Origin of the sequence: Legionella maceachernii (genome assembly GCF_900167045.1) — a bacterium.
Lineage (GTDB): Bacteria > Pseudomonadota > Gammaproteobacteria > Legionellales > Legionellaceae > Tatlockia > Tatlockia maceachernii.
This window is the reverse complement of record NZ_FUXJ01000015.1, coordinates 1-97,806: the sequence shown is the minus strand read 5'-3', so window position 1 is coordinate 97,806 and position 97,806 is coordinate 1. Positions and strand designations below refer to the sequence as shown.

Below are 97,806 nucleotides of genomic sequence, written 5' to 3'. Positions count from 1 at the left end.
CACTCGTTTCGCTTGCACAACGAATCGCGCTCTTAGGACAAGAAGTTGAGCTATTGCTCTCAGAGCAAGTCAATGCTCGGGACAACGAGAGAAGAGCGCTGGATGAAAGCATTATCTCTAAAACCAACTCCGTTAAAGAGAATATCAACTACCTGTTTTCCATGATTAAAAGGGCGGAAGTAGAAGCCGATACGCAGGATTTTATTTCCACAGTGACAGAGTCAGTGGCTCAAGAAGAGACGGCTTTCATTTCAGAAGACAACCAAGCGTTTAGTTATCTTCTCGCTTTACCGGTGGAGGTTCAGCAGCATATTTTAAGTAATTTAAGCTTACGTGAACTGGCCAAAGTACGGGAAACCTGTAAAGAATTAAGGGCCATAGCAGAAGACGTCTTCAATACTCGGTGTAAACCCTCTCATATTGTTGTTTTTCTCAGCCAAGCTAATGCGTCTGAAGGGAATCAATTTGTCGCCGAATACCAGCAAACGGATTACTACAAAGCATTGAAACAGAAAGTAGTCCAAAATCAGCAAATGACTAACGAAGAAATGATTTGCTATACCTTAACACGGGATAATTCGATGTTGCCACAAGGATTAGCGCTTGCTTTAGAATCCGAGTCGCTCGATGAAAATACGAGAGAGCATTTAAAACTCATTGATAAGGCTGAGAGTGTACTAAGCCATACTCCAATTAAAAACTACCATAAAGACAATAAAGAATTACTGAAATTGCTTGCGCTGCATGATTCAGAAAAGTTTCTCAACCTTTTTGCTGGCACCAGCTTATTTGCATATGATCTATCTCACCAGAATTTAGCAGGTTATTGTTTTATAAACACCGTATTTTGCCATCCTTATGCTAAAAGTAGCTTGGAAGGGGCAAATTTCAGCGGCGCGAATTTGCGTTTGGCTCAGTTGGATGATTGCAATTTAAGGGGCGTGAATTTCTGTGGGGCTAATCTTAGTCAGGCAAGATTAAATGGAGCAGTGTTAAAGGATGCCGTCCTAGACGGTGCCAATTTGACAGGGGCCAACTTAGTGTTGACGGCATTGATTAATGTTGACCTCCGCACAGTGGATCTCTCTCAAGTCAATCTGGAATGGACTTTTTTAAAAAATGTTCGTCTTGTGCCCGAAACAAGCATAGAAACCCCTGAAGCACTGGAATTATTTTTAAGTGAATTTGAACAGCGTTTTTCAGGCCACAGCGCAGGTAGCTTAAACACGATTCGAGGTGCATTATTAGAGGATTTGGCACGACTAATTGATGCTAAAACTATCCCTTTGGCTGCGAAATTAAATTACCTTGAGGTCGTGCTAGCAAGGTATAATGCTCAATCGTTAACCACCGTCTTACTTCCTTTTAAAAACCCTTGTGCTGATTTGCATCGGAAAATGACGGGTAATGAAAAGGAAAAAGGCAAAGAGCATCCTCTTAAGGCGGAGTTTCTTGGTCATGTGCATAATATCTTAACAGCGATTGAAAAACTTCCGACTGTTAAACCACAAAGTAATCAAAGAAATAGACGCCAAAAAACACCGAAACCGGTTGGTCCAAGAACAGTGAGTCATGCGATTAATCTCGGCATACAACAAATTAACGAGTGTTTGGCTAAAGACCCTCACTTAAAGAATGGTTCGCAAATTTGCGAGGCATTTGGTATCGATGAATTTGTTTGGCATCTCATATTCCATGGGACGAAATCTCCTTTGATGTGGCCTAGTCAACGCCCGACAGTAATTGATTACCCTTGTTCAGAACTTAATGAAAAACACACTAAACTTTATGCTGGTGAAGTGTTTAATGGTGAACTGTTTGAGGTTAACTTATTGCGAACCATTTCGCCTACCGAACTTGAGGAGGAGTTATATGGTGAAGAGGATTTTGTGATTGTGGGCGAAGATAGGAATGAAACTGTCGTTAAACTAGGGGGGCTACTTTTTCATTATGCACCGGGGGGTAAAGGAAGTGTTGAGGCAAGAGTTGAAATCATCGATTTTGAAAAACATCAACTAAAGCCTGGATTTAAAATCGATTTAGGACGATACGGTGCTTTAAAATTTGAAATGTTCATGCCTTTCGATCCTTTTGTGAATTACGGGGCAGCAACAAGTTGTACGGCAGACATCGAACGCTCTGATTTAGAAATTATTGAAGCGGGATATTCACTGAAAAGAAAAATCATCGAATACATCTTTGCTACACAAAAAGGATGTAACTTATACCTAGAAAAAAGACAAGAAGCGCAGCTATTCGAAGAGAAAGAGGCGTTATCAGACGAGAAAGAAGTAAAAGGAGCCATTTCTTCTACCCAAACATCTCAAGTTGCTCCATTTTTTCAAACATGGCAGCAGACTCATCCGGCATCGAGTCTAAAAGAAGAGGATGAAAAGTCGCATGGGCAAAAAGAGGACTCTTACGAGCTTGATCAAAAACCAAAACAAGCCACTTTCAAGCCTGCTCAATCCCAGGTTGAAACTAAGGATAGCAGCGTAAATCCAGCACACAAAGGAGCCCTACCTTGTGCAGCTGTTGCTTCTGCTGGAAACAATCCGCATGCGTTTTATCATTCAACGCGAGCTCAAGGATCTGAAAAGGCTGAGCAACGTAGGAAGTTGAGATCAAAACGTCCGCCCATTGAAGTACCGGAACAAGCCCAGGGCTCTTGTGTAATTAGTTAACCTTATACTTAAGCTAGACTCGATTGTAACTGTTGTTCATTCAAACGAGTCTAGCTTATTATGTTTATTAATTTCTAGTCTTTTGAAGCTTCAAAGATCAAAGCCATTGAGAGATGGTTCTCGTATTGACCTTCAATACATATGGCATTTCTATGCAGTCCTTCTACTACAAAACCAACATTCTTATAAAGAGCAATAGCAGGTTTATTGTTTTCACGAACAGTTAGTTCTATACGAGTTAAGCCTTTTTTTCTTGCTTCTTCTAAAGCACTTTTAATTAATGCTTTTCCAATCCCGTTTCCTCTATAAGGAGCTAATATTCCTATCCCTAAGTGGCCTGTATGCGCAAAAACGGGTCGGTCTAATGGACTAATATCACACCAACCAACAATCTTACCCTGGTGTAAAGCAATCAATTGTGGCCATTTATCTTTGATTTGTTTTAAAACAAACGCTTTAGTGCTCTGAAAGGGCGGTCCTTCCAAAAAAGCTAAGTAACGACGCTCACGCGCAACACTATCCACTGCAGACCAAAAATCTTCGATGTGATTTTCTTGAATGGGAATGATGTCAAATTTCATAAATAGTTTCACAGGATAAAGAGAGTTCTCAAAGACCCTATTCCAAAATGGGATAGCCGAATAAGTTTATTTCGCTGTACTCAATTTATTCAAGCTAATAATTTATTCGTCTTTATTGTGTCGAGGTTGAATAATGAATAATGCACTACATCAAGCCGCTTATGACGGTGATATTGTAAAAATTCAGCATTTAATTTTAAACCAGGGCTATAACCCTAATCAATTGCATTCCGAAGATAATACAACTCCTTTAATGGCTGCCGCAAAAGGCGGTCATCTCGAAGCAATGCAAGTATTAGTTCGATTACGTGCAGATCTATATTATAAATCTGAAAACACACCTTCTTTGTGGTATTGGGCAGCTAGTTCTCATAATTGGCCTGCAATTGCTGACTATTTAATATCAGCAGAAGTTCAATTCTTCCCAAACGAGTTAAGTGCAGACCCTAAATTACCTCTATTATGGTTTTTGGCTGGAAAAAAATTTTGGTCGTATGTGCAAAATGCATTGCTGTTTTTCGATCGAGACATCAACGCAGCACCTGAAGGAGGGCACCACAAAGGAAAATCAATTCCTTGGCTTATCGCTGCAACTCATCAATATGCGCTATTTGATTTTATTTTGCAGAAATACCCAGAAATAAATATCGATGCATGTCCAACTCAGGGCGAGAGCAATGGTATGTCGATCCTTTGGATTGTAGCTTACCATGGAAAATGGGACATCCTAGAGAAATTAATTACCAGGTTTCCTCATGCAAATATCAATGCTATGGCGCAAGAGGGAAAAAGCAAAGGGGTTACAGTGCTTTGGATTGCAGCACAACATAAGCAATGGGCATTAGTTAAAGAAATAATGAATAAGTTTCCTCATGTTAATCTCAATGCCAATCCGGTGGAGGGGAATAGACGCGGCATGACCGTACTTTGGTTGGCAGCAAAGGATAAGCAGTGGACATTGGTGAAAGAGATCATTGAGAAATTTCCGCAAGCAAGTATTGATGATTATCCAGAAAATCCAAAGCACAAAAGGGAGTCAGTGTTGCGGTTGGCCATAGCAGATAATCAATGGGAGCTAGTAGAGTACATGTTGACTAAGTCTCTTGAAGAGAATTGCGCCGTGTCCACTGAATTGGTACTTGAATATGTTTCTATATTGCGCATACTGGCGCGAGTAGGGCGATTAGATCTAGCTCTGTTAATTCTCGAATCGCGTAAATTTTCTAATATTGACCTTGAGTTACTCACAGAAACGCAAAATGGCTTTCTTATTATGGAATCATTTCTTCAATTAGCACTGGAAAATAATGACAAATTCCTTATAAGGCGATTAATCTCAAATTTACAAATAAGGGAGCTTTTAGAACTTCATGACAAAACATTATTCACCCGAAAACGTCTGGATTTGTTTTTAGTGCGATATGAAGAAAAGCTCATTGGAAAATTATTCAATCAACAAATAGCTAAGTCTGAGGCTGAACAATCAATAAGAAATTTATTTCGCCAATCGGCTATTCATATTCTTAATTTATTTGATTCTTTAGAGACCATATGGAATTTATCATCCTTAAGCTATTTTAATATTTATTCAATGCCTGATGAGATACGATTATCTATTTCTCAAAATTTGATTGAAGATGTCTTATCATTGAGACTTAAAAATAGTTTTATGAAGGAGCTTCTTAACTTTTTCATCGAGAGTCATATTAAAAATAAACTTTTGGAACAAGATGCCGTCGAGGAAAGTCGACAATTTTGCTCGCGTTTAGCGACGCTTGCATTTCGTAAATGGCGCCATGAGCATATGGATTTTATTTATAAGGTAAAAAATAAGGATATCCTGCGCGTAAAAATAAATGATTACCGTCAGATGGTTTATGATCGCCTCTATAATATTTTAGGCCCCTCAAATATAGAATTTACTTTCAACCAGCATAGGCGTTTTTTAGGACATCAGAAAAAAACAGCGAATTCTTCAACGATGCAAAAACACATTATTGATGAAATCGCCCGACTCGAACCCAGTGATTTTAATCCCACTCAATTAGATGAAGTCATTGGTTTTGCCTTAAAATGTTTTGGCAATGAGGGCAAATTTTTACAAAACAAAGGCGCGCAAAAAAGAAGAAGGATTGAAGAAACCAAAAGTGATAAACACGAAAATGCATCAGCATCCACTCTTTCTGTGGAAATTAATCATTCCATAAAGAAGAGAAAATACTCGCTTGATGAAAATCAATCTAAAAATCAAAAGGAACAAACATTAGGCAAAGAAAAGTCAAGTGAGGTTGAATCAGAAAAGAATTCTTCATTCAATTTGTAGTGCTAATGGACTGAAACTGCGGATTCGAAGAAATAGTTGAAGAAATTAATAGGGCACCAAAAAAGATAAAAAAGGGTTATTGGTTTCGAAGTAACTAAACTGTGTTTTGGCCATGCCATTCAAAGTACTGCAGAAGGTAAGATAGAGCGAGAGCAATTTATATAAAAAATTTGAGGAGTGTCTATAAGGTTTATTAGCCAACAGGTAACGAAATAAGTGAAAATAGAGACGCTGGAGGTCTTTTAGTTCCCCAAGGTTTATTTATCGAAGCAATGAAAAAATAGGCTCAGGCATGTAAATGGCATATTGAAAGTTAAATTTTCGTGAGCGAGTCAGGTAACGAACCACGGTCGACCTGCCCCAATAAAACAATATGAAATAAATCATTTAGTTGAGTCTGGGTTGAGCAAGTCTGAAATTGCTAAAAGACTTGGTATTGGTCGAACATCGGTAAGATGAATTTTATCACGCAAATACAGGGATTATAATGTTAATTATTTTTGGTGGACTGCCAGGAACTGGTAAAACAACAATTTCAAAAGAAGTGGCCAAGCGCTTAAAGGCTGTTTACTTAAGAGTGGATACTATTGAACAAACTTTAAAAAATCTAGAGGGTTACCCTGATTCATTAATTATAGGCTCTGAAGGGTATGTAGTAAGCTATGGTATCGCAAAAGAAAATTTAGCCTTGGGCTTAGATGTTATTGCTGATTCAGTTAATCCAATTGCTATTACGCGCCATGATTGGCGCCAAGTTGCGAAAGAAGCAAATGCCGTTTTTGTTGAAATTGAATTAATTTGTTCTGATAAAAAGGAACACCAAGACAGGATAGAAAAGAGAGTAGCAGATATAGATGGACATAAGTTACCTACATGGAGGGATGTTCTAAATAGAGATTATGAACCTTGGGAGTCAGTGTCTATGTTGGTTGATACCTCAAGACATACCGTCGATGAGTCTGTTGAAAAAATTATTGAGTATATAATGGGCTACAACTGAACATACTGACTCTCCAGAAACTCATCAAAAAAATGAAAATATTACTTAAATAGAAATAATCTAATTTATAAATTAATGAGCTAGTATTTTGATGCCTATTTATTGATAAAACATAGAAAATACTGCACTTAAATCAGTTCGCGAGTTTTTTCCTAATGACAGCAAAAATTGACTCAGGGGGCTGCTTAACAGACCGGGTAAATGCCTCGGAGGTTGAAAATGATTAAACCAATTCATAATGAAGATGAGTCATTACTTAAACTAATGGCCAATAATTTAACAAAAATTGATTTGTATACACGGATTGATTCAGGTGATGGTACAACTTTAGGTTGGTGGTTAATGCGCGGTGAAAATAATTTTGATGATAATGATTCGAACCCGCCTGGATGGAGAATGTTTGATTATAATTGGGTGTTATATCGTACTACTGACTGGAATGTTGCGCCAACAAGCGGGCCACTTGCGGGCTATACTGCCGCTTCATTTTTAATTAATTCTCCCAGTGCCATAAAATATCTTTACAACCTTGACAAATCGGATCCCTTTATTGAGCAATACAAAAGTTTATGGAACGAATAGGAGCTTAGCTTGGCAGCTCTTAGAGGAACATCCAGAAGTTTATATACAACACCCAATATTAGTGTCCCAAATAAATGTCAATGAATTTGATGTAATCGATAATATTGACATAGACTTTAGTAATAATGAGAGTCCATTTTTAAGGACTTTTTATGATGGATTAGAGTGTTTTGAATTTCAACTAGATAAAATTGCAACGTTATTAGTTGAACTGGATGATTTTCAAATTGTAAAACATATGTCAGAACCAATTGCTAACTCCGAGGACTGTACTGCCTTATGTGAGCTAATCAGTAAAAGACCTGATCTTTATTTAAAGATTAAGGATGAGGGTCCTGCAATTCGTAGAGAGTATTCTTTTAATAGAACAATTTTTTTACCCGAGATTGGTTATATTTTAGACGAGGGAGAAGAGCTTGATCTTGGGGAATTGACAGGCGATACAGCTGGATTTCGATTTACATTAACCACTGAAGGAAGAATCTATTTTGATTCTAATCCAGAAGAGCTTCGAAATCTTAGAATAGAAGGGGTTTTTGTTGATTGGTTATTTTTTACAGACGAGGGATGTAATTTTTTGACATCCAACTTAGATGTTTTATTTGATTCAACACAACAAAAGTTTATTTTTGCAAATGAGGAGTTTGAGCGTGTTTTAAAAAATTTTGATAAAATTGCTGATGAGTCTTTAAAAGAGTTATGTAGCTTTATCTGGCTGAATCATATTTTAGATGGAAAATCCTCTACTACAACGAATGGTTTAGAATCACCTCCTAAAAAAGATATATTAGAAAAATTAAAACAGGATTTATGGCAGCCGGAGATACTTGCCGCATTTGCGACCATCCATCGTAATTTATTTACTGATCTGCAGGTAGAACTTTGCCAATATCTAATACCCTATCAATCAGAGGCGGTTTTTGATTACCTTTTAAAAAAAGCAACCTTTGAGCAAGCGACTAAATTATCACGCATCATAGCTGTAGGCAGTGTTGATTTTTATCAAAAACATCATCCACCATTAACTGAACAACAACGCAAAACTATTCTTGTTACCATTGTTGAATGCTTAGCAGATGCTTATGAAGCAAATCTTTTAAAACCAGGGGAAATCCTCTTACCATTTCGACAAGTTTTAAAACAAAACATTGGGGCTTGTACAGAATTTACTAAGGAAGCAATTGATGATGCTATAAAAAAATCCATTAAAGAATACCAGGAACAAAAAGCAGATAAAAAACCGCAACAGCAATTTTTTAAACGAAAGTTCGATGAAGATAGACCGACAGATGAAACAACGTCTCACAAATTTAGAAAATTAGGGCATTAAAATAATGCTCGCTCCATCTTTTTAAGGGTTAGATTTATTAATTCTTTGCCACCTGGGGTAAAAACAGCCACTTGGGTTAAACTTGAATTAGTCGCTGAGATTGAGTTTACAGAATGGACTTCATAATTTAATAAGCCTGATTATCAAAATAACCGGCATACGAAAAGGTCACTTTTACCAAAAAGTGACCAGAGGGGAAATGATAGCAATTCTGTAGATGTAAATGCAAGAGTTAAAAGGGCGGTTAAAACTGCCAATGATACTCCTGAACTTATGCAGTATATCGATGTTTACCGAGAGATTTTCCCTAACAATCCACAACCACACAAACGAGTTATAGCAACTTCGTTGCAAAAGACTTTACGCACCTTAATCAAACGATGGCCTGAACTTGATCCTAACGGAAAGGCGTTAACCATTGATGCGTTTAGGAGGTATCTGGAAATGCTCAAACTTAATGCTCCTAAATTCTCTCTTGGAGAGTATGTCACGCAAGAGGGTAATCGCAAGAAAAACAATCTTGAAACCTTTGCCAGATGGAACACAGTTGTTAAATTCCTGGAGAATGCGTACTCATGAGTCCCTTAAATTATTCACACGAGTTAGAACAGCGCGTACTTGAAACCTTAATGCATTTTGGCGTCCATACTTCAGAGGAAGTACAAAAAGCATTTCTGAAACTAAGCACTGATGTTTTTTACAAGCCTGAACATGCCATTCTATTCAGCATGATTAAGGAGCAATTCAAGAAGGAAGAAGGATTCAATTTTGTAGACATTCTTGTGCTGATTCCCAGGGGCAATAATGAACTTCATGGGGAATTGAGTTGGATTATCGACAATTACGGCAAATTTCCTCATGGTGCTTCTAGTTTTCAACATGACATTAAGCGACTGCTTACCTTGTCGCAATTGCGTAAACAACTCACAACCCTAGAAATCGCGTTACGCGAGGTTAAAGAATGCCGTGATGCTGAGGACGCACAGAATCTCTTGATTGAGAAAATGAATGAAGTGTCCAATATCACTTATCGTGAATCTAAATTTGGCACAAGCAATATTGAATTGGCTGAGGCTTTCTATGACGGCCAGCTTGAACAAGATTTAATTATCCCAACCACATGCGATCAGCTTAATCAGGCTTTGAATGGGGGCATCAGAGCTAAGAGCTTGGTAACAATTGCAGCTGGTGCTGGAGTAGGGAAGACAGGTTTTGCAATTTATCTCATGGATTCCATAGCCCGCACTCAGGAAGGTTCACAATGTTTGTTTTTCTCAATTGAGATGGAAGCACGCCATATCTGGATGAGGCACGTTGGTATATGCGCTGGCAAACAGTTTGAGAAACTAAATTATGACGAGCGACTGGGTGCAGTTACTAAATCAATGCAAGTCCCAGTTAAAATCTATGACATTGCTACGTGTCGAGCAGCGGATGATATTGACTTTATCTTAACAACTGCACGATTAAAAGCCATGGAACAACCTATATCGGTAATTGTGGTTGATTATCTAGGTTTGGTTGAAAACCGTGGTAAATTCGAACGTAATGATTTAAAGCAGTCTGACATTGTGACCAAGTTATCCAAGCTAGCAATTGAATTGAATTGTGTGGTCATTGCATTATCCCAAATTAATCGCGCATCAGCTGCTCGTGCTGTTGATGACCGTTGCCCATGGCCGCATGATGCTGCTGATTCAAGCGGCTCACATCGTAGTTCAGCATTATGGCTAGGTGTGGATAGACCAGAGCTATATCAAGATGATCCTCAATATCAAAATCAATTCGTAGTTAAATGTCGCAAGAATCGATTCGGGAGTAATTTTGAACTTCTCTACGGTTTTAACGAAGGAACTTTCGGAAAATATTCTCCTCTCCCTTGTTATCCTCCATTTGCTCCAAAGAAAACTAAAGAGGAAGAGTTGTTCGCATAGATCAAATTCTAGGTGGAAAATCTTTGATTTTAGAAGACTTCTCATAAAATTAGTGCAAAGGTAGCGGGTAGAGCAATTCCTACCCTTATAATGCGCGTATAGCGGTTTTAAAGAGGTTGTAATAATGGCGGTAATGACATACTTGAAGAATTCAGGCAATCAAAAGCAGTATTAATCACCGTATCAGTAGTTATTTCTCTGCCAATTTGCCTACGTTGCTTGGGAATGTCTCTACCTTGCTGTACCGCAATACTGGACTGAAATTGTCGTAAGTCTTTTAAGCGATTACAAAACCAATAATTTTGCGTTGGATGTTGGGCACAAAACATACAAGGTTGATAATTTCTATCTGTACCGTGGCCATTTCGCACTAGATACTCTATTTCCTCATTCACTTGGCGCATTAACAGGCTCAAATATTCTGATTCAAAACTAGTCATTATTTATCATCCTTTCCATAAAATTATTAAACTTGGTTTGAATTTTTATCATGTCTTGCTTTGCGTTGGCTTCTTCTGTTTGAGCTGCTTCGATAAAAGTATCTTGACATAGACGCAATAAGTTACTTGTAAGAGTGATAATAATTCCACCGACTGCCCAGTTTAACTCCTTTTGAGCATGTCCTAAATCCATTAAAGTGGTTTTAATGTTCTGCAAAGTGGCTATAGAATAATCTAATGCGCCTACAATAGTTCGTTGTTGATTCATTGCGCTATTACTCCTTTTTTTAATCGTTCCTTGTATGCCTCTAAATCAATTACACACCTACGCAGTTCGCATACTTGTGAGTCAATAATATCAATAGGGGATATCCAGTTTTGCCCTAAAGCAGATGCTCGTTTATTGATTTCTATTCGAAAATTCATTAAAAATTGAGCAATAGTAGCCTTAATGCTGCCGGAAATATCACAGGTGCTATTTTGCGTAGTTCGTAGAAACTCTGCTATGCACTCATGATTTTTTAAATCAAAATCCTTGTAATCCATTCTATTTAATCCCCTTAAATAGCTTGTTCGTTAGCCCTTTGCAATCTTAACCAGGTTTAAGTATGGCTAAATTGCGTTCACCTCTTTCTATACCACCCATGTAACCAAGGTCAAGCCCCGCATGATGGGCATACGATTCTTGGCTATAGCTTTGAATCGAGCGCATCATGCGGATATTACTACCTAATGTTTTAGTATCTCCTCTGTTTTAATGCCTAATTTTAAGCCTTTGCAATACCACTCATAAACCAAGCATGTCATTTTATATAGAAATTTATCCGGCTGATCACCATAGAACGCCATAATATGCGCAACGGCTTTTTCAATTTCTTTCTCTATATTATTAGATTTCATATTGCACAGCCCTCTTTAACCAATAACTCATATGCAAGCGCGGCATTTTCCAAGAATTCGTCACATTCTTCTAATGTCCACCCATAGTTAGCTTGATAATCAAGCATTGTTGTGTCACGTTCTTTGCGTGCTAACCATGCTAGAACTTCTAAGTCCCTATTGGTTGAGTTGTAGAGCATGTTTTGTATTGCTGTATCTAATTTCATTGGATTGTCCTCCATTGTGTTTAAATTTGAACTATTAAGTTTTTCTTAATAGTTCAGTTATCCGGTTTTACCGGAATACTTAAAATTCTTTGCTAAATTCAGGTATTAACTCGTCAACTGCATCACACGCTAATTGATAGAATTCACCCGATAGAAACTCATGGACTGAAGCAGTAATGATGTCCCAAACATTAGGGTTTTTAGGTAAAATTCCCTCATCATCTACAGTTGCAAAGTTTGTATTTTCAGCCAGTAGTTTAGCCATATCGCTGTAATAAATTGGCAATTCCCCGTCAATAATTTCAAAGCGTGAATCTTCTAAACTGTCTATCACTTCGTCTCTTGTCATGTCTTTAAGCTCATCATTTGAAATATGCCATTCAAGCCGCTCTTTGATTGAACTATAAAGGTTATTTAATAACTCTCTTTTGCTACTTCTACTCATTTGGATTGTCCTCCAGTTACAGATTAAAAGTTAAACCTAGGTTTAACTTGAAAGGGATTTTATTCAACCTAGGTTTAACTGTCAACATGTAAATATAACTTTTGCGACAATTATTTTAAATTTGATGTGTAAGCGGTTATAGTAGGGGGTAAACTAACTAAGGATGGTACATAATGGATAAAATAAGATGTCCTAATTGCAGGGGAATGAAACAGGTTGCTAAGCTTGGCGGAATGATGGGCGATTGTAATTTGTGTTTAGGTACAGGAAGCGTTACAGAAAAGTCAAAGCCCACTATTGTTGAAGCTGTCGAACCTATTAATGATGTTGTAAAACGTGTGGCTGATTGCGTGCCAACTACTACACTTGAATTAAAGGAAAATGAAGGCTTACCCACTGATAAACAGCTTGCAGAAATACAAGCTATTCAAGCTGGGAAGGAAACACAAACCAAGGTTGATCCTAAGAGGGCGATTTATAAGCGCAAAAAAGCTTAAAATCATTTAGAGCAAAGGAGTGCTTAAAATGGTAATGCATAATACACACCAACCAACAGACGAATTAAGGCAGCGGGTTAGTGATTTGGTTATGGCTGGTACACCAATTCATATCATATGTGAAATTCTTGATATGACAGATAATACATTGAATAAGTATTACGCCAAGGAACTCAAAACAGCCAAATCTATTGCTATTGAGCGTATTGCTAAAACCGTATATCAACAAGCCATTGGCGGTGATGGTAAGGCACAAGCTTTATACTTAAAGACTCAAGGAGCAAGTCAAGGATGGGTTGAAAAGCAAATTGTTGAGAATGTTGGCAATGATGATACCCAAGCTCTTAAAGAGAAAATTAAGGAGCTTGAGCAACTACATGAGAAAGATTATTAAACGCTGTATGATAGATATATTAATGAGTCTTTGCCGTGTCTAGTAAGTGATTTGGCGAGTATGTCCTTCAAGTAATTTATATACAGAGGCACGAGATATTTTTAGTTCTTTTGCTATATGGGTTATATTCAATCCTTGGTCACATAGGACAATGGCTTGCGGCTTAAGGTTAGGATCAAGAGGTTGTTTACCAAATGGCTTACCGCTTCTTGTACCTTTCTTTTTAGCTTGCGTTATTCCTTCGCGCTGACGTTCTCTACTCATTGCACGTTCTAATTGCGCTATTGAGGCAAATAGCTGTAGTTGGAAGGTTTGAAAGTGGTTATTCTCATTAGTACTAAACTCTAAGCGTGGCGAATAGATAATGATAGAGGCTTCAGCTTTTAATACTTGCTCAACTATTTCTAATAAGTCACGCATTGAACGAGACAATCTATCAACTGCATGAACGTGCAGCGTATCGCCTTTGCGTAGTGCATCTAAGCAACGTTTAAGCTCTGGCCTATCCTTAGTTGCTCCGCTTGCGTGCTCTTCATATACGCGGTCTAATTCAATGCCTACGAGCTGTCTAGCTGTCGTTTGATCTTGAGTGCTTACCCTCTTGTAACCTATGTGCATAAATTGTACTCCATTGTTAGCAAAGCATGGAATATACAGTACGTTTGCAACAAGTGTCAATTAAAGTTATTTAATGCTCATTGCAACGATATTGATGATAGTGTCGCATTGAGTGTATGTAGAATAGTGGTTATGCAACACAAAAAATAATTAAAATAAATAGTGATTGTTCAACCTAGGTTTAATAGCATGGCGATCAAATAGATGTGATGACCTTGCAGTCATCCAATGCCATGCCTTCTCGCTTGCCCATGGGTAGGAGAGGGGTACTGTCATAGCGTTTGAAGGGGGTATGCCCCGCAGCGAGGCACTCCCTGTTGAGTAGCGGAGGCTCCACTTCCTCCACAACCAGAGCACTTCCCTAACTCCTGTATAATTTTCCAACAATTTCCAAAAAGGAAACAATTCACCATATTGTTGCTTTCAACATAATGGTCTACCCTATACCCCATATAATTTTCTGGGGAAATTTTATTTTCGCCTACCTATAGTGATCCTCTTGTTAATCTTCTATAATTACGGGGTAGGAGGACAACTAATGAGCACTAAAACCATACATTTAACTAAATTTAATCAAGAATCTTTATCTCCCAGAGAGTTTATAAACTTAAAGGCAGGAGATAAGGCTAATATTTCCTATACAGAGGTTGTACCTCCACGTCTTGGCCAAAAAGACTTTGGTAAAATAAAAGTCCACTATAAAAGGCCAGTATATAAATAATGATTGATTCAGAATCTAAGAATAATAAAAGTCAATTAGCTTTAACTCCCGCTATAGTCGAAAGAATTGTTAGTAATCAAACTAAAGATTTAGAGCTTAGAGAGAAAGAAATTGAGCAAGCTAAGCTCACTCAATCAAATGACCATGAATTTGCATTAGCATCTTTGCAAGCTCAAATTCAAGATAGAGCAGATGAGCGCAAGCATGAGGCCAATAACACCAAATATTACCTGGGCTTTGCCATGCTAATAATAGCAGGTTTATTTGGACTGTTTGCTTTAGCCATTTCAAAAGGTAAAGACCAAATTGTAATGGAAATTCTAAAAGTTATTACGTATGTAGGAGCAGGGGCTTTGGGTGGCTACACCTGGGGGGCTAGGAGCAAAAAAACCACTAATTCAGATAACGAATGAACTCCCTATGTAGAAATGTACTAATTGCTGTGAGCCTTTTATTTGTGTTGTCAGCTTTTACCGAATTAGCATCGCCTCATAATAGAATTTTTGAGAGCAGCAAAATAATACTACCACCTTTAGCTACTTTGGTTATTGGGTATTATTTTGGGCAAATGAATAAGGTTAAAAAATGACTCGCACAGTTGAAATTATAGAAACAAAAGCTTACAGAAACACTGGATATGACATAATTTACGATGGAAAACAGTATTGCATCATGCGTTCCAACTCAATGGGAACTCCTGAGTTCATGACCTACCACGATACCCTTGATGAAGCCACAATGGCCAGGCAAAATAAAAGCTAAGGTTTCTTAGGGTGCTAATTATGTGGCATCGATTCAATCTTTTAGTCATTGAGCCTACATTAGAAGGGCGTATTGTTTTAAGAAGTCATTTAGAGAAACTGAATTACTCAGTAGATTTTGCTTGGGATATTGAATCAACATTAACGCAAACAGACACTAAGTTTTATGACTTTATCTTAATTGATGAAAAGTTAGATACTCAAATTAGCTGCTCAAAGCTTATAGACAGTTTACACAGGAAATCAAAACTCAATCAAGAAACACCCATAGTATTTCTGTATTCATCTTCTAATTTGGAACAACCCAAAAGTGAACAATGCCACAGCTTTCGCAGACCAGTGACGGGTAATGACGTATTAGAGTTAATGGAATTTTTATTAAAGTTAAAACTGCTTTCCGCATAGTAGCGGAATTATGATGGAACGCTAGGTTGCTAGGACAGTGTATAGGTAACTGTAACTACCGTGAAATAATCTTAAGTTCAGTCATGGTGCGACCATCATTCCAGAGGAAGATGCTACTAAATTGGTTTATGGGGCTTGACACTGATGTTATTACTGATTCTTAATTGAATATCTCATCTACCTAGAGTAGAAGGAGTTAAGCAACGGTTCTGCCCGCGCTTCCTATAGCCTCCGTTTTTCACATGGAGGCTATACATTAATCGTTTGAAGGCATAATTGGTTTGTCTCTTGCGGTTTTATGGCGCTCACGATGAAGGGTATTAATGTATCTATTAGTCGTATTGATTGATTCATGACCAGCATCGTCACGGACATGGTTCAGCGGTCTTCTCTTAACATCTTCTGAAATCGCCGTATGTCTTAGCCAGTGCACTGTAACCTCCCTTAAACCATCAGATTCATCAGGATGTGATACGGCTAATATTTCAGATGCCTTATTGAAGCAGGTTTGTAATATTCGCCTAACTACCTCAGTAGCAGTAACCGCTCCATAATCACGAAGTTTAGGGATTAGTGGTCGAGTATCAGCTGGCGTTGGCAATGGACTTAACTTTAAGAAAGTACGCCATCTCGTCAGGCTAGCAAGTACTGCTTCACTAACTGCAATTTGACGCTCTTTGTTCCCTTTACCTACAGTAGTAAACCACCAATTTCCTTCAGTATCTTTTGTAAAATGGTTCATACTAGGTATCCATCGTTCGCTGGCTGTTACCTCAGAGATACGCAAATATAGGCCAAAAAATAGACTTAGCATAAATCGTGTGCGTTCTTTCCATGTATCACTTTTGCCATCGATCAGATCAATAGAATCCAATATGGTCTGCCACTGCATAGTGGTTAATCTTCTATTTTGCCTAACATGCTGATGCTTGCGAAAATATTTGCTCTTTTGTCGAATTAAAGAAATTGGATTTGAGGTTATGTATCGCTCAGAGATTAAAAAATTGAAGAAAGTACTGAGTATAGCAAATGTTTCTTGAAGAGAGCCTTGAGACATTTTGTAGTCGGATGCTTTAGGCATATTGCCTTCAAGACGCATGGCATGGACTTGTGCTTTAGGCAGTGTTACAACGAAAGGTTTCCAGTCTGGATTTGGGGTGCGAATGCCATTTTTACTCGTAAACCGTATGACTTTTTTTAATCCAATCCAACCTATAGGAGGGTGCTGGCAAAATTTAACAAATTGGTCTATATCATCTCTGGTAAGTTCGATTAGAGAGGTCTGTTTATGAGCACACCACTGCAATAATCGCTCCACTTCCCTGCGATAGCTGTTAAAAGTGCCTATACTTTCAGTATAGCAACGCAGAAAACTTAACGCATAAGTGAAGTCATCTAGGTTTGCGTGGTCAGGCAAGACAACGTTTCTGGCATTTGTACTCAAGTAATTGATGTTATCAAATAAAGGCAACATAGATCGCTCCTGAAAAAAGCATCCTTGCCTGTTTTTTAAAAACCGCAATTATGCAACCTTTAGTTGTATAGTGTCAAATATTTTGTTCACCCACGCTAATTAATATACAATTAAGTATGGGAGACGTATTATGAATATTAATGAGGCCATTCAACATTTTGGCAGCGGTTATGAATTATGTAAAAAACTTGGCATTAAGTCACAAAATTTTTATAAGTGGAAAAAAGCTAACTGGATTCCACTTAAACAACAACATAAAATCAATGAATTAGTCGGAGGAATTCTACCAATTGATATAGATAAAGATGCCTTGAATAAGCGACTGAACTCTGCTTAATCAAATTAATTGAAGAGGATCGCTTCTTTCTATTGCTTACCTCCCCTAGAGATACCGATTCTGATAAATCACATGGCATAATGTTAATTGTTTTGAAAAAATAGCTGAAAAATATGCTAAATTTGGGGAATTTGTTTATGTTGAAGGAGGGGGTAGTAATAAGAAAGTTGAGCATGAAAATATCTAGATCAATAGCGTTACTCTATAACTCCTAGTGAAGCAAAACATACACCTTATAATAAATCAAAGCAACATATAATTGATGCCTATTTTATAATACATTTTAAGTTTTAATTTAGAGTTTTCTTTTAGATTATTTAATTCACACTTTTATCAAATTTATCAAAAGAAAACCCTCATTCTTCTAATTGGGGGTATTAAATAAAGCTAGGCTTCTACCGTACTATGCTGAGTTTCAGAAAGAAGGGGAAATTGCTGTGGTTTTAATTGTTTTCTATTTTTAAATTTTACCGCAACGGCGTGTAGTAAATCAGGCCATTTTGGTAGCACAAAACGCTTGTGCGTCTCATCCATAGCAAAATTTCGCCTGCTTGGGTAAACTTCAAAATGACAACCTAACTCAGGCCATAAGGTCATTGCTGTACATTCTTCAATTAAGTAGTCGAAACATAATGTGTAACCTCTTTCTAAATCAAAATTGGTTTTATTGAGTAATCGACTATAATATCTTTTGAGAAATTCTTGAATTGTGTCGTCAAATATGAATTTAAAAGCAGAATCATTTTCTATTTCATCTTTAATTAATTTTTGATTAATTAAATAATTTGAGTGGTTTAGCCATTTATCCCAACGTATAATATTAGCTAGGTTAGATAAGTTAGAAAAGTATTTCTTATTACGTTCTAACCACCTGTCTCCCTCATCTAAAGCAATTTGATATACATCATTTGGGCTTTCTGTTCTATCTAACACCATAGTATGTCTTTGTAGAGTATCATCAATCAGCATGATACATGAATCAAAAGAGTTATTGACTAATTCTATAGTGGTTTCAAATTTTTCATTTTCGTGCACTTCTTGGCCAACGCTGATTGTCAACAAGCATTGAGATTGATTAAATTTTGATTTACTTGATTCGTCAATATATCGATATACTGCTTTAATACTTGGCATCACACCCTCACTAATAAGTTATTTAAACGATAGCTAGACGATTAAAGCAAAAAATTTGCTTTAACACCCGTTAATGATATTTAGGAACAGGATTTAGGTCTGTCTATCTCCTTTCCTTAGGAGAGAAACGATTATATTAATGAACTTGCAACCTTCAAAAGTCTCAGTATTTTTTAATATAATCACTGCTATTTTACGAGGTAACCGAAGTTACTTATTGAATTTCAAGCATGATTTTAATTCATAATCAAATGATGTTCAAGTTAGTAAAAGAAGCTATGAAATACAAATAGATTACTTTTTATTAGAAATAGTTTCTATAAAACGCAACACCTCTAATTTTTTGCCAGAATTTAATGCAAAAAATAATTTGATTATTTCTGCTAGCTCATCTTCTTCTGCATAAAAATAAGATGGTGGAATTAACAAAACATCAGCAATCCGTTTTAAGGTATGGTAATCTGGAGTGTGTCTACCCATTTCATAATGATTGAGCCGTGCGCTTGCTGAAAATTCATCTACTCCGGCTGCTATCCCTAATTTTTTTTGGGAAAGTTTTGCGGATAACCTAGCTTCTTTTAACCTTTTAGGAATAGGAGACTCCATATTTTCCTGAAAATATAATTGTAAGCTTAGAGAATCTAAGTTTTTTGTGTCTTGCGATACTTAGGAATCCTATATATGATCTCTGGAAAACATTTTAAGTGTCTTAAGTGTTCAATTAATATTCAAATATAGACAAGAAGAGGCTTTCGATGTATATACCCCATATTTGTGTTTGTTATTTATTTAAGCAAGAAAGGATGGTTTATGGACGTTATTTTACAGGGAGCTATTAATTTAGTTTTCAGTGTAGCACTTTTTATCAATGCGCTTCTTTTTATTCCACAAGCCATAAAAATCTTTAAGGAAAAATCCGCTTTAGGCCTTTCTATGTGGACTTTCACAGGATTTTTATTAACGCAATTAGCTGCTATTTTATATGGAGTTATCCATGGTGATGCAGTATTAACTATAGGATATTTGCTCAGTTTAATAACATGCGGAATAGTGGTTGCTTTAGCGTTAATTTATAAAACGTCTCAAGCTGTTATTTCCTTCGAAGAAATTCTTAAACAATTACCTAGCCAGGTTTACTGGAAAGATACAACAGGGCGATATATTTGGCGCAATGATGCTAGTCTTAAGTATTTTGGTCTAGCGAATAATGGAGAAAGTAGAAATAAAACTGATGAGCAATTATTTTCAGAAAATATCGCAGCTACTATTCGTGAAGTTGATAATGAAGTATTAAAAGGAGCGATAAAAATTACTGAAGAGCCATTGTTATCAGCTCTTGGAATTGAAAAATCGTATCTTACTTATCGAATCCCTTTGAAAAATAAGGGCAGTGAAATTGTAGGATTATTAGGTATTTCTTTTGATGTTACAGAATTTAAAAAAGTCTTTATGCAACAGCTTCATACATTGGAGCATATTATAGCCATGATGCCTGGCAACGTATATTGGGTAAATAAGGAAAATGTTTATCAGGGGTGTAACGATAATCAAGCAAAATTATCAGGACTTATTTCTCGAAAAGAAATCATTGGCAAACGAAATGTGGATCTACCGTGGAATTTGAAAGCTGGTGCCTTACCTAATGAGTTAGATGCTATCAATACAAATGTAATGGAAACCGGCGAAGTAATTGTGGTAGAAGAGCCAGCCACTTTGTCAGATGGATCTCAACTCATGTACCTCTCGACAAAAGCTCCGATACGTAATGAAAAGGAAGATATTATTGGAATGGTTGGTATTTCAGTGGATATTACTGACCGTAAGGAAATGGAAATTAATCTTAGAGAGGCTATGATAGCTGCGCAAGCTGCCAGTCGTGCAAAATCTGAGTTCATAGCAAATATTAGCCATGATTTGCGCACTCCTTTAACAGGAGTAGTGACAATGGCAGATGATTTAAAAGATAGATTAATAGGATTAGGGGGCGAGCAAGAAGCAAAATGGTTACATAATAGCGGTGTACAATTATTAGAATTTTGCAACAACATCTTAGACTCTGTTTCTGCTGACAATTATACCGAACAGGATCTCAAAGAAGAATGCTTTGATTTACGCCAACTAATCCAGGCTGTGGGCAATCTTGAAATGCCAATGATTAAATCAAAAGGGCTTAACTTTATTTCTAATGTTGACCCTAACTCTCCTTCTTATATAGTCAAAGATGAAGCCAAGCTATACCGAATTTTGCTTAACCTATTAGGAAATGCCATTAAGTTTACAGAGAATGGCAATGTAAGTATTGATGTTAATTTAATCGAGCAAGATGATAACAATGTTACGCTAAAATTCTGCGTAACCGATACAGGGATTGGTATAAAATCTGAACTACAAGATCAGATATTTGATCGTTTCTTTCGAGCCGATCCCTCTTATAAAGGAGTTTATAAAGGAAATGGCCTGGGTTTATATATTGCGCAGAAATATGTTCAACTATTAGGAGGAGAGCGTATTTACTTAGAAAGTGAAGAAGGTAAAGGTTCCCGTTTCTTCTTCGCGTTATCTTTTAAGCTAGGTGAGCAGAAAGATGCTGTCCAAATTGTGTCTGAGCAAGATCAAAGACCTCAACAAGTAGGCCAAATCTCTTCGAATGTGCCAAAAACTTCTCAATCTATTGAGGATAGTACTCTCTCGGATGATACTCCTTTACTATTGCTGATTGAAGATAATAAACCGGCATTATTAGGTCTTCAATCAATGGTAAAAAGAGCAGGTTGTCGATTTAAATCGGCAGAGGATGGAGAGAAAGCTGTGGAGCTTGCTAAAACTCATCATTTTGACTTGATCATTAGCGATATAGGCTTACCAGGTATCTCAGGAATCGAAGCAACCAAAGCGATTCGTGCTTGGGAAAATGAAAATCATAAAGAGAAAGTCCCTATTGTTGCTTTAACAGGACATGCGGCTCAGATGGCTGAACCAGAGTGTTTACAAGCAGGGATGGACAAAGTATTAACTAAGCCTGCTACCTTTGATCAGATTAAAAACCTAATTCAGGAATTTATTTCAAATAATGAGAAGGTTGACTCTAAAAATACCCAGCAAGAACCATCACTACCACCTCAGACTGGCTTAGGCCGGGATTTACCTGATACTGAAGAAGAACTCTTCATGTTAGATCAATATCCTTATTTTAGTATGAAAGTAGTGACAGAAATTTATGGTGAAAATTGTCATAAGTTGGTTGAGGAGTCTTTAAACTCCATGTCTGATCTAATCCCTAAGGATAAAGAAGAGATTAAAGAGGCCTTTTTAGCTAAAAATTGGGATCGTGTTGAAGAATTAGCCCATAGGATGAAGGGAGGCGCTGCTTATGCTGGAACAGTCCGCATGAAATATGCTTGCCAATACTTGGAACGTTACCGTAAAGCTGGGCACTCAAAATCATTAGAGAAATTGTATTATCAATTAATACAAGTCGTCGATGAAACAAAAAATTACATTGATAAGTGGTTAAAGATGAACAGAGAAGTTTAATAAAAACCATCTATATTAAAAAGCAATTAGCAAGCATCCAGCCTACTAAGGCTTTACTTTCAGATAAATTATGCCTACTGTCGGTTAATTTAATAGTAGAATGCTAGATTTCACAGGTACAGTTCCCTTAATCTACTATTATCTTAAGGAGGATTCTATGTCTGAGATCTTCGTTTTCGGTAGCAATTTACTCGGAATTCATAAAAAGGGTGCAGCATTCCATGCTCTAAAACATTACGGAGCAATTTTAGGACAAGGTGTTGGCCTTCAAGGGAACTTTTACGCAATACCTACGAAGGAAACACCAGCCCGCTCACTGGATTTAGTTCAAATTAATAAATTCGTAGCCGATTTCCTCAATTTTGCTTACTACACTCCAGAACACACATTCTTAGTGACTCAAATTGGATGTGGTCTTGCAGGTTGGCATCCTAATCAAATTGCACCAATGTTTCGACTGGTTAAATGGATGGGGAATGTAAAAATTACTCAGGAGTTCGCTAATTTCATCGAAAATTCTTCCGATTTTCCACACATAATTACTACATTTAGTATTTAAAAATATAATTTAACACAATATATAGTGTTTTGTACTTAATCTGTGCTATTTTAGCTTTGATATCTTCATTAAGGCTCGCATGATGCGACTTTGGCAAAGGATTGCCCCTTCATGGATAAAGCAACACAGGTTAAGCTTGAGAACGCGGAACTTGCTGCCAAGCTGAAGGGCAGTTTATTGCTCTTCATTCAAGCATTCTTTCCAATACTAACTGGACGAGAATTTATTATTTCTCGTCCGAACGGTAGAGAGAGTCATTTCATTACGATATGCAGGGCGTTAACTAAATGTACACGTCTTGAATCACTACGCCTTTTAATTAATGTTCCCCCTGGTCATGGTAAGTCTGTCATAGTCAGCTTTTGGATAGCCTGGTGCTATGCGAAGTGGGTCGATTGTAACTTTCTGTACATATCTTTTGCTAAATCATTAGCCTCAACTCATACCGATACTGTAAGACGTTTGATGTCATTGACGCAGTACAAGACATTATTTGGAGTTCAATTACGTGAAGACTCTCAAGCAAAAGATGCCTTTACTACTGAAGCAGGAGGGACTGTTGCAGCGTTTGGTTCTGCTGGTGCTATTACTGGTCGTAACGCTGGGCTGCCAGGTCTGGATAGATTCTCTGGTGCAGTGGTTATTGACGACTCACATAAACCAGACGAAGTACACTCCGATGTAATACGTGAAAGTGTTATTACTAATTTCCGTGAAACCATCCAACAGCGACCACGAGGAATAAATGTTCCTATAGTCTTTATTGGCCAGAGGTTACACGAGCAAGACTTACCTGCTTATTTCCTTGCAGGTGAGGATGGCTATGACTGGGATAAGGTCATACTGAAGTCACTTGATGACGCAGGAAACGCACTTTATCCCGAAGCCTTTCCTTTAGATATGCTCCTAATTCGTCAAGAAAAAGACCGTTATGTCTTTGCCGCCCAACATCAGCAAGATCCTCAACCAGCTGGTGGTGGTCTATTTATGCCTGAAGATTTTCCTCTTTTGGCTGATGAGCCTGAATATCTAATTACATTCATCACTGCTGATACAGCCGAAACTGAAGACCCTCGAAATGATGCCTCTGTATTCTCATTCTGGGGTATGTACGACATTAAAACTCAAAGTAGAAAAACTGGAGTGATGGGCTTGCATTGGATTGCTTGCCGTGAACTTCGTGTTGAGCCTAAGCATCTTGAGGGTGAGTTCTTAGATTTTTGGCAAGATTGTGCACGTCATCCCATGCCTCCTTTAGTTGCATTTATCGAGAAAAAATCGACTGGGGTTACTCTTTTGTCAGTATTGAAGGGCATGAGAGGGCTAAAAGTACGTGAAATTGAGCGTACACGTAAGTCCGGTTCTAAGTCTCAACGCTTTATTGATATTCAACCTTACATAGCCAGTAAACAAGTTTCTCTTCCTGCGCATGGCGTACATACGGATATGTGCGTTACGCATATGAAGAAGATTACGAACAATGATTCCCACGCACACGATGACATCGCTGACACCTGCTCAGATGCAGTAAGAATTGCCCTAATGGATAAATTATTACACATCCATACGCACAAGGAAGCATTGTTCAAGAGCACCACCAAGGAGGCAGCTGGTCGCTTAAGTCGTATCGCTGCGCTGAAAAAGAAAGCCTATGAGAAAAGGACTTGACCATGGCCGTTATTGCAAGAAAGCACACAACCCAGCTGGATAAAATTAAAAACTCTGTAGAGCAAGCCTACACGTACTTCCGGCCAAATTATCAACGCTATCACGAATTTATGCGATTCGTTTATAAGTCAACGCTGACTGAAGACGACATTGCAGTACTCAGTACATTAGGTAGACCTCAAATTGAATTCAATATGATGGAAGCCTACATCTCGCGTCTCCGTGGGGAATTCTCACGTATGGAGCCTGGTTTTGTGGTTCGCGCCCAAGACGGCTTTGACCTGGTTGACCCCAAATTAATTGATGTTCTTGAAGCCCATTTTAGGGCAATCCTTAATGACTCTGATAATGATGGATTTAGCTATGATGTTTATACTGATCTGCTGGTGGGTGGCTTTTCTGTGGTCGAGGTATATACAGATTATCTCAATGAAATGTCCATGGATCAAAAGATTTTTGCCCAGCGTGTTTTTGATCCAACCTTATGTGGATTTGATCCTCTGGCTCGTAAATCACATAAAGGTGACGGCAACTTCTGCTTCCAATTATTTCCACGGGAAGCTGAAGACGTAGAGCGAGAGTATGGATCTGATGCATTAAAGGGATTGAAATACGCAAGGAGCTTTTCAGGATTTAATTGGTCATACCGTGCAGCCCGTAAAGATATTGTACTTATCTGTGACTATTACAAGAAAGAGTACAAGAAGGAAAAAATTACCAAACTGTCTAACGGTCGCGTAGTCAGTGTGAAAAATTATGAAAAGCTGGTCGATATGTGGAACCAGGCGGGATACATTGAACAGCCTCCTATCCCCATTGGAAGAATCCGTGAAACTACATTGGAAGAAATTGTTCGTTATCGATTTTCTGGTGCGGAATTAGTCGAGAAACCAGTTCCGACAAACTACAAAATGCTTCCGCTTATTTTCTTTGACGGAAACAGTGCTGTATTGCGCGATAATAACGATTCTACAGCAGAGCAAATGACACGCCCTTACATCTACAACGTGAAAGATGCGCAACGCTTGAAAAACTATGCAGGGCAATCTTTAGCTAATGAGCTTGAAAACACGGTTGAGCATAAGTTTATTGCATCTGTTGAATCTATCCCTGAAGACTACATTGATGCTTACATTGACGTACAAAAGCCTGGAACACTTCTTTATAACCAGTTTTATGAAGGCAATCCTGATGTTCAATTAACACCTCCACGCGAAGTAGTCCGCACTCCAATTCCTCCTCAAATCAGCGAGACATTCCAGATGTCAGACAATTTGATTCAAGGAATTCTCGGCTCATATGATGCAGCTTTAGGCATTCAGAATAATGAATTATCAGGGGTTGCAATCATGCAAGGTGCAATGCATTCAAACGCTGCTGCAATGCCCTACACGGTGGGCTTCATGAAGGGGTTGAATAGGGTGTGCCAGATCATTTTAGACCTCATACCGAAGTACTACGTAACTCCCCGTTCTCTACCCATTGTTCATCCAGATGGAAAACGTTCTTATCAAACCATTAATACCCAGGGTAGTCCATTTATGGACTATGACCCAATGAGTCTCGAAGTGAAGGTTGAAGCGGGTGTTAATTTCGCAGTACAGAAGCAAATTAGTCTTGAGACCATTATTCAATTAATGCAGACCTCAGAAGCCTTTGCTGCATTTATTAATACTAAGGGCTTGGGAATTCTTCTGGATAATATTGAAATTCGCGGCATTGATGGCTTACGGCAAGAAGCTGGTCAATTTATGCAAGAAACTGCTCAGAAGCAAGCTCAGATGGAGCAAATGGCTCAACAGCAAGCCGCACAACAAATTGATCCAAAACAATTACTCCAATTACAAGCTCAGGCTGAAATTATGAAGGCTCAGCAGAAAGAGAAAGCTTCTGAGCGTCAGGCGCAAGTTGACCTCATCAAGATTTCCACTGATGACGCAGTGAAGAACAAGCAAGCTGACATTGATTTCATTAAAGTCATGGCAGAAATCCAGGGAGCAGAAGTAGATCAGGCTATTAAACAAGAAAAACTTGATGCTGAAAATGCGAGAACTGCTGTGAATATGGCGGTAGATGTTAGTAAGCATCATCACGAAATAGCTCATTCAGATCGGGAACATGAACTCAATAAGAAGAAATTGAGCAAGGAAACTCAACGTGCGGAATAAACGTAGAGGAGGGTGCTGGTGCAGCTTGTGCCGTTTTAAAGGCCGTACCTCATGGTGGAAAATGGTTTTAAAAGAACGTGACATTCAAAAGGAGATAAAAAATGCCTCTAGTCAAAGGAAGGAAAGCGAAAACACGCAAAGGCTTCAGTGAGAATGTGAAGCGTGAAATGGAAGCAGGGAAGCCTCAAAAGCAAGCTGTAGCTATTGCTTATTCAGAAGCACGAGAAGGCAAAAAGAGGAGAAAGAAATAATGGCTGAGAAAAAGAAATGGATTCAAAAAGCAATCAAGCATCCAGGTGCTTTACATAAAGAACTTGGTGTTCCAAAAGGAAAAAAGATTCCAGAGAAGAAGCTTGAACAGGCTGCAAAAAAAGGTGGTAAAGAAGGCCGCCGAGCACGCTTAGCTGAAACGTTAAAAGGTATGAGAAAAAAGTAGGCACTAATTACTTGTTTAAGAGATGTTCCAAATGCGATAAAAGTTGCTATACTAATCTCGAATCACTATATGTTGTGGTACAAATAAAATATATACACAACATATAGATTTCCTGACTAGCCAGGATTAAAAGGATGCTAGGCCAAATACGCAGCTATGCGGCATAAATAGTCGGACTGCCACGGACGGCAGGTGATCACGGTCACACCGGAAACAGTGAGGTTTCAAATGGATGCAAAGGATATTGCAGAAGAATTGCAAGACTTGGTTGTGGAACCCGAAAACTCAGAAGAGTCGAAGGAATCACCTCCTGAAAAAATGCTTACTGCTTCCCAAGTGAACGAACTCGTTAAAAGGGCGAAACGCAAAGGAGAGCAGAAAATGCAGGAGCAACTAGATGCTACGAGAGCAGAACTCGAACAGCTGAAGGAGCAACAGGGACAGCAACAAGAGCCGCAACAGCAGCAACAAGCCCCACAAGGGATTGATCCTGCCCAGTTACAGCAACTTGTAGCTCAACAGATTGCTCAGCAGCAAGAAGAGACGCAGCGCAAGCAGCATGAAGAACAGCTTCATCAGGAAGTGAATCAGGTAGCGAAACAGTATTTTGGCAAAATGGCGCAAGGGACTAGTTTATACGATGACTTTGAAGCCGTTACCGCTGATTTCAACCCTGCCGAATTTCCACAATTAGTTTACTTGGCTAACGAATTGGATAATACCGCAGCAGTAATTTATGAGCTACGGAAAAATCCAGGTAAGTTAGCTCAACTAGCTACCTTGGTGAAAGAATCACCTGGGATAGCCAGGAGCGAATTGTCAAATCTTTCTCAATCAATTAAGAGAAACGATGAAGCAAAACGCAACTTGCAAGAACCTCAAGACCCCTTAAATCGTCTGAAGCCTTCGCCAGTGGGAACAGACAGTGGATCAAAGAGCGTAAGGGATTTTAAAAGTGCTTCTTTCTTAAGAGGCTAGGCATCCCGAATCTGGCCATGTCTGTTCCTGATGAATATGGATATTTATCGGAGAAGACGACATGGCCGTGCCAAATAACATTCTGCAACAGGTGCAGACCTATCAACGTTCAAACCTAGCCTACTTACAGAACTTAAACTGCTTCGTAGCTACTGCGAACACCAAATTTAAGAATTTTGAGAAACTGACTGCGAATCTTGGTGACACAGTGACGTTTGATTTACCACCACGCTTCACCACTGCTGCAAGCTTGGTTGCTACATTCCAATCTGCTGATCAGCGTGTTGAAAACTTGACCGTGGATAAAGCGATCAACGTTTCTTATGCATTCACAGCACAACAATTTATTTTTAACGTAGAAGACTACATGGAGCAGTTCGGTAAATCTGCTGTTATGGAAATGTCTGCTGAAATTGAATCCGACATTGCTCGTGTATGCGTTGAAGCACCTTATCGATTCTATGGAGATGGTATTACTCCAATTAATAGTTACGGCCAATTGGCTAGTGCGTTGGCTATGTTCCGAAACTACGGTGCTGCCAAAGACAACACTAAGTTCTACTTAAGTGATATTGCACAATCTGCAATCGTTAACACTGGTTTGAATCAATTCGTGCCAAGACGTAACGATGAAGCTGCAATGTCTTGGGATGTGGGTGATTTTGACCGCGCTGCTTTCTATGTATCTAACTTACTGCCAGTTCATGAAGCAGGAACAATAGGTAATGACGGTACGGTGCTAACCGTTGTATCTGTAGTTAAAGATGCAAATGATGCAGTAATTCAAATCGTATTCTCTGGTGCGGGTACTGATGCTAATGCCATTAAAGCCTTTGATAAAGGGCAGTTTAATGATGGTGTTGCTGGTCAACCCAACTTACGCTACTTGACTTTCATCGGTCACAAACCTTCGAGCAACCCTGTTCAATTCCGTGTATTAAATAATGCGGCTTCTAGTGCTGGTAACGTTACTGTCGATGTTTACCCTCCATTAAAAGCATCTCAAGGCAACACTCGCAACTTGAACTACGAAATCGCGGCTGGAATGCAAGTAACGTTCCTTCCTGACCATAGGGCTGGTGTGATCACTTCAGGTAATCCTCTGTTTTTAGGTATGCCAATGCTTCCAGAAGAAGTTCCGTTCCCAACTGGTAATGAGACTGACCCTGATACTGGCGTGAGCTTGCGTATGTACTACGGTTCTTTGTTCGGTCAAAACCAGCGTGGAATGATTCATGACGCTATTTGGGGCAAGAAGCTAGTCCCTGAATACAGTATGTCAGTGATTTTCCCACTTTAAATTAGCTTGGGTAGCGTGATGCTACCCTCATAAATGAGGATACCAAAATGTCTATTTCTACCCCAATTGTCAATGCCCGCCAGTATTACATTAATGGCTTAAAGCTTGGTTATTATGATGGCACTCATGTAGTTGTAACTGCGGGTAAGTGTTCAAATTCTACCAATGAAAATGATATCAGCGTTGGATTACCGCTTAACGTAGCTGCTACTCAAACTGGTACTGAGCCTGTTGCCGATGGCACGGGAACTGTACTCATTAATGCTGCTGCAAATGGTGTTGCTGGTCTGGATACAGGTGCTCTGGCCAATAACACGTTCTATGCAGTTTACGCAATTGGTGATAGTTACGGCATTAACGACGGCTCTGCCGTTATCTCTGCTAACTTAACTCAACCATTGCTACCTGCTGGTTACGATATGTACTTCCGTATAGCCTACGTCAAAACCAATGGTTCCGCTCAATTTCTAGCTTTCCGTCAGGATGGTTGCGGTCTTGATCGTTGGATGTGGTATGACGCATCTATTCCAACAAGTGTCACAGCTGGTTCTTCTGCGACTTATGCTCCAGTTGATGCAAGTGCTGCCTTACCAAGTCCGGCTCCAACAATGGTTAACTGGGCTTGTGTATTCACTCCAACCGCTGCTGGTAACAAATTGGTCTTAACGCCTGGTCTTTCTACATCTACCAATGGTTATGCTCAAGCTTCTGGTGCTGTAGCTGCTGTAGCTGAAACTGTAAACCTAGTTTGCCCCACTGATGGTGTACTTACGCAAGCTATTGAGTACAAGGTTACTGGTTCTGCTGTAGCAATTAACGTTCAGGCCTATTTAGATCAATTAGCTCTAATAATTGCTCAATAAGGAAATGTTATGGCCTACACAACATTGCAGCTCATTAATAATGCCTACTACGAGTCTGGCATTGTTTCTCGTGGCTTTGAAACTGTGTCAGGCCAGCAAGCTATTGATGGCTTACAGTTCCTTAATGACTTGCTTGCTGATAAGACTGTAGAGAACGGTCTTATTCCTTATTATGAAGAGTACAATTTCAATGCAATTACAGGTCAGGAAAAGTACTTTATTCCTGACTTAATTACGATTGATACCTTTGTTTTTTATATCGATACTGTTCGATACCAGACAGAAAATAGAGCCAGACGTGAGTATTTCGGTACATCACGTGCTGATAACATCCAATCCTTGCCTGGAAGCTGGCATATGGAGCGCTGCTTTCAAGGGGCGAATCTTTACATCTACTTTAAGCCAAACCAAGCGTACCCTTTGACAATTTGGGGACAATTCAGGCTTCAGGAAGTCACTATTAATCAGGACTTATCGCTAACTCTGGACAGATTCTATATCAACTATTTGAAGTTTGATTTAGCTGCTCGTTTATGCGCTGAGTACAACTACAACGTTCCTCCAGGAGTTGCGAAGACATTAGCTGAATTAGAAGACAGTATTAGCAAGAAAAGCGGTCCAATGGACTTAAGATTGACCAAGTTATCCAGTCTTCAAAGACGTGGAGGCATTAACTATGGTCAAGTCAACATCGGACATGGATGGGTGAATTAATATGGTAATGACGCCAGGCGCGACTCAAATCCCTGTGAGGATTGTCGGCTCAAGCATCTTTGGCCGACACCCGATTATTTCAGATGAACGCACATGGAATATGTTCATTTCTGATGACTGGCTATTGAACTTTGCAGGCTATGAGCAAGCTGTGGAAATTCTCACTCAAGGTACGGAAGGGCGTGGACTATTTCATTCTACTCGCGGAAACTTCCTGCTTGCGGTATTAGGAGCCAACGTTTATCGAATTGACGCCAATTTAGGCTTTTCCTTTTTGTTCAGTATTGCAACTAATACTGGTGAAGTCTTTATGGATGAGAACTTAAGCTCTCAAATCGCTATTGTGGACGGTTCTACTATTGCCTACATCTATAACTACACGACTGAAACATTCGGCAACATCGTGTGGGATTATGGCTCTGGTGGCACAACATTTACACCAAACTACGTCACTTACCAGAACACGTATTTCATTTTTGGTAATGGTGATAATACGACTTCTGGCTCACAATGGTTTGTCTATAAATCTGGGTTTAACCCAACCACTTTGGCTGATCCTTTAAAGCTATCCTGGGTACAGACTTTAACACTCCAGACTAAACCTGATTTTGCTAAAGCATGTATCCGAATTCCGAGCCATGGTAACAACCTCTTGGTATTAGGTTCCACAGTAGCGGAAATATGGACGAACGTTGCAGGATTACAGATTTATCAGCGTCAGTCCTCTATCAACATTGACTATGGTGTCGCGTCAGTCTCAACTATTGCAGCTTCAGATGACATGATTGCATGGCTGGGCATTAACGAGAAATCCTCTCCAGCAATCATGGTTATGACAGGAGGGCAGGCACAACGTATTTCTACCGATGGTATCGACTATTTACTTAGTGGCGTGGAACGTCCTGACAGGTCGACGGCTATGTTTTACAGGCAAGATGGTCATGTATTTTACATTCTAACCTTTTTTGATCAAGCGGATAACTTCTCCATCATGTATGATTTTACTACGCAGAAGTTCTTCGATATTACGGATTGGGATTTTACTTATCATCCAGCACGTCAGATGGCGTATTTTGACAATGAAATTTACTTTGTGTCATTGAAGCAAGGAAGCTTGATGCGCATTAGCACCAACTTAACCTCTATTTCAACAGACATTCAAAATGAATACGAAATTCCTCGTATTAGAAAATGCGATACCTATAGGCTTCCAGGCAGTGATCGTTTCATCGTTAATCAGTTCAGTTTTACAATTGAAAACGGTATAGAGCCAGATGTTGATTATCAATTTGAGTGTGATGGTCACATTTTGGGAGAAGTTAGCGGCAATTTTATGTATTCAGAAGACGACCTACCTCTACTGGTTGAGGGAGGAAGCTGCCAAATTTATCGTCCTAGAGTAGACGTTACACTATCTAAGAATGGCGGTGAAACCTACAGCAATGCCGTTTCATATTATATGCACCCTACAGGAAAGTATAAAAATCAACCTAGGTTTAACAAGCTTGGCGAAGCAAATCAATTCACCATTCAAATGAGATTTTGGGGATTTGGTGGGGTAGTTGTGGCCAATGGAATGCTGGAGGTATACCAATGATTATTCCAACGTTTCAGTATGTTCAATTTGTTGATGAAGAAAGGTATTTAACTAGTCAGATGCAACTCTACAACGATGAGTTGAATAACGTTTTGCGTAACGGATTAAGCGACAATGGATGGACTTTACCAGTAGTAACTCAGGCACAATTAGCCGCAATTATAGCTTTGCCATCTGATCAGCAGATGCCAGATGGAACTATATGGTATGTGGACAACGGGGGACTATTACCTGCTTATCATGAGGTGGTAGTGAAGGTTAACGGTGCGTTACGCAAGATAACCACCACTGCTTACCCATAAGGATATGAGATGAGCCTATTAAGCAAATTATTTGGTGGCGGCGGCGGAAAGTCTCCAATGGATGCAGCCAATCAATATTTAAATCAAATTCCAGGTGTAGGACACCAGGGGTACGACCCATACATTAACGCGGGCATGGATGCCTCTGGTCGTACCAAAAGTAAATATGAGGAGCTGATGAGCGATCCTACAGCATTCATAAATAAGCTGATGGAAGGTTATAAGCCATCAGAAGGGTATCAGTTCCAGAAAGACCAGTTAACCAAGGAGTTATCCAATACTGCGGCGGCTGGAGGTGTTGCTGGTACACCAATGGATCAGCTGAATCAAGGAGAGCAGATTCAAGGATTGCTCGGAAAAGACATGCAACAATTTCTACAAAATATTCTAGGTGTATTCAATACGGGCTTAGAGGGGGAAGAGGGAATTGCAAACCGTGGTTACGATGCCAGCAAGAACTTAACTGACTTACTGGGTGGTGCATTAAATCAGCAAGGTGGGTTGGCATTCCAAGATCAGCAACAGAAGAACAAAAATAAGAATGATCTATGGAGCATGTTCGGTAAAGCACTGGGTGCTGGGGCTGGAGGCTTATTGGGTGGAGTACCTGGAGCCAAGATAGGCGCAGGTATTTTCGGTTAATGGGAGGCTAGGATGGCTATTCAATTTACAGATTTTTCAAGAGCACCATTGCTGGATTCTCCGTGGGGGAACATGCTGGAAAATGTGCTGAAGGGCTATCAGATTTCTAAAGAGCCAGCAAAGATGGCTGAGGAGCAAAAGCAACGAGAGTTGACTACAAAGCTTAAGGACATGGAGGTGCAGCATAAGCCTACCGAGTACAAGCTAAGCGACCAGGAAAAAGGATTAGCTAATGCGCTAAAGTCCAAAGCTCTTGAGCATTATGAAGAGAAATTTGCGCTGGAAAGAGATTTGAAAAAAGCTCAGATTCAGAAGGCATTACAGACGAAGGTTGGCGGAAGTCCTAAAGCCAATGGCGAACTAGCTAACTTTATGGTTTCACATCCAGATGCGACTCAAGAAGAGATCCGTAATGCCTATGATGAAATTCATAGTTCTAAACAAGCTCATACTGATGCCATTACTAATCGAAGCAGAGATATAACAGCTGGAAGTTCATTCGATAAATTACCCACTAACGAGAAGAAACGTGCAGTAGGATTAACTACAGCCATGGGAATTGACCCAATTGAAGGAACGCAATTACTTAGGAGCGGAAAATCGTTGCAGGATATTGCTGATGCGAATGGCAAGAAATTAGATGAATTAACGCCTATGTATCCTATGGGTGAGGAAAACGTCAAGCAGTTACAAAGACGCTCTGGTTTCGTAAATGAAATTAAAAACCTTGAAAAGAATCTAGCTGGAGCAACTGGCAAATATCAAAATAAAATTTTTGGTTATTCCTTCGAACAGGCAGCTGATGCTCTATCCGGTGATAATCCTGATGAGCAGGGTAAAGTGCTTGCTGCTCGTGCATTACAACCTGAATTAACAGCCCTTCGTTTGAAAGTAGCTGGCGGTAACATTGGTATTGAAGCAATTCGAGAGCTACAAGATAAATCGCTTGGTAATTTAAAGGTGTTTGAAAGTTTAGTAGATACTAAAACTTATTTGGCCATGCAGAAATATATGACCAAGTATCTCGAAGAAGCTGCTAATGAATATCAACGCACTATGGAAGATTACGGACGGTTGAAATCACCAAGCCAAATGCGTGTGTTTGACCTCTCTACAGGGGAGTACGAATAATGGCTACCATAAACGTAAAATTGCCCGATGGAACAATGCAGCCTATGTCTTATCCTGATGACTGGAGTCAAGATCAGATTAAAGAGGCAATTTACAAACATTTTCCTCAATACCTTGATAAAGGAGCACAGAGTGATAGACAAAACGATGAAAAAATGGCTGAACCTGTGGAAAAACAGGAGAAAACAGGCTTCAAAGGGTTGGCCTCAGACGTACTACATAGCTTAAGTAATGCCCTAAGAAATGGCAAAGGCTTCCTTAAAGACATTCCTGACAACATTGAGAAAAGTGGGCAAGACCTTGAGGAGCATCCGCTTGGGGGAATTTTTCATATGGCAGGGCAATTAGGTGCTGGAGCTGCGGAATTAGGCAAAGGATTAATCAATGCACCTCATGACTTAAACCAATATTTGGGTAAGAAAAAACTGTTACCCGAAAGCTTGGTTAAAGCTGGTCAGTATATACCCCATATTCCTGAAGATACAGGATTAGAAAAATTACTTGGTACAGAAGCCGATCCCTCTAAAGGTGATTCGTTAATTCGTGCTATCCCTGAAATAGCGTCCGTAGGTCTAGGCGGAGCATCTTTGGTTAAAGCTGGACGCAAAGCATTTAAAGCTCCTGACCTAAAAAATGTCATTAAAGAAACTCAAGCCAAAGTTAATGCTGCTGAAACTGAAGCCGGAAAAATTTTCGACACAGTTGAGAAAGAAGTCGGTACACGTGGATTATCTAATATTCCTATTGATAAGGATGTCATTAAGCAAGCAGAGAGCTTTTTAGCCAAGATACCTGCTAATAAGGAACTGATAAAGCGTGCTAAAACGGGTGATTATCAGGCACTAAGAGCATTGCAGTCTGATCTAAGAGTGAAAGGTGAAAAGTCCTTAGCCTCGGCATTAGCTGCTGAAAATAAAATGGGTGAAGAAATATTTTCTACCCGTGATCAGATTAATTCATCAATTGAGAAGCATTTAACTAAGAATGGCCATGAAGATTTAGCTAAGCTGCTGAATAAAGCGCGTGATGATTATAGAACGCTCAAGCAAACCTATTTTTCTACGCCTCAACTTGCCAAAGTCTTTGGGAAAAGCCAAAAGGTTCCCAAAAATCCAATGACTTTATTAACTGAAGACTCTACCGAGATGAATAAGTTCTTAGCACAACATCCAGAAGTAAAAGAGGCTTTAGCAAAAGCATTAAAACATAAGAAAAATGTCAATGTAGCTAAGATCATTGGCGGATTAGCAGGAGTAGGAACTTCTGCGGAAATTGCGCATAGGTTAATTAACTAAAAGGATTTTCTATGGCTATTGACTCACATTACATCCCAGCGTTTTCTATTGAAGACGTGATACTGGATAAGGATACTGGTGCACCTTTAAGTGGTGGATTAGTGTACTTTGAGCAGGATAATCAGCGTGGAACATTAAAGCCTGTGTATCAGATTACAGGGTCTTCACCTAATTACACCTACACTCAGCTACCAAATCCCATGACACTGAGTTCTATTGGGACTTTTGAGGATTCTTTAGGTAATCCTGTAGTACCTTACTTTTTTCCTTATGATGAAGATTTTAAGGTTGAATATTACTATGTTCGTGTTACCAGTTCGGATGATGTACCTCAATTTGACCGAGAAGCCGTTCCCTATGTGGTAGAAGAATCTGATGCCGAGGTTTTAAGTGTAATCACCAATGAGATTGCCAATCCTCAATTTGCAGTAGTGAATTTCGACACCACCAACCCAACCTATGTCTATAACATTATATCAGTAGCCGATCTGGTTATTAATATTGCTCCAGACTGGGACATGATTGTGAGCTGCCCAACAACTGGAACTTTAACTGTAGGGCAGACGAAGCCTATTGGTTCATTGAATCTTCCTACTAACCCAGGAACAATTTTAAACATTAATTCTGCTGGATTGACGAAACTCCAGCTAAGACAAAGATTCTACGGCTCACCTAATTTATGGGGTAATGGTTATCTCTCTGCGAGTTTTGTTGCTAAGACTTATAGTGGCACAGGCGTTAATTTGACTATGTATTACAGCCAGTCTAATGGTTCTATTGTTGATCAACCCATTATAGTGGCTGCCCTTGAAGCGAGTGGTGCGTATGGAATATTCCCAGGGTCAATTAGCATTCCCATTTCAAATAGCACGCAGAACTTCCCAAATGCTTATGTTGACATCTATTTTGATATTCCATTAAGCGTGCAGATTGATATTACAAGCGTCATGCTGGCTGATACAGGAAGTACTCCGGTAACTAATATTCAATATGAGCAGTCTTCGTTAGCTCGTCAGATTGATCATCTCTATCACTACGATTACCCCATTGTCCCAATAGGTACGGTAATTGACTACTATGCATTTGGGACACCACCTAATTACTTATCATGTAATGGACAGGTTCTTAATCGGATTACTTATTACAAGCTACTTAAAGCATTAACCAATGTTGAAATAGTCAGTATTACGAATGGCAGTCCAACAATTACTGTAGCAAACGGAGCTATTTATGCCATTGGACACCCAATTGAAGGCAATGGAATCCAGGCTGGAACTGTAATTGCCAATATTGTTGGGAACGTTATTACGATGTCATTGGTAGCTACTGCTACAACAACCAGCGCTCTTACATTTTTCTGTACAGGTAATGGTGATGGAGCAATAAGTCTTACTCCAACTACGTTTAATACACCTCTTTTAGTCGGAGTAGTGATGGCCGGAGCATATGGTTCTTTATTGCCATCAGGTGGGGTAGGGTCATTTGGTGGTGCGGCAACTCATGCAATTACGATTAATGAAATGCCAATGCATAATCACCTAGGAAGCTCTGGAACTGCGCCCGTAGGTGGAGGAGGAGGCGGTGCAATCCCCACTGCATCTAACCTTGCTACCATAGGTAGCGTACCTGTAACGGTGAATGTTGCAGCACAAGGTGGTGGAATATTGAACGTAAGCGGTGCTCCAATGTCATTACTCCAACCTACACGGTTGGCTCATAAAGTAATCAGATATAAATAACATAAGGAAATATTATGACTACACAATACAAATTACAGAAGGACATTGCTGGATATAACGGTTTTGGATTGCAGTTTAGCGATCAGAAATTCAATGTCACCTTAGCCGCTAATACAGCACAGACGGTTACGGTTCCAAGTTCTGGTTCAATTGGTGCTCCATTGAACCAAATTAATAAATTCCTAGCAATTGTTGATGTCTTCAATGCGACCTCAGAAGGCCAAGTCTGGTGCGCTAACAATGACACCGCAGCTGTGCCAGTTGGGGGAACATTCGCAGCCACTACTTCAGACATGATTGTTCAAAATAAAGACTATGCAAGACAAGTTAATGCTGGTGATGTATTAAGTTTCATCTCAGCAGAAGCAGACACGGACATCTGTGTAATGTTTTATGCTTTGCCAGCTAACTAAGTAAAGCAAACCAATATCACAAGGAGTGTGGTTATGGCTTTAGTTCCAGATCAGAAGTTCAGTACCTTTCAGGATGGAGGGGATGTCCAGGTGGGCGACACTATTGTCGGTCTGCGCCTGGGTATTAATACAAAGTTTAACTATACAGGTGAATTGCCACCAGGCTATGTTGTCGCTATTGATCAAGGCGGTACGGGAGCTACGACCGCAGCTGGTGCTAGAGACAATTTAGGTCTAGGCACAATGGCTGTACAAAATTCCAATGCGGTAGTAATTACTGGAGGAACAGCAGCTTTAGATTCAGGTCAAGTAGCCGCAGCTCCAGTGAATCCTACAGATTTGGTAAATAAACAGTATGTAGATGCGATTGAGACTGGAGTTCAAAGTGTAGTAGGTACAGTCAACCAGATTGATGTTGATTCTACTGATCCAGAAAATCCCGTTTTAAGTTTGTCAGCCACATTGAATTTACCAGGAACATTTACAGTTCAAAGTACCGTAGTTATTGACTCCATTATTAACGACAACACTATGGCAACTGCTAGTGCAACTAATCTTGCAACGGCTTTGTCCATTAAAACTTATGTGGATAGCTTAGATTCCGGCAATGTTAAAAGCGTTAATGGTGTAGCTAATAGAATTACCTCTACTGGTGGGCAAAATCCCGTAATTGATATTGCATCAACTTACGTTGGCCAAAGTTCTATTATTACTCTAGGAACAATTACTACAGGTATATGGCAAGCGACTCTTATTGGTATTCTTTTTGGCGGGACTGGAGTTAATGCAGTAACTACCGTGCCAACTGCAACAGCATTTGCTGGATGGGATGCTAGTGCAAATATGTCCGCTAATAGCTTCTTATCTGGAACTCAACTCATTACGAATTCCGGAGGCACAACCACATTAACTGTTAGTAGTCCTCAGCAATTCATATTTTCAGGTACAAATTTCCAGAATGTAACAATGCCAGCGGTAGGAACGCTAGTAAATGGGCAATCCTATCGGTTGATTAATGATTCAACCAATGCTCTATTCGTTTCCTCTTCTGGTGCAAACTCTATTGTCACAATGCAACCATTTACTCAAGTGGTATTAACTTACAATGGTGTTGCAGGAACTACAGCTGCTTCATGGGACTTGCAATATACAAGTAACACGATTGGAGTACAATCAATAACGGGTACAGTCAATCAGGTGATTGCCTCTTCGCCGACTGGCAATATTATTCTTAGCTTACCTCAAGATATTGCGACTACTTCAAATCCCACATTCAATAACTTAAAGTTAACTGGTGGCATTATCACCGATACGAATGGTAACACTGTATGGAAAATGAATGCTACGCCCAGTGCAATTAACTATCTTCAAACGGTTAATAGCGCCACAGGTACAGCAGTCCAGTTATCTGCGGCTGGTTCAGATCCAAATATTCAAATTACTGTACTTCCTAAAGGAGATGGTGCATTTGTAGTAGGCTCTACTGCTAATGTTAACCAGCAAATTTTCTATAGTGGCGCAGCTTATCAACATCAGACAATATTCAGCTATCCTAGTTCTGCCGCTACTAGAGCAGTAGCCTGGCAAGATGCTGGTGGTACAGTTGCATACTTGAGTGACATTGCTGCTAATGGAACAGTTAACCCAGGAACAATTAACCAGCTTGCTTACTATAGTGCTACAGGCAATGCGGTCTCAGGATTACCCTTAAACCCTAATAGCGTACTGGTTTCAGATGGCGCAAGTTTCCCAAGTTTGAGTACCACCTTACCAAACGGATTGGCTATGGGAACTCCAGCATCAATTACCTTAACCAACGGAACTGGATTAGTTCCTTCCACAGGAGTTGCTGCAACAGGAACACCAAGTAGCTCTACTTATTTGCGAGGCGACAATACTTGGGCTGCTGCACCTACAACAAGTCTTGGAATTACAAGTTTCCAAAATATAACTGCGTCTCAAACCATGACAGCCAATTCAGGTTACAACAACGTTGCAAGCACAACGGTTGCACTTGCACTTCCTGCAACCTCGGCTGTAGGGGACATGCTCCTCATTATGAACAATACGTTGTTTCCTTTTACTGTGACGCAAGGATCTGGTCAGTTGATACGCATTGGAGCAAACGCTACAACCACAGGCGCATCAGGATTTTTAGGTGTTAATGACGCAAATACAGCTTTATGGCTTATTTGTACCACTGCTAATACAACATGGATTGCAACCTCTGCTGTAGGAAACTGGACAACCAACTAAAGGATTAGAAAATGGCTAATGCTAATGCGATTAACAGCCCTTTATTGGGCACCACTGGAACCGGAAACTTTGTAGGCTCGAACAGTCCAAGCTTAAACGCTCCAAACCTTGGTACGCCTGCCACTGGAACACTAACAAACTGTACAGGTCTCGTCCCTTCAACTGGCTTATCAGCAACAGGAACACCTAGTTCTACAACTTACTTAAGAGGGGATAATAGTTGGCAAACTATTTCTTCTGGAAGCATTCCATATACAGTTGTAACTGGCACTTCTCAATCAATGACTACAAATAATGGTTACATTGCCAATAATGCGGCATTAGTGACATTTACTTTACCTTCAACCGCTGCTGTTGGAGATGTGTTGTCAGTAATTGGAATTAACACGGGGGGCTGGAGAATTACTCAAGCAGCAGGTCAAAGTATTCAAATAGGACAAACCACATCTACTGTAGGGGCTGGAGGTAGTGTTACCTCTCAGGCTGGGACGGACTCTTTAGAATTAATATGTGTAGTTGCAAACACAAAGTGGGCAATTCTAGGTGCACCTCAATCTTCCGGATTAACTATAGTATAGGAATTTTTATGGTCAGCAATAATGCAGTTAATACTACTTTAAGTGGACAATCTGGGACGGGAGCATTCACAGGAAATTTAAGCCCATCATTAACAACACCTAGAGTTATTAATGGCCTTTATGATGTTAATGCTAATAGTATGTTTAGTTTCAGCCCCGTCACATCAGCAGTTAATAATTTGAATATTATTAACTCGATTACTGGACAACCCCCTCAATTAACCGCCGTTGGTGCTGATCCTAATATTGGAATGTATTTAGCTTCTAAAGGAAGCTATCAAATCACTTTATTTGGAGCACTAGACGGGACTAATCCATTGCTATTAGTTAATGGAACAGGCTATCAACATGTAACCGCTTTTAATTTTGCGAATACATCTGCCGTTAGGAATGTCACTTTTCAAGATGCAGATGGCACAGTGAGTTATCTTACTGATAGAGATTGGGTACGATTAGGAACTGCCAATGCAAGCAACAGCGCTACAATTACCTTTACCGGATTAACAGGGTATACCAATTATATGCTTGTTTGGGATTCGTTATTTGCTGGAACAAATGGAGCAACTCTTGCGTTTCAAGGCTCTATCAATAATGGATCATCCTGGTTATCAACTGCTCCGGCTTATTATCAACAGTCTTGTTTTTACACAGGAGCAACAGTATCCGCAGGTAGTGATATTACTACTCTCACTTCGGCTGTACTTTCTAGTTCATTAAGTAATATAGGAACAAATGTTTGTGGTGGTTCTTTAGTCCTTGCCAACCTTTCTCTTACAACAGGTAGCCGTCCAACTGCTGTAGGTATGACACAATATGTTAATACTACTCCTACTATCGCAGGGATGAATTATTGGTTTCAAATTCGTGATCCTGGCTCGCCCGTTAATGCTATTCGAATCTTTATGTCTACAGGAGTTATTGTAAGTGGAACGGTACAAATCTATGGGATGAAATAACATGAAACAAATAGTAGATGGCATTGAGGTGGAATTAACACCTGAAGAAGAAGATCAATACAACCTAAGGCAGACAGATTGGGAGGCGGGGGCTTCGCAACGTATGATTGACAACTGCACGCGCGCTTTAGAAATGGCAATTAATGACAAAGCCGCTGAAAAGTCATACAGCAGCGGTGTTTCTTGTGCATCATATAAGGACAGTACTAATTCTCAATGGACAGCCGAAGCAAATACCTTTATCGCATGGCGCGACTTAGTCTATACCTATGCCTACGATTACCTGGCTAAAGCTCAAAGCGGTGATATTCAAAATCCTAATATTGAAAATTTTATGGCTGGAATTCCAGAAATGAATTGGCCTAATGCAATTTAAGGAGAAAATATGGCGACCAATAATGCGCTAAATAATAACTTATCGGGCTGTACGGGTTTGGTTGCTTCAACAGGAATTAGTGCTACAGGAACGCCAAGTACTACTACATTCCTTCGGGGAGATAATGCCTGGGCTACTCCTACTGGACTCGCTGGGACTGTAACTGTGCAAAGATTCACTTCTGGTTCTGGAACTTATACACCTACCGCTGGAACGCAATTTATTATTGTAGAAATGTGCGGTGGTGGTGGAGGCTCAGGAGCAGCAACCGCAACCACTGGAACAATTGCTATAAGTGGCCCTGGTGGTGCAGGTGCGTATGTGAAATTCAAAATGACGGCAGCACAAATTGGTGCTTCATTATCGTATGCGGTTGGGACTGGTGGATCTGCTGGTGTAGGTGGTGCGTCTCCAGGCGCAGGTGGTACAGGTGGTTCAACCACATTTGGTTCTTGGACGGCAAGCGGCGGCACAGGAAGTGCCGGAGCTGCTGCTGGAACCACTCAATCTAATGGCGGCTCATCAGGAACAATCACCAATGGAACTGGAACATTAATACTTAGCAACCGAGCAAACTCTGGTAGTTGCTTCGTATTTAGCACGGGTTCTGTTTATATCATGAATATCCACCAGGGAGGAACTAACTTCTTATCGGTTCCAGCAGGAAATTATATTGCTTCTGTGACCAATGCTAGTGGCGGTGGTGCTACTAATGGAAATGGTTCACTACCTTCCGGTTATGGATATGGGTGCTATGGAATTTGTGCTTACAGTGGTACAGGTGGTGCAGGTATGCAGGCTAGCGGTAATTTGGGAGTCGCAGGGATTATTATCGTAACAGAATATCAATAATAGTGTTCGCAGTTTCAAGTCAAGGGATCTTGGTAAGGATTAAGTATGGCTACTAATAATGGAATTAACAATATTGATAAATTTTCAATGAATGTAGTGAGATACGCTACAGTTCAATCAGGAACGTACATCCCTACTACCAGTATGAAATATATCATCGTAGAAATGTGTGGCAGTGGTGGCGGCTCTGGGGGTACATCTTTAACAGCATCTTCAGGCGCAATCCGTGTCGCAGCACCTGGTGGTGCTGGTAATTATTTAAAATTTATGATGACTGCTGCACAAGTGGGCAGCTCGTTGTCTTATAGTTTAGGTTCTGGGGGTACAGCAGGTGCTTCTACACCAACGAATGGTGGTAATGGAGGTGATGCAGTCTTTGGTAACTGGACTGCTGCGGGAGGGGTTGGTTCTGCATTAAATTCTACAAACGTTGGCTCTCAGACTGTGACCAATAATACCAATACTATTGGGACTGGCGTATTAATTTTAAGCATACAGAGTATGAGTTGGAGTAGCTATGCGAATAATGTAGGAGCGACAGTGATGGCTTGGGGTCTTAGTCCAGGAGGTTCTAATCCATTAAATACAGCAGGAAGTACTTACACTGGATTACTTAATGTCAGCGGGTCAGGAGCCTCAAGTTTATTCGGATCATCTACTCAAGGTCCAGGTTCAGGTGGTCAAGGACGCGGAAGTTATAACCAATCTACAGGCGCGGTGATTAATACGGCTGGTGCTGCTGGTAGTGTTGGAATAATTATTGTCACAGAGTTTATTCAAAACTAGAGGAGCAAGGGAAATGCCAATCAAGAGTATACAAATCGGACAAACAGGTTTGGTAGGAGTAGAGCCAAAGTTTGACTACATTTTAACCGATGACACCGTAGCAGAAGTATTAGCTACTGGTTATTTAAACCATTCAGTTGAGGCAGGCTATTCATTTTCTCAAGGAGATATAGTTCCTGTAATTACACAAGCATCTCCAAGTGCGAGAAAGAGAGCTGGCATGTATCAAGTAGAGCATAATGGAGCCAATTGGAGCCTGATTCCACTTGAATCTTCTCCATTACTTACAATGGCACAATATACTACTGTTGGTGGTGCAGCTGCGGAAGCTATTACCATATCCGGTGTGTTAGCTACTGACTTGGCTAGCGTTCAGATGGTTAATGATGGAACAAATAATGTTACAGTATTACAAGCGGCTTGTACTGCGAATACATTGACTGTAACATTTAGTGGCAACCCTGGAACGGGTACAGTAATTAACTATTGGATCTACAGACCTTAAGGAAGAGACATGACTTTAGATGAATTGAACGGACGTAAAGCTGAATTAGAAAATTCAATTGCGCAAACAACCAACCAAGTATTTATATTACATGGTGCTAAAAACGAAATTGACTATCAAATTCAGTTACAGAAAGAAAAGATTGCGAAGGAAGATGCTGATAATCTTGCAAATTCTGAGCAACCGCCTGTACAATAGTTCTGATTAAATGGCTTGTTGACCTCTATTTCATTGGATTGTCCTCCAATTGTTTAAGTCATAAGCCATTTATCCTCACTCATGTACCTAGACGTACAAGGAGCATCCGAGGTCTTCAAGGTGGCCTCTGCTTATTTTTAAGGAAGAATGATGAAGATTAAATTAGCGGAAGCATTACTGCGCAGAAAAGAATTAGCTGAAAAACTAGAAGTCGTTAAAAAACTGAAAGACAACCAGGTATTTTATGAAGTCCGTGCCAGTCGTGTAAAAGTAAATGAAGGCATGGATGAGCTTAGTGCTAACTTCCCTAAATTAACAGCATCTCAAGTTACCGCAGAATTTGATTATGTTGCTAAGCAATTACGCTTAGTAGATGCCATGATTCAACAAGCAAACTGGACTTACGAATTAGATGTTGATCCTATGCTTATGGAAGCATTCCCAGTCCAAGCAGCTTAATCCGTTTTAGATAGCTTGATGGTATGAGAAAGGCCGCTAGGAGCCTAGATCCTAAGCAGCAGTACTGTTGCGTTGCCAGAGCATGTCTGTAACATGTAACTTAGAAGCCAAATGGTTAGGCATCTCACTGATAATGAGACTCTTCGCTGAGAAGAATAAGGGTTCGATTCCCTTCTTTACTGAAACGAATTCCGCTTAATAGAACATTGAAGCTCCTGAGTCCCGAATAACCGATTAATGCTGATTAACGCTTCGGCACAGCAAGAAAATCCGAATCTCGATTAGTAGAATTCCCACTTACCAACTCATAATCAAGCTATCTTTTTTCAGCTAATTTTTTAATCAATTTAAGTGATATACTGTCCATAGCTTATTGGTGAATAATTTTTGGCTTAGCAAATTCCATGGACGGAGTTTTGTTGCGCCAGCAATTAAGGGACTGTGCTGAACATAGATACATCGAAATACTAGCGGCAAATCCTGCCATGGAGTGGGCGAGAAAAGGATGGTTGAATCGAGCAGCGTGGTAAAACGCCACACCGAATCGAATGAACAAATAGCAGCCATGGACTGGCTAAGAGCACAACATCCTTTCATAGCTGAGCATACGCTACATATCGGTAATGAGCGTAAAGCTACTTATTATGCTGGTTATATTATGAAGCGAATGGGTGTGTTGAAAGGAGCTAGTGATATTTTTATGGCATGGCCAAATGGCGGTTATCATGGTTTATTTATTGAAGTTAAGTCTAAAATAGGTAGACCAACTGTTGAGCAGAAGGCGTTTATTCAGCGAATGAGAGAAAGAGGATATAAGGCTGAAATTTGCTATGGTGCTGATGAAGTAATCAACACCATGCGCGAATACATCAATTACCAGGGGATATCATCATCTTCAAAACCAGCTTCATAAGATTTATCTTTTGGGGCGGCTCCATGCTCTTTAGTCTTAGGCATAAGCTGTAGAGTGTGTGCTACTATGAAGTGTTTTGTTCGCTCTTGACCATCTTGCGTAGTGTATTTTTGATTATCCATTTCGCCTTGAATATACAAGCAATCACCTACATTCACATACTTTTCTGCAATTTCTGCAACCTTTGAAAATGCAGTGACATTATGCCATGTGGCTTTCTCTTGTTTCTCTCCATTCTTAACGAATTTCTTAGATGTAACAATGCTAATGTTCGTTATTTTAGTGCCTGTAGAGGTTGTTTTTGTATCTATTTTACCGACTCTGCCGAGAACTGTTCCCTGATTTACCATGATTTTTATCCTTGCTTAGTTAATTTCAATATGAAGTGATGAGCCGCTTCCCAATCCATTTCATCAATAGCTCCTACCTGATAGTAGGATAAGGCTTTCTGAAGACGTTCATCAGGAAATCCTATCTCCTTGATGAGCTGTTTAATTTGAATATGCAATTGAGCCGTTTCTTCTCTAGGCTTCTCCATTGGCTGTAGCTCCTCACTTTTCGCAGTTTTTTCTCCAGTCTCTTGATTCTCATTTCCAGCAACACATTTATTAATCGCGTCAACATTAGGCAGCTCCTTCTTGGCAGTAATATCCTGTTTTAGTACTTCAGTTCGAGAAGGCTTAGAATGAACTACTGCATAATCTGCATCAATGTAATCTTCCACTTCTTCACGAGACTTAATGCCTTTCAATGCATCAGGGAAAGCATCTCTAAGAGCAAACCCTCTGGCTCTAAGTTTTAGCATTCTATCTGGGTATTGATTCCATACGCCGCCCTTAGCGAGTAGACCCGCTTTCTTAGCCATATCCAATGTGAAAACCGAGACAGTAGGAGTTCTACCTTTACGCTTAATGGTGCATGTGTAACCAGAAATTATATTGTCTTTGCCAATTATTGGCTCTTCAGTAATATCCTGAAAATCAGGATGGGACATACACAGAGCAAGCATTTCATCTCCCCACATGACAGCTTTGCCATTAACAACAGCTATACAATTCATAGCTTGCTCAGGAGGTATGCCTATTTGATACCCCATAGACCAGCATAGAAATAAATCGGATGGCTTATTTCTAAAGCACTTTGGAACCATTTCTGATGCTGCCAATTGTCCTGCTAATTTCATGTAATGCGGGGCTAAATCTTTAGAGAACAAACTGTCTTCCAGACGGCTTGGTTTCATGTGATTCAGTTCCCGCGATTCGTCCTTAACTATCGCCAGTTCTGTATTGTTCATGTGATCCCTCACTTAATATTAAATACCCGTGTACCTTTTTTTGTGGCCTTCCATGTAGCCAACAACTCACCTTCATGACCCATCAGATACTCTGCATCGCCCATGTGAGACATTAAATGCATCTTTTGAGTTTCCTCATGCTCTTGAAGCTCTTTTATCCTTGATTTGTAATCGGTCAGTGTTTTCAAAGCATGGTCAGTCTTGAAAGTAGCATGAGCAATTTTATCAGGACTTGGGGTAGGAAACTTCAGTCGGCAATCAGATGTGTTTAATGGAGGAGGCTCTTGTCTACGTTGAACACACTCCCAAAAATCTATGTCAGCTTGTAAGATAACAGTCTCTAGTTCTTTGTCACGCTCATAAACAAACTGCTTATATTTCATACCACCAATTAATACGGCACAGTAGCCTCTTGAAGCATTAGTAATGGCGCATTGCTTTGCAATTTGAATTAGGTAAACAAGAGGAATTCCATCTGTAAGTGCCATGTCCCATTCTTTGCGCTGGAAACTATTGGCAGACTTTGCTTCTACCACAGCCTTTTCACTTTCAATCCAGCCATCCAAATTGGCAAAGATGAAAGGGTAGTCAGGGTGATGCGCGGTATCAGGAAATGAGATTTCCACATTATTTTCTTCCGCGAATCTCTTGATGATAACCGGCTCTAAAGCATTTCCCCAGTATTGCTGCTCCGTCATTTCTTCGTCTACTTCAATGACGCCTGTTTTCTCTAAGTACAACTGGTAGGGCGTTTTATAACTTGAGTATCCCATGATGATAGGCGTATCAGACGCACCTATCCCGTTTTGCCTTTTGGCTCGTTGTTCTTCCGTTAACATATCTTTCCCTCCTGGAAAGGTTTCAATTTAGAGCAAAGATGTTTGAAAATCAACCTAGAATTAAACTTAGGTTTAATTTAAAATAAGTGCCGTCAAACAGGAGGACAATCATGACAGTGGATGAAGTAGAAAATTATTATGGAAATTTAAATCAAGCGTGTAAGGCATTAGGAATCGCCTCACAGAATATGACTAAATGGAAAGCACAGGGCTATATTCCCTGGAAACAGCAATTTCGTTTGGCCTATCTGACGGAAGGCAAATTAATGCCTGATGAACAAGATCCCTATTTAGTTAGAAACCCTAAGAAACCCAAAACTAAGAAGGAGGGCAATGTATGACATTTGCCTCACACTCGAAGTTTGGATGGTAGCTCTATTGAATTAAAGAATATTTCAGAGTAAATTAGCGGCAAAATAATCAGACCGAGAATACATCAGTCGTTAGCTAATGTATTCTCTAGTAAAAACCTTTACGGGCAAGGCAGTTACATGCAACGAATTCTACACAACACTTCACCAGAATCAAGTCTTTACGACTCCCTTTGCCATTATATTTCTTACAACTGGACGCATTTCCATCCTATGGATTCGTGTGTTTAGCAACAGGGAATCAAAATAATAATTACGAGGAAATTTTTAGATGTCTTATGCAATAGATTTAATAGATAATTTAGTTTTAAGATGTAGAACTTACATGAACAAAATGAAAAGTAAAAAATAGAATTTGGGCTTCCTGCCCGAAACTGGTCAACGTGTAGAAGTTTGGCGACCGAAGCACGTTGCGAGTAAATCCTTACAACATTAACCCAGCTCAACGAACAAAGCTGAATCAAGGAGCAATTATATCATGAATTTAACTATTAACGAACAGTTAATGACTGATACAAAGGACGCAAATCTATGTATTTTCATAGCCAATTTATCCACTTGGATAAGAACTAACGCTAGTAAACAAGACCCTAAACAAAGGAATATTCATGAAGGTCGATGCTGGTCATACAATACCATCCAAGATTTCGTCAAATATTTCGGTTTTTGGTCAACTAAAAACATTCGCACCATTATTGCGAATTGCATAAAGCTTGGTCTAATTACCACCAACACGTTTAACAAAAAGAAGTATGACCATACAATTTGGTATACGCTGACAGATAAAGGATTTTCTTACTATCCCCAGATACTTGATACAGTTTTGAACAGCGTTGCCGATTCTGGCAAGCGTTTTGCCAAAACCGGCAATGCTATACCAGAAAAACCTTACTCATTAAGTAGTAATATAAATATTACTACTAGCGAATTTCAAAATTCGCATGATAGCAGTAACAATGATTTTAAATGCTTGGAAGATGGTAATTCATCATTTAGGTCTGATTATCACATTTACCACCAGCCAACAGAGAATGTAGAGCCAGCAAGGCTTATAGAATCTGATTTGAAGATTAGGTCTGATTATCAAAATAATCAGACTTATTGTGGATTTTTTCCCGCGTGGTGGTTATCCCTTTTCTCTTCTCTGTTTATGCTAATGGCCCTTTTTACCAAGATCCCGGCCGAGGGTCAGATAATGGAAAACCGTTTAGCAAAAATTAATATATCGGTGCGTACATGCAGGGGTTAAAATAAGTAAATGCATAACATTTAATGGCAACTCTTTCGGCAAATGGTTTCTCTCCTCAGCATACGCTTGATAAATGTTATCGAGGTTGTCTTGAATAAGTAATTTATCTTTAGCTGCTATGGACTCCATTGTATCTTGCGACATTAATATACGTGCCGCTGTTGGCCATTTTTTCTCTTCAAGTGCAAAGGTAAGGCCTGTTTTTTGTAAGGCAGGTACTATAGCAGTTATATTAAATTTTTGTGTAATGAGATAACGTATTATTTCAATTCTTCCAAAGTAAGCTGCATAATGAAAAACAGTTTGCTCGGCGGTAGAACCCCTATAAAAGACACATTTTGCACCGTTTTCAAACAATGCCTTAAAGGCATTGAATTTCCCTTCTTTAATGCTAATGCAATTGCTGGTCTTTTCTCTTCCATTTCAGCATGTGGAAGCCGCGCAAGTGCTGATTTGCGCTAGATATTTAATGAGATACTCTTATCTAATTCATCTCTTTCATCCTGCATTTTAGTATTGTTAGAAGTATTACAAATAACATTTGGATCGAGTTTAGTTGCATACTCTCTTATCCACTGGGGATTTTGTAAATTATTCGCAACTGTTTCTGGAATAGCACCCGGATTTAGCTGCAAATATTTTTTCACCAGCAAAACCTGCATCGCTGCATCAAGCATATTTAAACCATTACTCATCACTTGAATGTCGTGAAAATGCCATACTGCTTGTACTAATGCAGCTAAGGCTAGTGAGCGGATGATATCAATTTTTTCATCATCCACTGATCTTCCACTTTCTCGGCTTTTTCCAAAATTAGCGGGATATCCACCTTGATGAAATACAATTCTGCCACCGATTGGATTTGTATATATCACATCTCTATAGGGGTCAAGTGATTGGTTGATTAAATCGATCGCTGGTACAAGTTGCCGTAATGCAGTAGCGACAGGATAATCCCCAGAAGTACAATTAATGAGTACTTGCTCTTCAGGGTTCAGTCTAAATAAGTCGAGTGCTGGGTTAGTAATGTCTTCTTTCGTACAAAAGAAAATATACTTTGCTTTCGATAAAGCTGCATTTGGATCAACTGTTTTATAAAGATTGGGGTGAGATATTTCTGTCAGCAATTCCGGCTTAATGTCATGCGCAAAAACACAACACCCTAAATCAAGAAGCTTTTTAGCAATCGCTTTTCCAATAGGCCCAAAACCTATAACACTACAAATTGCTTTAGTGAATCGAATGTCATCTAAAATGTTGTCTAAATTAGAAAAAACAGCTTCGGCAATAAAAGGAGGCTCAACAAATTTTTTAATTGCACAGCTGGCTACATCAATGACAGGGAAAGGAGGTTTTCCTCTTCTATTAATCTCATCTATACCAGTTGTTGTTTTGTCACCAGCAACTACTTTATATTTTTTTAATAAATCTGGAGGCATAAATTGTAATACTTTGCCGCCGTGATCGAACGCTATTATCTTGTCTATGCCCTCTTTGGGTACTTCATAAATGTCTTTCCATCTCCAAGTGGAAGCGCTGATAGCGTCATCTTCACCTCTTCCATAACCAAGTTGCCCTACGCCGTGAAAATAGTTAACTCCTAATGCTTGTAATTCTTTTATTACGCCTGAATTTGCCGAATAGGGAATACCCAAATAATACATGTTACTGTATCTAACGCCCCATTTACTCATTGTTCTCGCTAGAGGTATAGAGTTCCATAACATATGCTGACGTATATAGACAAGAGTTCCTTCCAAAGGTTTTGGGCCAATTTTTAATCTAGCAAATTCGTCTGTTGCCCATTTTTCTAACGTCGAGAAAATGGGTAATTTTGACTGACTAAAAAATCTCTGTGTTGCCCCTCCAAAATAGCTCTGTTTACTCCCTGGACCTTGTAGTAAATTAATTCTGCTCATTACTTATCTTCCTTTTCCAATTACATTTAACTGCAGGGAAAAAAAAGAGTTGAATTTTACAAATGGCCAGGTTTCTATATTGAAATATAAGAAACTCCATTTTCTTCAAACAAATCTGCTATTGATGCGGTAATCCTTATTCCCTATCAGTTTCTTTTGATCTAAACTTGCGGCTTTGCCTACATGGAGTATCCTATGAGTAGATCAGCTGAACAGAATAATTTAATCTCCTCCTTAAAGGAAGCTATTCTACAATTAGAAATAGAAAATAAGTATTTAAAACATCTTATTGATAATTTACCTGGTGATATTTATTGGAAAGACACTAAAGGAAGATGGCTTGGAGTCAATAAACGAGGTTGCCAGACTTTAAAAAAAATGGGTTTTATAACCAATAGTTCAGAAGTCGTTGGAAAAACCGATTATGAATTATTTGATAAAAAAATAGCAGATCAATTTCGTTCTAATGATTTAATGGTAATGGAAAAAAAAGTTGAACACTTATATGAAGAGATAAATATTTTGCCTTCTGGTAAAAAAGTGAATCAATTGTCTATTAAAAATCCCATATATAATCACAAAGGAGAAATTATGGGGGTAGTGGGTAATACAATAGATATCACCCCGCTGAAGCAGAAGACACTTAACTTAAAAAGCGCTAAAGAAAAAGCAGAAAAAGCAAATCGCATGAAAACAGAATTCATTGATAGTATGAGTCACGATCTTCGAACTCCTTTATCAGGAATCATCGGTATGGCTAAATTTTTAGAACAAACCATCTGTGGCCAGAACGAGAAAAAATATGCTCAATTACTTTATGAAAGCGGAGAACAGCTGTTAGCTTTATTTAACGACATACTACAGCTAAGATCAGCAGATAGTATGAAAGTAGATATTCAATATGAGACTTTTAATTTAAGTAAAAGCATTAACGCACTGGTGGCTCTCGTCCTTCCTGCAGCAAAACTAAAAAATATTGATATAAAAATTAATATTGATAGCGAAATGCCTACCTATATAATATCTGATCAAAATAAACTCTATCGAATTTTGCTTAATTTGCTAGGAAATGCAATTAAATTTACCGCCAAAGGGTATGTAGAGATAGAGATAAAATTATTAAAAAAAGAAAGAAAAAATGTACAACTTCGTTTTAGTATACATGACACAGGAATTGGCATAAGAAAAGAAAGTCATCAGAAGGTTTTTGAACGATTTCATTCGGTTAATGTTTCGAACAACATCCACCATGAAGGGTTTGGCATGGGTCTACAAATCGCCGAAAAATATGCAAAGTTATTAGGAAGTCGTATTCAATTTGAAAGTGAATTTAATAAAGGGTCGACATTTTATTTTGATTTATCACTGAAAAGAGAAAACATAGAAAAAAATAGTGATACGAAATCCACCCAAAGTAGCAAACAAAGAGAGTCAACTTTATCTCCACTAAATCCTAAGAATGCTAAAAATTCCTTGTCAAAAGTACTGCGTATATTATTAGTGGAAGATAACCCCGTTATCTTATTCTTTTTAGAGCAAGCAGTGAAAAAAATGGGTTATAAAATCAATTCGGTCAATAATGCAGAAGATGCTTTCCTATTAGTGATGAGCGAAGACTTTGACATTATTATTACCGATATCAGATTACCTAATAGTTCTGGTATTGAGTTAAGCCAGCGTATCAGAAAGTGGGAAGCTGCCAATAATCGCCCTCCAGTGTTTATCTTTGCTATGACTGGTTATTCAGAACAAGCATTATCTAATTATAGAAAATCAGGTATCAATAAAATTATCACCAAACCTATTGACCCTGAAATTATACAATCTCTTTTAAGTGAATTAAATTGAGTTCTTAATGCCCAGACAGGATAACAGGTTTATTAACCTAGCCCCCTATATTTTTGCGATAACTCCCATGAATAAAAAAAATTAAAGGACTAGATTAATAAACTTGCTGAATAGAAAACTTAACCTCAAATTCATCATATAAGGGCTTTTGGCATTAAGGGCGCCCTCCCCCTATGTTTTTTATTTGGGTTTTCTTTTAATATAACCAAACCATACTGTTCCATTGTTCTCAAAGTTCGAAGAATATTATTAGCTTTTCTTTTATAACTCCATTTCGGTAAATCTCTGGAACAATTTGATAGCTTCTCAAATGCTGTCCAAAGACGTTTCTTTGATGTAGAACCTATAATCTCGTTAGGTTCCATAGCTGTAGATATAGTCAAGTTACTAGTACATAAGGGAAAGCAGTTATTATTTCTTCGATTGGCTTAGCTCTAGCTGTCGTTCTAATCCTGCTATCAAGATTTTAATGCCAAAATCAAACCACGCGTTGTAATCTCCGCTATTGTCGCTAGGATAAGCTTGCATGGTAATCCGCCCATTTTTAACCGAAGTTAAAAGTAGAGGATTAGGCCACTAGAGCCAGTTTTTGCCTTGGAGGTATTCCTCCAATAGCGGTATTAGGTCGTTCATTGTTGTACGTCCATAACCATTGTGTCGCATGGTGTTGTACCTCGGCAATAGATTTAAATAAATATTGGCTAAGCCAATCATAACGAACAGTGCGATTGTAGCGTTCAATATAGGCATTCTGTTGAGGATTACCTGGCTGAATAAAAACCAGCTGTATTTGATTTTTATTAGCCCATTGTCCAAGTAGCTTAGAAATGTATTCAGGACCATTATCGCAACGAATTTGTTGTGGCTTGCCTCGCCATTCAATGATTTGATTGAGGACTCGTACAACCCGCTCTGCTGGCAAAGAAAAATCAACCTCAATGGCAAGACCTTCCCGATTGAAATCATCAATGACATTGAATAAACGGTAAGCGCGGCCATCTTCTAATTGGGCGTGCATAAAATCCATCGACCAACATTCGTTGGTAGCATGGCACAACTAAGGCTTCAGGTTTTTCCCTAATCAACCGTTTCTTTGGTTTGATGCGCATATTGAGTTCTAACTCTCGATAAATACGATAAACGCGCTTGTGATTCCAAATAAATCCTTTCACATTCCGTAAGTATAAAAAACATAAGCCAAAACCCCAATTGCGCTGATTCTGTGTCAGGCGTTCTAGCCAATCCGCTATCCGTGCATTCTCCTCGCTTAATTTAGACTGATAGCGATAACAGGTCTCACTAAGGCTAAAGAGCGAACACGATAAACGGATTGAAATTCCTTTCTCTTTCACCGCCTTTTGCGCCAGTTCACGTCGGCGCGACGGTGTTACCACTTTTTTTCAATGGCCTCTTTAAGAATTTCTGCTTTCAATCGTTCCTCTGCGTACATCTTTTTAAGACGACTATTTTCTGCTTCTAGCTCTTTCAGACGCGACATCATTGATGCGTCCATTCCGCCATATTTAGAACGCCATTTATAAAATAGTGCCGCGCTAATAACGTATTCTCGGCAAATCTCCGAAACAGGTGTACCGCTTTCATATTGTTTTAGTATCGACAGTATTTGGCTGTCTGAATATTTTGATCGTTTCATGCAGAATCTCCTCCAGCATAGGTTATGAGAAAATTCTACTTTTGACACCAGTTATTTTTCGGGGGGATTACCGCATCAAATGAGGAAATTGCGTTATATCTTCAGTGCTGGTCAATGAAAACCTCTCTACTCCTTGTGTTCCGGGTACCATAAATAAAAAAATTCGTTTTTTGTATAAAATGATGTCAAAATTAATATTAATGCTGAGCATTAACATCTAGATCCCGCGAACAGCCATTAAACTCATTATAATCAAGCGATTACAATGAGTTTTTTCGTAGTTTTTGGCTATTTAAAGGTATTTGTTGAGCTTAAATCCGCAGTAGATGAAACCAATGAAGGTACAGATGGCTGGAAGACTGTGTCTCTAGTCACTTGAGATATTTTGTGCTCAACTATTTTTGCATCTACACCGAAAACTTCTTTACAATAGTATGGAACTGCAAATTGATTTCCCCCACCAAGAACGTTTAGACCTTCTTTTTCCTGTGCCGTTTTCACTACCGTTTGGAGTGTGTTTTTTGACGTATCTTTAGTAATTTCGACTGCCATTGGTGTAATAATTATGCAGTTTTTAGGTGTTAAACTACTTAATTCTTCTTTTTTAATGGTACAATTAACAACAAATGTAGTTGATTCAATATCGTCATTAAATTCTTTCGCAGAAAATTTCTTCGGATCATCGTTACCTATAATCCCACTAACATACATAGTTGTGTCAGCACGATTTAAGGCTTTTTCGCAATGAGTTCTTCCTTTCAAGCTAATATTTTCAATGACTATTTCTTCCTCAATTTCTCTTTCTGCCGCCTTTTCGACCGCTAGTGTAGCATAACCGTTGAGATCTGGCCGACCAAAGGAAGATGGTAGCGGTTTTGTTGATTGTATTTTAGAAAGAACATTACCAATGACAAGATCCTTATCATCTATAATCGACTGTAATTGTGCAAATTGTTGCACAGGCATTGTTTTTAAAGTTTCAAGAAAAGCTTCTTTAGTATCAGATTCATCCAAAACAGTTTGTAATATAGTCTGTAGAGACTTATCTAATTCATCTTGTATAGCAACTAATTCCTCACTAATATCTTTTAACTCTACTTTACCAAAACCGAGGTTTAAACCATTTTTTTCTTTTAGCATAACCATTGCCAAGGGCTGACCCGTTTCCGAACTTAACGTCAAGATACCTCCAGCATTTAACATCCTTAGAGAGTGTTTTTCATGATTAGAGTCATATTGTGCTAGTACAGTATGAACACTTTTTATTAAACCTTGTGTCTCTGTTTTCCATGATTCAGGCTTGGTTTTATTAACTTTAAATTTTAAATTGTCTATACTAAAGGCTACAGCCAATCCTGCTTTTTCTAATTCACCAGCTGTTGCAAAGATACCGCTACTACCACCATGGCCATTATCACTTCTAAGTAAAGTCATCACTTATCTCCATTATTTACAAATTTAAACTACTCAATTTTCAATCGCATTATACAAGAAAATTTATTTTGTCCTATCTGATCAAAGTCACTCGGAAGATAGGTGCCCAGCGTAATCAAATGTTTATAAAGTAAAAGTGATATATGGGTTAATGTATTACTTATAACTTCGCCGTAGTTTTTAAGTTGGGTAAATCTGAAATATAAAGAGAGTTCACCGTAAATTTTGACATGACTGGGGTCGCTACTCCTAATATTATCCCTAAGATCGTGCAAACATCGCTCACTGGTTCGGGTACGTCCATATTTACCAAAAAGACCCCCCCCCTCTCTCTTCAAAAAGCCTTGACTCTTCTTTTGATTGAGTCACTCGTTGATAAATTTGTAGAGTTTGGGAGAGATTACAATTTTCTGGCTTATAAATTTCGTTGAATTCTTCTAGCCTGCGTAAGGTAATGGATAAACTTGAATTCATTGTTGGCTTCCATTGCTATTCTTCGGGATAAGTTGGCTATGTTGCTTTGTCTAATCACACGCTACTTTCTTCAGCCAATACAGCAGAAGCTCATCCCTGCTCATCGAATTAATTTTTTTTTGATGCTTGTTTTTCCATTTATCTAATTTTCCTTCTTTGTACCAATTAATAATTTCAGGATGAATATAATTTTTTTGGCAGACATTAGGTGTATGTCCTAAGAGTTTAGCGACTTCTTTTAATACAGGTATAAAAACATCCGCTCGGAGTTTCGTGTTTGAAAATTCCAATAAACGGCAAAAAAATTCACGACTTGCAATCCAAGTTCTAAAATCTTTTGCCGTAAAAGGATAATTTGTTAAGCATTTTAAATAGAAATTGATATCTTGAGAGGTAATGATCTTAAGCCCATTTTCATCTTGATACTTAAATAATTCATACCCAGGAATTTCTTCGCATTTTTTTAATATTCTAATGATTTTTTTATCCCTAAGATTAATGTGCCAAACTTTCGAATTTTTACCGTAAAAATCTAAAACGGCTTGATTTTTTTGTATTATAAGATGCTTTTTTCGCAAGGTGGTTAATCCATAGGTTTTATTTTCTTGCGCATAAATTGTATTTCCAATGCGAATACAGCAGGTATCAAGCAAGTATAATATGGCGCAAATAATTTGATTTTTGCTAAGTAAAGGCGGCTGACTCAGTATTTCATTAATATGATGACGTATTAATGAAATACTCGCGCCAAAATGAATCATCATGTCAAATTTTTGTCTTTGACGGGCCTCTTGCCATAGTGGGTGATAGCGGTATTGTTTTCGATTTCTACTGTCCCTTCCAGTGGCTTGAATATGTCCATTTGCAAAGGGGCATATCCACACTTCCTTGTAAGCAGGAGGAATGACTAATTGTTTGATTCGCTTTAATTCATTTTCATTCCTAACTTGAGTACCATCAGGATAGAAATAGGCAAACCCTTTTCCGCATTTTTTTCTTAATATGCCAGGAAGAGAATCTTGGACATAGCGCAACGAAGATTCTGTAGCAATTTTTTCACACTCTTCTAAAGAATAAAGGGAAATATTCATTGTTTTATTTAAATAATTAAACCTATATTAAATTTATATTAGATTAAAAAACATCGGATTAAGAAATATTAAAAAAAGACAAACTAAGGTATAGTCAAATTCGCCCAATCGTTTTTTTCTAGCTAAAATTAGTAAAGGATCTGGTTTCAGGAGGAAACTATGAAAGCCTTAGTATTTCATCATATAGGTGATATTCGCTTACAGGAAGTTAAGGATCCCACCATTGAAAATAACACGGATGCTATTGTAAAAATTACAACGAGTGCGATTTGCGGAACTGACTTACATTTTGTCAGAGGAACCGTCGGGCCCATGAAACCGGGGACAATTTTAGGCCATGAAGCGGTTGGTACGGTTGCGGAAATTGGCAAGGAAGTGACGAATCTAACTATAGGCGATCGCGTCATTATTCCCTCTACTATTGCTTGTGGCACCTGTGAAATGTGCCATAATGCTCTGTTTTCGCAATGTAATCACGCTAATCCCAATGGACAGTTCTCAGGAACTGCGTTCTATGGAGGCCCAAAAGCAAGTGGTCCCTTTCATGGTTGCCAGGCAGAATATGTAAGAGTTCCGTTCGCACAGCATAACTTAGTAAAAATCGAAGAAAGCATCAGCGATGATCAAGCGATTCTTTTATCCGATATTTTCCCCACTGCTTATTTTGGAGTGGATATTGCCTCGGTGAAACCAGGTAATATTGTCGTTGTGCTTGGTTGCGGACCGGTAGGTCAATTTGTCATTGCTAGTTGCCTTTTGCGCGGCGTTGCCAAAATTATTGCTATTGATGGAATTCCTTCTCGCTTGGAAATGGCCAAAAAACAAGGCGCTGAGATCATTAATTTTACTAAAGAAAATCCTTATAAGTTGATCATGGAATTGACAAAAGGATTATTTGCGGATGTGGTGATTGATGCAGTAGGAATAGATTCTTATTACCCAACAGAAGGCCCTTTGACACGTATTAATAAGCACAAAACCGCATTTCAGCAAGAAGTTGCTGAACTTGTTCCTGTACCAAACAATGAGGGAAAAAACTGGCTTCCAGGCAATGCGCCAAGTTTTGCATTACGTGAATGTGTGGATTTAGTCGCAAAGTGTGGAACGATTTCAATTATTGGAGTGTATGCGGAAGATTTTATGGTATTTCCTATAGGAAAAGCGATGAATAAAAATGTAAAAATAGTCATGGGTAATTGTCCTCATCGAGCGTATATTCCTTTTCTTCTGCAGCAAGTTCAGTCAAAAGTGATTAATCCAGCTAAAATATTAACTCAAAAAATGCCGTTAATTGATGTGGTAAATGCCTATAAGCAATTTGATTTACGTCAAGAAGGCTGGATTAAAGTGGGCTTAAAACCCAACTAATTTTTTTCTGATCAAGAAACAGTCTTATATGAATTCACTGATTTTATAAAGAAGATCTGCCTGGCTGGATGTCTTCTTGATCCTCTATTGCAGAAGCGTCAGCTGCTTTCAAATCAGTTAATTTACTTTTATAAAATTGAGAAATCTTTTTAATTTCGTCGGTTATTTTTTCGGATTCTTTCTCAAAAAAACTACCAATAAAGGGTAAACTCTTAAGGATTGTACGAATTGACTCAACAAAATCTTTACCCGCCATTGTATTTGCGAAAACATCTTGATTTGACTCAAATTTGTCTTGAAAATTCTTTAAGGCAATGTTTGGGTCCTTATTCTTTAATGTTTCAACCATTTCTTTTACAGCAATTTGTTGCAGTTTTATAGCCTCTTTTTCCTCCCCTTCTGCATTATGGCCTTCGTAAGCAAGAGCAGCACTGAACGTATTGCATTGAGTGCGCAACTCATCGATGAGAGGAAATTTGATCATTTGTTGAAGAAAATTTTTAATTAACTCATCACATCGTGAATTAGGAATGACATGGGCTAAGCTTGATTTAGAAAAAATTTCATGCCGAGCTTGTTCGAGATCAGCATAAGTTATTTGGTTGTCGTTGCTTAATTTATCAGCTAAGACGTTTAAATGTTTTGCAGCAGCATTAATCCAATCAATCTCAGGCCTATACTGACGATAATCCGCTTCAAAAAAACGGATACACAGCTCGTTAAGGATTTTTTTTATATCCCGTGCTTCATCCGGAAATTTTGCCTCTAGCGTTTTCAGTTTTTGATTAAGATTAACTAAATCTTGATTTCTTTTACCGGGACTAGCGTCCAGTACAGATTTGATGATATTTTCTGGATGAAATGGGTGCGCTTTACCCACCATCAAAGGGTGAGTGTCAGCCAATTGAATAAGGCCTAGATACTCCTCTAAATCCCCTTTACTATTCACATCAAATGCTTTCAGCTGGTTATTGCCTTGTTTTTTGACGTCATTAACTTGTTTTAACTGATCATCAAATAACACGCCTATGGCTTCTTCAGGATATTCTTGAATAAGTTCCTGCATTTTCTTTCCTTTTAACCCTGCCGGCGAGCGAGCAATTGCTTTAACATTGATGTCGTGTTCCTTTAAATAATCAACAATATCTTGCGTAGGTTTTGTACCTATGTTTAGGTTTCTTAAAGCAATTTCAATGGGCGCTGGTCGTGCCGTCAAAATAATAATGTCATAACCGGCTTCTTGAGCGGCACGAATATATTGAATAAGAGTTTGTCTGACATGACTCTGTTCATTCATCAAACCATAACCAAAATTTTTATCTATTTTTTCCACCAGTCCAGTGCCATCGATATCGATAGCAACAAAGCCTTTTTTGGACTTAGCACTTTCAATCTTATCTGTTGCCATAGAACCACTTTGTTGGCGGTATATTTGTTAGTTTAGTACAGAAGGATTAGGCATGGCTGGAACCTTTTGCATGCTTTAGCATGGAATATTAGAAGCGTTTATTGACTTTTTTGCTATATTAGAATTTAAGTGACTTATTCCTATAGAATAAATGGTCTTTGCATTTAATTTATTTCTACTCATTGCTGATCAATTTATGCTGTTTCTTATCAACCTAATGGTGGCAAGAAACGCGGGAACTTCAGCTTTTGGGGATTTTACAGTCGCAGTAAAAGCGTTATTTTTAATCGGTACTTTAATGACAATGGGGCTTGATTCGATTATTGCGCATTTTATACCTAAATATTACATCAAAAAAAAACATAATGAAATTCATGCCTTGGCTTTGTCAATTCGAGAATTTTTGCAACCTATCTACCTGTCATTTCTCGTGGGTAGTTTACTTTTAAGTGCAGCCATTATTGCACTGGGGCATTCTATTGACGATATACAACATTCTAATAAGAGTCACCTCCTAACTTTGTTTGTTTGGGGCGCTATCATTGTATCGATTTACAATATTTATCTCCAACTGTTTCGAGCAGTTGGTTTTATGCGCACGGCAGTCATTTTGAATATGCTACAGACCGTATTTTATTTTCTGCTTACCTTGTTTACTTATTTTTACTTTAATGACATTTTATTTCACAATAACGCGCAATATTTTGCGCATATTATGTTGATTTCTCTTATCCTAAGCTATGTGGTTATAGGGATATTATTTATTGCCATTCATCGTAAAACCAAACTGAAATTGACTGTTACAGAAAAAAATGTGCTCCAAGTTAAATCTTCAGCTTGGAAGAAGAAAATATTCGGTTATACCATTCAAAATCTGGATCGTTATGCTTTCACAGTCACCCCTTTACTGATTACTGAATGGCTCGGAAATGACCCTTACGAAGTGGGGATGTTTGCAGCGGTAATCACAATTATTTCCCTGGGATTTACCGCATTAAGCCCCATTGGTATCTTAATAAAGCCTGAAATTTCTGGCTCTTTTGCACACGGTAAAACATTTTTATTCAATACCACCAAAAAATACATCCTTATTGGTTTGACCATTGCGGTTTTTATCTCTTTAATTATCGGTATTTTTGCCGAATACCTTTTATATTTATTCAAATCGAATTTTATTGAAGTACTCCCCTATGTGTATATCTCATTGATTAATCTTATTTGCTATTCAGTATCCATGCCTCTAACACTAATGATTCAATACTCGCAGGAAGGAAGTAAAATTGGGGCGCAGTTTACTGTTTATCTTCTCTTGGCCCAGATTGTTGCTTGTGTGATTTTCATTTCGTGGTTGGGTTTATTGGGGACAATGATTTGCTACGTCGGAGTTAACCTCGTTTATCTCATAACAGCCTTTATCATTGCTTATAAGGTTTATCACAATGAGCCGTTTGAATCTCATGAAATAGTCTAGCTATCCCTGCTTTTTGCTCAGGCTAAAATCAAGAAAACCACAATGAGTAGGTAAAAAAAAGGAAACATTGATTAGCACACTACCCTCCTTGTTCCAGCAAGAGTAAAAATCCATTCACCGATAATCTTTAGCTTTAAAGCATGCAATGAAGGATTACGTTCTGCACGCAATTTAGATAAATACTCAACGTAACCGCAAGGCATACCAACATTCATGAATAACGCTGGCTTACTCTAGGCATGATAATCATGCCTTAAGCTTTTCCAATCTATAATTAATCTTAAGAACTTTATTATGAGGCCTTAAAAATGGCAATGCCGTTCTGGCCCGTTATCACGCTTAGTGATGATCTACAGAGTATCAATGAGTCCATTCAACAAGAGCATTTAACTTGGTTAGTTAGGAATGCCCCTGCGGTTATCGAGCCTCATTTAAAAATAGAACAATACGGTATTCTCAATTACCCAGAATTGTGGTCGGGTGCACGCTTTTTTGAAACTGAAGTTAAAAAGACCGGCGAAAACAATCCTGCTTCTACAGAAATTGCTCAGTTAATTGAAAAAGCCCAAGAAGAGTATCCTGAACAAAAAAAAGAAATTGAGGCTTTTGAGAAAAAATACGCCAAATACCTTGGTCTATTAAAAGAGCGCTGTTTATTAAAGGCTATCTATAAAACGCTTGATAGTATAGAAGGCACAGAGGAAACTGAGAAAGATTGTGCATCAATTAAAGCCAAATTCCGTGAAGTTCTAAGTCCCTCTGCTCTACTTAACATGCAAACTCGTTATGAATGTTTGCAGGCCCATAAAGACATCAGCTTACAATGCTATGCATTGCGTGATAAAGCGCTTTCTGATCCACACACTAGCGATCAAATAAAACAGCTCGAAATACTTTCTAAACGCCTTCTCGATAGCCACTATGAAGGCGCAAAAAAAATGACTATCGTTGACGCTATTGCTAAAGATGTGGCTACAACGACTTCTTTTCTAGGATTGGCTACAGCCATACCCGCAGCCATATTAGGTATTGCCGCGCTTTTCTTTCCCCCATTATTTGTTCCGGCAGGAATTTTAGGAGCTATCAGTTTTGTTTCTTACACGTCTACGGCTATATCGGCAGTAAAGATGGCTCACGAAGCAATTAGCTATGGCCGTGGGCCAAATCCAAGTGATGTCAAATGGTTTGTAGCGGATACGCTTCTATCACCTTTCAATTTAGCAGGTGGCCCTATTTTTGCAAAAATAGGCAGTATTTTTCGCCCATTAAAAGCAAAAGCAATAATCAATACGATTAGTCAAGTTTGGAATAATGTAATCAGTAACATTTTTCCTGACACGGTAGAAACAAAAGAGGTTGCAGCCGACATGCTCGAGGTGGGTTCGGCATTTACGGCAAAAGGTCAATTAAAAAATACGCTAACGGCTACTTCCTGGCAAAAAATGAGAAGCAGCATGGCTGTATCGGATGAACAAACTCTTGCAAAGATAACGCAGACTAAAGAAAACATTGCGTTACTTAATCAAGGAAAACTAAGACTTTCCCGAAGCAAAGAGTATAAAGAGCATTATGAAGAATTAAAGGATCTTTTACTCAAGGTGGATAATCAGGAGCTGTCTGAGGCCTTGCGAATTTATATCCATTTAGAAGCAAAAACAGATTCACATGATCCAGCGCTCACTTCACACCAGCATGCACTTAATGCCCAATCCAAAATTACCACTTTGGAAAAAATTTGCGCTCTTTGCGATCAGGATCAGTCCAATCCCATCCATAATAAAATCAAGGAATTAGCTGTAAAATTAGATAGTCATATTATCAAGAATTACTCTGGCTCTGAGCGTTTAAGTGAAACAGTAGCGCATGGTCGGGATTTCGCATATGTCCGATTCAATGGAAAGGAACAAGAAAGGAGCTTGCCAGTAACAAAAAGCTATCATGGCCATATCCTACTTTGGGATCTTGGTTTTAAAGGCTTACGTATCTCTGATGAGGCCCAGAACATAAAAAATGCAATTACGGAATATAAAAAATTAAAACCTGATTGCGGTATTACTGAAAGAATGGGCGCTTTGAAAACCATTCAAGATTACTGCGAGATTTATCTTGATCGTTATCGAGGCGATCCGACAAAAGGCCGCTACAGTTATGTGCAAAATCTTTCTCAAAGTGTCGAGAAAGAAATGGATAATTTGAAAGAGCTCGCGGCTGATGCTGAGCTTGAATCGCCCGTTCTAGTCGGTTTTAAGGCCCGTTAATCTCGCGTCTGGCTAACCCCTCTAGTGGTGATGACCTAAATTAGTTTTTTGTAATTTTTAATTAAATTGAAAAAAGTAAAAAATCCGTATTTCGTCAATTGTTTTAATCGACTGCCACTTCGAGCCAGTTTGCCACTTTGCCAACCGCCTAAAAAAGCAGGAAGAAGCATCGCAACTAAAAAATATTGATGTTGTCCAATAAGGCGCGCGAAATAATGCCTGTGCTCCTTTTCATTTTTTTTCGCAAGCTTAACTTTTGCCTCTAGCTTGGCTATGGACTTCAACAGATCTTTCCTCTGGCTCACTTTCGCTCCTCTCTTCAGGTGCTCTAAGGCAATCTCTTGTGCGTGCAAAACTCATTTGTTGCAAACGCTGTTTCATGTCTCTGATGAAATAAAGCGCTAAACCTAAATTCAGCAGTAATATTGTAATAATAGCAGTAAGGGGCTGTTTAAAGAGGTTTAGTATCACATACCCAATCAAAACCATTACTACTAGCCAAATGGTCATGGTTAACGCTAATAAAGCAATCAGGCCCACAAGAAAAGGGAATAGGTTTAACCCGGCGAGTTTAGCTTCTAATTTAAATAAAGCGTAAACTCCCCTGGAATATTCTGTTTTGCTCGAAATAAGCCCTTTAATGTGTTCGAGGAATTTCATCATTTTTTCAGCAAAGACGATAAAATAAAGCCAACACTACCTGCAATCAGCAAAGAAGTAAGGGGCTTCTCTTTCACATGTTGCACAAGTTTATCCGTATATTCCTTAAGATTATCTTGTGCATCATAGACCGTTTTCTTGCTTTCCTCATAAAATTCGCTCGCTTTATCTTTAACTTGCTTATAAAGCGCATCAGCATGCTCTATGCCTTCTTCTACTTCTTTTTTTAATTTATTTTCATCCGGATTTAGTTTGGGTGTGTTTTTTTTATCCACGATTTAAACTCCTTTCTGTTATTCCCTAAAAATCACTCGTATAGTCAATGACAAAATTAATTCCCGCTCTCGCGGGAGTGATCAGTATAAAGAGCAGTCATGAGTGCTTATTAAACTGTTCACGCTCTGTGCTTCCACTTAAAGCAGTGGTTGAAGTTTCCCCTTGCATAATGGTATTTTGTACAGCATCAAAATAGCCTGTCCCGACAAAAGCTTGATGCTTAGTTGCTCTAAAACCAAAGGTTTCTTGGGCCATTTCTTTCTGTTGCATGCGAGAGTAAGCAAACATCCCTTCTTCTTTATAGGCTTTTGCAATTTCAAACATGCCTAAATTAAGACTATGCCAACCTGCTAAAGTGATAAATTGGTATTTATAACCCATTTCAAACAGCTGTTCCCTGAATGTTCTTAAGTCATGTTCTTTTAAATTGGCTTGCCAATTGAACGAAGGAGAGCAGTTGTAACAAAGTATTTTTTTAGGGAACTTCTGACGGATAGCATCCGCAAATTGTCGTGCTTGTTGAATGTTTGGCTTTGATGTTTCACACCAAATCATGTCAGCATAAGGCGCATAGGCTAGACCACGGCTGATGGCTTGCTCAATACCACTTTTTACATAGTAAAATCCTTCTGTTGAGCGTTTTCCTGTCAAAAAGACTCTATCATTTTCGTCGAAATCACTGGTTATTAATGTGGCAGAATCAGCATCGGTACGTGCAATAATTAGCGTTGGAACCCCACAAATATCAGCAGCTAAACGCGCAGCAATCAATTTATGAATGGCCTCAGACGTTGGGATTAAAACTTTACCTCCCATATGACCACATTTTTTGGCAGAAGAAAGCTGGTCTTCAAAATGAACCGCTGCTGCTCCCGCTCTAATCATGTGTTTCATTAATTCAAAAGCATTTAAATTACCACCGAAGCCAGCCTCAGCATCAGCAATGATCGGAGCATACCATTTTGTAGAGCGTTCACCTTCTAAACTATGAATTTCATCGGTGCGTACCAAAGCATTATTGATTGCTTCGACTAATTTAGGCACTGAATCAACCGGATATAAGCTTTGATCAGGATACATTTGTCCTGCTGAGTTGTGATCCCCTGCAACTTGCCATCCTGAGCAGTAAATTGCTTTGAGACCAGCTTGCACTGCTTGAACAGCTTGATTGCCTGTTAGGCAGCCCAAAGCAGTAACAGGCATATTCTCTTGCAACATAGACCATAATTTTTCAGCACCGTGTTTCGCTAAGCTATATTCCATCTTCAGTGTAGGTCTTAATTTAACAACTTCTTCCGCACTATAAGGACGCTGAATTCCAGCCCAGCGAAGATTAGATTTCCAATCTTTATTGAGTTGATTAACTTGTTCTTGCTGGTTCATATTCATGGTATTCCTTCCTTTGATTGTTAACTAACAGTGGGTATGCAGGGAGTGTTAGAAATTCATCAAAATTATCCTTGGTTATCATTCCTACGAATAATTTAAATGCGGTTTCTAACTCAGTCTGCGCTAATCCTTCTTGGGTTACTTTGGTTTTGATTTTCCCTAATTCTTCTTCTGCTAAAACGGCAAACAAATTTTTATCAAATTTTCGGCCATCAGCCAGGTTTACGGCAAATTTTAGCCATTGCCACAGCTGGGAACGGCAAATTTCGGCGGTTGCAGCATCTTCCATTAAATGATTGATCGGAACGCAACCATTTCCTTTGAGCCAAGAAAAAAGGTATTGAATACCCACGCTAATATTATTTCTTACGCCTTGCTCAGTAATTTTTCCTTCTGGAACCTTTAAGAGATCGCTTTGCGTAATACGATAACTTGAAATAGGCTTATCAATTTGGTTTGCCGCAGGCATCAACTCATCAAACGCTTCAAGCGCAACAGGAATTAATCCTGGATGGGCAACCCAAGTTCCATCATGACCGGCATTGGCTTCACGTTTTTTATCGGCTAAAACTTTCGCCATGGCTTCATTGTTAGCTTTTTCATCTCCTTTAATAGGGATTTGTGCTGCCATACCTCCCATCGCGTGGACCCCTCTTCGATGGCAGGTTGCTATCAGCAGACGTACGTAGGATTGAAGGAAATGAGTTGTCATAGTGACTTCTTGTCGGTCCGGCAAAACGAATTCAGGGTGATTTCTGAATTTTTTAATAAAGCTAAAAATATAATCCCAACGCCCGCAGTTTAACCCCGCCGAATGTTCTTTTAATTCGTATAAAATCTCATCCATTTCAAATGCAGCACTGATCGTTTCAATCAATACTGTGGCTCTAATCGTTCCACGTGGTATATTCAGTAATTGTTGGGCCCGGCAAAAGAGGTCATTCCACAATCTGGCTTCTAAATACGATTCCATTTTGGGCAAATAAAAATAGGGTCCACTTCCCTGCTCTATTAATTTTTTTGCGTTATGATAAAAAAAGAGGCTGAAATCAAAAATGGATGCTGATACGGGTTGATTGTCAATAAGCACATGGTCTTCATCAAGGTGCCAACCCCTTGGCCGGACCATCAATGTTGCCGTCTTTGTGTTGAGCTTGTACTCTTTATTGTTTTCTGGATTCCTGAAAGAAATTGTTTTATCCACTGCATCACAAAGATTAATTTGACCTTGAATACAATTATCCCAGGTGGGCGAATTAGAGTCCTCAAAGTCAGCCATGAACACCTTGGCTCCGCTATTTAAAGCGTTAATAATCATTTTGCGGTCGACAGGACCAGTAATCTCGACGCGTCTATCGAGTAAGTCTTGAGGAATTTTAGCGGCTTGCCATTGCGCACTGCGAATATGTTCAGTTTCTTTTAGGAAGTCAGGATAAATCCCTTTATCAAATTGCTTTTGCTTTTCGTGCCTTAATTTAAGAAGTTCTTTGCGCCGTGGTCCGAATTCAAGCTCAAGTGTCTTCAAAAAATCCATGGTCTCTGGAGTCAAAATTTTGGCAAATTGATCATTTATTTTTGGTTTTATTGACACTTGCTTTGTGCTCATTCTTTGGCCTTATTGATTAGTTATTTTTATTCATTTGCAACCACTTAAAAGGCAAGAAATATGCCATGAGAGGTTGTTGCACCCATTAGAAGGGTTTAGTTAAGCATTTTGTCCTGGCGAAGCATGCCCATTATGATCAAAATTTACCGTGCACGCATAACGAGAGGAGGCATGCAGGGGAACTGTTTTCCCATGTTTCGTCATATCAGCATCGGTATAGCGACACAATATACTGGTGCCATGTCGATACAAATGGCCCGCTGCGCCCTCTTGTTGAACAGAGGAGCCAGTCAAAAAATTATAAAGGCGTTTTGCTTCTTTCCCTTTTAAAAGGACACTGGTCGTCGTGGATGCCTGAACAGTAAAAATAGATAAAAGACCAACCATGAATACGGAAGTAAAAAGTCGCAATTTCATACTTGATTTGCTCCTGCAGTGAAGGAAATCCTTAAAGGTTATATTACATTGCTTTCACAAAAACCAATAGTCTGCTAAAGCGGTATTTTTGTAATGGGATAAATGATGATCAAAAAATTGCTTTGCTTTATTTTTTTGTTGAGTTCGCAATAAACTAATTAAATACGTTTGGATGAATAGTTCATCTTGAGCGTCACTACCTCCTATTTGCGTGCATCGCTCGATTATTGGTTCCAACAAGCGATATGAAGTTTGATAGTCTTCCTGTGCAAAAGCAGCAACTGCTTTACACAGAGGAAAATTCACTTCACGCCATAAATTCTGTGTTACCCCAACAGGAAGAGAGTTAATGTGTTTTTCAATTGATTTTAGCGAGTCATTAACCTGCTTTGTCTCGCTAGCTTTGGCCAAGCAATAAATAAAATGAGCAGTATTAAATCCCGTGTATTGTTCATAAGGATGCACACCTAAAAAAGGTATTAGCGAGTGAAACAATGGATGCTGTGGCAAACCGGCGATGTCCATGCGCCATAACAAAGAAATTGCATCAATTTGTTCACCGCAAGTCTCTGGTAAGGTTCCAAAAATACCATTAAATAATTTAATTGATTCTTTCTCATTACGATCGGCTAAATAAAACAGTGCCAAATGCCAGGTGTTATGACTTTTTAATAAAGAAAATAGGGTATCCCAGCTCGCTTTAAATCGACTTAGAGAGGTTATTCCTTCCTCAATCGCATTATCAAAAAGTAAGACGTGCGCGAGAGTATGATGTGCCCATGGCGTCTGGGGATTCATTGAAATAGCTTGCTCAGCCATGGCCTTGGCCTCAGCACGCCTTCCGCACAACTCAAGAGCAAAAGAATGGGTTGCTAAAAAATGAGGTTCATCTTGATTTTCCTTAGCCACTGCTTCGCACAAAGCCAAGAACCATTTGGCTTGAAAGGCTTGTCCGCTGCAATAAAAAAGCCATTCTGCGAATTTGACAGCTAAAGTATCACGGGGGAAAAGTTTAGCAACAGCAGTAAAAAGACTTAGAGCAGCTTCATAATCAAGCTTCAGCCATGCAGACGTCGCGTGATAGGTCAATTTTTCACGTAAATTGCTCCCTCTTAATTGCTTCTCAGCTTCAACAAGATAGCCTGAGGCAATTTTTGTTGCCTGGTTTTCTTGAGCGTACAGATAAAATGCAGCTGCATAAGTCTGAATGAGTAAATTGTCAGGGAATAATTGTGCCGCATTGATAATGTCCGCGGCTGATTGGCCGTAGCTTAAGATCTGCCGATGAAAATGATTAATACATTCAATCGCTTCTGGCGAATTTGTCGTTACGCTTAAACCTCTTTGTGTTTTCATAGGAGGATTCGCTTAAAATGGAATTAATAATAGCATAGACCCATCAGTGACGTTATTTAAGCTTTTGGCTTGATTGCTTCGTCCGCCCCTCTTTCATCGCCTACAAAAAAATGCTGATGCAATTTTTTTAGTTTGTTGACTAATTGGGTATTGCCTGAAGGGAGATGAATGATGTGCTTAAGAAAACTATGTGATTTGCTATCTCTTATTAGACGAGCATAATCTTCCCCCACTACAAAATTTTTTATGGAATCAATATGAGAAAATTTTTCGCCAATACGAGTTTCGATTGCCAGTAAAATGTTACTCATTAATAGCGGTTCGTGGGGTTTGTACTTCGCATTGTAGCGAGCAATTTCAGTCGCAATTAAAAAAGCAATGTATTTGTCTTTTTTTAATGAGCTGGTGTATTTTTCTAGCTCTTTAATGAATAACTCATTGTATTCCGTTATTTTAGCTTGCTGGATTTGCGAAAATTCCAAATTTAATCGGTATTCTAAGGCATGATATAAATTTGCTTCTTCTTGAATTTTAGTGATTACTGTAGTTGCCTCGTCGCGATATTCTCGGATCACTTTGCCTGCTTTGACCCATAATCCAATGTCGGTTCCCCTTTGTCTCCTCCACGTATCATTATAAACTTCAGCCATAATCGTTTTGTTGTAATAATTTATTGCAATTTGATCGACAACATTAATTTGACAATGCCATTCCTCAGGAATGGGTATTGCACCAAGTGAAATCGCTTCGGTTAAAGATTGGTCACCTGCCACGCCGCAAATGTCCGACAAACGCATAAGATCGAGTGTTACATCATGCTGAAATCGCTCTCGATGAAATATTCGAAACACTCTATTATCCGGGTTTAGTTTATTAAGCACCATCGTATTTTGAGGTGTTTCGGAATTTTCTGTATAAAAAACAATTTTGCTGTACCCAAGTTTGGTTAATTCTTCTCGAAAACTATCATCAGTTAGCATTTCAAAAACGACTTTATCTTTATTATTTTGATGCGAAGCACTTACAAAATAGTTAGCATGTGGTTTGTCATTGCTAGCCGCATAGACGACTGCAGCTCGTTTATAACTTATAGGAAAATTATAATAGGAAAAAGCAAAACTATTTTGTTGAATAAATTCAGTCGAATTACCTTCCCAACCGGCCCAAATTTGTGACCGAAGCAAGAGATCCTTCATACCCATTATTATTTTACCTCTTAATTTGGTTTTTTCAGGCGGTTTGAGACGAGAAAATTGCTTTAGATCAGGCTCAATCAATATGCCGGGATAATTTTTACCAATATTTCCGCTTAAAGAAATAATTGGAGGTTTATAAGGACATTTTTCATATAATCCATACTCACCAATGAATATTTTAGGATGCTGAGTCGAGGATTTATTATGACTGAGTGAATTATCAAAAATTGCAGTTTCAATTTCGAGTTTAGTTTCATCATATAGGTCTTGAGATAACTTTACTGCATTGTCTCTATCGATAAAATCGACATTTTGGTAGCCAAGAAAATCCGAGTCAATTTCAGTAATTTTTTTAAACGACCTTTTTTCACCAACAATACGCAGCGCTGAATGAGGGTATTTTTTAAGTAAGAATTTGGCTATTTTGACAGCAAGGCTAACGTCACCATAACCCGTTTGATCAATCATATATAAGAGGATGGAGCCAGCGAAATCCATTTCTTTATTCCCTGTAGCTAAAACTTCGCTGGGATTAATCATGCATTTAAAAAACAGATGACATTACTAATAAGTGTAGACGAATTAAATTGCCTTATTTCTTGAACTTTTTTTCATGTTCGATTAGCCACTTTTTCCTGGTCAGTCCACCTCCATAACCGCCTAAATCACCATTGTGATTAATCACGCGATGGCAAGGAATCATAAGACAAAGCTGGTTTGCACCGTTCGCTTGAGCTACAGCACGATAGGCTTTCGGCCTGCCAAGAGAGCTGGATAGATTAGAATATGATCGTGTTTCTCCATAAGGAATTTCATTCAGCGCGTCCCATACTTGTTTCTGGAAAGGAGAACCTAAGGTTTTTATGGGTGTCTTGAACGTTTGTAGCGTGCCTTCAAAGTAAGATTTTAATTCGTTTTCGATTGACACAAGAGGTGCAGATGTTCCAGGAACGATTGCGGAATTTGTTTTTTTACGTAAACGTTCAACTTCTAACTCTAATCCTCTGCGATCGACAAATTCAAGCAGGTATAATTCCGTTTCATTGGCAATAGCGATCATCGGACCCAGCTTGGTATCAATCCATGCTGCTTTTAAAATGGCACTGTTACCCGATTTTGCTGGCGCATTGCCCATAATTTGACTGAATGCATCCCTAAAACCGCTGCCTGAGCCATAGCCAGTTTCTATTTGCGCTTCTATTACTGACATACCATTTCTAATTTTATTCATTGCTAATCCTATACGTCTTGCCCGCGCATATTCAACAAACGTCATTCCGAATCGCTTCTTAAACTGACGACGCGCAGTCGCTGCATGCACTGAGTAATATTGAAAATCAGCATTTTTCCAGCGCTTCTCAGGATTTCTTTCAACTGCCTCTACTAATTGCCTTACCAACGTCGAAACTTGGTTTGGATGAGAAAGGGGTTGACAGCGTTTGCACGGTCTAAATGACGCAAGGAGTGCCTGTTGAGCCGTTTCAAAAAATTCACAATTTTTATATTTGGGTTTTCTGGCTGGACAAACGGAACGACAAAAAACCCCAGTTGTTTTAACTCCTACATAGAATATCCCATCGTATTCAGGTTTTTTTGCTAATATGGCTTGGTAATATTCTTGTTTAAGCGCTTCACTAAACATAATCTACTCTTCAAGATGGCTTGATTCTACCTTATTTAATACATTGTAATGCATTCAAAAAATTACGCCGCCGAAAATGAGACATCAATTTTTTGCTTTGATAATTAGCCGAGCGCTGTTTAGTTTCAGTTATACTACTAAGTATAGAGGCTATGAGTTAGTGATTTATGAAACGCAACTGGAACATGATTAGAGAGATTCTTTTAAAAGTCGAAGCGCTAGAGCCTAATGCTTTATTAACCTTGGATAGCTTCCCTCTCGATGAGCATAATGAAGTGTCCTATCATTTAGAAATATTAGAAGAGGCGGGGTTACTGCGAGGTAAAATTCATAAAACTCCTGGCGGTTCTCCCCATAATTTTCATTTAATTCACCTCACTTGGCTTGGTCACGATTTTTTGGAATCAATTCGCTCTGATGCCACATGGACAGAAATAAAAAATCGATTGAGTTCTAAAAAAATTGGCATGAAAATCGAAAATATTATGGCAATCGCACAAACGATCGAAAAATAAACTATTACCCAATAAATCGGTTGGAACTATGAGGTCAATCAATTATTGCATGGAAAGATTTAAATCGATCTTAGAAGGGAGCGTGTGATTCTGTTTTTTATTATGAAGGCTGTCAATTCGATATTCGTGAATTAGTTCACTCCAAACGAAGGACAAATAAGCAATACTGATAATACAAAAAATGAAAATCATGGTTTTAAACAATAAGCGGTTGGGAATTGGTTCAGGCTTATGATTAAAGCAATACGCGCCCATCAGACCGCACGCAGTACCAAGTAAAAAACCACCTATGACATCAGTGAGCCAGTGTACACCAAGCACAATACGCGATAGTGACTCTAAGGCAATGAATAAAAATAGCATTATTATTTTAAGCCATTTATACCCTTTCGCTTGGGGAATAACCGCGTATAAAAAAACTAAGCAAGCCGAAAATAAGAGGACATGACGACTTGGGAATGCATATTTATTCGCAACATAAGCAAAGGCTCCAGGGCGCGGCACTGCAAGAATATTTTTCAAAAAAAAAGCTAATAGTGCTGCTACTAGAATGACTGCAAAAAAATGCAAAGCAAATCGCTTCTGCTGTTTAAGAAATAAAACGACACTCGTTAATATGATTGTTGGAATAACAACAAATTTGTCACCAAAAAGAGAAACGAAGATGGCAAGATAACTTACGAAAGAAATCTGCAATTTAGTCTCAACGTATTGGTATAAATACACATTAAAATAGAGATTAGAGGTATGCGACTTAACTGTTATTGCCAAAAAAACAAAAAGCACACAACAGATAATACTTCCTGCTAAATACAGCTGTTGTTGCTTATTGTTTTTGGCGAAATAGTTCATATTACCCGCGCAATCTCACACTAAACTGCTTTTAAACCCTATCGAGTGACATTTTTTATTTGAAGCTTCACTGTTTCCGGGATGAGATTCCTTAAGAATAAACATTGCAATGAGTAAGCTAATAAAATAGCAACAAGGCAATACGAAAAGTGCATGATTATAACTTTGAATAGTATACACGGGTACCTCATTTACTATAGTCCAACCCGAACTGTGCTTAAGGAAAATGCCTACAAGTGGTTGAAATATTGCCCCACCTACTAACACGGAAAGATTATTGAATCCTGAGGCTGTTCCTACCAGCTCTGGAGGGTTATTGTCTTTAACCACAGCGAAACTCACTGTTTGTCCACCCGCACCGAAACCAAACATAAATAACACTAAATACATCCAATTAATAGAAACATTGGGCAAATACAATAAAATAACGGTCGCCCCTAACCCAAAAACAGAGCTAATGGCTAAAGCTAAACGTCGACTATAAAATCGATCACTCACCCATCCAAGCAAAGGACTGCCAACGCCGATACCCAACCAAATCATCGAGCAGAGACCTGATGCTGCAATAACACTTATTTGGTATTTTTGTTGTAAATAAGGAACTCCCCATAACGCCGCAAAAACAGCGATTGGTGTCCAAATCGTGAAAGCATAAGCCCCTATTATCCAAGTATAAGAGCGGTGGCATACACTTAAAAGGCGTCGCCATTCCTCTTTAAACTGACGTTGTGGTAGAGATTGGGTCGATTGATGAGGATAATCTCGTATTACAAACCAGATAAGTGCCGCTAAAGCCAACCCAATCACAGCCAGAATAAAACTCGCATAACGCCACCCTACTTGCTCTATCAAGGCAGCTAATGGCACCTCACCAAACATAGCACCAACGGAACTCATGAGTTGGGCAACACCAGCAAGAAAGGCAAACTGTTGCGGCGGAAACCATCGTGATACTAAGACTAAAACCCCGATAAATGAAAATGCAGACGCTATACCAATCAGTAAACGTCCTAAAGCTGCTGTAAATAAACTGTTTGTTGAGGCAAAGAAAAAAGATCCAACTGCACATAAAATTAAAGCACAAGTCATTAATTTACGTGGACCGTACCGATCAAAAAGTAATCCAGCAGGGAGCTGCATCGGTGCATAAGCATAAAAATAGAAAGCCGAGATAATACCAAATCCAGCAGCACTCACTTGGAAGGTTTTCATCATTGAATCAGCCATGACGCTAGGCGCTACTTGCAATACAAATTCATACAGATAAAACGTGGCGGATAATAAAAAGACAACGTAAGCGCTAAATTTGCTCGGTATTTGAGTAGTAGTGTTTTGTGTGTCCAAGGCGATATCTTAACTGGTTGAAAGATACCATTACACCCTAAGCTAATTTAATTTGTCAATGCCCTTAAGAGAGATTCATGGTTATTAAGTTAATGCTACAGTTCTGCTGTTTACCTATGTCCGCGGAATGTAGCATTAGTGTTCGTTTTCTTAATTTATAGGCGGTGCGGGATAAATTGCACCTAATATTGTGGTGCGCTTTGCTCCCGTAATCTGACTTAAATCCAAGGGGATCTTATTTAAGGTTTTCTCCGCAAGCCAAGCAAACATTGTTGCCTCAATGAAATCAGGACTGATATGAACTGAATCCGTGCTATTCACTTTGATTTTGGGAAGTAAATGAGTTAAGGCAGTGAGTAATGCGCCATTGTGCGCTCCACCACCGCAAATTAAAAGCTGATTAGGCGCTTGGGCTTCCTTTTTTATTCCTTCCGCTATCGCAGTTGCAGTCAACATTAACAAAGTTGCTTGCACATCATGTACTGAATACGCAGGTTGTAAATGGCTCTCTAGCCACGCTAAGGAGAAATATTCTTTGCCAATACTCTTAGGCTGTTTACGCTGAAAATAAGGATCAGCAAGCATTTTGTCCAATAAGGGTGCGATTATTTTTCCTGATGATGCCCAAAGGCCGTTTTCATCATAATCATGACCAAGGTTTCTTTTTATCCAGGCGTCCATTAAGCAATTGCCGGGGCCTAGATCATACCCGCTCACAGTGGTCTCATTGGCAAGATAAGTCACATTGGCAATTCCACCCACATTAATCACTGCAAGAGGAAAATCACACCCTTTAAAAAGCGCTTGATGATAAAGAGGAGCAAAAGGCGCACCCTGCCCGCCCACCACTAAATCACGGGTTCTAAAATCAGCAACCACGGTTATTCCTGTTAATTCTGCGATGGTATGGGGGCAACCTAATTGGACAGTGTAAGGAATATCTGCAGTAGCATCATGGCAAAGGGTTTGTCCATGACTACCAATTGCTTGTACTGCCTCTCTAGGTAAGTGAACTGTATTCATTAATTCAAGAGCAGCATGAGCAAACTCTCTTCCTAATAAAGTGTTCAATTGACTGTAAGCTTTTAATGTGGTTCTTTCATTATTAAGAGTCGCATTGAGGTAGTGTTTTGTTTCTAGGCTATACGGCCGAGTAATTCCTGCTATAAAAGAACTGGAGGATAAATCAACAAGAGCAGCATCAATGCCATCCATGCTTGTACCCGACATTAATCCAATAAATAATTTTTTATTAGTTAAGCTCATTTTTATCCTATTTTTCTTTTTGAAGGCATTAGTATTTGCCCTTGAACTATCCTGCGAACTGCATAAACTATTGCATATCTAGCAATGAAAATACTTCGGTATTTATTACGAAATAGAGTGTCTATGCCCAATACAACCCCATTTTGGTATTTAGGGATTTTATCTGCATTTTCTTTACTTACCTTTGATTTATATCAACCGGCTCTACCTACTATAACGACGTATTTTAATACAACTCAAGCTTTAGGTCAGTTAACTTTGAGCCTATTTTTTTTAATTTTTGGACTTTCCCAATTAGTTTGGGGGCCATTGATTGACCATTTTGGGCGCCGACATACGTTGCAAGCAAGCTTGTTAATTTTTTTTCTTGCTACCTTGGGGTGTATTTTTTCTAAAAACATAGAGATGTTAATTATTGCAAGAATAGTTCAGGGTTTTGCGGTTTGCTGTGCTAATGTGGTTGCTTTTTCATCTTCACGCGATCAAGACGACAGCACAGACCGAGCGCGAGTTATTTCTTATATTTCAATGATCGTTTCTGTTTCACCGATTTTTGCCCCACTCATTGGCTCAGTGATCTTTACCCAATACGGTTGGCAAGCAACATTTGTGTTAATGGCACTCCTTTCTGTCTTCCTTCTTATCAGCGCAAAATTTACTTTAAAGGAATCTCCCCACTGGCAACCCTCCCAAGAAAGCTTTCTTTTTCGCACTTCCCTTGCCAGCTATAAAAAAATCTTAAGTCATCGCCGATTATGGATTGGTATCTTTATCATTACCGCATCTTATTCTTGCGTCATGATAGTGATTGTTACAGCTTCTTATTTAATTATTGAGAATTTAAACTATTCGCCCTTTACTTTTGCTGTTGCTTTTGGCATTAATGGCTCGATGCTCATCGTAGGTAACTACATGGGTATTAAATTAAGAGAAAAAAAATCACTGCCTTGGAATATACATTTGGGTAGTTTATTGATGATTTCAGGCTCTTTCATTATGCTAATTCTCTTTAATATCGAAGGGTTAAGTCTAATAACCTTAGTCCCTGTGTTAATCATTTGTTTAGGGATAAGCATTACTAACCCTCCCACTTTTTCCCTGGCATTGTCTGATTATCATCAAGAAGCAGCCACTGCCACAGCAATAATCAATACCATCAGGATGACCGTTGCTGCCATTATTGCTGGAATACTTGGCAGTGTGATTATTTATCGACCTCAGATACTCGCAATCAGCTTACTTATTTGCTCTATAGTTTGCTGGTTTTTGAGTTTATTTATTTTCGAAAAAAACTGAGCGATACCTTACGGCTTAAATTTCTTAGAGTAATAGCCCCTTCCCTACGTCTTGCGGCTTGTTCGCGAGATCCAGACAGGATGAGAGATTACTGAATCTCGCGAACAAGCCGCGGGACGTAGAAGTAAGAAGAAGGCTATTACCTCTTAATCCTAAAGCAATGATAAAAATTTTCTGTGGTTTGTTGTGCGATTTCTTCGTAGCTGACCTGACGGAGTTCACTTAAGGCCATTGCTACGTATTTAACTAGCGCCGGATGATTTTGTTTGCCTCGAAAAGGCACCGGGGCTAAGTAAGGAGAATCTGTTTCTATGAGTAAGCGATCTTTAGGAATTTTTTTTGCCACTTCATGTAAAGCAGTCGCATTTTTGAAGGAAACGATGCCCGAGAGAGAAATGTAGAAATTCATATCGAGTGCGCGCTTAGCCACATTCCAATCTTCTGCGAAGCAATGCATTACCCCGCCAATGTCATGAGCCTTTTCCTCTTCCATGAGCTTTAAGGTATCTTCTGCCGCTTGTCGGGTATGAATAATTAAAGGCTTGGAGGTCGAAAGCGCTGCCTGAATATGAGTTCGGAAACGCTGTCTTTGATGTTCTTGAGCTTCCCCTATCTCAGTGCGGTAGTAATCGAGTCCTGTTTCACCGATCGCGATGCAGGCTGAATGTTTTGCTAAATCCATAAGCGTGGACTTTGAAGGTTCAATAGCGACCTCAGTGTTTGGATGTAAACCTACCGAAATACTTATATTTGGGTAATTTTCAGCCAATTGACAAAGGGCGGGAAAATCATCGAGCTCTACGCAAACACAGAGAAAATGTTCGATCCCGTTCTCTCTGGCACGAATCAAAACGTTACTAATGTCATTATCAAAATCAGTTAAATCAATGAAATTAAGGTGGCAATGGGAGTCAACAAGCATAATGTGTTATATAGGTTATTGGTTTATGCTTAATTTTAGCATGGTCATGAAATCTAAGGTAATAGCTCACGCCCAAGTTGCGTCGATTTGTAATCTAGCAGTAGACTCTCAAGCATTAAGCTTTGACTGAAAGCGATATTGCTCTGTCGTTTTCTCGTGATCTCATTGATTTGGTCAAGCTGCTTAAATAAATGAACTAACTCAAAGTATTGCGCTAATTCATTAAGCCCTTTCGTCCAGCTTTTTTCAATCCGGTTTCCATTCAATTTGTAATCAATTAATTGAGCATTAATTAAATAAATTAACCACATCAAACTATTAAAATCGTACGCTCCCCATTTATCAGCTACGGCACATACGGATGATTTGTTTGCCATAAAATTTCTTAGGTCATCAACAATTGTTGAAAGTTGGCTAAAAAGAAGACCTCTCTCAGTTTCAACAGTGTACTCTTCAGCTGCGGTTAAATAATCTGTTTTTATATAATCAGTGGATGAAAATCGCCATTGCTGACAACGACTGATTATAGTGGCGGGTAAAGTGCTTATTTGTTCAGCAATCAAAAGAAAGTTCACCGATTCAGGTGGCTCTTCAAGGAGTTTTAATAAAGCATTTGCCGCTGCCGTGTTCATTTTTTCTGCAGAATTAATGATGAACACTCGTCTCCCAGACATCTGTGCAGAAGTAAAAGCAAGAGGATGTAAGTCGCGAATTTGATCAATCTTAATGACGCCACCTGCTTTATCCGGTTCAAGAGAGCAAAGATCAGGATGCTCTTTTATCTGCAGCAAACGACACGATTTACAAAAGCCACAAGGTTTCTGCTCATCAAGGCAAAGCAGTGCTGCCGCTATTTGATAGGCAAAATTAATGATTGCTGTAGGTTGTACACCTATTAAAAGCAAGGCGTGCGGTATACGCTGCTTAGCTCTGATTGATTGAAATCGCTCCCACAATAAGCGGGATGACTCAGATTTTTTTATCGATTGCATTATTTAAAAAAACGTTCAATTGAGTTCTTATTGATTCTTGCACTGTTTCTAAGGGTTGACTAGCCTCAATCAAAATAACATTGTCCATGGATTTGATCAGCTGGAGATAGCTCTTTCGAATTTGAGTGAAAAAAGTCAATGATTCTTGTTCAATTCGGTCAAAAGCTCCACGAGTTTTTACTCTGCGTAATCCTTGCTCGGGATCGATATCCAAATAAAAAACAAGGTCAGGCTTAAAACCGCGTAAACAAAAAGAAGATAGACTATGAATCATGTCTTGATCCAATCCTCTACCGCCACCTTGATAGGCAAACGTGGATAATTCAAATCGATCCGCCAATACCCAACATCCATTCTCTAAAGCCGGACGTATGATTTGTTCGACAAGTTGAACTCTGGCTGCATAAAGCAACAATAATTCACTTCGCGGATCCAGCGTTTCACCATCAACTTTTTCTTTAATGAGATGACGAACCGCTTCACCAATTCTTGTACCACCTGGTTCACGAGTCATCACCAAATCGGGCACTGCATGTTGCAAACACTGTTGGATTGTTTCAATGGCCGTGGATTTACCGGCTCCTTCGAGGCCCTCAACTACAATAAACCGTCCTCGCTGCGTCATGGTATTCTCCCTATTTTTGGTATTGACCAATGGCTTTTTTCTGTTCTTCGTAAGTAGCAGAAAAGTGGTGAGAGCCGTCGCCTTTGGCTACGTAATAAAGATAATTGGTCATTAAAGGATGAGCAGCGGCGTCAATTGCTTCTTTGCCCACCATTGCAATTGGTGTTGGTGGTAGACCACGGTGCAGATAGGTATTGTAAGGTGAATTGACACCCATGTCTTCATGAGTTAATTTACCATTGTAATTTTTCCCCAATGCATAGATAACAGTGGGGTCCATCTGTAACGGCATGTTTTTTTTGATCCGATTGACAATTATTCCTGAGATGATCTTTTTCTCGGCAGACAAAGAGGCTTCTTTTTCTAGAATTGAGGCCGCAATGAGTAGTTCGTAGGGTGTTTGATAAGGTAAATTTGGGCTTCGATGTTGCCAACTTTCATTCAAGTGTTGTTGCAATTTTTGGTTTGCGAGTCGCAATAAAAATTTAGCTTCGCTCCCTGCATTGTAATTATAAGTATCCGCAAGTAATAAACCTTCCGCACTGGAATAATTGCCTATAATAGGTACCCAATCACTGGGCTTATATTCTAAGTAAGGCGCGTTTTGTAAATTTGCAATGACTTGATTTAGAGTAGTTCCTTCAATAATACGAAAAGACACGACAAGAACTTCTCCTGCCTCCACTTTATAAAGAAAATGAAGAGCTGATTCGCCTGGTACTATTTGATAAATTCCAGCTTTTAAGCGATGAGCAAGTCCTTTATAGCGGATCAGCGCAAGGAATAGTCGATGAGATTTTATAAGGTGTTTGGATTCAAGCATCCGCACAAAATCAGAGGCAGAAGTATTTCGATCGATAATAATTGTGATAGGAGCACTTGTTTTATCGATCATTGGTTTTGTTAAGATGGAATAGAATTTATAACCAACTACCAGTAATACAATTAGCCCCAATGCCAGACTGAAGATCAATACTGACTTAAAGCGGCCCCTTTCCATCTAAACTCGCTTAAACAGCAAACTTCCGTTAGTTCCACCAAAACCAAGAGAATTGCTTAACACATACTCAATTCGTCGCTTTTGAGCGTGATGAGGCACATAATTTAAATCACATCCTTCATCAGGATTATCCAAATTAATGGTGGGTGGAGCGATTTGATCTTTAATCGCTAAAACGCTAAAAATCGCTTCGACTGCTCCCGCGGCGCCAAGTAAGTGCCCTGTCATTGATTTAGTCGAGCTCACTGCCAATTGATAGGCATGTTCACTGAACACTCGTTTAATCGCCTTGGTTTCGTTCATGTCATTAAGATAAGTCGAAGTGCCGTGAGCATTGATGTAATCAACTTGTGTGGGATCAATACCTGCATCTTCAATTGCTGCAATCATTGCTCTTGATGCCCCATCGGCGTCTTCATCAGGCGCTGTGATATGGTATGCGTCACCTGACATGCCAAATCCAACGAGTTCAGCATAAATCGTTGCTCCACGGGCTTTTGCCTGTTCATATTCTTCAAGCACCAAGACTCCTGCGCCTTCACCCATGACAAAGCCATCCCGATCTTTATCCCAAGGACGTGATGCTTTTTCAGGCGCATCATTGCGTTTAGATAAAGAACGTACTGCGGAAAAACCAGCTAAACACAATGGCGTGGATGTCATCTCAGCACCGCCACAGATCATTACATCGGCATCGCCATAAGCAATCATGCGTCCTGCTAAACCTATATTATGAGTACCCGTTGTGCATGCAGTCACGACAGAAATATTGGGCCCTTTAAGGCGATGCTTAATGGATATTTGGCCTGCGACCATGTTGATGATTCCAGCAGGAATGAAAAAAGGTGATACCTTTCGTGGACCTCCACTGACCAGCTTGTCTTGATTGTTGGTAATTGTTTGAATTCCGCCAATTCCTGCGCCTACCGCAACTCCAGCACGACGGGAAAGTTGTTCATCAATAACCAATCCAGAATCTGCTATTGCTTCCTCAGCAGCAGCCATCCCGTATTGGGTGAAGAGATCCATTTTGCGAGCCTCTTTAAGCGGCACATAGTTTTCCACATTGAAGTTCTTAACTTTAGCCCAAATTTTAGTTGGGTATTCAGTTGTATCGAAGTCTTCAACCATGCCGACACCACTTTTCCCAGCTAAAATATTTTGCCAGGTTTGTTCAACATTCAAACCGACTGGGGTGAGCATCCCCATGCCGGTCACAACAACACGCCGCTTAGTCAACGAGAGCTCCTTGAAGAAGGATTAAGCTTCTTCTTTGTTAAGGTTTGATTCAATATAATCAATTGCTTCTTGAATAGTAGTAATCTTCTCAGCTTTTTCATCAGGAATTTCTGTTTCGAACTCTTCTTCCAAAGCCATTACCAATTCAACAGTATCCAGTGAGTCAGCACCTAAATCATCAACGAAAGATGCATCGTTTCTCAATTCATTTTCATTAACGCCCAATTGTTCTGAAACAATTTTCTTAACTCGTTCTTCAACTGTACTCATAACTTGTATTTCCTCTTAAGATTAAAAAAATTTTTATGCAGGCTAGTTTATTCATTTATTCAAAGAACGCAAGCGATTTTCAATCCATGTACATGCCACCATTCACATGAATAGTCTCACCGGTTATATAATTTGCACTATCAGAAGCTAAAAAAGCCACCGCTTCGGCAATATCCTCAGGTCGTCCTAATTTTTTCATCGGAATACGTTTTAGCAACTCTTCTTTAACCATATCAGGGAGTGCATTGGTCATATCCGTATCGATAAATCCGGGAGCCACCACATTCACAGTAATACCACGGCTGCCGATTTCTTGAGCTAGCGATTTTGTAAATCCGACTACGCCTGCTTTGGCTGCTGTGTAGTTTGTTTGTCCGGAATTACCACTTGAACCGACTACAGAACCAATAGTGATGATTCGTCCCCAACGCGCACGAAACATCGGCTTAAGGCAAGCTTTAGATAATCTAAATATAGCATTCAAATTAGTTTCTATTACTTTATACCATTCTTCATCATCCATTCTCAGCAATAAGTTATCGCAGGTAATACCGGCATTATTCACAAGGATGGAAGGAAGCTTGTCTTGGTCGGAAAGCTGAGTCATTAAATTTTCCACACCTTCTTTGCTTGTTACATCCAGTACAACCCCTTCTCCTGCAATATGCTCTTGGGCAAACAGGGTTGAAATTGACTCTGCTCCTTGAGCAGAAGTAGCTGTTCCTATAACATAGGCCCCTCTTTTTGCAAGTGTTAGAGCCACAGCTTGACCAATTCCTCTGCTTGCACCCGTAACGAGTGCAGTTTTACCCTGTAAATTTGTCATCACCATTCCTTAATAAGTTTTCTCTTTAACGTTTAGTTGAGTTAATGCTTGATTTAAGCTCGCGCAATCATTAACACTAACAGTTGATAAATCACGTTCAATCCGTTTTATCAGCCCATTTAATACTTTTCCTGGACCACACTCAACTACATAGTCGACTTCATTTTTCTTCATCAGCTGAATGGTCTCAACCCAGCGTACTGGACGATAAAGCTGTTCTTTAAGAAGCGTTCGTATTTGAGCAACCGAGCGATAAATACTGAGATCCACATTAGAAATCACGGCTGCTTCTGGGATTTTAAAATTTGCTTTCGCAAGATACTCTTCAAAAGCCGCAGCGGCCTCGATCAATAAAGGGCAATGACAAGGTACGCTGACTGGGATTATCTTAGCTAAGCGTGCCTCCATTTCTTCAGCAAGGTGCACAGCACGTTCGACTGCTGCAGTATGACCTGCAATAACTACCTGCCCTATTGCATTGTAATTTGCTGGAGTAACCTGGGAATCTGCAGCACTTGCTTGCGTACAGATTGATTGAATTTGTTCATCGGTTAAGCCTACTATTGCAGCCATAGCCCCTTGGCCTAACGGAATATTGCTTTGCATTAATTGACCGCGCTTGGCCACCAGTTGGGCTGCATCGGGTAAATTTATTGCGTCAGCACAAACTAAGGCAGCATACTCCCCTAAACTATGACCTGCCATCATTTGGGCAGATCCTAAACCCTGTTTTTGTAAAAGTCTAAAAACAGCGACGTCTGCAGTGAGCATAGCCACTTGAGTGTATTCCGTTTGATTTAACTGGGATTCAGGCCCTTGTTGTACTAATTGCCATACATCATAGCCAAGCTCATCAGAAACTTGTTTAAAATAATCAACAATAAAAGGATAATTATCAGCCAGCTCGGATAACATACCAACCTGTTGAGAACCCTGGCCTGGGAATACATAAGCTACATTAAACATACTTATTCGCTCCAATTCACAAATCAACTGGGCATGCCCTAGTATCGTATAACCATTGCGCCCCAAGTCATTCCAGCACCGAAAGATTCAATCAGTAGTAAATCACCTCGTTTAATGCGTTTTTCACGAATAGAATAGTCTAAAGCTAAAGGGATTGACGCTGCAGAAGTATTTCCCTGATTTTCAATGGTTACAATCACTTGTGACATCGGTAGATTTAATTTTTTCGCTATAGCCTGGATAATGCGAAGATTAGCCTGATGGGGAATCAGCCAATTAACATCCGATTTTTGCAAGTGACAAGTCTGAAGAATTTCGTCGACGACATCACCCATGATGTTAACAGCTAGTTTGAAAACCTCATTGCCACGCATGCCGATGAATTCCCTTTTCTCCGGGCTTACGGAATTAGGATAAGTTAAGTAGCCTTCATGGTCATGCAAAGCATGGAGCGTGCTACCTAGAATACCAGGCTTATCACTCGCACTGAGCACAACCGCTCCGGCACCATCGCCAAACAATACGCAAGTGGATCGATCAGTCCAATCCAATGCGCGCGACATGCTTTCGCTACCAATAACCATAACATGTTTTGCACTACCCGAGGTGATGTATTGTTTAGCGACATCCATCGCATAAACAAAACCACTACATGCCGCACCAATATCAAAAGCAGGTATTGGTTTCGCTATATTAAGTGCTTTTTGTACATGGCACGCCATGCTGGGGAAAAAATGATTGGGTGTACACGTAGCAACTAAAATAAGATCGAGATCATCAGCCTCTATATCAGAAGATTCAATGGCTCTCACTGCGGCTTGGCAAGCCATATAAGAGGTGGTTTCTTGCTCAGAAGCTATTCGCCTACTGCTTATGCCGGTTCTTGATAAAATCCACTCATGACTAGTATCTAAAGTAGATTCCAAATCCTTGTTTGTGACTACACGTTCAGGTAAATAACTACCAGTTCCATTAATAACGGCATTTTTCATAGTAGCAAACCTTGATTGATAAAATCAGTTATTTGTTCCCGTACCAAGTCAATCACATTATTCTTAACTTCTAACATGGCTTCTTCGATCGCGAATTGAAATGCAAATTCACCAGCACCACCATGACTTTTAACCACGATGCCATTAAGACCCAAAAGGCTTGCACCATTATAGCGCGCGGGATCCATACGTTTTTTTAAATGGCCTAAGGCAGGCAAAGCAACCAGTCCGGCAAATTTGGTAAGAAAATTTCGCGAAAATGATTCTTTAAGCAAGGAGAGCATTAATTTAGCTAAGCCCTCGCTTGCTTTTAAAGCAACATTGCCTACGAAACCATCACACACAACCAAATCCACTTCACCGGAGTAAAAGTGATCCCCTTCCACATAGCCGACATAATTCATCAAATTGCATTCAGCAAGCATGTGCGCGGTGCGCTTAACTTGGTCATTACCTTTGATTTCTTCTACACCAATGTTCAATAAACCAATTTTAGGTTTTGGTTTTTTATCCACTGCTTGAATAAGAGCAGAACCCATCACAGCAAATTGAAAAAGATGTTCAGCGCAGGAATCGACGTTGGCTCCCAAATCAATGACACGGGTTCTTCCGCGCGCTGTAGGTAATTCAGCGATAATCGCTGGTCGATCAATGCCAGGCAATGTTTTTAACACAAAACGGGCAGTTGCCATAAGTGCACCGGTATTACCAGCACTTACGCAAGCCTGGGCACGGCCTTCTTTCACTAAATTAATAGCTACTCGCATGGAAGAATCTTTTTTATTACGCATCGCATGAGATGGCAATTCATCCATGGCGACAACTTCCGAAGCGTGCACAACCGAAAATTGGTTGTTTTGGGCTACGCCAATTTTTTTCAGATGGGCATTTACCTGATTTTGATCACCAACCAACAACAACTTCAAATCAGGGTTGTGTCGAGCGGCACGAACACAAGCAGGAATCACAATTTTTAGTCCATGATCCCCGCCCATCGCATCAATTGCAATGGTGATATTTTTCAAGCCAATTACTCTTGTTCTTCGTAAACGTTATCAGTATCTAATACTTTGCGACCGCGATAATAACCATCTTCGGTAATGTGATGACGACGGTGAGTCTCGCCGGTAGTTGAATCAACTGATAAAGTTGGTTTAGTTAAAGCATCGTGGGAACGACGCATGTCACGACGAGAGCGTGATTTTTTATTCTGTTGTACAGCCATTGTATTACTCCTACACAATTTGCATTTGCTGGGGCGGAATATTACCGATTTTTTGTCGGCAATCCAAGTGTTACGCAATAATTTCTATATTATTCTTGCTCTAACGTGATGAATTTAGCAGCTTCGCTGTTGCATTCATCGATTAAAGGATGAAATTCAGGTGCATAGAGATGCAATTCATCAGTTAATAACTCTGCAAGGTCAACTTGATTGTTATTGGAGACAATGCTTTCGTATTTTTCCAATAATTTTTCAGCCATTTCTTCAGTGGGACAAACCGCTAATATCGTTTGATTGAGATAATGATAGAAAAACTCATCTAAACAGCGTTGACAAACCAATTTTAACATAGCATCCACATTTAGCGTCAGCAGATAATAATTATCACACGTTTTCACTTCAAACTGACAATTTAGAGAGCACGGAGAGACTATTCGAGCAGGCAATCGTTCATGCAACTCCACTTTTACCGTCTGAGTTCCTTTTATCGCGTCATTTTTTAAATTAATTAACATGAAATTACTTTTAATATTAATTTTAAATTCCTATATTATACCGTAAAATAGAATTTTTTTTATACATATTGCTATTTTATGAAAGCTAAAGTGATTGTTGGTATGTCTGGGGGCGTTGATTCTTCGGTTGCGGCCTGGCTTTTGCGTGAGGAAGGATACCATGTTGAAGGCTTGTTTATGAAGAATTGGGAGCAGGATGACACAGAAGGTTATTGTGCTGCTGCGCTTGATTTAGCTGATGCACAAGCGGTTTGCCAACAATTGAATATTCCCTTGCACACAGTCAATTTTTCAAAAGAATATTGGGATCGCGTGTTTGCACATTTTCTTAATGAATATGAACAGGGACGAACGCCTAATCCTGATGTTCTCTGTAATAAAGAAATTAAATTTAATGCTTTTTTAAATCATGCTTTGAATTTAGGTGCTGATTATATCGCTACTGGACATTATGCAAAGGTGCAGAATGGCGCATTATTGAAGGCAAAAGACAGGGAAAAAGATCAAACCTATTTCTTGCACGCAGTGGATCCCTCAGCCTTAAAGAAAGCCTTGTTTCCCATTGGTGATTATCATAAAGCCCAAATCAGAGAGTTTGCGAAAGAGCTTGGTTTAGTCACCCATGATAAAAAAGACTCCACCGGAATTTGCTTTATTGGTGAAAAGCGGTTTAAAACTTTTTTAAAAGAGTTTATCTTAGCCAAACCCGGCGATATCAAAAATACTGAGGGAGAATATTTAGGCCGTCACGATGGATTGATGTATTATACGTTGGGACAGCGCCAAGGGCTTGGGATTGGAGGAAGGCCAGACGCAAGCGAAGCGCCTTGGTATGTTGTGGATAAGGATTTAAAAACCAATACATTGGTTGTTGCGCAGGGGAATAGTCATCCCATGCTTTATTCGCAAGGCCTTCTTTGTGGTCCTATACATTGGCTGGCTGATTACAACGATCATTTACCGCTCACATGCTACGCGAAAACACGCTATCGACAGCTTGAACAGGCTTGTCTGGTTTCTCCTGAAAGTAATAATGAGCATTGTGTGATGTTTTCAACTCTGCAAAGGGCAGTCACACCGGGGCAATATATCGTTTTTTATGATAAAAATCAGTGTTTAGGTGGTGCGATAATAGAAAAAATTATTCGGTAGTATAGTACAATAACAATATAACGTAATATTTACTACGACGATTTAATTCGGAGTTTTTTATGAGTGCAATCAATGCGTCACCCTCCTCTTCAGGTATTTATTTCTCGGTAAGCGCAGCAGATAAAGTTGCGTCTTTAATTGCCGAGGAAAAAAATCCCAGCTTGAATCTGCGAGTTTTTGTCACTGGCGGAGGATGTTCTGGTTTTCAATACGGATTTACTTTCGATGAGAGTATTCAAGAGGATGATACAGTCATTGAGCAAGCCTGCTCAGATGGCAAGTCATCCGTCAAATTATTAGTTGACTCAATGAGTTATCAATACCTAAGTGATGCAGAAATCGACTATGTGGAAAACCTTCAGGGTGCACAATTTGTCATTCGCAATCCTAATGCAAAAACCACTTGTGGGTGCGGGTCATCCTTCAGTGTAGATGATGACGATGAGTTGATGGGTGAAGAAGAAAAGTAATATTTTTTTGTCATCCTGAGCAGTAGCGAAGGACCTCCTGAACTAGGCTACTGCCAAAGGGTCAGGAGGTCCTTTTTGCTTAGAATGACATGCTTTTAATAAGGTTTTACAACCACAGTAGAGCCAATATGCAAGAAATTTTGATTTAGCCAACGTGCTGCTTCGGGAGAAACGCGAATACATCCGTGGCTTGCATTGTAATTTGGCATCTCATAGGAGCCGTGAACAGCATAATTGCTTGTGAAAAACATACAGTAAGGCATTTTCGCGCCACCTTTGCCAACAGGATAACGACTAGAACGGCATCCCGCCCCACCCTTACTAAGCACCGAATAGGTCCCTGTAGGCGTTCTACAAGAGCGGCCAATGTCTCGGCAATATTTACTACCACCAATGGCTTTACCTGATCGGATTACCTTGCCATCTTTTACTGCTTTCCAAGTCAATGTACGCGGATTGAATATAAAGCTATTTGAGGCAAGAACCATCATCTTCGGTGAGTCGAAATCGGGGGAAGCAGCAATGGCGATATGTTCAGAAGTTGCAAAGAAAAAGCCAAATCCAACAGCAAAATATAACAACTTACGAGGTTTCATTCTTTCCATGATTTCATCCTGTAGTTGACCATTCCTGAATCTAACTATAGGACAAAATTTGCACATTTCAAATTTTTTTATTCAGCTTCCCAAAGATCTTTGCCTGATTTTTTTATTAAAAACTGAATAAATTCCTCATGACGGCGCAATTCTTCTTGGTCCGCTGAAAGTATAGGAGACTCACTCACGAGTTGTTCTGTTGGTTGATGAATAATAATCTCGGAATGAGTAATAAGTTCCACGGTATCGTCAAAGAGATCAGCCTGTCCGCCAGTCATGGCTAAATAAACCGAAGCTAATATTTCTGCGTCAAGCAAAGCACCATGCAAGGTACGGTTGGAGTTATCTATCTCATACCGCTTGCAAAGTGCGTCTAAGTTATTTCGTTGCCCAGGATGTTTTTCTTTAGCTAAAATCAACGTATCAATCACAGAGCAACGATTTCTGATTTCAAAACTGGAGTTAATGAGTTTTAATTCTGTGTCTAAAAAACCAATATCAAATGGGGCGTTATGGATGATCAATTCAGCGCCATCAATGAATTCAATCAACTCGTTAGCAATTGCTTTGAATGAAGGCTTGTCTTGCAAAAACTCTGTACTTATCCCATGAACACGGAAAGCGCCTTCATCCACAGCGCGTTCTGGATTTAGGTACACGTGAAAATGATTTTTGGTCAATCTTCTGTCGATTAACTCCACACAACCAATTTCAATAATTCGATGTCCTAACTCTGGACCAATACCGGTTGTCTCTGTGTCTAAGACAATCTGCCTCATAGAAAACCTTAAATAAATGAGAAAAGAAGTCACTTCAAAACGGGAGATATTGGCTTAAAATGGTGGTTAATGTCAATGATTGTTCCTTTTTACAGTTCACGAATAAAGCGCATTTCTTTAATAAAGACATGGTGGCTTGAATCTACGATGGCAGTGAGCTCTAAATGAGGTAAGCGATCTTAGGGGAGTTGCTGACAAGAGTCGCTTCGCAAGGGACAGCAATGGCGCAAAGGAGAGCTTGTGCATTCTGTGCTGGGTAGATGTTGCACTCGAAATGTTGTGATACCCTTCATGTCGTCCGAACGTAGTGAGGGAATCTCTTAGTGCAATGTTGGCAGGATAAGCTTGCTGTTATGATGAACTTAAAAGTTCTTCGATGGCACGATTCGCTAGAGCATCGGCAAGTTCATTTTCTGGATGCCCAGCATGCCCTTTTATCCAATGCCAGATAATGGTGTGTTTAGAAGCCAGCTCATCAAGTTGTTGCCATAGATCGGCGTTTTTAACTGGTTCTTTTTTGGAGTTGCGCCAGCCTTTCTGCTTCCATTGCATTAGCCATTCAGTCATTCCCAAACGCAAATATTGCGAATCGGTAAACAAATTAACAACACACGGCCGTTTGAGTGCGGATAATGCTTTAATCGCTGCAGTGAGTTCCATGCGATTATTTGTGGTGTGTGCTTCACTGCCATACAGCGTTTTTTCATGGCCATTATACCGAAGCAAGGCCCCCCAACCGCCTGGCCCTGGATTGCCTTTGCAAGCGCCATCCGTATAGATTTCAACACTCATAGAAATAAATCATCATAAGGCTTTGTCGTTGGGTCGATAGCATACACGGAAAAATCGGTAACACCAGCTTTCGTTAATACTTCTTCATCAATAAAAAAATGGCCGCTTATTGACTTAGCCGGTTGAGATAAAATCCAATAGGCGGCATCGGCCACAATCTCTGGTTTCCGACTGGCTTTGTAAATAGCATCGGGAAAATGCACGCGAATGGCATCAGTTGCAATGGTTGTTCTGGGCCATAAAGAGTTCGCGGCAATCCCATGTTGTTTGAGCTCTAAAGCCAATCCTAAAGTGCACATGCTCATCCCATATTTGCTTATGGTATAAGCAAGGTGAGGAGCAAACCATTTTGAATCCATTGTCAAGGGAGGGGATAAGGTAAGGATATGAGGATTTTGTGATTTTTTAAGATGAGGAATTGCCGCTTGTGAACACGCAAACGTTGCACGAGCATTAACCGATTGCATTAGATCGTAACGTTTCATAGGAGTAGAAAGCGTATCGGTTAAATGGATTGCACTTGCATTATTTATTAAAATATCAAGTTTACCGAACCGTTCTATCGTCTTTTCGATGGCGCGATGAATTTGGTCTTCGTCACGCACATCAACCATTAAGGGCAACGCTTGTCCCCCAAGTTGCTCTATCTCACGAGCCACAGAATGTATCGTGCCCTTAAGGGTTGGATGGGGCAAGTCTGTCTTAGCAGCAACGGTGATGCACGCTTTGTCGCGCGCAAATTTATGAGCGATCGCTCTACCGATGCCTCGACTCGCCCCTGTGATGAATAATACCTTTGTCATCCTCTTCCCCCCATTTTAAGTCAATGCAAAATCACCATCGAGGATTTTTTGTTTAATTATGGCAATATCAGGCGCAAAATACCGATCGGTGGTATAAGGATCAACAAAAGCCCTGACTGTTGCATAAACCGCTCTAAGTTTTGGTGAAGTAGTTAAAGGTTTATGGAACTCTAATCCTTGGCAAGCAGCTAATAGTTCAATCGCAATAATAGTGGCTGTATTATCCACCATCGCATGCAAGCGTTTTGCAGCATTAGTGGCCATTGACACGTGATCTTCTTGATTCGCTGAAGTAGGGATACTATCCACACTATGCGGGTGAGCCAGTGCCTTATTATCGCTTGCACAACTCGCTGCCGTAACATGAGGAATCATAAACCCAGAATTCAATCCTCCCTCTTTAACTAAAAATGGAGGCAATCCACTAAAATGCTTATCGATGAGCAAGGCTATACGTCGCTCTGCATTAGCCCCTATTTCCGCAAGAGCCAAAGCAAGATTATCAGCAGCCATTGCAATCATCTCACCGTGAAAATTGCCACCTGAAAGGATATCTTCTTGCTCAATAAATACCAATGGATTATCTGAAATGGAATTGGCCTCGACTTGTAGCGTTTCCCCCACAAACTGCATTTGATGTAATACAGCCCCCATAATTTGTGGTTGGCATCTCAAAGAATAAGGATCTTGTACCCGTTCACAATGCCGATGCGATTCACGAATAGGGCTATCCGCAAGCAATTCGCGATACAAGGCCGCAACGTCACGCTGGGCTTGGTGCCCACGCGCAAGATGGATGCGATCATCAAAAGGAATATCGCTTCCACAAGCCGCATCCAAAGATAAGCTCCCTGCTAATACAGCCGCCTCAAACAACAATTCGGCACTAAAAAAAGCATTCATGCAAAGTGCTGCTGAAGGCTGTAAGCCATTTAACAACGCCAATCCTTCTTTGGGCGCTAATTCCATGGGGCTTAATCCAGCAATTTTTAACCCCTCTTCAGCACTCAGAACTTTCCCTTCATAACGCACTTCCCCCTCCCCTAATAAAGGCAGGGAGAGATGGGCGAGTGGAACTAAATCCCCTGATGCACCCACAGAACCTTTGGCAGGTACGCAGGGGTAAATTCGTTGGTTATAAAGACGAATTAGAAAATCAATTAATTCGTTTCGCACACCCGAATACCCCTGAGCCAAGCTATTGATTTTAAGCAATAATATTAATGCAACAACGCCATCAGAAAGAAGCTCCCCTGCCCCACAGGCATGCGAAAGTACAATATTACGTTGCAATTGCTTTAAGTGCTCTTCCGAAATTCGGTGATTCGCAAGTGAGCCAAATCCGGTATTAATGCCATAGATAGTTCTTTTATCCGCAATCACCTGATGGACAATGCGGCAGGAAGCATCAATCAGGGGTACAGCACTCTCATCAAGGACACATTGCTTATTCTCTTTGAGTATTGATTTGATCATTTGCAAACTCAGTTGCCCAGGTATCAATCTAAATGATTCGGTCATTGCGCGGGCTCTCCAATGGCTTCCATTGGTAACCATAAATTGTTTTCTTTGGCACATTGTTTAGCCAATTCATACCCTGCATCAGCATGACGCATCACACCAGTAGCCGGATCATTATGAAGGACGCGGCTAAGACGGGCTGCAGCCTTGTCCGTACCGTCAGCTACGATCACTAACCCCGCATGCTGAGAAAAACCCATACCCACTCCACCTCCATGATGAATACTGACCCATGTAGCTCCACTGGCGCAATTGAGTAATGCATTGAGCAGGGGCCAATCTGAAACGGCGTCACTGCCATCTAACATCCCTTCTGTTTCGCGATTTGGGCTGGCTACCGAGCCCGAATCAAGGTGGTCTCTACCAATAACAATGGGGGCTTTGACTTCACCACGCTTGACCATCTCGTTAAATGCTACTGCCAAACGAGCCCTGTCTTTTAAACCCACCCAACAAATTCTCGCCGGTAATCCTTGGAACGCAATCTTCTCACGAGCCATATCAAGCCAACGATGCAAATGATTATTCTGAGGCATCAATTCTTTAACTTTCTGATCTGTCGCGTAAATATCTTGTGGATCACCTGACAACGCCACCCAGCGGAATGGTCCTATTCCTTCACAAAATAGAGGGCGGATATATTCTGAGACGAATCCTGGGATTGAAAAGGCGTCATTAACTCCCATTTCGAAAGCCATTTGCCGAATATTATTACCATAATCGAAAACAGGGATGCCTTTCTGTTGGAACCCGAGCATGGCTTTGACTTGCTCAGCAATCGATTTTTTTGCAGCAACGATAACCTCCTCTGGTGAGCTTTTTCTCATTTTTTCCGCTTTTTCTAAAGACCAGCCTTTCGGTAAATAACCGTTGAGAGGATCATGAGCGCTTGTTTGATCGGTCACTAAGGAGGGTAAACTATTGCGCCGCAATAACTCAGGATAGATTTCAGCAGCGTTACCTAGAAGCCCAACCGATAAGGGTGTTTTCTTCTTTAAAGACTCTTCTATCCATAACAATGCTTGTTCAAGATCATCTGTCGATTTATCGAGATAACGTGTCTTTAGGCGCTTCTCAATATGAGACTGGTCACATTCAATGGCAAGTATACTTGCACCAGCCATTGTCGCCGCCAGTGGTTGTGCACCGCCCATCCCTCCCAATCCTGCAGTAAGAATCCATCGTCCAGACAAATCCCCTTTAAAATGCTTTTTGGCACAAGCGGAAATCGTTTCGTAGGTGCCCTGGATAATCCCTTGCGAACCAATATAAATCCAACTGCCCGCGGTCATTTGGCCGTACATCATGAGCCCTTTTTTATCGAGCTCATTAAAATGTTCCCAGTTGGCCCAATGCGGTACTAAATTAGAATTCGCAATTAAGACACGCGGCGCATCTTCATGGGTCGTAAACACACCCACTGGTTTACCGGATTGGATAAGTAACGTTTGGTCATTATTGAGTTTTTTAAGGACTTCGACAATTTTATGGAAACATTGCCAATTGCGTGCTGCACGGCCAAGTCCCCCATAGACAATTAAAGCGTCGGGATTTTCAGCAACTTCAGCATCTAGATTATTACATAACATTCGCAAGGCGGCTTCAGTAAGCCAAGTTTTTGCTTCCAGCTCGGACCCGCAATTCGCTTTGATTTGACGGCAATTTGTATTTACAATTATCATCCTTTCTCCATCCTGGATCGGTCTGAGCTATCATACACTAATGATTTATGCTCGTGAAAGACAAAATTACTTGTTTTAATACCCGACAGTATGTAAAACATGAAAACAGTATGATAAACTAAAGGGACCCAAGAGCTATTTAAGAAATTACTGTGCATAACGAATTAAATCAATTGGCCTCGCACCCACCGTCATTAAGGGTTTTCTTTGCTACTGAAATGTGGGAAAGATATGGTTTTTACGTTGTTCAATCTTTACTTGCTCTCTACCTTGCCCTTCATTTTAAATGGCCTGATGATCAAGTTTACGCTTTAGTAGGCTCTTTTACTGCTTTAACCTACCTTTCACCGGTCATTGGGGGATGGATTGCTGACCATTTAATTGGTCAAAAAAGAGCTATTTTAGCGGGCGCCGTGTCTCTGTGTTTTAGCTATCTAGTCTTAACATGCCTGACTTCTGATGTGGTTTTGACGGCTGCCTTAGCGGGTGTTGCAGTGGGTACAGGATTACTAAAGCCGAACATCTCATCACTTTTAGGTAATGAATACGATGTTGGCTCTTCAAAGCGCGAAAGCGGTTTTACTATTTTTTACATGGGAATTACCACGGGTATCATTTTAGGCACCACTTTACCTAGCCTGTTAAAAGACCATTTTGGTTGGTCCATTTCATTTGCTAGTGCTGCTTTTGGGATGATCATTTCTTTTGCTGTGTTTGCTTTCGGTGCCTATCGCTACAAAATTGCTGATTACCATCCTTATGAATTTCGTTTAGAAAAATTGATTAAAGCGATAGGCATGATCGTTGTGTTATGGTTAATTTCTTTCTCTATCTTGAATTTCCCTATTTTCGCGGATGCAGCCTTCGGTGCAGTTGTTCTCCTATCGTTGGTTTATTTATTTTATTCAATTAAGCGCGAATCGCCGCATCAAGCCAGACAAACAGCCGTTATCGGATTATTGTGTGTGATCTCGGTGATGTTTTGGGCCTTTTATTTTCAGATGTTCATGTCTTTAACTCTATTCATCTCACGCGTGGTGGAGCCCAAATTGTTGGGTATTGCTTTTCCTCCACCTTACTACGTAAGTATTCAAAGTATTGGCATGATTGTCTTTGGCTACCTGCTTTCACGCAGTAAAGCACAACTTACTCTTGCCCAAAGCGGCATTCGCACAGGGAAAAAATTCTTGTTAGCCATGCTTTTCATGACGGCAGCTTATGCCCTTATTACCCTCGTTTGCTCTAATTCTACTGGTGCCACTTTGTTATCGCCTCTCTTTTTTATCCCTGCTTATTTGCTTATTTCTATTGCTGAATTGTTATTATCTCCTGTTGGTTTGTCTGCCATTACCGTGCTCGCTAGCCGTAAGAAAGTAAGTACCATGATGGGAATCTTTTTTGTCTCTTTAGGCATCGGGGGCTTCTTATCAGGAAAACTTGCTTCACTTACCTCTGTAAAATCAGAATCGTTGTCCATCCTTGAACTGAAAACCCATTATACGCAAACTTTTTCCACCCTCTTAAATATCTTAATCGTTGCATCCATAATTTGTTTCGTGCTTTATCGGGTGATAAAAACCCTTTTATCCCGTCATAATGTCGCTGCAACAAATCATTTAATTAATTGTAACTAGGGTCTGTTGACAATTCACCTGCCGCCTACGTGCCGCGGCTTGTCCGCGGCATCAATAGATGGTCAAATTAAAAGCTGAACTACCTAATTCATTGATTAATGAAAGCAAATTCATAATATAACGGCTCAGATACCAAGTATAAAACGAGTTTGCAATGCTAAGACTTATGCTCAATGACGAGCGTTGGTCAAAGCTGAGGGAGATCATGCTACAGCACAGGATTTATGACAAGCCCAATCTCCGTAGGATAGTGGAGGCAATGTTATATCGCATGCGGGTTGGGTGCCCTTGGCGTGACCTACCGATAGATTTTGGATGCTGGAATTCA

103 protein-coding genes and 2 pseudogenes are annotated in these 97,806 nt (G+C 39.5%); 54 read left to right on the top strand and 51 right to left on the bottom strand.

Annotated features, from left to right (window positions below):
* On the top strand, positions 1-2,684 hold a 2,684-nt coding region (locus B5D33_RS12985), incomplete at its 5' end, for a pentapeptide repeat-containing protein (protein WP_078767451.1).
* 74 nt (positions 2,685-2,758) lie between these two features.
* Here the strand turns inward: B5D33_RS12985 and B5D33_RS12980 are convergent.
* The gene (locus B5D33_RS12980; RefSeq protein ID WP_058451690.1) at positions 2,759-3,265 is read right to left on the bottom strand and encodes a GNAT family N-acetyltransferase; all 507 of its coding nucleotides are present in this window, start codon (positions 3,263-3,265) and stop codon (positions 2,759-2,761) included.
* Between the two features lie 133 nt (positions 3,266-3,398).
* On the opposite strand from B5D33_RS12980, the gene B5D33_RS12975 reads away from it, so the two are divergent.
* The 7 genes and pseudogenes from B5D33_RS12975 to B5D33_RS12950 all read left to right on the top strand — a co-directional run bounded on the left by B5D33_RS12975 (position 3,399) and on the right by B5D33_RS12950 (position 10,434).
* The gene (locus B5D33_RS12975; protein WP_058451689.1) at positions 3,399-5,588 is read left to right on the top strand and encodes an ankyrin repeat domain-containing protein; all 2,190 of its coding nucleotides are present in this window, start codon (positions 3,399-3,401) and stop codon (positions 5,586-5,588) included.
* A 360-nt stretch (positions 5,589-5,948) separates the two neighbouring features.
* Positions 5,949-6,047: pseudogene (locus B5D33_RS17080) on the top strand (recombinase family protein); the annotation flags it as partial.
* A 28-nt stretch (positions 6,048-6,075) separates the two neighbouring features.
* Positions 6,076-6,588, top strand: coding sequence for a P-loop nucleotide/nucleoside kinase family protein (locus B5D33_RS12970; protein ID WP_058451688.1), 513 nt, complete (start codon positions 6,076-6,078; stop codon positions 6,586-6,588).
* A gap of 219 nt (positions 6,589-6,807) precedes the next feature.
* Complete coding sequence (locus B5D33_RS12965; RefSeq protein ID WP_058451687.1) at positions 6,808-7,170, top strand: hypothetical protein; 363 nt, start codon at positions 6,808-6,810, stop codon at positions 7,168-7,170.
* Positions 7,139-8,500, top strand: coding sequence for a hypothetical protein (locus B5D33_RS12960; RefSeq protein ID WP_078767450.1), 1,362 nt, complete (start codon positions 7,139-7,141; stop codon positions 8,498-8,500). The genes B5D33_RS12965 and B5D33_RS12960 overlap by 32 nt, the downstream gene beginning before the upstream one ends.
* Before the next feature lie 273 nt (positions 8,501-8,773).
* Entirely contained in the window at positions 8,774-9,079 is a 306-nt protein-coding gene (locus B5D33_RS12955) for a hypothetical protein (protein WP_058451685.1), read from the top strand.
* Positions 9,076-10,434: a DnaB-like helicase C-terminal domain-containing protein gene (locus B5D33_RS12950; RefSeq protein ID WP_058451684.1), complete on the top strand. Its 1,359-nt coding sequence runs from the start codon at positions 9,076-9,078 to the stop codon at positions 10,432-10,434. Before B5D33_RS12955 ends, B5D33_RS12950 begins: the two co-directional genes overlap by 4 nt.
* A gap of 107 nt (positions 10,435-10,541) precedes the next feature.
* Here B5D33_RS12950 and B5D33_RS12945 read toward each other — a convergent pair whose 3' ends face one another.
* The 7 genes from B5D33_RS12945 to B5D33_RS12925 form a co-directional block, all read right to left on the bottom strand.
* Positions 10,542-10,874: a hypothetical protein gene (locus B5D33_RS12945; RefSeq protein WP_058451683.1), complete on the bottom strand. Its 333-nt coding sequence runs from the start codon at positions 10,872-10,874 to the stop codon at positions 10,542-10,544.
* Entirely contained in the window at positions 10,867-11,142 is a 276-nt protein-coding gene (locus B5D33_RS12940) for a hypothetical protein (protein WP_058451682.1), read from the bottom strand. Before B5D33_RS12940 ends, B5D33_RS12945 begins: the two co-directional genes overlap by 8 nt.
* Positions 11,139-11,420 carry a hypothetical protein gene (locus B5D33_RS12935; protein WP_058451681.1) on the bottom strand — a complete coding sequence of 94 codons (282 nt, stop codon included), beginning with the start codon at positions 11,418-11,420 and terminating at the stop codon, positions 11,139-11,141. Before B5D33_RS12935 ends, B5D33_RS12940 begins: the two co-directional genes overlap by 4 nt.
* 46 nt (positions 11,421-11,466) lie before the next feature.
* A complete protein-coding gene (locus B5D33_RS16960; protein ID WP_267889338.1) occupies positions 11,467-11,589 on the bottom strand; it encodes a hypothetical protein in 123 nt (40 codons plus the stop codon).
* A 14-nt stretch (positions 11,590-11,603) separates the two neighbouring features.
* Positions 11,604-11,774, bottom strand: coding sequence for a hypothetical protein (locus B5D33_RS16670; protein ID WP_156415003.1), 171 nt, complete (start codon positions 11,772-11,774; stop codon positions 11,604-11,606).
* Positions 11,771-11,980 (bottom strand): hypothetical protein, encoded by a 210-nt coding sequence (locus B5D33_RS12930; RefSeq protein WP_058451680.1) that lies wholly within the window; start codon positions 11,978-11,980, stop codon positions 11,771-11,773. Before B5D33_RS12930 ends, B5D33_RS16670 begins: the two co-directional genes overlap by 4 nt.
* 79 nt (positions 11,981-12,059) lie before the next feature.
* Positions 12,060-12,425 (bottom strand): hypothetical protein, encoded by a 366-nt coding sequence (locus B5D33_RS12925; RefSeq protein ID WP_058451679.1) that lies wholly within the window; start codon positions 12,423-12,425, stop codon positions 12,060-12,062.
* Positions 12,426-12,598: 173 nt separating this feature from the next.
* Here B5D33_RS12925 and B5D33_RS12920 point away from each other — a divergent pair, with 173 nt between their 5' ends.
* Entirely contained in the window at positions 12,599-12,922 is a 324-nt protein-coding gene (locus tag B5D33_RS12920) for a hypothetical protein (protein ID WP_058451678.1), read from the top strand.
* A gap of 28 nt (positions 12,923-12,950) precedes the next feature.
* Positions 12,951-13,316, top strand: coding sequence for a hypothetical protein (locus B5D33_RS12915; RefSeq protein WP_058451677.1), 366 nt, complete (start codon positions 12,951-12,953; stop codon positions 13,314-13,316).
* 39 nt (positions 13,317-13,355) lie between these two features.
* Here B5D33_RS12915 and B5D33_RS12910 read toward each other — a convergent pair whose 3' ends face one another.
* Positions 13,356-13,934, bottom strand: a complete 579-nt coding sequence (locus B5D33_RS12910) for a recombinase family protein (protein WP_058451676.1) — start codon at positions 13,932-13,934, stop codon at positions 13,356-13,358.
* Positions 13,935-14,472: 538 nt separating this feature from the next.
* On the opposite strand from B5D33_RS12910, the gene B5D33_RS12905 reads away from it, so the two are divergent.
* The 4 genes from B5D33_RS12905 (at position 14,473) to B5D33_RS12890 (ending at position 15,821) form a co-directional block, all read left to right on the top strand.
* The gene (locus B5D33_RS12905) at positions 14,473-14,655 is read left to right on the top strand and encodes a hypothetical protein (RefSeq protein WP_058451675.1); all 183 of its coding nucleotides are present in this window, start codon (positions 14,473-14,475) and stop codon (positions 14,653-14,655) included.
* Complete coding sequence (locus B5D33_RS12900) at positions 14,655-15,068, top strand: YrzE family protein (protein WP_058451674.1); 414 nt, start codon at positions 14,655-14,657, stop codon at positions 15,066-15,068. The genes B5D33_RS12905 and B5D33_RS12900 overlap by 1 nt, the downstream gene beginning before the upstream one ends.
* Positions 15,069-15,240: 172 nt before the next feature.
* Positions 15,241-15,417 carry a hypothetical protein gene (locus B5D33_RS16665; RefSeq protein WP_156415002.1) on the top strand — a complete coding sequence of 59 codons (177 nt, stop codon included), beginning with the start codon at positions 15,241-15,243 and terminating at the stop codon, positions 15,415-15,417.
* Positions 15,418-15,437: 20 nt separating this feature from the next.
* Positions 15,438-15,821 carry a response regulator gene (locus B5D33_RS12890; RefSeq protein WP_058451672.1) on the top strand — a complete coding sequence of 128 codons (384 nt, stop codon included), beginning with the start codon at positions 15,438-15,440 and terminating at the stop codon, positions 15,819-15,821.
* A 256-nt stretch (positions 15,822-16,077) separates the two neighbouring features.
* On the opposite strand, the gene B5D33_RS12885 is transcribed toward B5D33_RS12890, so the two are convergent.
* Complete coding sequence (locus B5D33_RS12885) at positions 16,078-17,295, bottom strand: tyrosine-type recombinase/integrase (RefSeq protein WP_058451671.1); 1,218 nt, start codon at positions 17,293-17,295, stop codon at positions 16,078-16,080.
* A 130-nt stretch (positions 17,296-17,425) separates the two neighbouring features.
* Between B5D33_RS12885 and B5D33_RS12880 the strand changes: the two genes are divergently transcribed.
* Positions 17,426-17,632, top strand: coding sequence for a helix-turn-helix domain-containing protein (locus tag B5D33_RS12880; protein ID WP_058451670.1), 207 nt, complete (start codon positions 17,426-17,428; stop codon positions 17,630-17,632).
* A gap of 387 nt (positions 17,633-18,019) precedes the next feature.
* Here the strand turns inward: B5D33_RS12880 and B5D33_RS12875 are convergent, their stop codons facing one another.
* The gene (locus tag B5D33_RS12875; protein ID WP_058451669.1) at positions 18,020-18,766 is read right to left on the bottom strand and encodes a hypothetical protein; all 747 of its coding nucleotides are present in this window, start codon (positions 18,764-18,766) and stop codon (positions 18,020-18,022) included.
* A 294-nt stretch (positions 18,767-19,060) separates the two neighbouring features.
* Positions 19,061-19,372, bottom strand: a complete 312-nt coding sequence (locus tag B5D33_RS12870; protein ID WP_058451668.1) for a helix-turn-helix domain-containing protein — start codon at positions 19,370-19,372, stop codon at positions 19,061-19,063.
* A gap of 204 nt (positions 19,373-19,576) precedes the next feature.
* Between B5D33_RS12870 and B5D33_RS12865 the strand changes: the two genes are divergently transcribed.
* From B5D33_RS12865 to B5D33_RS12740, 27 genes are all read left to right on the top strand, one after another.
* Positions 19,577-22,300, top strand: coding sequence for an ATP-binding protein (locus B5D33_RS12865; protein WP_058451667.1), 2,724 nt, complete (start codon positions 19,577-19,579; stop codon positions 22,298-22,300).
* 157 nt (positions 22,301-22,457) lie between these two features.
* Positions 22,458-22,859 carry an A1S_2505 family phage non-structural protein gene (locus tag B5D33_RS12860; protein WP_058451666.1) on the top strand — a complete coding sequence of 134 codons (402 nt, stop codon included), beginning with the start codon at positions 22,458-22,460 and terminating at the stop codon, positions 22,857-22,859.
* A gap of 111 nt (positions 22,860-22,970) precedes the next feature.
* Positions 22,971-24,527: a hypothetical protein gene (locus B5D33_RS12855; RefSeq protein WP_058451665.1), complete on the top strand. Its 1,557-nt coding sequence runs from the start codon at positions 22,971-22,973 to the stop codon at positions 24,525-24,527.
* 2 nt (positions 24,528-24,529) lie between these two features.
* Positions 24,530-26,695, top strand: a complete 2,166-nt coding sequence (locus B5D33_RS12850; RefSeq protein ID WP_058451664.1) for a portal protein — start codon at positions 24,530-24,532, stop codon at positions 26,693-26,695.
* A 101-nt stretch (positions 26,696-26,796) separates the two neighbouring features.
* The gene (locus B5D33_RS16660; protein ID WP_165481457.1) at positions 26,797-26,946 is read left to right on the top strand and encodes a hypothetical protein; all 150 of its coding nucleotides are present in this window, start codon (positions 26,797-26,799) and stop codon (positions 26,944-26,946) included.
* A complete protein-coding gene (locus tag B5D33_RS12845) occupies positions 26,946-27,131 on the top strand; it encodes a hypothetical protein (RefSeq protein ID WP_058451663.1) in 186 nt (61 codons plus the stop codon). The genes B5D33_RS16660 and B5D33_RS12845 overlap by 1 nt, the downstream gene beginning before the upstream one ends.
* Positions 27,132-27,359: 228 nt before the next feature.
* A complete protein-coding gene (locus B5D33_RS12840; protein ID WP_058451662.1) occupies positions 27,360-28,109 on the top strand; it encodes a hypothetical protein in 750 nt (249 codons plus the stop codon).
* A gap of 61 nt (positions 28,110-28,170) precedes the next feature.
* Entirely contained in the window at positions 28,171-29,409 is a 1,239-nt protein-coding gene (locus tag B5D33_RS12835) for a major capsid protein (protein WP_058451661.1), read from the top strand.
* Between the two features lie 47 nt (positions 29,410-29,456).
* A complete protein-coding gene (locus tag B5D33_RS12830) occupies positions 29,457-30,272 on the top strand; it encodes a hypothetical protein (RefSeq protein WP_058451660.1) in 816 nt (271 codons plus the stop codon).
* A gap of 9 nt (positions 30,273-30,281) precedes the next feature.
* Entirely contained in the window at positions 30,282-30,986 is a 705-nt protein-coding gene (locus tag B5D33_RS12825) for a hypothetical protein (protein WP_058451659.1), read from the top strand.
* A 1-nt stretch (position 30,987) separates the two neighbouring features.
* On the top strand, positions 30,988-32,583 hold the full coding sequence (locus tag B5D33_RS12820) for a packaged DNA stabilization protein (RefSeq protein WP_058451658.1): 1,596 nt from the start codon (positions 30,988-30,990) through the stop codon (positions 32,581-32,583).
* Positions 32,580-32,885, top strand: coding sequence for a hypothetical protein (locus tag B5D33_RS12815; protein ID WP_058451657.1), 306 nt, complete (start codon positions 32,580-32,582; stop codon positions 32,883-32,885). Before B5D33_RS12820 ends, B5D33_RS12815 begins: the two co-directional genes overlap by 4 nt.
* Before the next feature lie 9 nt (positions 32,886-32,894).
* Positions 32,895-33,527, top strand: a complete 633-nt coding sequence (locus tag B5D33_RS12810; RefSeq protein ID WP_058451656.1) for a hypothetical protein — start codon at positions 32,895-32,897, stop codon at positions 33,525-33,527.
* Positions 33,528-33,539: 12 nt separating this feature from the next.
* Positions 33,540-34,658: a hypothetical protein gene (locus B5D33_RS12805; RefSeq protein WP_058451655.1), complete on the top strand. Its 1,119-nt coding sequence runs from the start codon at positions 33,540-33,542 to the stop codon at positions 34,656-34,658.
* Entirely contained in the window at positions 34,658-35,953 is a 1,296-nt protein-coding gene (locus B5D33_RS12800) for a hypothetical protein (protein ID WP_058451654.1), read from the top strand. Before B5D33_RS12805 ends, B5D33_RS12800 begins: the two co-directional genes overlap by 1 nt.
* A gap of 11 nt (positions 35,954-35,964) precedes the next feature.
* Positions 35,965-37,692 carry a hypothetical protein gene (locus B5D33_RS12795; RefSeq protein WP_058451653.1) on the top strand — a complete coding sequence of 576 codons (1,728 nt, stop codon included), beginning with the start codon at positions 35,965-35,967 and terminating at the stop codon, positions 37,690-37,692.
* 14 nt (positions 37,693-37,706) lie between these two features.
* Positions 37,707-38,105: a hypothetical protein gene (locus B5D33_RS12790; RefSeq protein WP_058451652.1), complete on the top strand. Its 399-nt coding sequence runs from the start codon at positions 37,707-37,709 to the stop codon at positions 38,103-38,105.
* A 33-nt stretch (positions 38,106-38,138) separates the two neighbouring features.
* Positions 38,139-40,361: a beta strand repeat-containing protein gene (locus B5D33_RS12785; RefSeq protein WP_058451651.1), complete on the top strand. Its 2,223-nt coding sequence runs from the start codon at positions 38,139-38,141 to the stop codon at positions 40,359-40,361.
* 11 nt (positions 40,362-40,372) lie between these two features.
* Positions 40,373-40,939, top strand: coding sequence for a hypothetical protein (locus B5D33_RS12780; protein ID WP_058451650.1), 567 nt, complete (start codon positions 40,373-40,375; stop codon positions 40,937-40,939).
* A gap of 8 nt (positions 40,940-40,947) precedes the next feature.
* The gene (locus B5D33_RS12775) at positions 40,948-41,895 is read left to right on the top strand and encodes a hypothetical protein (protein WP_058451649.1); all 948 of its coding nucleotides are present in this window, start codon (positions 40,948-40,950) and stop codon (positions 41,893-41,895) included.
* Between the two features lies 1 nt (position 41,896).
* Positions 41,897-42,271, top strand: a complete 375-nt coding sequence (locus B5D33_RS12770) for a hypothetical protein (RefSeq protein WP_058451648.1) — start codon at positions 41,897-41,899, stop codon at positions 42,269-42,271.
* A 9-nt stretch (positions 42,272-42,280) separates the two neighbouring features.
* On the top strand, positions 42,281-43,123 hold the full coding sequence (locus tag B5D33_RS12765; protein WP_058451647.1) for a glycine-rich domain-containing protein: 843 nt from the start codon (positions 42,281-42,283) through the stop codon (positions 43,121-43,123).
* 45 nt (positions 43,124-43,168) lie between these two features.
* Entirely contained in the window at positions 43,169-43,909 is a 741-nt protein-coding gene (locus tag B5D33_RS12760) for a glycine-rich domain-containing protein (RefSeq protein ID WP_058451646.1), read from the top strand.
* Between the two features lie 13 nt (positions 43,910-43,922).
* Positions 43,923-44,414: a hypothetical protein gene (locus B5D33_RS12755; protein WP_058451645.1), complete on the top strand. Its 492-nt coding sequence runs from the start codon at positions 43,923-43,925 to the stop codon at positions 44,412-44,414.
* A 9-nt stretch (positions 44,415-44,423) separates the two neighbouring features.
* On the top strand, positions 44,424-44,612 hold the full coding sequence (locus B5D33_RS12750; protein WP_058451644.1) for a hypothetical protein: 189 nt from the start codon (positions 44,424-44,426) through the stop codon (positions 44,610-44,612).
* Positions 44,613-44,759: 147 nt separating this feature from the next.
* Positions 44,760-45,071, top strand: coding sequence for a DIP1984 family protein (locus tag B5D33_RS12745; RefSeq protein ID WP_133141000.1), 312 nt, complete (start codon positions 44,760-44,762; stop codon positions 45,069-45,071).
* A 505-nt stretch (positions 45,072-45,576) separates the two neighbouring features.
* On the top strand, positions 45,577-45,984 hold the full coding sequence (locus tag B5D33_RS12740; RefSeq protein WP_058451642.1) for a VRR-NUC domain-containing protein: 408 nt from the start codon (positions 45,577-45,579) through the stop codon (positions 45,982-45,984).
* Here the strand turns inward: B5D33_RS12740 and B5D33_RS12735 are convergent.
* From B5D33_RS12735 to B5D33_RS12725, 3 genes are read right to left on the bottom strand one after another with little or no spacing between them, the layout of a single operon-like run.
* Complete coding sequence (locus tag B5D33_RS12735; protein ID WP_058451641.1) at positions 45,945-46,334, bottom strand: single-stranded DNA-binding protein; 390 nt, start codon at positions 46,332-46,334, stop codon at positions 45,945-45,947. The genes B5D33_RS12740 and B5D33_RS12735 overlap by 40 nt on opposite strands.
* Positions 46,335-46,339: 5 nt before the next feature.
* A complete protein-coding gene (locus B5D33_RS12730) occupies positions 46,340-47,278 on the bottom strand; it encodes a recombinase RecT (RefSeq protein ID WP_058451640.1) in 939 nt (312 codons plus the stop codon).
* 8 nt (positions 47,279-47,286) lie between these two features.
* Positions 47,287-48,117 (bottom strand): YqaJ viral recombinase family nuclease, encoded by an 831-nt coding sequence (locus tag B5D33_RS12725; RefSeq protein ID WP_058451639.1) that lies wholly within the window; start codon positions 48,115-48,117, stop codon positions 47,287-47,289.
* A gap of 110 nt (positions 48,118-48,227) precedes the next feature.
* Here B5D33_RS12725 and B5D33_RS12720 point away from each other — a divergent pair, with 110 nt between their 5' ends.
* Both B5D33_RS12720 and B5D33_RS12715 read left to right on the top strand, forming a co-directional pair.
* A complete protein-coding gene (locus B5D33_RS12720) occupies positions 48,228-48,458 on the top strand; it encodes a helix-turn-helix domain-containing protein (protein WP_058451638.1) in 231 nt (76 codons plus the stop codon).
* Positions 48,459-48,966: 508 nt separating this feature from the next.
* Positions 48,967-49,737, top strand: a complete 771-nt coding sequence (locus B5D33_RS12715; RefSeq protein ID WP_058451637.1) for a hypothetical protein — start codon at positions 48,967-48,969, stop codon at positions 49,735-49,737.
* Here the strand turns inward: B5D33_RS12715 and B5D33_RS16385 are convergent.
* Both B5D33_RS16385 and B5D33_RS12710 read right to left on the bottom strand, forming a co-directional pair.
* A complete protein-coding gene (locus B5D33_RS16385) occupies positions 49,696-50,127 on the bottom strand; it encodes an ankyrin repeat domain-containing protein (protein ID WP_324610544.1) in 432 nt (143 codons plus the stop codon). The two genes, B5D33_RS12715 and B5D33_RS16385, sit on opposite strands and share 42 nt — an antisense overlap.
* Before the next feature lie 68 nt (positions 50,128-50,195).
* On the bottom strand, positions 50,196-51,656 hold the full coding sequence (locus B5D33_RS12710; RefSeq protein WP_058451636.1) for an NAD(P)-dependent oxidoreductase: 1,461 nt from the start codon (positions 51,654-51,656) through the stop codon (positions 50,196-50,198).
* Positions 51,657-51,851: 195 nt separating this feature from the next.
* On the opposite strand from B5D33_RS12710, the gene B5D33_RS12705 reads away from it, so the two are divergent.
* Positions 51,852-53,504: a PAS domain-containing hybrid sensor histidine kinase/response regulator gene (locus B5D33_RS12705; protein WP_058451635.1), complete on the top strand. Its 1,653-nt coding sequence runs from the start codon at positions 51,852-51,854 to the stop codon at positions 53,502-53,504.
* 568 nt (positions 53,505-54,072) lie between these two features.
* Here the strand turns inward: B5D33_RS12705 and B5D33_RS12695 are convergent.
* The 3 genes and pseudogenes from B5D33_RS12695 to B5D33_RS12685 all read right to left on the bottom strand — a co-directional run bounded on the left by B5D33_RS12695 (position 54,073) and on the right by B5D33_RS12685 (position 58,157).
* Positions 54,073-55,158: pseudogene (locus B5D33_RS12695) on the bottom strand (IS3 family transposase).
* Between the two features lie 288 nt (positions 55,159-55,446).
* Positions 55,447-56,592 carry a hypothetical protein gene (locus tag B5D33_RS12690; protein WP_058451633.1) on the bottom strand — a complete coding sequence of 382 codons (1,146 nt, stop codon included), beginning with the start codon at positions 56,590-56,592 and terminating at the stop codon, positions 55,447-55,449.
* A gap of 524 nt (positions 56,593-57,116) precedes the next feature.
* On the bottom strand, positions 57,117-58,157 hold the full coding sequence (locus B5D33_RS12685) for a DNA topoisomerase IB (RefSeq protein WP_078767448.1): 1,041 nt from the start codon (positions 58,155-58,157) through the stop codon (positions 57,117-57,119).
* 159 nt (positions 58,158-58,316) lie between these two features.
* Here B5D33_RS12685 and B5D33_RS12680 point away from each other — a divergent pair, with 159 nt between their 5' ends.
* On the top strand, positions 58,317-59,525 hold the full coding sequence (locus tag B5D33_RS12680) for an alcohol dehydrogenase catalytic domain-containing protein (protein WP_058451632.1): 1,209 nt from the start codon (positions 58,317-58,319) through the stop codon (positions 59,523-59,525).
* A 43-nt stretch (positions 59,526-59,568) separates the two neighbouring features.
* Here B5D33_RS12680 and B5D33_RS12675 read toward each other — a convergent pair whose 3' ends face one another.
* Positions 59,569-60,933, bottom strand: a complete 1,365-nt coding sequence (locus B5D33_RS12675; protein WP_058451631.1) for an HAD family hydrolase — start codon at positions 60,931-60,933, stop codon at positions 59,569-59,571.
* 151 nt (positions 60,934-61,084) lie between these two features.
* Between B5D33_RS12675 and B5D33_RS12670 the strand changes: the two genes are divergently transcribed.
* Positions 61,085-62,404: an oligosaccharide flippase family protein gene (locus B5D33_RS12670; RefSeq protein ID WP_058451630.1), complete on the top strand. Its 1,320-nt coding sequence runs from the start codon at positions 61,085-61,087 to the stop codon at positions 62,402-62,404.
* 308 nt (positions 62,405-62,712) lie between these two features.
* Positions 62,713-64,662 carry a hypothetical protein gene (locus tag B5D33_RS12665; protein ID WP_058451629.1) on the top strand — a complete coding sequence of 650 codons (1,950 nt, stop codon included), beginning with the start codon at positions 62,713-62,715 and terminating at the stop codon, positions 64,660-64,662.
* Positions 64,663-64,697: 35 nt separating this feature from the next.
* Here the strand turns inward: B5D33_RS12665 and B5D33_RS12660 are convergent, their stop codons facing one another.
* The 9 genes from B5D33_RS12660 to B5D33_RS12620 all read right to left on the bottom strand — a co-directional run bounded on the left by B5D33_RS12660 (position 64,698) and on the right by B5D33_RS12620 (position 73,204).
* Positions 64,698-64,946, bottom strand: a complete 249-nt coding sequence (locus tag B5D33_RS12660) for a hypothetical protein (protein WP_058451628.1) — start codon at positions 64,944-64,946, stop codon at positions 64,698-64,700.
* Positions 64,912-65,325 (bottom strand): hypothetical protein, encoded by a 414-nt coding sequence (locus B5D33_RS12655; protein WP_058451627.1) that lies wholly within the window; start codon positions 65,323-65,325, stop codon positions 64,912-64,914. The genes B5D33_RS12660 and B5D33_RS12655 overlap by 35 nt, the downstream gene beginning before the upstream one ends.
* Entirely contained in the window at positions 65,322-65,597 is a 276-nt protein-coding gene (locus tag B5D33_RS12650) for an ElaB/YgaM/YqjD family protein (protein WP_058451626.1), read from the bottom strand. Before B5D33_RS12650 ends, B5D33_RS12655 begins: the two co-directional genes overlap by 4 nt.
* 97 nt (positions 65,598-65,694) lie before the next feature.
* Complete coding sequence (aceA, locus tag B5D33_RS12645; RefSeq protein ID WP_202972387.1) at positions 65,695-66,987, bottom strand: isocitrate lyase; 1,293 nt, start codon at positions 66,985-66,987, stop codon at positions 65,695-65,697.
* Entirely contained in the window at positions 66,959-68,593 is a 1,635-nt protein-coding gene (gene aceB, locus B5D33_RS12640) for a malate synthase A (RefSeq protein ID WP_058451625.1), read from the bottom strand. Before aceB ends, aceA begins: the two co-directional genes overlap by 29 nt.
* A 99-nt stretch (positions 68,594-68,692) precedes the next feature.
* Positions 68,693-69,010 carry a hypothetical protein gene (locus B5D33_RS12635; RefSeq protein ID WP_058451624.1) on the bottom strand — a complete coding sequence of 106 codons (318 nt, stop codon included), beginning with the start codon at positions 69,008-69,010 and terminating at the stop codon, positions 68,693-68,695.
* Between the two features lie 54 nt (positions 69,011-69,064).
* Complete coding sequence (locus B5D33_RS12630; RefSeq protein WP_058451623.1) at positions 69,065-70,366, bottom strand: tetratricopeptide repeat protein; 1,302 nt, start codon at positions 70,364-70,366, stop codon at positions 69,065-69,067.
* Positions 70,367-70,422: 56 nt separating this feature from the next.
* The gene (locus B5D33_RS12625) at positions 70,423-72,060 is read right to left on the bottom strand and encodes a hypothetical protein (protein ID WP_058451622.1); all 1,638 of its coding nucleotides are present in this window, start codon (positions 72,058-72,060) and stop codon (positions 70,423-70,425) included.
* 94 nt (positions 72,061-72,154) lie between these two features.
* Positions 72,155-73,204, bottom strand: coding sequence for a bifunctional transcriptional activator/DNA repair enzyme AdaA (locus B5D33_RS12620; protein ID WP_058451621.1), 1,050 nt, complete (start codon positions 73,202-73,204; stop codon positions 72,155-72,157).
* 167 nt (positions 73,205-73,371) lie between these two features.
* Between B5D33_RS12620 and B5D33_RS12615 the strand changes: the two genes are divergently transcribed.
* On the top strand, positions 73,372-73,719 hold the full coding sequence (locus B5D33_RS12615) for a DUF2513 domain-containing protein (RefSeq protein ID WP_058451620.1): 348 nt from the start codon (positions 73,372-73,374) through the stop codon (positions 73,717-73,719).
* Positions 73,720-73,761: 42 nt separating this feature from the next.
* Here the strand turns inward: B5D33_RS12615 and B5D33_RS12610 are convergent, their stop codons facing one another.
* The 3 genes from B5D33_RS12610 to B5D33_RS12600 all read right to left on the bottom strand — a co-directional run bounded on the left by B5D33_RS12610 (position 73,762) and on the right by B5D33_RS12600 (position 77,181).
* A complete protein-coding gene (locus tag B5D33_RS12610) occupies positions 73,762-74,571 on the bottom strand; it encodes a phosphatase PAP2 family protein (protein WP_058451619.1) in 810 nt (269 codons plus the stop codon).
* Between the two features lie 15 nt (positions 74,572-74,586).
* Positions 74,587-75,915: an MFS transporter gene (locus B5D33_RS12605; RefSeq protein WP_058451618.1), complete on the bottom strand. Its 1,329-nt coding sequence runs from the start codon at positions 75,913-75,915 to the stop codon at positions 74,587-74,589.
* A 150-nt stretch (positions 75,916-76,065) separates the two neighbouring features.
* Entirely contained in the window at positions 76,066-77,181 is a 1,116-nt protein-coding gene (locus B5D33_RS12600; protein WP_058451617.1) for an anhydro-N-acetylmuramic acid kinase, read from the bottom strand.
* Between the two features lie 123 nt (positions 77,182-77,304).
* Here B5D33_RS12600 and B5D33_RS12595 point away from each other — a divergent pair, with 123 nt between their 5' ends.
* Positions 77,305-78,477 (top strand): multidrug effflux MFS transporter, encoded by a 1,173-nt coding sequence (locus B5D33_RS12595; RefSeq protein WP_058451616.1) that lies wholly within the window; start codon positions 77,305-77,307, stop codon positions 78,475-78,477.
* Positions 78,478-78,616: 139 nt separating this feature from the next.
* Here B5D33_RS12595 and B5D33_RS12590 read toward each other — a convergent pair whose 3' ends face one another.
* From B5D33_RS12590 to B5D33_RS12535, 12 genes are all read right to left on the bottom strand, one after another.
* The gene (locus B5D33_RS12590) at positions 78,617-79,399 is read right to left on the bottom strand and encodes a TatD family hydrolase (protein ID WP_058451615.1); all 783 of its coding nucleotides are present in this window, start codon (positions 79,397-79,399) and stop codon (positions 78,617-78,619) included.
* Positions 79,400-79,452: 53 nt separating this feature from the next.
* Positions 79,453-80,391: a DNA polymerase III subunit delta' C-terminal domain-containing protein gene (locus B5D33_RS12585; protein WP_058451614.1), complete on the bottom strand. Its 939-nt coding sequence runs from the start codon at positions 80,389-80,391 to the stop codon at positions 79,453-79,455.
* Positions 80,369-81,016 carry a dTMP kinase gene (gene tmk, locus B5D33_RS12580; protein WP_058451613.1) on the bottom strand — a complete coding sequence of 216 codons (648 nt, stop codon included), beginning with the start codon at positions 81,014-81,016 and terminating at the stop codon, positions 80,369-80,371. Before tmk ends, B5D33_RS12585 begins: the two co-directional genes overlap by 23 nt.
* Before the next feature lie 10 nt (positions 81,017-81,026).
* Complete coding sequence (gene mltG, locus B5D33_RS12575; protein ID WP_058451612.1) at positions 81,027-82,016, bottom strand: endolytic transglycosylase MltG; 990 nt, start codon at positions 82,014-82,016, stop codon at positions 81,027-81,029.
* Positions 82,017-83,255 carry a beta-ketoacyl-ACP synthase II gene (gene fabF, locus B5D33_RS12570; protein WP_058451611.1) on the bottom strand — a complete coding sequence of 413 codons (1,239 nt, stop codon included), beginning with the start codon at positions 83,253-83,255 and terminating at the stop codon, positions 82,017-82,019.
* A 21-nt stretch (positions 83,256-83,276) separates the two neighbouring features.
* Positions 83,277-83,525: an acyl carrier protein gene (acpP, locus tag B5D33_RS12565; protein ID WP_058451610.1), complete on the bottom strand. Its 249-nt coding sequence runs from the start codon at positions 83,523-83,525 to the stop codon at positions 83,277-83,279.
* 79 nt (positions 83,526-83,604) lie between these two features.
* Entirely contained in the window at positions 83,605-84,351 is a 747-nt protein-coding gene (gene fabG / locus B5D33_RS12560) for a 3-oxoacyl-ACP reductase FabG (protein ID WP_058451609.1), read from the bottom strand.
* A gap of 9 nt (positions 84,352-84,360) precedes the next feature.
* On the bottom strand, positions 84,361-85,317 hold the full coding sequence (gene fabD / locus B5D33_RS12555; RefSeq protein ID WP_058451608.1) for an ACP S-malonyltransferase: 957 nt from the start codon (positions 85,315-85,317) through the stop codon (positions 84,361-84,363).
* A gap of 38 nt (positions 85,318-85,355) precedes the next feature.
* Positions 85,356-86,309, bottom strand: coding sequence for a beta-ketoacyl-ACP synthase III (locus B5D33_RS12550; RefSeq protein ID WP_078767447.1), 954 nt, complete (start codon positions 86,307-86,309; stop codon positions 85,356-85,358).
* Positions 86,306-87,334, bottom strand: coding sequence for a phosphate acyltransferase PlsX (gene plsX / locus B5D33_RS12545; protein ID WP_058451607.1), 1,029 nt, complete (start codon positions 87,332-87,334; stop codon positions 86,306-86,308). Before plsX ends, B5D33_RS12550 begins: the two co-directional genes overlap by 4 nt.
* A gap of 5 nt (positions 87,335-87,339) precedes the next feature.
* A complete protein-coding gene (gene rpmF / locus B5D33_RS12540; RefSeq protein ID WP_058451606.1) occupies positions 87,340-87,534 on the bottom strand; it encodes a 50S ribosomal protein L32 in 195 nt (64 codons plus the stop codon).
* A gap of 89 nt (positions 87,535-87,623) precedes the next feature.
* On the bottom strand, positions 87,624-88,049 hold the full coding sequence (locus B5D33_RS12535) for a YceD family protein (RefSeq protein WP_058451605.1): 426 nt from the start codon (positions 88,047-88,049) through the stop codon (positions 87,624-87,626).
* A gap of 78 nt (positions 88,050-88,127) precedes the next feature.
* Here B5D33_RS12535 and mnmA point away from each other — a divergent pair, with 78 nt between their 5' ends.
* Positions 88,128-89,201, top strand: coding sequence for a tRNA 2-thiouridine(34) synthase MnmA (mnmA, locus tag B5D33_RS12530; protein ID WP_058451604.1), 1,074 nt, complete (start codon positions 88,128-88,130; stop codon positions 89,199-89,201).
* 59 nt (positions 89,202-89,260) lie between these two features.
* Complete coding sequence (gene erpA, locus B5D33_RS12525) at positions 89,261-89,671, top strand: iron-sulfur cluster insertion protein ErpA (RefSeq protein ID WP_058451603.1); 411 nt, start codon at positions 89,261-89,263, stop codon at positions 89,669-89,671.
* A gap of 95 nt (positions 89,672-89,766) precedes the next feature.
* Here erpA and B5D33_RS12520 read toward each other — a convergent pair whose 3' ends face one another.
* The 6 genes from B5D33_RS12520 to hutU all read right to left on the bottom strand — a co-directional run bounded on the left by B5D33_RS12520 (position 89,767) and on the right by hutU (position 95,844).
* Complete coding sequence (locus tag B5D33_RS12520; protein ID WP_058451602.1) at positions 89,767-90,276, bottom strand: L,D-transpeptidase; 510 nt, start codon at positions 90,274-90,276, stop codon at positions 89,767-89,769.
* 68 nt (positions 90,277-90,344) lie between these two features.
* Positions 90,345-91,046, bottom strand: a complete 702-nt coding sequence (dnaQ, locus tag B5D33_RS12515; RefSeq protein ID WP_058451601.1) for a DNA polymerase III subunit epsilon — start codon at positions 91,044-91,046, stop codon at positions 90,345-90,347.
* Between the two features lie 351 nt (positions 91,047-91,397).
* Positions 91,398-91,838, bottom strand: a complete 441-nt coding sequence (gene rnhA, locus B5D33_RS12510; RefSeq protein WP_058451600.1) for a ribonuclease HI — start codon at positions 91,836-91,838, stop codon at positions 91,398-91,400.
* On the bottom strand, positions 91,835-92,641 hold the full coding sequence (locus B5D33_RS12505; RefSeq protein ID WP_058451599.1) for an SDR family oxidoreductase: 807 nt from the start codon (positions 92,639-92,641) through the stop codon (positions 91,835-91,837). The genes rnhA and B5D33_RS12505 overlap by 4 nt, the downstream gene beginning before the upstream one ends.
* Before the next feature lie 15 nt (positions 92,642-92,656).
* Complete coding sequence (gene hutH / locus B5D33_RS12500; RefSeq protein WP_058451598.1) at positions 92,657-94,162, bottom strand: histidine ammonia-lyase; 1,506 nt, start codon at positions 94,160-94,162, stop codon at positions 92,657-92,659.
* On the bottom strand, positions 94,159-95,844 hold the full coding sequence (gene hutU / locus B5D33_RS12495; RefSeq protein WP_058451597.1) for a urocanate hydratase: 1,686 nt from the start codon (positions 95,842-95,844) through the stop codon (positions 94,159-94,161). The genes hutH and hutU overlap by 4 nt, the downstream gene beginning before the upstream one ends.
* Positions 95,845-96,017: 173 nt before the next feature.
* Here hutU and B5D33_RS12490 point away from each other — a divergent pair, with 173 nt between their 5' ends.
* Both B5D33_RS12490 and B5D33_RS12485 read left to right on the top strand, forming a co-directional pair.
* Positions 96,018-97,478, top strand: a complete 1,461-nt coding sequence (locus B5D33_RS12490; RefSeq protein WP_115304972.1) for a peptide MFS transporter — start codon at positions 96,018-96,020, stop codon at positions 97,476-97,478.
* Positions 97,479-97,632: 154 nt separating this feature from the next.
* Positions 97,633-97,806, top strand: a 174-nt coding sequence (locus tag B5D33_RS12485) for a transposase (RefSeq protein ID WP_139364755.1), incomplete at its 3' end; no start/stop codon positions are given.

Excerpts from the sequence above, each read along its gene's own strand:
- B5D33_RS12955 (WP_058451685.1), top strand. The coding sequence starts at position 8,774 with ATGCAGTATATCGATGTTTACCGAGAGATTTTCCCTAACAATCCACAA.
- B5D33_RS12910 (WP_058451676.1), bottom strand. The coding sequence starts at position 13,934 with ATGCACATAGGTTACAAGAGGGTAAGCACTCAAGATCAAACGACAGCT.
- B5D33_RS12635 (WP_058451624.1), bottom strand. The coding sequence starts at position 69,010 with ATGAAATTGCGACTTTTTACTTCCGTATTCATGGTTGGTCTTTTATCT.
- B5D33_RS12810 (WP_058451656.1), top strand. The coding sequence starts at position 32,895 with ATGAGCCTATTAAGCAAATTATTTGGTGGCGGCGGCGGAAAGTCTCCA.
- B5D33_RS12935 (WP_058451681.1), bottom strand. The coding sequence starts at position 11,420 with ATGGATTACAAGGATTTTGATTTAAAAAATCATGAGTGCATAGCAGAG.
- B5D33_RS12975 (WP_058451689.1), top strand. The coding sequence starts at position 3,399 with ATGAATAATGCACTACATCAAGCCGCTTATGACGGTGATATTGTAAAA.
- B5D33_RS12675 (WP_058451631.1), bottom strand. The coding sequence starts at position 60,933 with ATGGCAACAGATAAGATTGAAAGTGCTAAGTCCAAAAAAGGCTTTGTT.
- aceA (WP_202972387.1), bottom strand. The coding sequence starts at position 66,987 with ATGAATATGAACCAGCAAGAACAAGTTAATCAACTCAATAAAGATTGG.
- B5D33_RS12930 (WP_058451680.1), bottom strand. The coding sequence starts at position 11,980 with ATGAAATTAGATACAGCAATACAAAACATGCTCTACAACTCAACCAAT.
- B5D33_RS12805 (WP_058451655.1), top strand. The coding sequence starts at position 33,540 with ATGGCTATTCAATTTACAGATTTTTCAAGAGCACCATTGCTGGATTCT.
- B5D33_RS12830 (WP_058451660.1), top strand. The coding sequence starts at position 29,457 with ATGTCTATTTCTACCCCAATTGTCAATGCCCGCCAGTATTACATTAAT.
- B5D33_RS12715 (WP_058451637.1), top strand. The coding sequence starts at position 48,967 with ATGAATTTAACTATTAACGAACAGTTAATGACTGATACAAAGGACGCA.
- B5D33_RS12690 (WP_058451633.1), bottom strand. The coding sequence starts at position 56,592 with ATGACTTTACTTAGAAGTGATAATGGCCATGGTGGTAGTAGCGGTATC.
- B5D33_RS12755 (WP_058451645.1), top strand. The coding sequence starts at position 43,923 with ATGCCAATCAAGAGTATACAAATCGGACAAACAGGTTTGGTAGGAGTA.
- aceB (WP_058451625.1), bottom strand. The coding sequence starts at position 68,593 with ATGAGCACAAAGCAAGTGTCAATAAAACCAAAAATAAATGATCAATTT.
- B5D33_RS12775 (WP_058451649.1), top strand. The coding sequence starts at position 40,948 with ATGGTCAGCAATAATGCAGTTAATACTACTTTAAGTGGACAATCTGGG.
- B5D33_RS12780 (WP_058451650.1), top strand. The coding sequence starts at position 40,373 with ATGGCTAATGCTAATGCGATTAACAGCCCTTTATTGGGCACCACTGGA.
- B5D33_RS12795 (WP_058451653.1), top strand. The coding sequence starts at position 35,965 with ATGGCTATTGACTCACATTACATCCCAGCGTTTTCTATTGAAGACGTG.
- B5D33_RS12820 (WP_058451658.1), top strand. The coding sequence starts at position 30,988 with ATGGTAATGACGCCAGGCGCGACTCAAATCCCTGTGAGGATTGTCGGC.
- B5D33_RS12785 (WP_058451651.1), top strand. The coding sequence starts at position 38,139 with ATGGCTTTAGTTCCAGATCAGAAGTTCAGTACCTTTCAGGATGGAGGG.
- B5D33_RS12800 (WP_058451654.1), top strand. The coding sequence starts at position 34,658 with ATGGCTACCATAAACGTAAAATTGCCCGATGGAACAATGCAGCCTATG.
- erpA (WP_058451603.1), top strand. The coding sequence starts at position 89,261 with ATGAGTGCAATCAATGCGTCACCCTCCTCTTCAGGTATTTATTTCTCG.
- B5D33_RS12745 (WP_133141000.1), top strand. The coding sequence starts at position 44,760 with ATGATGAAGATTAAATTAGCGGAAGCATTACTGCGCAGAAAAGAATTA.
- B5D33_RS12550 (WP_078767447.1), bottom strand. The coding sequence starts at position 86,309 with ATGAAAAATGCCGTTATTAATGGAACTGGTAGTTATTTACCTGAACGT.
- B5D33_RS12855 (WP_058451665.1), top strand. The coding sequence starts at position 22,971 with ATGGATAAAGCAACACAGGTTAAGCTTGAGAACGCGGAACTTGCTGCC.
- dnaQ (WP_058451601.1), bottom strand. The coding sequence starts at position 91,046 with ATGAGGCAGATTGTCTTAGACACAGAGACAACCGGTATTGGTCCAGAG.
- B5D33_RS12950 (WP_058451684.1), top strand. The coding sequence starts at position 9,076 with ATGAGTCCCTTAAATTATTCACACGAGTTAGAACAGCGCGTACTTGAA.
- B5D33_RS12610 (WP_058451619.1), bottom strand. The coding sequence starts at position 74,571 with ATGAACTATTTCGCCAAAAACAATAAGCAACAACAGCTGTATTTAGCA.
- B5D33_RS16960 (WP_267889338.1), bottom strand. The coding sequence starts at position 11,589 with ATGATGCGCTCGATTCAAAGCTATAGCCAAGAATCGTATGCCCATCAT.
- B5D33_RS12680 (WP_058451632.1), top strand. The coding sequence starts at position 58,317 with ATGAAAGCCTTAGTATTTCATCATATAGGTGATATTCGCTTACAGGAA.
- B5D33_RS12585 (WP_058451614.1), bottom strand. The coding sequence starts at position 80,391 with ATGCAATCGATAAAAAAATCTGAGTCATCCCGCTTATTGTGGGAGCGA.
- B5D33_RS12915 (WP_058451677.1), top strand. The coding sequence starts at position 12,951 with ATGGTAATGCATAATACACACCAACCAACAGACGAATTAAGGCAGCGG.
- B5D33_RS12880 (WP_058451670.1), top strand. The coding sequence starts at position 17,426 with ATGAATATTAATGAGGCCATTCAACATTTTGGCAGCGGTTATGAATTA.
- B5D33_RS12725 (WP_058451639.1), bottom strand. The coding sequence starts at position 48,117 with ATGTTAACGGAAGAACAACGAGCCAAAAGGCAAAACGGGATAGGTGCG.
- B5D33_RS12885 (WP_058451671.1), bottom strand. The coding sequence starts at position 17,295 with ATGTTGCCTTTATTTGATAACATCAATTACTTGAGTACAAATGCCAGA.
- B5D33_RS12770 (WP_058451648.1), top strand. The coding sequence starts at position 41,897 with ATGAAACAAATAGTAGATGGCATTGAGGTGGAATTAACACCTGAAGAA.
- B5D33_RS12670 (WP_058451630.1), top strand. The coding sequence starts at position 61,085 with ATGGTCTTTGCATTTAATTTATTTCTACTCATTGCTGATCAATTTATG.
- B5D33_RS12940 (WP_058451682.1), bottom strand. The coding sequence starts at position 11,142 with ATGAATCAACAACGAACTATTGTAGGCGCATTAGATTATTCTATAGCC.
- B5D33_RS16665 (WP_156415002.1), top strand. The coding sequence starts at position 15,241 with ATGACTCGCACAGTTGAAATTATAGAAACAAAAGCTTACAGAAACACT.
- B5D33_RS12860 (WP_058451666.1), top strand. The coding sequence starts at position 22,458 with ATGTCTGAGATCTTCGTTTTCGGTAGCAATTTACTCGGAATTCATAAA.
- mnmA (WP_058451604.1), top strand. The coding sequence starts at position 88,128 with ATGAAAGCTAAAGTGATTGTTGGTATGTCTGGGGGCGTTGATTCTTCG.
- B5D33_RS12965 (WP_058451687.1), top strand. The coding sequence starts at position 6,808 with ATGATTAAACCAATTCATAATGAAGATGAGTCATTACTTAAACTAATG.
- hutH (WP_058451598.1), bottom strand. The coding sequence starts at position 94,162 with ATGACCGAATCATTTAGATTGATACCTGGGCAACTGAGTTTGCAAATG.
- B5D33_RS12710 (WP_058451636.1), bottom strand. The coding sequence starts at position 51,656 with ATGAGCAGAATTAATTTACTACAAGGTCCAGGGAGTAAACAGAGCTAT.
- B5D33_RS12840 (WP_058451662.1), top strand. The coding sequence starts at position 27,360 with ATGGATGCAAAGGATATTGCAGAAGAATTGCAAGACTTGGTTGTGGAA.
- rnhA (WP_058451600.1), bottom strand. The coding sequence starts at position 91,838 with ATGAGTGTTGAAATCTATACGGATGGCGCTTGCAAAGGCAATCCAGGG.
- B5D33_RS12825 (WP_058451659.1), top strand. The coding sequence starts at position 30,282 with ATGGCCTACACAACATTGCAGCTCATTAATAATGCCTACTACGAGTCT.
- B5D33_RS16670 (WP_156415003.1), bottom strand. The coding sequence starts at position 11,774 with ATGAAATCTAATAATATAGAGAAAGAAATTGAAAAAGCCGTTGCGCAT.
- B5D33_RS12520 (WP_058451602.1), bottom strand. The coding sequence starts at position 90,276 with ATGGAAAGAATGAAACCTCGTAAGTTGTTATATTTTGCTGTTGGATTT.
- B5D33_RS12600 (WP_058451617.1), bottom strand. The coding sequence starts at position 77,181 with ATGAGCTTAACTAATAAAAAATTATTTATTGGATTAATGTCGGGTACA.
- B5D33_RS12505 (WP_058451599.1), bottom strand. The coding sequence starts at position 92,641 with ATGACAAAGGTATTATTCATCACAGGGGCGAGTCGAGGCATCGGTAGA.
- B5D33_RS12900 (WP_058451674.1), top strand. The coding sequence starts at position 14,655 with ATGATTGATTCAGAATCTAAGAATAATAAAAGTCAATTAGCTTTAACT.
- B5D33_RS12850 (WP_058451664.1), top strand. The coding sequence starts at position 24,530 with ATGGCCGTTATTGCAAGAAAGCACACAACCCAGCTGGATAAAATTAAA.
- B5D33_RS12730 (WP_058451640.1), bottom strand. The coding sequence starts at position 47,278 with ATGAACAATACAGAACTGGCGATAGTTAAGGACGAATCGCGGGAACTG.
- B5D33_RS12615 (WP_058451620.1), top strand. The coding sequence starts at position 73,372 with ATGAAACGCAACTGGAACATGATTAGAGAGATTCTTTTAAAAGTCGAA.
- B5D33_RS12705 (WP_058451635.1), top strand. The coding sequence starts at position 51,852 with ATGAGTAGATCAGCTGAACAGAATAATTTAATCTCCTCCTTAAAGGAA.
- B5D33_RS12865 (WP_058451667.1), top strand. The coding sequence starts at position 19,577 with ATGGACGTTATTTTACAGGGAGCTATTAATTTAGTTTTCAGTGTAGCA.
- B5D33_RS12590 (WP_058451615.1), bottom strand. The coding sequence starts at position 79,399 with ATGCTTGTTGACTCCCATTGCCACCTTAATTTCATTGATTTAACTGAT.
- B5D33_RS12765 (WP_058451647.1), top strand. The coding sequence starts at position 42,281 with ATGGCGACCAATAATGCGCTAAATAATAACTTATCGGGCTGTACGGGT.
- B5D33_RS12920 (WP_058451678.1), top strand. The coding sequence starts at position 12,599 with ATGGATAAAATAAGATGTCCTAATTGCAGGGGAATGAAACAGGTTGCT.
- tmk (WP_058451613.1), bottom strand. The coding sequence starts at position 81,016 with ATGACGCAGCGAGGACGGTTTATTGTAGTTGAGGGCCTCGAAGGAGCC.
- B5D33_RS12945 (WP_058451683.1), bottom strand. The coding sequence starts at position 10,874 with ATGACTAGTTTTGAATCAGAATATTTGAGCCTGTTAATGCGCCAAGTG.
- B5D33_RS12595 (WP_058451616.1), top strand. The coding sequence starts at position 77,305 with ATGCCCAATACAACCCCATTTTGGTATTTAGGGATTTTATCTGCATTT.
- B5D33_RS16660 (WP_165481457.1), top strand. The coding sequence starts at position 26,797 with ATGCCTCTAGTCAAAGGAAGGAAAGCGAAAACACGCAAAGGCTTCAGT.
- mltG (WP_058451612.1), bottom strand. The coding sequence starts at position 82,016 with ATGGAAAGGGGCCGCTTTAAGTCAGTATTGATCTTCAGTCTGGCATTG.
- B5D33_RS12665 (WP_058451629.1), top strand. The coding sequence starts at position 62,713 with ATGGCAATGCCGTTCTGGCCCGTTATCACGCTTAGTGATGATCTACAG.
- B5D33_RS12685 (WP_078767448.1), bottom strand. The coding sequence starts at position 58,157 with ATGAATATTTCCCTTTATTCTTTAGAAGAGTGTGAAAAAATTGCTACA.
- B5D33_RS12720 (WP_058451638.1), top strand. The coding sequence starts at position 48,228 with ATGACAGTGGATGAAGTAGAAAATTATTATGGAAATTTAAATCAAGCG.
- acpP (WP_058451610.1), bottom strand. The coding sequence starts at position 83,525 with ATGAGTACAGTTGAAGAACGAGTTAAGAAAATTGTTTCAGAACAATTG.
- B5D33_RS12970 (WP_058451688.1), top strand. The coding sequence starts at position 6,076 with ATGTTAATTATTTTTGGTGGACTGCCAGGAACTGGTAAAACAACAATT.
- hutU (WP_058451597.1), bottom strand. The coding sequence starts at position 95,844 with ATGATAATTGTAAATACAAATTGCCGTCAAATCAAAGCGAATTGCGGG.
- B5D33_RS12815 (WP_058451657.1), top strand. The coding sequence starts at position 32,580 with ATGATTATTCCAACGTTTCAGTATGTTCAATTTGTTGATGAAGAAAGG.
- B5D33_RS12655 (WP_058451627.1), bottom strand. The coding sequence starts at position 65,325 with ATGATGAAATTCCTCGAACACATTAAAGGGCTTATTTCGAGCAAAACA.
- B5D33_RS12630 (WP_058451623.1), bottom strand. The coding sequence starts at position 70,366 with ATGAAAACACAAAGAGGTTTAAGCGTAACGACAAATTCGCCAGAAGCG.
- B5D33_RS12875 (WP_058451669.1), bottom strand. The coding sequence starts at position 18,766 with ATGCCAAGTATTAAAGCAGTATATCGATATATTGACGAATCAAGTAAA.
- B5D33_RS12845 (WP_058451663.1), top strand. The coding sequence starts at position 26,946 with ATGGCTGAGAAAAAGAAATGGATTCAAAAAGCAATCAAGCATCCAGGT.
- B5D33_RS12760 (WP_058451646.1), top strand. The coding sequence starts at position 43,169 with ATGGCTACTAATAATGGAATTAACAATATTGATAAATTTTCAATGAAT.
- B5D33_RS12925 (WP_058451679.1), bottom strand. The coding sequence starts at position 12,425 with ATGAGTAGAAGTAGCAAAAGAGAGTTATTAAATAACCTTTATAGTTCA.
- fabD (WP_058451608.1), bottom strand. The coding sequence starts at position 85,317 with ATGTTTAATGTAGCTTATGTATTCCCAGGCCAGGGTTCTCAACAGGTT.
- B5D33_RS12535 (WP_058451605.1), bottom strand. The coding sequence starts at position 88,049 with ATGTTAATTAATTTAAAAAATGACGCGATAAAAGGAACTCAGACGGTA.
- B5D33_RS12790 (WP_058451652.1), top strand. The coding sequence starts at position 37,707 with ATGACTACACAATACAAATTACAGAAGGACATTGCTGGATATAACGGT.
- B5D33_RS12740 (WP_058451642.1), top strand. The coding sequence starts at position 45,577 with ATGGTTGAATCGAGCAGCGTGGTAAAACGCCACACCGAATCGAATGAA.
- B5D33_RS12890 (WP_058451672.1), top strand. The coding sequence starts at position 15,438 with ATGTGGCATCGATTCAATCTTTTAGTCATTGAGCCTACATTAGAAGGG.
- B5D33_RS12905 (WP_058451675.1), top strand. The coding sequence starts at position 14,473 with ATGAGCACTAAAACCATACATTTAACTAAATTTAATCAAGAATCTTTA.
- rpmF (WP_058451606.1), bottom strand. The coding sequence starts at position 87,534 with ATGGCTGTACAACAGAATAAAAAATCACGCTCTCGTCGTGACATGCGT.
- B5D33_RS12750 (WP_058451644.1), top strand. The coding sequence starts at position 44,424 with ATGACTTTAGATGAATTGAACGGACGTAAAGCTGAATTAGAAAATTCA.
- B5D33_RS12980 (WP_058451690.1), bottom strand. The coding sequence starts at position 3,265 with ATGAAATTTGACATCATTCCCATTCAAGAAAATCACATCGAAGATTTT.
- fabG (WP_058451609.1), bottom strand. The coding sequence starts at position 84,351 with ATGACAAATTTACAGGGTAAAACTGCACTCGTTACGGGTGCAAGCAGA.
- B5D33_RS12625 (WP_058451622.1), bottom strand. The coding sequence starts at position 72,060 with ATGGATTTCGCTGGCTCCATCCTCTTATATATGATTGATCAAACGGGT.
- B5D33_RS12870 (WP_058451668.1), bottom strand. The coding sequence starts at position 19,372 with ATGGAGTCTCCTATTCCTAAAAGGTTAAAAGAAGCTAGGTTATCCGCA.
- B5D33_RS12835 (WP_058451661.1), top strand. The coding sequence starts at position 28,171 with ATGGCCGTGCCAAATAACATTCTGCAACAGGTGCAGACCTATCAACGT.
- B5D33_RS12735 (WP_058451641.1), bottom strand. The coding sequence starts at position 46,334 with ATGGTAAATCAGGGAACAGTTCTCGGCAGAGTCGGTAAAATAGATACA.
- B5D33_RS12620 (WP_058451621.1), bottom strand. The coding sequence starts at position 73,204 with ATGTTTAGTGAAGCGCTTAAACAAGAATATTACCAAGCCATATTAGCA.